The sequence below is a fragment of the Roseburia sp. AF20-18LB genome (assembly GCF_003461185.1).
In the GTDB taxonomy this organism is placed as follows: Bacteria; Bacillota; Clostridia; order Lachnospirales; family Lachnospiraceae; genus Roseburia_C; species Roseburia_C amylophila.
Genome location: NZ_QTWP01000003.1, coordinates 193,807 through 309,149, shown reverse-complemented (window position 1 = coordinate 309,149; position 115,343 = coordinate 193,807). Strand labels below are relative to the sequence as shown.

Genomic DNA, 115,343 nt, shown 5'->3' with positions numbered 1-115,343 from the left:
CTTTACAAATTATATCAATACCATTTACTATTTATATGAAAAAGAAGAGGACTTCCGCAAACAGTTTGCAGCATCCAAAGGCTTTTGTGTAAATCATTATAAAGTTCTGTTTTCCGGTGCCCCGGAATATATGGGTAAGAAATACCTGAATGAATTTCTGATGACTTTAAATGAGACTTTTATTAACGGATATGAGAGGGTGCGGGATGATTTGGAATGGTTCATCTGTAAGAATGATTACCGTTATAAGGAGCAGCCTTGGAAGAATGCAAGGGATGCACTGCAGAGAGGACTGGTAAAGGCAGGAAGTATCATGGAGGCAGAAGAAAAGAAGGAATAGGTAGAGGTAATAAAAGAAAAGGGGATAGAAGAAGACGTAAGAGCAACAGGTAAATAAAAACAGGAAAGAGAGGTATTTATGACAAGTTATATTTTACTGGTAGCAGCAGTGATTTTATTGTGCCTGTCATTGAATAAAATGTCCAACAAACTGGGAATTCCAATGTTGTTGGCATATATTCTTCTTGGCATGATGTTTGGAACAGATGGAATTTTAAAGATTCCTTTTGATAATTTTACGATTGCCGAACAGATTTGTACGGTGTCCTTAATCTTTATCATGTTTTACGGTGGATTTGGAACCAACTGGAAACAGGCAAAGCCGGTGGCTGGTAAAGCAGTATTATTATCAACAGTGGGTGTTATACTGACCGCAGTAACAACCGGAGCATTCTGTCATTTTATATTGAAAATGGATTTCTGGGAAAGTATGCTGATTGGCTCTGTAATCAGTTCTACGGATGCGGCATCGGTCTTTTCAATCCTTCGTTCCAGACGGCTGAATCTTAAGAACAATACTGCATCCATGCTGGAGGTGGAAAGTGGTAGTAATGACCCATGTTCTTATATGCTGACCGTAATTATATTAACGATAATGAGCGGAGAATTAAGTGGTTCTTCGCTGGTTGTCATGATATTCTCGCAGATTATTTTTGGCATATTAGTGGGGGTAGTTGTGGCACTGGCAGCAGCATTCATTTTAAAAAAAGTGAATTTTGCAACGGATGGATTTGATACGATATTTGTATTCAGTATGGCACTGGTATCCTACGCCGGAGCATCCATGATAAATGGAAATGGTTATCTGGCAGCATACATTGCCGGAATTATCCTTGGCAACACTCCACTTCATCACAAAAAATCACTGGTGCATTTCTTTGACGGAATCACCGGATTGATGCAGATGCTGATTTTCTTCCTGCTTGGTCTGCTGGCATATCCATCCCAGCTGCCGAAGATACTGCCGATTGCACTGGCAATTGCGGTATTTTTAACATTTGTGGCAAGGCCGGTTTCTGTATTTGCTATCTTGATGCCATTCCGCTGCCCGGTAAAGCAGCAGCTTCTGGTGTCCTGGGCGGGGCTTCGTGGAGCGGCATCCATAGTATTTGCAATTATGGCAACAGTAAGCCCAGCATATACGAAAAATGATTTGTTCCACATAGTTATTTTCATTGTCCTGTTCTCTATCAGTATTCAGGGTACACTGCTTGGACTGGTGGCGAAGAAGCTTGACATGATAGACGAAAATGGCAACGTCATGAAGACCTTCAGTGACTACTCCGATGAAATGCCGGTGGAGTTTGTTAAAATCAGCATCAAGGCGGGACATCCATGGGAGAACCGCAAGATAAAAGACCTTGCTTCCCTGCCGGATTTATTACTGGTGCTGATTCTAAGAGGCGAGGAGCGTATCATTCCAAATGGCAACACGGTAGTGCTTGCCGGAGACAAGATTGTCTTAAGTGCTTTATCTCCGGAAGAAAATCTTGGCATCTGTCTGACAGAAATCCCAATCGAAAAAGACAGCAAGTGGATTGGAAAGCCATTATCCAGAATAAAACTGGGAGAAGAGAAGCTGGTTCTTGTTCTAAAGCGGAATGAGAAGGTTGTGATACCGAACGGAAATACTGTGATTCGTGAAAATGATGTGCTGGTAATCAGCCAGTTATAAATATGTTTTTTTGAATTTTGAAGAATAGCAGGAGTGTTCGCCGAAGTGCAGATGCATTTTAAGGGCTGTTAAGGGCACTTGGAATTTCGTTAGATATTAGGCAATGCCGGCACAAGGATGTGCCGGCAAGGTGCATAGGAACATGGATGTGACTTTGCACCGGTTGCCGGATATAAAAATGATTTTTCGAAATTCTTAGTGCCCTTTACAGCACTTAGACAGCATCTGTATTCGGTGAAGAGTACTGCTATTTTTAAAAATTTAAAAATATATGCAACAGAATGGAATTCAGCGACACTATATATATGAGACCGGTCAAAGGAAAGGACATAGGAAGGTATAGGGTGAGCATATGGAGCAGGAACTGCAGCTGGTGCGCAGGGCACAAAGTGGGGATACCGGTGCATTTGCACAATTATATGAAGGCGTTTATCAGGACTTGTATCGCTTTGCGTTATATGTGCTGAAGCATCCGCAGGATGCACAGGATGTGGTCAGCGATACCGTGACAGATGCATTTGCACAAATCGGGGAGCTTCGAAAGACAGAAGCGTTCCGGGCGTGGATATTCCGTATTTTAAGTAATAAGTGCAAACGTAAATTAAAAGAGTATGCGACCCGTCCGGAAGAGCTGACACCGGAGCTTTTAGAGCATCTGGGAAAATCCGGAATGGATGAGCATGCAGCAGTCCGGAGCCTGTTCTTTGAGCTGCCTTCCGAGGAACGAATGATTATCGCCATGCATTTATTCTGTGGGTATAGCAGCAAGGAAATCGGAAAACTGTTAGACCTTAACGAAAATACCGTCCGCTCAAAAGAGAGCCGGGGAATAAAGAAAATGGTGGAGAAATATTGGAAGTGAGAAACGGAAGATATGCAAAAAGTCTGAAAAACAACAGAAAATTCAGATGAGATGGAGGTGCCGGTATGAATGAACAGGAGATTTTAACCCAGTTAAGAAAAGCGGCGGAAGAGATAGAAATACCAGAGACTCTGAAACCGGAACAGATAGAAAAACAATTACAGGAACAGAAAGCAAAACAGCAGCAGGAAAATCAGCACTTGGAACCGAAAAAATCGAAGAAAATAATTCCATGGCGCAGACTTGGAAGTATGGTGGCAGTGCTGGCACTGGTAGTATGCAGCGGAATTTATATAACAGTGACCCGTTTCGATAAGAATTCCGGTACAGGGCAGACGGATTCCGTAGCAATGACAGATACGCAGCAGACTGTGGGAGAAGCAGATGAAACAGGGTATGTGGATGTGGCAGCTCTTGGAACAATGTATCATCCTGCATCGGATTATAAGGAGGTATATCAGACCCTTCTTAAGGGGTATCAGCAGAATTGGATAGAAGATCTGGAAACAAGTGCGGAGACAAGCGAAGCTGCATCGGGAGCAATGAATTCCGGCAGTGACGAATATTACTACAGTGATGAAGCTAAGTACGGAAGTGCCGATGCCGATTTGCTGGAGAGCAGCAAGGAAGGCGGAAAAGATTATTCTACGACAAATCTGCAGATGGAAGGTGTAGACGAGAGTGATATTGCTAAAATTGATGGCAGTTACATTTATACGGTAGAGGATAAATACATTGTTATAACGGATATCCGGGATGGAAAATTAGAAGAAGTAACACGATTTCTCCCGAAAGACTGTGGCGCAGCAGACCGGGTGATGGAAATTTATGTGGATGGAGACCAGCTGATTCTGGTTGTGCAGGGCTATGAGACATCCTTGGGCGAAAGCAGCAAAGCTGGCTCTGATAAGGAAAACTCAGATAAAGAAAGCTCAGATGAAGAAATTGCTGTATCAGATGCTTCTGAAGACAGTGCATTCTGCTATAAAATGAATGGAAAAAGCACCACACAGATTCAGGTATACAGTATCGTAGACCGCAGGAATCCGGAATTTGAAGGAAGATTAATCCAGGATGGTTATTATAATACTTCCCGGAAAATCGGAGATGTAGTCTATCTTTTTACACGGTATCATATGACATCCGATGTGGTGGGATATGTAGAAAAGGAATATACCTCAGTGATTCCGAAGGTAAATGGAGAAAAGGTTGCCGCCGGTGAAATTTATCTGCCGGAGTCATCAGGAGAAAGTGGTATACTGGTTTCTTCACTGGATGTAAATAAGCCGGATAAAGTGCTGGACAGTAAGCTTGTAATCTCTGGATGTGCCCAGACTTATATCAGCAAAGATGCCCTGTATTTATATGAGGAAGATTATGATGGGGCAATGATTACCAATATTGCAAAATTTGCACTGGATGAGGGCAGAATCAGTGGTGTGGCGGCAACGGCAGTAAGGGGTTATGTCAGAGATACCTTTGCAATCAATGCCAGTGATGGATATCTCAGGGTATTGACCACCGATTATAGTACAGAGGATGAGGTGAATGCACTTTATATTCTGGATGAGAACTTGAAATTAACCGGACAGTTGACGGGCATTGCACCGGGAGAAGAAATCTATGCTGCCCGTTTTATGGGAAACACTGGTTACTTTGTAACCTACCGGAATACTGACCCGCTGTTTACCGTGGATTTATCAGACTCGGCAAAACCGGAAATTATCGGCGAACTCAAGGTGACCGGCTTCTCCGAATATCTGCATTTCTGGGATGATACACACTTACTGGGAATCGGCTACGAATCTGATGAGAAGACCGGAAATATAGAAAACATTAAGATTTCCATGTTTAATATAGAAAATCCGGGAGAAGTAACCGAAGAGGCAAAGCTGGTATTAAAGGATGTAGATTATAGCGAAGCATTATATGATTATAAGAGTGTCATCATTTCAAAGGATAAGAATTTAATCGGTCTGGTTTGTGAGGATTATAGCGGCAGCGGAATAAAACAGACCTATCAGATATATTCCTATGAAAACGGAGCCTTTAAGAAACAGGCAGAAATTCCGGGTATTAACGGAGCCAATTACGAGAATGTCCGTGGAATGTATAGTGGCAATGTATTTTACCTCTGGATTAATGATAACATTACATCCTATGACATGACCGATGGATTTAAAAAGATAAAGGAGCGGGAGTGATTCTTGCAAAACTTTCCCGATAGCTTTATAATGACAGTATATGTGCCGGGTGGTGGTATGAAAATATCATCACCCGGCAACTTATACAGAATCGGTAACTGCGAAATGGGAAATGATAATAAGGATGTCTTACCGCTGCTTTGACTGGATACGCCTTTTGTACGCCTGTAGCGAATACTGCTCCAGCTGCAAGGGGCTCTAAGAATTTTGAAAAAGCTATTTTATATATGGCAAACGGTGCAAAGTCACATCCATGTTCCTCTGCACCTCGCTGGTACATCCTTGTACCAGCGTTGCCGGGTTTTGCCAAAATTCTAAGAGCCCCTAACAGTCTGCACAAATGTATTTGCCTACAGGCGAACAGAAGGCAGTATCTTGTCAAACATTGGGAAGACAGACTCATTATTATTAAACATTTCGCAGCAGCCATAACAACAAGTGCAAGGGAGAATAAACATGCAATATAGAGAAAATCCGGGAAACAAAGACCAGCTGTCCATCTTAGGCTACGGCTGCCTGCGTTATTCAAAGAAGGGAACCACAATCGACCAGGAAAAGGCAGAGCGGGAGATGGCAGCAGCAGTGGAAGCCGGGGTCAATTATTTTGATACCGCATATACTTACGGTGGAAGTGAAGCCTGTCTGGGAAAATTTTTGGCAAAAGGCTATCGGGATAAAGTGAAGATTGCGACCAAACTGCCGCATTATTACATAAAAGCAGAAGGGGATATGGAACGGTATTTTAAGGAGCAGTTAGAACGCCTTCAGACGGATCATGTGGAATATTATCTGATGCATATGTTAAATGATATTGCAGCATGGGAGCGTCTTATAGAACTTGGTATACAGGACTGGATTGCAGAGAAGAAACAATCAGGACAGATTGGAAATATCGGTTTTTCTTTCCATGGAGGAGCAAATCAGTTTAAGAAGATTATAGATGCTTATGACTGGGATTTCTGCCAGATACAGTATAACTATATGGATGAGCATACCCAGGCAGGAACAGAAGGCTTAAAATATGCAGCAGCAAAGGGAATTCCGGTGATTATCATGGAACCGCTGCGGGGAGGCAGACTGGTCAACGCACTGCCAAAGGATGCCAGAGCCATATTTGCATCCGCAGAACCACATCGTTCCCCGGCAGAATGGGGACTCCGCTGGATATGGAATCATCCGGAAGTAACTGTGGTACTTTCCGGAATGAATGATATTGCACAGGTAGAAGAAAATGTGCGGATAGCATCAGATGCCACAGCAAATGCACTGACAGAAGAAGAACTGGAAATTTTTGAAAAAGTGAAGAAGTCAATTAATCAGCATATGAAAGTGCCATGCACCGGCTGCGGCTACTGTATGCCATGCCCTCATGGAGTAGATATTCCGACCTGTTTTGCAGCATATAATACACGCTATACCGACAGCTTTTATTCCGGTATGAAGGCATATATTATGTGTACCACTTTAAAGACAAATCCGACCAATGCTTCAAAATGCCGTCAGTGCGGAAAATGTGAGAAACACTGCCCGCAGTCCATTGCCATCCGACAGGAATTAAAACAGGTGGCAAAGAAGATGGAGAATCCGGTTTATAAGGTAGCAAGGGCGATTTCGAAGCGCATTGGAAAGTATTAGAAAAAATATTATGAAATTTTGTAAAAAATAAAGGAAATTTGAAGGTGGACACAGAATTATAATAGCAGAGGTCGAATGACGTCCTCATAATGGTAAAGATGATGGCAGTGCATTTACATCATGAAATGGTGATGTGACAGGAAGGGAGAAGATAAGGATATGACAATTCGGGAACGGATGGAGCGCATGGAGCATGAGATGTTAAGCCCTTATGCAGCATTAAGCGAGAATTCCAAAGGACGGGATTATCCGGAGGCACCTTGTGATATACGTCCCGTATACCAGAGAGACAGAGACCGTATTCTCCACTGTAAGGCATTCCGCCGTCTGAAGAATAAGACGCAGGTGTTCTTAACACCGAAGGGTGACCATTATCGTACCCGTATGTCGCATACCTTAGAGGTATCACAGAATGCCAGAACCATTGCAAAGGCACTGCGGCTGAATGAAGATCTGGTGGAAGCCATTGCATTAGGGCATGATTTGGGACATACGCCATTTGGTCATGCCGGAGAGCGGGTGTTAAATGAACTTTGCTCCGGTGGTTTTAAACATAATAAACAGAGTGTGCGTATCGTAGAGAAATTGGAAAAAGGCGGACAGGGGCTGAATCTGACATGGGAAGTGCGGGATGGCATTTTAAATCATCAGACCAGTACGATGCCGCATACACTGGAAGGCAAAATCGTCCGTTTTTCCGATAAAATCGCCTATATTCATCATGATATTGATGATGCTGTGCGTGGAAAGATAATGGTGGAAGAAGATATTCCAATCGAGATACGGAAGGTATTGGGAAAGAATTCAGCAGACCGTCTGGATACACTGATTCATGATATTATAACCAACAGCATGGATAAGCCGGATATCATTATGTCCGAAGAAATTTTCCAGGCAATGCAGGATTTACGGAAGTTCATGTTTGTAAGCGTATATACCAATTCCATTGCCAAAGGCGAAGAGACAAAGGCAGAAGGCTTACTCAGCAAACTGTTTACATATTATATGGAACATCCGATGACAATGCCGGCGCAGTATACCGATATGATTGCAGAAGGCGAAGAGGAAGAACGGGTAGTATGTGATTATATCGCAGGAATGACCGACCAGTATGCAATTGCCAAATTCTCAGAATATTTTGTACCGAAAGCTTGGCAGGTGAATTAAGGAATGGCATATTATTCAGATGAATTAATAGAAGAAGTACGTTCCAGAAATGATATTGTGGATGTGATTTCCGGATATGTACGGTTGACAAAAAAAGGCAGCACGTATTTTGGACTGTGCCCCTTCCATAATGAAAAGACCGGTTCTTTTTCCGTATCACCGAATAAGCAGATGTATTACTGCTTTGGATGCGGAGCAGGCGGAAATGTATTTACCTTTCTGATGCAGTATGAGAACTTTTCATTCCCGGAAGCGATGGAGGCATTGGCAGAGCGTGCCGGAATCGAACTGCCGAAGCAGGAAATGAGTGCCCAGGCAAAGAAAGAAGCAGACAAACGCCAGATTCTGTTAGAGATTAACAAGGCAGCCGGCAAATATTATTATATGCTGCTGCGGAGCGAACACGGAAAACAGGCGTATGAATATTTTAAAAAGAGAGAATTATCGGATGCCACCATGCAGAAGTTTGGGCTTGGCTATTCGGATAAATACAGTGATGATTTGTACCGCTATTTAAGAAAGCTTGGATATGATGATGCAATCTTAAAGGAATCCGGTCTTGTGTCCATTGACGAAGTCCGGGGTGGACATGATAAATTCTGGAATCGTGCCATGTTTCCGATTATGGATGTGCATAATAAAGTAATCGGATTTGGTGGACGAGTCATGGGAGACGGTGAACCGAAGTATCTGAATTCGCCGGAGACCAAAGTCTTTGATAAGAGCCGGAATCTGTATGCATTGAATTTTGCAAGACAGACCAAGAAACCGCAGATGCTCTTATGTGAAGGCTATATGGATGTGATTGCGCTGCATCAGGCAGGCTTTGACAATGCAGTGGCATCCTTAGGAACCGCGTTTACCAGTGGACATGCCAGTCTGCTGAAGCGATATACGAAGGAGGTTTATCTTACCTTCGACAGCGATGGCGCCGGAATTAAGGCGGCACTTCGTGCAATCCCGATTTTAAAAGAAGTAGGGCTGACTGCCAAAGTCATCAACATGAAGCCGTACAAAGACCCGGATGAATTCATCAAGGCACTTGGAGCGGAAGAATACCAGAAGCGGATTGATGCGGCAGAAAACAGCTTTATGTTTGAAATCAGGATTTTAGAGCAGAAATATGATATGAAGGACCCGGAAGGAAAGACCGCATTCCAGACAGAAGTGGCAAAGAAACTGCTTGATTTTACCACGGAACTGGAACGGAACAATTATATGGAAGCTGTGGCAGATAAATATCATATGAGCTTTGAAGCACTCCGGAATCTGGTAAACCAGCTGGGCACCCAGGGAGGACTTGTAAAAGAGCGGACACCGCTTAAGAGTGGGCTGAATGAGAAGAAGCATAAGAAAGAGGACGGCATGAAGCAGTCCCAGAAATTGCTTTTGACCTGGCTCATAGAATATGATAATCTGTACGATAAAATCAAAGATATCATTACACCGGAAGATTTTACGGAAGACATTTTCCGTAAGGTGGCAGAGCTTCTCTATGAGCAGAAGAAGTCGGGTACTGTCAATCCGGCACAGATTATCAGTTTATTTGCAGAAGAAGAGGAACAGCGGGAAGTTGCAGAGCTCTTCCATGCGAGAATCCATGAAGTGGATTCTGCTGCAGAGCGGGATAAGGCGTTAAAAGAGACGATTCTGCGGGTGAAGGATAACAGCATCTCCTATCGTTCGGCGCACTTAGAACCTACGGATATGCAGGGCTTGCAACAGATTGTGGCAGATAAGAGAACCTTGCAGAATATGGAGAAAATGCATATTTCTATAGATTGAGGACAAAATACTATTTAGTCCCGTTTATATGACGAATCATGAGAGGATGAACAAGAAAATGGATGAAAAGATGGAAAAGACTACGAAAAAGACAACAAAAGCTGCAAAAAGTGCTCCGGCAGCAAAAGACGAAAAGATGAGCATTGAGGAGAAAAAAGCAAAATTGCAGGAAAAACTTCAGGAACTCCTTGCACTGGCAAAGAAGAAAAAGAACAGCCTTGAGTATCAGGAAATCAGCGAGTTCTTCAAGGACATGGAACTGGATGCAGATGAGTTTGAGAAAATCTTAGACTTCCTTGAGACCAATAACATTGATGTGCTTCGAATCATGGATGAAGACGATATCGATGACGATATCATCTTAGATGACGAAGACGAGGTAGAGGTAGAAAAGATTGATTTATCGGTACCGGACGGCGTATCCATTGAGGACCCGGTTCGTATGTATTTAAAGGAAATCGGTAAAGTGCCTCTTTTAAGTGCAGAGGAAGAAATCGAACTGGCAAAGAGGATGGAATTAGGTGATCAGGAAGCAAAGAAACGTCTGGCAGAAGCCAACCTTCGTCTGGTGGTAAGTATTGCAAAACGTTATGTAGGACGTGGTATGTTATTCTTAGACCTGATTCAGGAAGGTAACTTAGGTCTGATTAAAGCCGTTGAGAAATTCGATTACCGGAAAGGCTATAAGTTCTCTACCTATGCAACATGGTGGATTCGTCAGGCAATCACAAGAGCCATTGCAGACCAGGCAAGAACCATCCGTATCCCGGTTCATATGGTTGAGACAATCAACAAACTGATCCGCGTTTCAAGACAGTTACTGCAGGAGTTGGGACGTGAACCGACCCCGGAAGAGATTGCAGCAGAAATGAATATGCCGGTAGACCGTGTACGTGAAATCTTAAAGATTTCCCAGGAGCCGGTTTCTTTAGAGACCCCGATTGGTGAAGAGGAAGATTCCCATTTAGGAGACTTCATTCAGGATGATAATGTACCGGTACCTGCTGATGCAGCAGCATTTACCCTGTTAAAAGAGCAGTTGGAGGAAGTGCTTGGAACACTGACCGAGCGGGAGCAGAAGGTATTAACCCTTCGTTTTGGTCTGGAAGATGGACGTGCCCGTACACTGGAAGAAGTTGGAAAAGAATTCAATGTAACCAGGGAGCGTATCCGTCAGATTGAAGCAAAGGCACTCCGTAAACTGCGTCATCCAAGCAGAAGCCGCAAATTAAAGGACTATCTGGAGTAATATATGAATAAACTTTCAAAAAGAATGCAGGCAGTTGCAGCATTGGTTCAGAATACCACCTGCCTTGCAGATGTAGGATGTGACCATGGTTATGTTCCGATTTATCTGATCCAGTCAGAACGTATTGGGCATGCCATTGCAATGGATGTGAACCGGGGTCCGCTTCTTCGGGCAGAGGAGCATATCCGGGAAGTTCATTTAGAAGATTACATAGAAACCAGATTGTCCGATGGACTTACAGCACTGGCTCCATCCGAAGCCGATGGCGTGGTAATCGCTGGAATGGGTGGAGCGTTGACGAAACGGATTCTTGCAGAGCATCCGGAAGTCTGGAAGAAGATGAATAATCTTGTGTTACAGCCACAGTCTGAAATAGAAGAGGTACGCCGTTATATTTATGCGGAAGGCTTTCACATTGAAGAAGAAGATATGGTGGAAGAAGAAGGCAAATATTACGTGATGTTAAGATGTGTACCGGGAAAAGCAGCACCGTTGACGGATGTTGCTTTTCGTTATGGTGGATATTTATTACAGACAAAAAATGAAATATTAAAACAATATTTAATAAAACAGAGACAGCAGTTCTCGGAAATCTTAAAGAAACTTGAAATCCAGAAGCTTATGCCGGAGCAGACTGTATTGCAGAAACCAGAATTGCTGCGACAATCTGCAACGCAACAGGATGAATTGCAGCAGAAAGAAGATGGCAGTACAAGACGCTTTGAACGGCAGAAAGAACTGGAAGAGAAACTTGCAATGATAGAAGAAGCAGAGCGTATCATGGGAGAAAAGATATGAAGTGTGAACAGATACGGGAAATATTAGAGACACTTGCTCCTGTAGCAATGGCCTGTGACTGGGATAATCCAGGATTTCAGGTCTGCAGATGGGAGAAAGAGATAAACAGTATCTATCTGGCGGTGGATGCAACCGACGAAGTAATTGCGGAAGCGAAAGACCGGAAGGCTGATATGATACTGACGCATCATCCGTTAATCTTTGGTGGAATCAAAAATGTTCTTACCAGTGATTTTATCGGCAGAAGAATTTACGGGCTGGCACAGCAGGATATGGTTTACTGTGCGATGCATACGAATTTTGATATCTGCGTCATGGCTGACCTTGCAGCAGATTACCTGGAACTAATGGAGACAGAGCCATTGGAAGTAACCGGGGAGTGGCAGGGAAAATCCTGTGGTATCGGTAAAGTAGGAATGCTGCCACAGCAGATAAGCCTTGAGGATTGCGGCAGGATTGTAAGAAGCCGGTTTCAGACAGAAGCGGTAAAAGTATTTGGTGATACCAGCCGCATGGTACAGCGTGCAGCAATTTGCCCCGGCTCCGGAAAGAGTGAAGTGGATGAAGCGATTGCAAAGGGTGCCCAGGTGTTGATAACGGGAGATATTGACCACCATACGGGAATCGATGCAGCGGCCAGAGGCTTAAGTATCTTAGATGCAGGACATTATGGATTGGAGCATATTTTTGTAACCTATATGGCAGAATATTTCAAGGAAAAATTACCGGAACTGAACATATACAGCCAGAAGTTACAATCTCCGTTTTCCTATATTGTATAAATAGTAATCAAAGAAATGGGGGACTACTATGGGAGAAATTAAATGTAGAATTAATATTCATGGAAATGTAAGGGAGTATGTGCCGGAAACCACATACAAGCAGCTTGCCAAGGAATATCAGAAACAGTTTCCGGATGATATTGTCCTGGTGCTGGTGAACAACCGCCTGCGGGAGCTGCGTGAGAAGGTAGAATCGGGAAATCTTACCTTTATTACAACAGCAGACAAGGATGGAAGGAAAGCATACCGGAGAAGTACGGCGTTACTGATGCAGAAGGCAGTGCATAATCTTTATGGGGAAGAAAAGATTACGGTCCGCATCATGCATTCCATTGCCCAGGGATATTATTGTGAACTGAAGCGGAATGAGGAAAAGAACGGAGCATCAGAGCAGGCAGAATGGGTAGCTGTCGATGAACAGATGTTAAGGAATTTAAAGCAGGAGATGCAGCGTCTGGTAGAAGCCGATTTTCTGATTGAAAAGCACAGTCTGCCGACGGCAGATGCAGTAGAACTCTTCCGGAGACTGGGAATGACCGATAAAGAAAGACTGTTCCGCTACCGGAGAAGCTCAAGAGTCAATATTTATGAGCTGGATCATTACAAAGATTATTTCTATGGATATATGGTACCGTCTACCGGTTATCTGAAATATTTTGACCTGACATTATATAAAGAAGGTTTTATGCTGCTCTTTCCGGGAAAAGATACCAGGACGGTGGATGTTTTTGTCCCATCGGATAAACTGTACCTGACACTGGAAGAAGCGTCAGAGTGGGGACATACCATGGGAGTAGGAACCATAGGAGCTTTGAATGATGCAGTTTCTGCTGGCAGAATACAGGAAATTATTCTGATACAGGAAGCTCTGATGGAACAGAAAATAGGACAGCTGGCAGAGCAGATTAAAGAAGGACATCATAAGAAATTCATTATGATAGCAGGTCCATCCTCTTCTGGAAAGACAACGTTTTCCCACAGGCTGTCCATACAGCTTGCCGCCCATGGCATGAAACCGCATCCGGTTCCGCTGGATGATTTTTATGTAGACCGGGATAAGACACCGAAAGATGCAGATGGAAAACTGGATTTCGAATGCCTGGAGGCATTGGATATTGACCGTTTTAATAATGATATGACAAGTCTTTTAAATGGAGATGCAACGGAACTGCCGGTATTTAATTTTAAAACCGGAAAACGGGAAACAAAAGGAAGAATGATGCAGCTTGGAGAGGAAGATGTCCTTGTTATTGAAGGCATCCATGGACTGAATGACAGGCTTTCCTACTCTCTGCCGCAGGAAAGCAAATTCCGTATTTATATCAGTGCGCTGACCCAGCTGGATATTGATGAACATAACTGCCTGCCGACGACAGATGGCAGACTGATACGGAGAATTGTAAGGGATGCAAGAACCAGGGCTACATCAGCGAGGGAGACCATTGCCATGTGGGATTCGGTAAGGCGGGGAGAAGAAAAGAATATCTTCCCATTTCAGGAAGGTGCCGATGTAATGTTTAATTCAGCTTTAATTTATGAGCTTGCTGTGCTGAAACAGTATGCAGAGCCATTGTTGTTTGCAATTGAACGGGACTGCCCGGAATATCTTGAAGCGAAGCGGCTGCTGAAGTTCTTAGATTATTTCCTTCCGGTACCGGCGGATAATATCAATAACAATTCGATTATCCGTGAGTTTATCGGTGGAAGCTGTTTTAATGTCTGATATAGAAGCAATATGAGGGATAGACCGTGTTTCTTGTGCAAAAGAGATAGTTGTCTATCCCTGAATTTTACTTAAAACATAAAAAATAGACAAAATATAACGAAAAAAACGAATAGAAAAAGAAATTTTGTTGAAAAGCATGTAAAGAATGGCTATAATAAAATAATGATGATTTTTGTCACATCATGATATGTGAAGAATGATTTGGAGAGTGGCAGAGAATGGAAAGCAGACAGAAGAAACGTCTGGGGGATATGCTGATTGAGGAACAGATTATTACAGATGAGCAGCTCTCAGATGCATTAGAGAAGAAAAAGGGGACTACAAAGCGGCTGGGTGAGGTTCTGGTAGAGCTGGGTTATACCAATGAGACGGATATTGCCAAGGCACTGTCAAGCCAGCTTGGACTGGAAATAGTCTCGCTTAGTGGAATACAGATAGAAGAAAATGTGCTAAAGCTGGTGGACGTGGCAGTTCTGAGAAAATATGTCATGGTACCAATTGGCTTTTCACCGAATAATATGAATGAAGTCCGTGTGGCAATGGCCGACCCGATGGATATGCGTGGAATTGATGATTTTTCTATTATTACTAATCTGCAGGTCGCACCGGTAATTGCCACAACCCATGATATTATGCTTACCCTTGACCGTTTCTATGGAAGCAGTGAAGCAAGGAAGGTGGCTGAGGCATATGCACTGGAGCGCCGGCAGGAAGAGCAGAGGGAACAGGAGAAGGAGAATGATGAAGATATTGCAAATTCCCCGATTGTTCTTCTGGTAAATGCCATGATTGAGCAGGCAGCAAGACAGCGTGCCAGTGATATACATATAGAAGCATTGGAAAGCCGTGTAAGAATCCGCTACAGGATTGATGGTGTGTTATATGAGAAGGCGAGCTACGACATCCGGCTTCTGAATGCAATTACAGCACGTATCAAGATTATTGGCGGCATGGATATATCAGAAAAAAGAAAACCACAGGATGGACGAATTACCCTTGTGGTAGATCGTGTGGAATACGATATCCGTGTATCAATCCTGCCAACGGTTTATGGAGAGAAGTGTGTACTTCGTCTTGCACAGAAGAAAGCACTGACCAAGGATAAGAGGGAACTTGGATTTACCCCGGGGGAGCTGGAAAGCTTTGACCGTATGTTAAAGCATCCGAATGGAATCCTTTTGGTAACAGGACCAACCGGAAGTGGTAAATCAACGACGCTTTACACAGCACTTTCTGAACTGAATACAGAGGATATTAATATTATCACAGTAGAAGACCCGGTAGAGGCGAATCTGGACGGCGTCAATCAGGTACAGGTAAATGCCAAAGCGGATATGACCTTTGCATCTGCACTGCGTTCAATCCTGCGACAGGATCCGGATATTATCATGATTGGTGAGATCCGAGACGAAGAAACCGCAGAGATTGCGGTACAGGCTTCTATTACTGGACATCTGGTAGTAAGTACCCTGCATACCAACAGTGCAGCAGGAACCATTACCCGAATGTTAAATATGGGCGTAGAGGGATATCTTCTTGCAGATTCCGTAATCGGAGTGATTGCCCAGCGTCTGGTGCGGAGACTTTGTCCGAACTGTAAACAGCCGCATAAGCCGACTGAATATGAGCGCAAGCTTCTGAATCTGGATGATTTGGATGAGACGATGATTTTTGAAGCAAAGGGCTGCCCAATGTGTGCCAATACAGGATATAAGGGCAGAATCGGTGTCTATGAGATGATGGAAATCAACACGGAAATGAAAAACGCCATAGCAAAAGATGCTTCCACTGCCGAAATCAAACATCTGGCAGTAGAAAATGGAATGGAAACTCTTGCAGAGGGAGCCAGACGTAAAGTTTTAGAAGGAATTACTTCTGTGTCAGAGCTGGTGGGAGTATCTGCTGAGGATTAAGGAGAGCTGGGGATTTTACAATGAACAGAATAGAAATGTTTTTGCGGGAAGGAAATGAAAAAGGGGCATCCGATATCCATCTTGCACCGGGAAGCCCGGTGATGTTCCGAATTGATGGAGAACTGGTTCCTGCATCAGATGAGAAGATAAAACCATTTGAAATAGAAGAAATGATAGAACCGCTGTTGACGGAAGAGCAGAAGGCAGAGCTGAAGGAAAATGGAGAACTGGATTTTGCGTATTCTATCGCAGGCTTTCACAGGGTGCGTTTTAATGTGTTCCGTCAGAGAGGTACTTACGCGGTAGCACTCCGTATACTCTCGTTTGAGATACCGGAAGCAAAGCGGCTTGGTATTCCACCATCTGTGGTTGACCTGACAAACCGCAAGCGTGGACTGGTATTGGTAACAGGACCGACCGGAAGTGGTAAATCTACCACACTGGCGTCTTTGATACATATTATTTCTGAAACATATGCTAAGACAATTATTACACTGGAAGACCCGATTGAGTATTTGCATCCTCACAGCAAGTCAATTGTATTGCAGAGGGAAATCGGTTACGACAGTAAGAGTTATGCGTCAGCACTTCGCGCCGCATTGCGTGAAGACCCGGATGTAATTCTGGTGGGGGAGATGCGTGACCTGGAAACAATCAGTATTGCGATTACGGCGGCAGAGACCGGACATCTGGTATTTTCAACCCTGCATACCAACAGTGCAGCAGCAACCATTGACCGTGTCATTGACGTGTTTCCACCGCATCAGCAGCAGCAGACCAGGATACAGCTGTCAGGTGTTATTGAAGGAATTATCGCCCAGCAGCTTCTTCCAAAGGAAGGCGGTGGACGTGTGGCGGCTTACGAGGTCATGCTTGCCACTCCGGCAATCCGTAACCTGATACGTGAAGGAAAGAGCTTCCAGATACAGTCTATGATACAGACCAGCAAGAAGCTTGGCATGCAGGCAATGGATGATGCCATTTACGATCTTTATATGCAGAATAAGATATCAGCAGAAGATGCCGTAAGTTTTGCACAGGAGCCGGCAGTTATGCAGCAGAAGGTAACGCTATTCTAAACTGCGGAGCATCTGCAGGGAACTGTTAACAGCAGCTTCCGTGGATACCGTAGAATGAAAAAAATGGTTAACAAATTTGAAATTTAACCGATAAATATACTGTAAGGGGGATGAGAAGGTGCCCAGTTATTCATATATAGCAGTGGATGCCATGGGAAAAGAGAAGAAGGCAACCATTGATGCAGAAAATCAGAACAAGGCAGCAGCCCAGCTTAAGAAAAACGGACTTACTTTAATATCCATAAAGGAAGTCGGAATGTTGGAAAAGGATATTAAATTAAGCTTTGGGCGGAAAGTAAAACCAAGGGATTTAAGCGTGTTCTGCCGGCAGTTTGTCAGTATGATAGAAGCCGGGGTTACGGTAATTGATGCCCTTGGAATGTTAGAGGAACAGACGGAAAATAAGAGACTTTCCGCTGCACTTCATGAAGTGCGTACCGAAGTGGAGAAAGGACAGACACTATCCGAAGCCATGGGACATCAGGGAGAGATTTTCCCGGAAATGTTAGTGAATATGGTGGCGGCAGGAGAGACCTCCGGTAATATCGAGCTTTCCTTCAGCCGTATGGCAGTGCAGTTTGATAAGACGGCGAAACTGTCCGGTTTAATGAAAAAATCACTGGCTTATCCGGTGGTACTGCTGATTGTGGCAGTATTAATCGTCATTCTGATGGTAGTAAAGGTAATACCGGGATATGCAGCAACCTTTGAGCAGGCAGGCATGCAGCTGCCGGGCATCACCCGGGCAATGATGAGCATGAGCCATGTGATTACAAAATTCTGGTATCTTTTCGTGGGAGGAATCCTGCTGATTGTACTTGGTATCCGGGAATGGCGCAAGACAGAGAATGGAAAGCTGTTCTTTGGCAAAATAGCCATGAAACTTCCAATATTTGGCAAGTTAAACATAAAGACATATTCTTCACAGTTTGCCCGTACATTAAGTACTTTAATGTATGCAGGAATCCCATTGATTCATGGAATTGATGCAGTCACCAAGCTGATGAAGAACCGTCACTTCCAGCTGCAATTGCAGTCAGCAAGAGAGGAAGTGGCAAAGGGTGTTCCGTTATCAGAACCGCTGCGGAAGGGCGGACTGTTTCCGCCTATGGTAATCCACATGCTTTCTATCGGCGAGGAAACCGGTGATATTGAGGGCATGTTAGACAAGCTGGCAGATTATTATGATGAAGAGGTTGAGATGACCACCCAGACGGTTATGGCGGCAATGGAACCAATGATTATCGTAGTAATGGCAATTATCGTAGTAATTCTGATTGCAGCAATTTATGCGCCGATGCTTTCCATGTACAACCAGCTCGGCAACATGTAAAACGAATTAAGATTCCGTAATAGGGGCGGGATTTTAAGATAAAATATTTATATTTATACAAGAAGGAGAATAGCATTATGAACAAGATTAGAAACAGAAAGAACAACAAAGGCTTTTCATTAGTTGAGTTAATCATCGTTATTGCCATCATGGCAATCTTAGCAGGAATCTTAATTCCTCAGTTTGTTAAGTACATCAGCAGCTCCAAAGTATCCGGAGATATCCAGCAGGCAGAGAACATCTACAATGCAGTAGCAGCTCAGTACGCAGATTCTCAGGGAACAGCACCAACAGGTATGACTTATGATGGAAACAAGCATGAAGTAACAGCTGCTGTTGCAGAGGCATTAGAAATGGGAAAAGCAGCACCTACATGTAAAGTAGATTCAAGCTATTTATTTATGTATAGCTGTGACAGCAAGGGTGCGGTTGCTGTATATCTTGCACCAGCAAGCGAGGCAGATAAAGCATATGATGCTACAAAAGATACCAAGATTTCTCCATCCATTGAAGGAGTGGATAAAGATAAGTGGACAAAATAATCCGCTGAGCTAAGAAAGGACACTACATACCATGACACCAATGCTTGCACTCATCACAGTATTTATTTTCATATATGGAATTGTCATCGGAAGCTTCTTAAATGTCTGTATCTACCGGATACCGCAGAAAGAAGATATCGTCCGGGAGAGTTCCCACTGTATGAGCTGCGGGCATCGGTTGAAATGGTATGATTTAGTGCCGCTGTTCAGTTATCTTTTCTTAAAGGGAAAATGCCGTTACTGTGGTTCGAAGCTGTCAAAGCAGTACCCTATCGTCGAAGCACTCAATGGAATCCTTTATGTAGTTGTATTTTACGCAACAGATTTTAGGTGGGACAGTATTTTATACTGTCTTATGACTTCTGCGTTAATCGTACTTAGTGTGATAGATTACCGCACCTATGAGATTCCTTTTGGAATCAATGTGTTCCTGTTTGTACTGGGGGTTATCCGGTGCGTATTTGGAAAAGGGGACAGAGGAACCTTGATGATTGGTTTCTTTGCAGTGAGCTTGTTCTTGCTGTTATTATCACTTCTTACCAGAGGAGCAGCAATTGGTGGTGGAGACATCAAGCTGATGGCGGCTGCCGGGCTGCTTCTCGGATGGAAGTTGATTATTCTTGCATTTGTGATTGGATGTATTGCGGGTTCTGTGGTACATCTGTTCCGGATGAAGGTATGTGGTGCCGGCAGAATGCTGGCGCTGGGTCCATACTTATCGGTCGGGATATTTATTGCTGCCCTGTGGGGAAATGGGATGATAGACTGGTATCTGGGACTTTTTATGTAGAAAAGAGTGATTATAAGTGGAAAGTGTATGAAGCATAGGTATGCTTTCCAGTTATAATCACGAAAGGTGAGTGAAGGATGAAGATATTAAGTATAGAAATAGGTGTTGATGTAACCCATGTATTGGAGATGGATTACCGGGTGAAGAATCCGAAAGTATATCGAAGCTTTAGCTTTCAGACTCCGGTAGGTGTAATTGGAGAAGCTGGTGTGCGTAAGAGTGAGGAATTCCGCACAGCCTTACATAAGCTTCTGGATGCAAATAAGATTAAGACACGGAAAACTTTGTTTGTAGTTAATTCCGGTAAGATAGCAAGCCGTGAAGTGCTGATTCCGATGATAAAAGAAAACCGTATCAAGGATTTCTTAAATACAAATTCAGCAGATTTCTTCCCGGTAGATTTATCCCGGTACCAGCTGGTATACCGGAATGAAGGTGTGGTACAGCAGGACACGGTAAAGAAGAGAAAATTATATGTATTTGCTGTGCCGGGAGATCTGGTACAGTCTTATGAAGAGCTGGCAGATTTCTGCTCCCTGGAACTTACAGCACTTGATTATGTGGGAAACAGTATTTTCCAGATGATGCATAAAGCGGTAGGAAATAATATCTGCTGTTCTGTAAAATTAGACAATAATGCAACCATGATTACGATTATCAATCAGGGAATGGTTGTATTACAAAGAACAGTATTTTATGGCTTTGAAGAAGTAGAGAAGGTTGTAGTGGATTCCGGTCTTTTCCCGAAGGAACAGTATCCGGCAGCAATGGATATATTACAGCAGACAGACTGTCTGGATGCAAACCAGGCGGCACCGGAAGATGCCATGAATGCCATGCGGGCAGAAGCGGTAGAAGCACTGCGTCCGATGATTGGCAATATTCGGCGGGTATTAGATTATTATCAGTCCAGAAATAATGGGGCAGAAGTAAAAGAGTGTTTCCTGATTGGTAACGGAGCTTATATCAAGGGACTGGACAGACTGATGTCCCTGGAATTGAATCTTCCGGTACATTTACAGGAAAAAGATGTTTTAAACGGTTTCCGTACATCCGGAGGCAGATTTGATGCCATGTATGAAGCCTGCTATGGAGCAGCAATACAGCCATTAGACTTTGTGTTTGGTTCGGCACAGACTGCAAAGATTATAGAAGAGAAGAAAAAACGCGAATTGCTTGCAGCAAAGCTGATTGGTCTGCTTTGCGTGGCATGTGCTGTGATATTGCTGGCATTATCCGGAGTACAGAGGATTGCATTATCCCACGAACTGAATACTCTGAATAAGCAGAAGGATGAACTGGAATATATACAGGATATTTATAATGCATATGTGGATACCAAGAGCCAGTATGATGATGTGACAAAAATGAATGGCAAGACAGAGACAGTCAGTGATGCACTGGCAGATGCCATTGAAGAAATGGAAGAAAAATTCCCATCCGGTGTAAAGGTAACAAGCCTTACCAGTAATGGAGAGGGAATTTCCATGGACATTGAAGTATCTACAAAGGAAGAAGCAGCAAAGATTTTGCAGAATCTTGCAACCTTCGACGCTTTCCGCAGTGTAACGACCAACGGAATTACAGAATCCACAGATGAGAACGGTAAAATTACGGTAACATTTTCAGTGATGTGTACCTATGTAAATGGTACAGCAGATGATTCCATTGATACCGAGACCACACCGGAAGAAGATGTCGAGACCTATATGAATGGTGACCAGTATATTTATCCGGATATGGAAGGCAGTACCGAAAGTGGGGAGGCAGACAATGAATAAGGAAAATAAGAAAGTAAACGACAGGGAATTAAAACTGATATTTGTATTAGGCGGCATAGTATTATTTTTCTTAATCTACCAGTTTGGATATCTGAATGTCCAGAAGGCAAATAAAAATTTAAAGAGCCAGGTAGATGAGGTGCGTGGAGAAGTAAAGGTTATGCAGACCATGAAGCAGAACGAAGAGACTTATAAGGCATATACAGATTCCATGACACAGGAAATGCAGGAGGTAATGGATGCAATTCCATCAGAGATCCGTTCGGAGGATAAGATTATGTTTGCCAGAAGTCTTGAAAAAGAGTATGGCTTTCATGTTACCGGCGTAGGTCTCCAGACGGACGAAATGGTTTATGAAATGAATGAAGATGGAAGTAATCCGGCAGATGATGGCAAATTGTTATATCGTACCGTGGTAAGTCTTGACTGTGAATGTGATTATACACAGCTTAAGAACTGTCTGCGTGGATTAAAGAATAATAATTTCAAGATGTCTGTGGATACAGCAAGCTTCGAGCCGGATGAAGAAACCGGGAAACTGAAAGGAAATATGACGGTAAATATGTATTATCTTTACGGAAGTGAGAAACCATATGAACCATTAACCATTGATGGGGTATCCTTAGGAACAGATAATATCTTTGGAACGGGAACGATTACTCCGGCAGCTCCATCGGATGCCACAGGTACGGAAGGTACCACAGGAACAACAGGTACCACAGGAACAACAGGTACCACAGGAACGGATACCAGGCGGTAAGAAAAGCCGGACAGTATAGAAGAAAATGTGAAAAGCAGAAAGGAGCAGAGATGGTATGAGCGGTTATAATGGCAGAAAATTAAATCATAAATTAAATTGTAGTTTAAATAACCGGGGATTTTCATTAGTGGAAATTCTGATTGCAGTAGCGATTCTCGTACTGTGTGCAGTTCCTTTACTGAAAGCATTTGTAACATCTGCCCAGACCAATGTCAGGGCAAGACAGAATTTAAATGCGACTACGCTGGCTGAAAATATTATGGAAGAAATAAAAGCAGCAGGTGTTGAAGGCTATGGTGTGAAATCGGGAGACACGGTTACGATAGATGGTGTGGATCTTCCGGTTTATGAGGCTGAGTATAGCAATTACAGCTTTGATGGCAGGGCATATGATGTTAAGGCAGTAATGACACCATCGCAGGAGACCTATCTGGATGGTACGGATGAAAAAGCATATAATGCACAGGGTATCCCGGAGATTTCTGTTATGGATGACAGCCGGGATGCTGTTTATGTAGAGGACAAGAATGCAAGATTTGACATAATAGATGAAAATGCGGATTCGCTGGGCATGAAGGCGGAAGAACTGCTGAATGCATGCAGAACGGAATACCGCTTTGCAGTAAAGGAAAATCACGGCAGATATACCGTTACCCAGACGGTAACATACAGTGATGCTTCCGGAAATACAATCGGAACACCCCAGACCCTGACCATATTTGATTCGGTGCTGACCGGAGCAGATCTCAGAAGTCTTTATGTGTGCTATATTCCGGCACTTCGAACAGCCGGTGATATGTACAGAACGCAGGAGAAGGTGGTAATCGAAAACAGACAGGATATTCCGGTTGATGTATATCTTATCCGTCAGGGCTCGCAGGATACACCACTTGCAGTCAGTATTATAGAAAGTGCTCCATCAACAGTGGCAGCAACACAGATTCATACAAATCTTTCTGTAGATGATAAGACAGACATCGGCAGTATAGAACGAAATGGAAGCAGTATTACAGCAGCTACAGCTAAAAGCGCCTTTGGTTTTCAGAAGATGGGCGAGGCTGCAAAGGCAGATGCAGCCAGACTTTATACAGTAGAAGTAACCGTTAAACCGGTAGATTCGGAAAAATCAATTACCTTAACAGGAACGGCAATGAAGTAAGGCGGGAAAACAATGAACAGATGGAAGAAATCACGGGACAATCGAGGAATGTCACTGGTCATGGTCATTGGAACAGTGGCACTGGTAAGCATACTGGTGGTTATAGTACTGTCTCTTTCTCTGATGAATATACAGATGAAGTCAGTATATAAGAAGTCTGCGGATAATTTCTATGATGCAGAAGCGGCAATGGATGAGATACGTACCGGTCTGCAGCAGGATGTGGCAGATGCAGCAACCACGGCATATCTTTCTGTTATGTCACAATATTCTGCCAGCAGTTATCAGGATGCTGTGCGTCAGAGCACCTTCCGGGAATTGTACCGGAAGGAGTTAAAGAAGAAAATCGGGCAGACCATGGATGATACCCATTATGATATCGGCTATCTTGAGAATTATATCGGTGCGTCCCACCGTTATGAAGCAGCAACCGGTACCGGAGCCAGACTTACAACACAGGATGGCAAAGATGCAGATTTTGTGGTAACACAGTCCGGTCTTGTGATTATGAATCTGGAGCTTTCTTATAAGGATGCAGATGCTTATGAGTCAGTTGTAGATACAGATCTTGTATTAAGCTATCCACAGGTAAACTTTATCCAGTCAACATCAGTACCGGATTTGCTGAATTACTGTGTGGTAGCAGATGAAGGTGTCTGGGTAAACAATGGAAACCGTACACTTACCATGAATGGCAATGTATACGCAGGCAATTATTATACCGGGAGCAGCAGTGACCGGAATGGATTCCACATTGACAACAGTGGAAGTGTAATGCTTGGACTGCGCAAGACGCTGATTACCAGAGGCGGACTTACGGTAGAAAACCAAGGTTCTTTTACAACGGATACCAAAGCTACGATATGGGCAGATAATCTCAATGTTTACAGCAACGCAGCCCTGTCCTTATCTGGCAGTACATATGTATCGGATGATTTGACGATTACCGGAAGCGGTGATGTTACCTTGCGTGGAGAGTATTATGGCTACGGTAATCCGGAGACTGCCAAGGCAGCGGCATCTGTAGTTACAGAAGAAGTCAATGCCAATAAGGCGGCATACAGCAGTGCCATGATTATCAATGGAATTGCAGACAGTGGCAAGGCTAGTATCCGCATGAATGGATTAAAGACATTGATGTTAGCAGGAAATGCCTATATCGGAAGCGGCAATGCCATGATGGGAGAATCCCTGGCTGTAAAGAGCAGCCAGACGGCATATCTTGCACCGGCAGACTGTTTTCTTATAAATACTACCAATCCCACAACGGTAGCGGAAGATTTTATGGCAAAGAGTGATTTTGCAGCAGCTCCGGAAAAATATATTAATTATGAAGTGTTAAAAAATTATCATGCTTTGGATATCACACCATTATATAAAGATGGTCTGGTTTATTATTTCTTAAAATTCGAGAATGCAAAGGAAGCTGCGGCATTTGACCTTGCATACTACAATGATGCAGACCATGCAGCCACAAGGCAGCAGTACCTGTCTCTTTATGTGGATGACGCAGAATTATCTATCCGGGAGAGCAGCTCTGTGGAGAAGATTACCAACGGAAGTATTCTTGTCTGGGATACAAAAGGAATCCGTACCATTGAGCCGACAACCATAAGTAATGGATTAGACGATATTTACGAGGATGGTTATTATGCCGGACTGCAGAGTGGCTGGCAGGATATGTATGCTTCTTATAATATTTCACTGACAAAGGATTATGAGAGGCTTACAGCGGAGCAGAAGGCAGCCACTGTGTTTGAAAATCTGGTGGATGTAGACGGGCTGAAAAAAATTACTGGCACATCCGGAGCAGTTGAATTTGAATTTACCGATGGGGATGGAGTCCGGCAGGTGGCATACGTAACAGATAATGAAGGTGCATCAGCATTGGAGGTGGATGCTTCGTTTCTGGGTGGAAAGAATGTACCGCTTATCATTGCAACCGGAGATGTGAAGGTTACAGCAGATTACTCCGGTACAATTTTAAGTGGTGGCCAGGTGACCTTTGGCATGCCGGGAAGCAGCAGTTCAACAGTGTCATCTGATATGCAGGATGCTGCCAGAGTCATCCAGAATGCCGAATATAAGAAGGGGTCAGATACCTATATTCTGTCACAGGTATTGAAGAACAGCCAGTACTATGTAGGCAGTATTGGAAAGGCATATACCGGAGAGGATGCCGTGGATGTAACGAAGCTTGTAACCTATCAGAACTGGTCAAAGGAGTAAAGATAAGATGCAGAAAGGGAATCGTATAAGCGGAAAAAAGAATAGTGGATTTTCGTTGGTAGAGCTGATTGTTACCGTGGCGATTCTTGCAATTATTTCTGTGGGAGCGTTTCTGCTTACCGGCTCACAGAATGGATGGAAACTGCGTCATGCTGCGGAAAGACTGGATTCAGCACTGGATAAAGCTATGGTTCAGTCTATGAGTAAGAGTGATACTGCAGGTCTTATTGTCTATGAATTGAATGGAGAATATTATGCAGCAATAATAAAGGAATCCTGCCGGGACGGAAATATTTACCGTGTAACTGAGGACAAGGTGCTGGAAAAGTATTCACTTGGAAAAGAACCGTTGACGATTACGCTAAGTTATAAAGGAAAAGACGGGACAGCAGTATCAGATGTTACATTATCCAATCAGGGCAGTGAGAGTAATTTAAGCAGTGCGGCAGAATTTCTCTATGACAGAAGTACGGGGGCGGTTAAGACCGTAAAGGTAAACAGTGTGGAAAGCTATTATACTGGTATATATTTGAAGTTGTCAGACCGTGATATGCAGATAAAAATAAGTGCTGCCACCGGCAGACATGAGATACAGTAAGCAAAAAGCAGGGAGGAGGAAAACAAAGTGGACCACAGGAAAGCTTCAAAGAAGTATTGTGAAATCAGAAAATGCGGGATATATGATAATAAAGGATTTACGCTGGTTGAACTGCTGGTGGGAATTGCGATTGTGGCAATTGTCGGTGGATTAATCGGCACATTTTTGATTTTCTCCACAAGAACATATGGAAAAGTAACCGATGAAGCAGACTTACAGGAGGATGCACAGATTCTCCTATCCCAGATGGATAGTTATATTATCGATACAGACAGTGCACTTCGTTATTATGCAGATGTATCAGAGAGTGGAAGCGGCACGGAAATTTTAAAGGACAGCCTTTATCCGGGTGGAGCAGCAGGACTGACCAGAAAATGGCTGGAGATTTATAAGACCACCGATACCGGATATACAAAAGAGACCGTTTTGTGGACAAAATCCACAGAGAAGCTGACATATAAGCAGGAGACTATTGATGCGGCAGGAACGGTAACTGAAAATATAGAAGAACAGGATCTGGCAACGCATGTAACAGATTTTTCCATTGATCTGACGAAAGTAACTTCACTGCGTCAGGTAACAGTGTCTGTTGCTCTTGCCAGTGGAGAGAAAAGTTATGGAGCGGATACTACAGTGTATCTGCGTAACCAGATTGTAGTAAATGGGGAACCTTATACACCGGATGCAGCACCGGTCATTTCATCCGTACTCAGCGTTAAGGTTCTGCCACAGACGGTTATGATGCGGCCTGGCGGAAGAAAGGCATTTCAGGCAATTGTTTATGGTAATAATTCACCATCCCAGGAGGTAACCTGGAGTCTTTCCGGAAATACGTCTTCCCTTACCACTATTTCAGCGGATGGACTGCTGTGGATCAGCATGGATGAGAAGGCAAAGACCTTAACGGTAACAGCAACATCGGTACAGGATACCACCAAGTCAGGAACGGCGGAAGTAACAGTAGTACATGGCAAGAAGCTGTCTTTAGGCCAGATTCGGAAATACTGGCTGCAAAGAGGAAAATCAATGTATATCTATGCAAGGGTGAATGGAACATTAAGTGGTTCTATTACCTGGGAAAGTAATCCATTGGATTTACTTTCGGTGAATCCCGCAGATTCTGTAACAGTTGCAGGAGGATATCCATCATTGGATTTGATGAATGCGAGATGTGTGAAAACAGAGTATCCGGGGACACCTTTAGGAGAATATACAGTGAAGATTAGCGGTATAGTAGATGGTCAGCCGTATGAAGATATGGTTTATATAGAGGTGGTGGATTCGCCTGAAATAGCTGGAGCAGGTGATGTTGTATATTTTGATAAATCAAATGGTTTGGATTATTGGGTACATCCTGGAGACACCGTGAATTTGTCTACAGCATTAAAGAGGTTCGATATTGGAACAAAACGTAGTTATGAATTTAAAGAAGGCGGGAATATAAATAAGGATTCCTATACTTTTGAGACCTCTGGAACAGATGATGAAAAGATAAAAATAAGTATTGATGAAACAGCTGAGGATGGTGAAATTTATGTTACAGTCAAAGCTGGAAATCAATGGCATACAGGCTATGATTCTGTTACAATTCATGTGGCGGAGGAATTGGATTTCCCATATATTGTGGAAACAACATATTTTCCAGATCAGGAGAACTGGTTCTGGTCAAGTGTACATTGCAGGGGACCGGTAATGATAGCAGATTCAACATTACAATTTACGAATCTTACTTCCGGAATCAATGGGTTGATAGCAAATACCGGCGAGCCGCATAAACTTACACCATCGGAGCAGCATACAGGTGAGAATGAGCGTACGCTGTCTGGCGTAAATGAATTTACACAGGACGGACCGGGAAGGTATGAAAGTTCTAAGATACTTAATTTAGAGGGAATTATTATTATTGATAAAGATGTTGAACTTGATGCACCTTTTATTTGTTGTAATAGTGATACGGTGATTTATATAAAGGGAGAACATAGCTTGAAATTCAAAGGAATTACTACTTTTGACGGGCTGATTTATGCACCGGAAGGAGATGTTTATTTTGAAGGTCAGGCGGGTTATTGCCGGGGTGTTGTAATAGCAAAAAATTTGCATGTAAATAGTCGGGGAGACAGGGAGTTCTCCTTTATGGAAAAAAGCAGTGTAATGGATCTGGTTAATACATTGAAGGCAAACTAGCTTGTTGAGAAGTAAAAGAGGACAGGATATATGAAACGGAAGAATTCTTTGAAAAATTCCAGAAAGAGAATCATTCAGGCAACGGTAGCAGCAGTAGCAGGTATAACAGTTGCGGTTGCTGCATTCCGGCCGGTAGAGACTTCAGCAAACGGAGTACTGCCGGGGGTGGAAAGTATCGTTGCACAGAAGATGGCAACAGAAGATAAGACCTATCGGATTTTAGAGATTATGCCGGATGGAGCAGAAAGTGAAATGGGCTATCTTGCAGCGGGCAGTGAGCCGGTAGCCCTGGCAGATGGAATGCTGGCTTACTTTGCAGAGAATGGTATCGAAAATACGCAGCAGGAGAGAATGAATTATATCAACAGCTTAAAGCAGCGTTTGGAGGACGGGAAGATAGCTTCCGGTGATACATCTAAGACACCACTTTATGCAGAAGCTTATGAGGAGGCTTTTTTCCCGACAGAGGAGCAGCAGAAGGACTACAAGAAGCTGGTATTTCCGGAAGAACAGTATGAGACAATTACTGCTGAGGGACATTATGCTTACCGGCAGGATTATGACGGAAACTATAATCCCAATGTAGTTTCCTTCTCTTATAATGCAACTGGGGATTATGCAGTAGAATTTGAACGGAGAACACCACTTAAGGATGAAGCACCATATAACCAGCCATATGAGTACCGGGATAATGGAACAGATGGTTATTATGAAGCAGTTGAAAATCCTATGACAGGTGGTAATTATTACTATATTTCAGACTTTTACTATGTTGGAGCAGATTCCGAACATGGACATTATCTGGCACAATTAGATGCTGTAAAACCATATTCATATACTGAATCAGGGGATGGAGCATTTGCATTTGTGCCGGGAACAGCGGAAGAGGACAGCGCAAATCAGTCCTGTCAGGTGGAGATGGGCTCTGTCTGGTATACCGGTGGACTTTATAATAATAACCTGTTCCGGGACTATGTATTAGGAGCATTGTCCAAGGATGATTTAAAGGTAGAAGTAACGGCAGTAACAGAGTCTGGACTTGCTTCTGTAGATGTATCCGGTATGGATTTTATTTATATCGGCGGACAGGGTTATGATACCGGAATGAAATATCAGCTTTCTTCTCCGGAGCTTCTTGCACAGGTGGATAAAATATATAAGAAAATTTTAGGCAAAGCACCGGTTCTTATTGATTCTACTGTCTTAGAAAGTGCACTTACTGATTATAATACTTCTGATATTGCAAAGCTTGTGGTTTGGAGCATCCAGAAGGAGTTAAAGGATGACCCGCAGACTGTGGATGCCGCAGAATTATGTGATACCGCTTCTTTAAACAGCAATTACACTGGCAATCATACTAATTATGCGGAAAATAATGTTTACTGCATGAAGATGACAGATGCAGACGGGGTGCGGCAGCATGTATTTACCGGCCTGCTGGAAGCTTTTCCGCAGGAGCTGCAGGAGGCAGAGGGATTTGCACCGGTGCGGGCATTGATTGAACAGGAGAATACCCTCCGTACATCAGCGGATGCGATTGATACCACGCTTTCAAAAAACATGGTCTTACAGTATATTTTAAATTATCCTTATGAGAGAACCTTTAGTGATAAAGAGGAGCTGCGGGTGCTGGATATCGAACCGGCAATGGGTGCACTGTATCTTGATGAAAATGCAGCTGATGACAGGATTCTTACCAAAAAGAAGCTGGCAGACTGGACAGGTGTTGCCATTGACAATATCAGTATTACCCGGATGACTTCAGCGGAGTTTATTGGTAAAATCGAAGACATGAACATGGAATACGATCTGGTTTACTTTGGACTTGGTTATGCCGGAGAGAATGGAAATTCTGATGTAAAGCTTCAGGGGGATTATATGAACCGTGATGCTGAAGGAAATACGGTTTATAATGATTCACTGATGAATGGGCTGGTCTATGCACATACCGGGGATGCATTCTTAAGAAAAGCTATTCTTGGTGGACTTTTAGATACTGATTATGTAGATAATAATACATCGAATTATCTCTATGGAGGCAATCCGGACAGCTCAAGAGACCCATACGGTGACCGGGATGAGTGGGACAGCGGATTAGGTAAGCTCGTTACCGCAACAAAGGCCATCAGTGGTTTCCAGTATGATAATCCAAAGAATAGAAATGACCGTCAGGAAATTACCGTTACAGTAGGAAATGTAGGAGTATACCGTGCCAGCGGAAATGATATAACAGAGAGCAAGAAACGTGACCTGGAAGAATTCCTCGGAGCGAAATATCCGGTTCTTTTTGCACAGAATTTTGTGACCACAGAAGGTGAAATCAATGCAAAGGTGGTAGATAATTCTTCTGTTCTATATCAGTTCGCAAAGGAAAATCTTGCACAGGATAATGTCTTTTATCTGGATACCGAAGGCAGGCCAAATGATGAGAGCAGCTTCCGGTACTATATTAATATGCCTAAGGTTAAGCTTGCCATGCTCAATCCGTCTACCGGAGCAGAAGAGAGTGATATGGCATTAAGTACAGGAACAGCACGTACTACGGATAACAATTATGGCAATAAAATTGTAGAAATCCGTACCGATAAGAAGGATTCCGGAGTCTATACGCTGCGTTACCGCTTCCGGATTGATAGTACCGTAGATGCCAGCGTGGCTACGGTATATCATGCAGGACTTTATTTTGATATGAATGCCGATGGTAAATTTATCGAAAATGATACCTATTCCGAACGGCAGAAGGACTGCATCATTTTTGATGCTTCCGGCAATGAAGTCAACCGGGATGCAGCTGGAGAATATCAGTTGAGCAGCGGACAGGAGTACTATCTTGAAAAAGACATTCCAGGTGACTATCGTGGTATGCTGACCTGGAAACTGGAACTGACTCAGACCACCAATGCCTATATCCGTACAGCAAAGACAGGTTATACGATTGTATCAAGACCAGCTGGTGATGATAGTGTACAGGTTGTTAAGGTGCTTCAGATTATGGGAAATAATAATGAATGGGGCGGTTACTTTAATCTTTCTACAGATGGTGACGTGCGGAATTTTATCAGCAATTTTGAAAATACAGAGGGAGTCCGGTTTGAAATTACAGCCATTCCAATGCGCGATTTCGATGGCAAATATACATCCTTTGAACAGCTGAAGGATTATCAGATGTTAATCTTTGGTTTCCAGGACAGTTATTCGGATATGACCAATGCTGACACACTGACAGCAGTAGATGATTATATTGTCAGCGGACGAAGTGTATTGTTTACCCATGATACCTCTTCCTTTGTCAATGTGGCAACCGAGCAGATGTACTGTCAGGATAATCCGGATGGCGATAATGGATGGAACCCGGGCTGGCTTAGCAACCAGGGTAATGCAGGAGATTTTAACCAGGTAGAACGTCACTGGGGCTATACGGTAAACCAGAAATTCCGTGGTGTTCTTGGAATGGACCGTTATGGAATTACTTATAATGAGAGGACTTCCAAAGACCCGCAGGCGGCACAGCTTCGTTCCCTGCTATTAAAGGAAGGACAGCTTTTAGACATCAGTACTACTACAGATGCCTCTGGCAATGAGATAACAACCGGAACCATTGATACGGCACATGGTGGCGTAACTACAAGGGAGAATCCGGATGGCAGCGGGGCACTGACTTCTGCAGTATTAGGAAGTGATAAGGATATTGCGTATGTACCGGGAACGAATCAGAAGCAGTCCTATGGACAGACACAGGGTTATACTTATGGTGCAATCAATTTCCATTATTATTATAATGCTCCGTGGCAGTGTACAACGGAAGCAAAGTATGCTTATAACCAGTACATGATGTGGCGTACACTTCCGTTACCAACACAAAGAAATGATGTTTCTCTTGGAAACCTGAAAAACAATGCCAGCATGTATGCAACCCAGGTAAATGATGGACAGATTACCCATTATCCATATGAGATTGGCAGTCAGATTACGATAGCTAATACCCATTACCAGTATTATCAGCTGAATATGGATGAGGATATGGATGGAGATGAAAACAGTGATATTGTAGTGTGGTACTGTCTGGGTGCATCCGGTGATGGTTCGGCGATTTATACCAGTTCCCCGAATGATGTGCGGAACAATTATTATATTTACAACATTGGAAATATTACCTATTCCGGTGTGGGACACAGTACAATAAGTAACGTGAATGAGAAGCAGTTATTCTTTAATACCATTGTTGCAGCGTACAAGACAAGAATCAAAGATCCGGTAGTAAAGCTTTTAGAGAATGGAAGCCGTACTTCAGCAGAAAAGGAAGCTGTTTATGTACATACTGATAATGCCATCGGAAATAAGGCACTGGAAAATGAAGTAAGTTTTTATTACACCGTAACAGATTCGAATCTCGTCACATCGGATAAGGAAATCAGTGTGGATTATTCCATGGTAGATAAGAATGGCAGCAGTATTGCAATTCCGGTACAGGCAGCAGAAAATCAGGTGTATATCACAACAGAAGCAGTAAACGGAGATACGGTTACGACAGATTCTGCCGGAAGAATCAGAGGCTTAAAGAGCGGGGAAGTGTATAAAGTCACAGTTCATAATCTGACGGATACAAAAGTACAGGAGGCAATTACCAATGGTAATATGCGGATTGCAGTTCATGCAGTCAGTACCTTTGACTATTATGGAGACAGCTATGGTCTGGGTGAAAATGCCCAGGGCATTCCACAGAGCAGTGCATCTATGAAAATATTAGGAACAACGCTGTTTGATTTGGATTAGAACAAAAGAAAAAAATTTTATTGGAAAAATGGGAACGAAATCGTATAAGACCGGAAAAGCAATTCGTAAAATCAAAAAAAGGTTGAAAAACTGGTAACGTTACCATATAATAAAACCATGAAGAACCAAGTAGGGTGAATGGTCGCGGCTGCATTGTCGAAAGACATACAGACGAGGAAAGTCCGGGCTTCGCAGGGCAGGATGCCGGATAACGTCCGGTGGAGGCAACTCCAAGGAAAGTGCAACAGAAATGTACCGCCAGGTAACTGGTAAGGGTGGAAAGGCAGTGTAAGAGACTACCGCATCTCTGGTAACAGAGATGGCTCTGTAAACCCCATTCGAAGCAAGACCAGATTTAAGCATTGACGTGGCCCGCCAGCTTAAGGTAGGTTGCTTGAGGCGGTTGGCAACAGCCGTCCTAGATAGATGACCATTTTCAACATAACCCGGCTTACAGCCCTGCTTGGTTTCTTACTATCAAATCTAATGTAATTCTAAAATGTTTCTTAAAAGACAATAACTCTGTTGACACAGAAAAGCAGGGGACTTAAGATGAATATCAGGGTATGGTGATATGTGAACATACATATCACCATATTTTTGCGTAAGCATCCGTAAGGAACTGCCGGTGGCAGGTGCGTAGATATAAAAAGAAGAGAGGTCTTATATTTGAAAGAGAAGTTAGCGAGATTTATGTCAGGAAGATATGGAGTAGATCAGTTATCAAGATTATATCTTGGAATTGCACTGATATTACTGGTAGTTTCAATTTTTAGTCACCTTGGTATATTTTATATAGCTGGAATTGTTCTTCTGGTGTATACTTATTATCGTATGTTTTCGAAGAACATTTCCAAGATGTATGCACAGAATCAGAAGTATTTGAATGCAAAATATCGTGTGGTGGTAAAAAAGGATGCATGGAAGAAACAGTGGCAGCAGCGTAAGATTTACCGGTTTTATCGTTGTCCGGGATGTAAACAGAAGGTTCGTGTTCCAAAAGGAAAAGGTAAAATCTGCATTACCTGTCCAAAATGCAGAATGGAATTCATAAAGAAAAGTTGAGCTGTAGCTATTTGGAGGAAGCAGTATGTTTGGATATGTAAATATCAATCGTAATGAATTATCAGATGAAAATAAAAAGATTTACCAGGGTTATTACTGCGGACTTTGTCAGAAACTAAAGGAGGTTTCCGGCCGTAAAGGCCAGATGCTTTTAAACTATGACATGACATTTCTGGTAGTGCTTTTGACCGGACTTTATGAGCTGGAGGAAAAAAGCACAGATTTTGTATGTGCGCTGCATCCGACGAAAAAACGGACAGCCAGAATCAATGAAGCAACAGAATATGCTGCTGATATGAATATTATTCTTTCCTACCAGAATTTTGAAGATGACTGGAGAGACAATCGTTCTTATTCGAAAAAAGCATTTGCCAGAATGCTGGGAAAAGATTATAATCGCATCATGGCAAAATACCCAAGACAGGTAAAGGCAGTAGAAACCTATATCGAAGAACTGGGTAAGGCAGAGGATGCACAGGAATCCAATATTGATAAAATATCAGGACTGACAGGAACCATGCTGGGCGAAATTTTTGCATGGCGGGAAGATATATGGGCAGAAGAACTCAGATATTTTGGATTTTATTTAGGAAAGTTTATTTATCTGATGGATGCCTATGAGGATTTTGAAACAGATAAGCGTAAAAATGCATACAATGTTTTCCGGGTACAGCGGAAAGAGGATATGCAGAATCTGGATACCTTTGTGAAGCTGCTGCTGACCAGTATGATGTCAGAGTGTGCCAAGTCCTTTGAACGTCTGCCAATTCTTATGCATGCAGACATTCTGCGGAATGTATTATATTCCGGAGTCTGGACGAAATATGAGTACAACAGACTGAAACGTGAGCGGAAGCAGCAGAAGCTTCTTGAAAAACAGAAAGCCGAAAAACAGAAGGCAGACAGGAAAAGTGCAACAAAGTGAAGTTAAGAATTAAGAAGGAGTAAGTAGTATGGACCCATACAAAGTGCTGGGCATAGCTCCGGGAGCAACAGATGAAGAAATCAAACGGGCATACCGGAATCTGAGCCGCAAATATCATCCGGATGCCAATGTAAATAATCCTGACCGTGCACAGGCAGAAGAAAAATTTAAAGAAGTACAGATGGCTTATGACCAGATTATGAAACAGAAACAGCAGGGTTACAGCTATGGAAGCGGTTACGGCGGCGGTGGCGCTTACGGTTATGGTGGTTTTGGCTATGGCAGAACCAATGGTGCATATGGAAACAGCGGTTATGGCAGCAGTGCTTCAGGTGAATCGGTAGAGATGCAGGCGGCTGCAAATTACATCCGGAATCGTTGCTTTAAAGAAGCATTGCATGTGTTAGATGGCATTTCTGACAGAACGGCACGCTGGTATTATTACAGTGCAATTGCCAATGCCGGAAGCGGTAATAATGTAACGGCAAAGGAGCATGCCAGTCAGGCTGTCAATATGGAACCGAGTAATATGGAATATCGTCAGCTGCAGCAGCAGTTAGAGTTTGGCGGAACCTGGTATCAGAGCAGAGGCGGTGAATATGAACGGCCATATTCCGGCAGCAGCGGCTGGTGCATGAGTATGCTGTTATTGAATCTTTTATGTAACTGCTGTTGTTTCAGACCATATTAGAAAACCATATTTTTGAAGATCTTTTTTATTTGCAAGAATGAAAACTTCTGCTATACTGTAGAATGAAAAAACAGAAATGGAGATTAGAAATGAGAATTTTAGCTGAAAATACATCATGTATTGTAATTGACTATCAGGAGAAGATTTTGCCGGCAATGTCAGGAAGAGAGGAACTTGTGGCAAATTCTGCTGCATTATTAAAGGGACTTAATTTATTGGAAATACCGATGGTATTGACCACACAGTATGCCAAGGGATTAGGAAATAATATTCCGGAGATTTGTGAAGCAATTGGAAGTGATGTGGCATATGACAAGACCACATTTTCTGCATATGAAACAGAAGCGGTATATGAAGCAATGGATAAAGAGCGTAAAAATGTCCTGATTTGTGGAATTGAAGCACATATCTGTGTACTTCAGACAGCCATTGATTTAAAGGCAGCAGGGTATCAGCCGGTTATCGTAGCAGACTGTGTATCTTCAAGAAAAGAACTGGATAAGGAACTTGGTTTAAAGAGAGCGGAACAGGAAGGCATTCTGATTACATCTAAGGAAGCTATTTTATTTGAATTGACACGTAAGGCAGGCGGACCGGTATTTAAACAGATTTCTGCACTGATTAAATAAAGGAGACAGGATATGCTGCAAAGATTTTATCCCGATGAATATCTGGATTCTACCTATGTCATTGACTTTGATAAACTTTATGAAGAGGGATACCGGGGCATTATTTTTGATATTGATAATACACTTGTTCCACACGGAGCACCGGCGGATGAGCGGGCAAAAAAGCTGTTTGCTCATTTAAAAGAGCTGGGTTATCATTGTATGCTGTTATCGAATAACAAGGAACCACGGGTGAAGATGTTCAATGATGCGGTAAATGTTTCCTATATTTACAAGGCAGGAAAACCGTCAACGAAAAATTATCTTAAGGCAATGGAAGAGATGGGAACCACCACGGAGAATACGTTATTTGTGGGAGACCAGATATTTACTGATGTGTATGGGGCAAACCGTGCGGGAATCCGTACGATTCTGGTAAAACCGATACATCCGAAAGAAGAAATACAGATTGTTTTAAAGAGATACTTGGAGAAAATTGTGTTATTTTTTTATACAAGGAAGAGAAAGAAGGAAGAAAAATTATGAAAATCGGAATTGGAAATGACCACAGTGCAGTCGAAATGAAATTTGCAATTAAAAAGTATTTAGAGGAAATGGGACATGAAGTTGTAAATTACGGAACAGATTCTACCGAGAGCTGTGACTATCCGGAGTATGGTGAAAAAGTAGGACGTGCAGTTGCAGCCGGGGAAGTAGACTGTGGCGTATTAATCTGTGGTACCGGGGTTGGAATCTCTTTAGCTGCTAATAAGGTAAAAGGTGTCCGTGCAGCAGTATGTTCTGATGTAACAACTGCGCATCTGGTAAAAGAACATAACAATGCCAATATCATCGCATTTGGAGCAAGAATTGTTGGAATCGAGAAGGCAAAAGATATTGTAAAAGCATACCTGAATGCAGAATTTCAGGGTGGCAGACATGAAAAACGTATTGCCATGATTCATGAAATTGAATCAAGATAGGGTAAAGTCACAAAAAAAAGGTTGAAAAATGGCTTGTTTTATTATAGAATAGAACGAGTGAGTGACAAGTTTGGAATGAGAATTTTTTCCAATACCCGTAAGAACCTGCCGATGGTAGCGTCTTATGGTGCTTAGCAACGAAAATTAGGAGGAATATCGATGATTTCAGCAGGAGATTTCAGAAACGGAATTACAATCGAATTAGAAGGAAATATTTATCAGATTATTGAATTCCAGCACGTTAAACCTGGAAAGGGTGCTGCATTTGTCAGAACCAAATTAAAGAATATCAAGAGTGGCGGTGTAGTTGAGAAAACTTTCCGTCCAACAGAGAAATGCCCACAGGCACGTATCGACCGTAAAGATATGCAGTATTTATATTCTGACGGAGATTTGTATTACTTCATGGATGTTGAAAACTATGAGCAGATTGCTTTAGATAAGACAACCATCGGTGATACCTTAAAATTTGTAAAAGAGAACGAAATGTGTAAAATCTGTTCTCACAATGGCAACGTATTTGCTGTTGAACCACCATTGTTTGTTGAACTTCAGATTACAGAGACAGAACCTGGATTCAAGGGTGATACTGCAACAGGTGCAACAAAACCTGCAACTGTTGAGACTGGTGCAACTGTAATGGTTCCATTATTCGTAGAGCAGGATGATGTCATTAAAATCGATACAAGAACTGGTGAGTATTTATCCAGAGTATAATTTTATGCGAAATACGTGGGAGTTTCAAAACAGTTGTTTTGAAACTCCTTTTTCTGTTGCCGGGCATTAGGAAGGAACTATTAGTGGCAGTACCAGCAGGTTATGGCAATGAGAATGGAAAGTTGAGGAAACAGGCTATGCAGGAAGAAAGCAGAAAAGAGAAAAATTTCATAAAAAGGATTTATCATGCAGACGCACCAAAGTGGTTGAAATATGCGATATTATTCGGATATCCGGTTCTGCTTTTTTATATTACTGCATTTATGACATATAATCCTTTTGTAAGAACCAGGTGGAGAGCACAAATTCTAAATCTCCTTTTATTTGAGGCTTTTGTGTGGCTGCTGCTGGCAATTACCGGAAGTGCAGTGATCGCACTTCGTACGGAAACAATTCTTGGAATTGCATTGAGCATTGCGAATTATTATGTCATTTCCTTCCGTGGTTCTCCGGTGGTGCCGTGGGATTTGCTGTCTCTTGGAACGGCAGCCAGTGTTGCCGGAGGCTATAATTATATGTTGCCGTCCCGTCAGATTGCGTTGATTCTTCTGATGTTCTTTCTGGCATTTACGGAGCGTTATGCAAAGATTCATATTTCGCGGAAAAAGATATTGCTCCGCGCAGGTAGTGCTGTGATTTCTATTGCCTGTATGGCAGGAATTGGCTGGATGGTACAGGATGATGCAATGGTAAGTGAATTACAGCTTTATCCGTTCCTTTTTACGCCTACAGTCATGTATGAACGAAATGGCTTTGCAGTGACGTTTCTTATGGATATGCAGTATCTTAAGGTGGAGAAGCCGGAAGGATATTCTGTTGAAAAGGCAAAGAAATTATTAGAAAATGAGGATGGTCTTGACTGGACGGCATACGACCAGAGAAATAATTTTGGAGAGGAATTCTCAAATCAGAAAGAAACAACAGACCAGCTTCCGAATGTTATCGTCATTATGGATGAAGCCTTTTCCGATTTGGGGGTTCTGTCCGATGAGGCACTTCCGGTAAATGAAGACTATATGCCGTTTATTCACAGCCTGCAACAGGGGGCAGAAAATACCCAGACCGGATATTTGAATGTATCGGTTAAGGGTGGAAATACAGCAAATACGGAATTTGAATTCTTAACGGGAGATACCATGGCATTTCTTCCGGCTGGTAGTATTCCGTATCAGCAGTATATTACAAAGGACACACCAAGCATGGCATCTTATCTAAAGAGCTTGGGTTATGAGACATATGCCATGCATCCATATTATGCGTCCGGCTGGAACCGGGATAAGATATATCCGCTGCTGGGATTTGACAGCTTTTATTCTTCTGCAGATTTCTATGGTTCCACTTATGTGAGGGGCTATATCGATGATTCATCCTGTGTGGATAAGATTATTGAGACATATGAAAAAAAAGATGCAAGAACGCCGGCATTTATCTTTAATGTAACCATGCAGAATCACAGCCCATATACCGATGGCTATCAGAATCTTCAGGGAAATATTACAGTAGATGGAACGGTATCTGCCCAGTTATCGGAATATCTGACCCTGGTAAAATTATCGGATGCAGCATTGGAAAAGCTGATTGATTATTTTGAGACACAGGACGAACCTACGGTTATCGTATTCTTTGGTGACCACCAGCCGACAGATGCGGTGGTGGAGCCAATCTGGAATTTAGAAGGCAAATCATCCTCTGATTTAACAGAAAAAGAAAATCAGCTTCGTTATAAGGTGCCTTATGTTATCTGGGCAAATTATGATATTGATGAGGCGGTAAATCAGGAGAGCAGTGCCAACTATCTGGGGGCACAGATGATGGAAGCAGCAGGAGTTCCGTTGTCGGATTATCAGAATTATTTACTGGAACAAAAGAAGGAGATGCCATTGATTTCCACGCAACATACGGAAGCAGAAGGCAGTGATGCATGGCTTAATTATCAGACGCTGCAGTATTATCTTTTATTTGACTGGGATGGAGAAAAATAGAAATGAAGGAAAGATTACTTCGAATCAAAAACAATAAGAAGATGCCGTTAATACTGGCTTTTTGCATTCCGTTTTTTCTTGCACTGGGAGTCTGTATCGGCCATGAGATTTATCCTTTTGGCAATCAGTGTTTTCTGCATATTGATATGTATCACCAGTATGCACCGTTTTTTACGGAATTCATGAATAAGTTAAAGAGCGGAAGCGGGTTATTATATACATGGAATCTGGGGCTTGGTACAGATTTTGTATCCCTGATGGCATATTATCTATCCAGTCCTTTTAACTGGCTGTTATTATTATGTCCGTCTAATCTGGTTATCGAATTTATGACGGTATTGATTTTAATTAAGACTGGACTTAGCGGACTTACTTTTGCATTTTACTTAAACCGGCATTATAAAGATAATGGATATCGCATTGCTTTATTTGCGGTATTCTATGCGTTATCCGGGTTTATGTGTGCTTATAACTGGGATATTATGTGGCTGGATACGGTGGTGTTATTGCCGCTTATTTTGCTGGGTCTGGAAAGACTGGTAGAAGGAAAGAAGATGACGCTTTATGTGGTAACACTGGCGGTTTCGATTCTTTCAAACTACTATATTTCCATTATGGTCTGCATCTATCTGGTGCTTTATTTTGTGATTCTGATATTAGAGCAGAAAAGCGGGATAGGAAAAGCAATTCTTAAATTTGCGGCCGGCTCCATCCTGGCAGGCGGTATGGGAGCAGTACTGATTCTGCCGGAGATAGTGGCATTAAGCGGAAGTGGTTCCGGTGGAATCTCTTTTCCGGAAAAAATGGAGTGGTATTTTGGCCTGCTGGATGAAGCAGCAAGGTTCTGCATTGGTGTCGAGCCGTCTTCTACGGTAGGACATATGCCAAATCTTTACTGCGGAGCGGCAATTTTATTATTATTATTCCTTTATCTTTTGAATCGCAGGATCCGAATTGGTGCAAAGATTCCAAGACTCTTACTGGTGGCATTTTTCTTTGTGAGCTTTGCAAATAATAAACTGGATTTTATCTGGCATGGCTTTCATTTTCCGGATGGACTTCCGGCAAGACAGACCTTTTTATTTGCATTTTTACTGTTGACCTTAGGTTATGAAGCAGTGCGGGAAGAAAGAGGCAATAGCATTTTTAAAATCCTATTTGCATTCCTGTTAGCGGAGCTGGTATTGGTTTTATGTTTCCGGTTTACAGATTTAGAGCAGGTGACACCGGAGCAGATGCTTTTAACAGGACTTTTGATTTTAGGTTATGCACTTCTGCTGTTATTCTATCGGCGGAAGGATAAGACGATGCGGACTATCGTATCGATATTTGCGGTGATTCTGGTATGTGCCGAGGCAGGCGTAAATCTTGACACGACCAGTATTTCTACTACCAGCCGGACGCTGTATACCCAGCATTTAGAGGATTATAAAACACTGGCGGAGACAGCAGGAGCAGAGGATGACGGTTTCTTCCGTATGGATAAGTTTAACCGGATGACGAAGAATGAGTCGGCACTTTCAAACTATGCATCCGCATCTGTTTTTTCTTCTCTTATAAATAAAGATGTGGCAGATTTCTACCGGGAGATGGGAATGGAAGGCGGTAAGAATTATTACTGCTATAATGGTGCAACGATGCTTACTTCCTCGCTGCTTTCGGTAAAATATATCCTGACGGACAGTGCAGAAGAGGAAAGTCCGTATCGAAGTCTGATATCAGAACAGAATGGCATATACTTATATGAAAATACTTATACACTGCCACTTGGTTTTATGGTAGATAGTGATTTGACGGAAAAGTGGGATTTTACCCTTGGAACACCGATAATGGCACAGAATGAACTCGCCTATGCCCTTGGTGCAACGGAGAATCTTTTAGAGCCGGTGGATGCAGAATTACATGATGGCAAAACCGTGATTCAGGTAACGGAAACCGGCTATTATTATGGTTATTATACGATGAAGGATGCCAAAACCATTACCGCAACCACTGGAAACCGCACGCGGACATTTTCTAAATGTGACCATGTCTATTTACTGGATTTGGGCTATTGTGAGGCTGGGGAAGATATTGCGCTGACTTCTGCCGATACGGATCAGATACTGGTGCAGGGCTACCGGTTAAATGATGCAGCATTTCAGGCAGCATATCATACATTATCCCAGCAGACCATGGAGTTAAAATCCTACAGTGACAGCAGAATCGAAGGCAGCATCAACGTAAAAAAAGCCGGAACTCTTTTGCTGTCCGTGCCGGATGATGAAGGCTGGCATGTCTTTGTGGATGGGGAAGAAGTGGATTATGAGCATTTCTGCGATGCGTTTATCAGCATTCCATTAAAAGAAGGCAGCCATGATATTATATTAAAATATACAACACCGAATCTGAAACTGGGAGCATTGCTTTCCGGTGGAGCATTGTTCTTATTCCTTTGCATTACCTGGATACCGGTTGTTGTGAGAAAACGAGGAGAGAGGGCATGAAGAAAAAAATAACATTTCTGATATTTGTGGTACTGGCGGTACTTTGTGTTGTTTATTCCGGGATGGTACTGGCAACGGGTTCCGGAACATCATTTTTTCTGGTGTGGATCGGACTTGCGGTACTTTTCTTCCTGTTTGGGTATTCTGTCTGGAAATCTTTCTGGAAGAAAGTTCCCCGGCTGGTTAAGGGAATCTGTATTGTTGTCGTTGCAGCGGGATTTACAGCATTTTTTATCGTAGAAGGCTGCATCATAAGTCAGATGCATGAAAAAGGCGAAGCGGGACTTGACTATATTATTGTGCTGGGGGCACAGGTGAGGGAAAGCGGACCAAGTGCTGCGTTAAAATACCGGCTGGATGAGGCAGTGGAATATTTAGAGGATAATCCAAAGACAATCTGTATCGTATCCGGCGGACAGGGTGCAAATGAACCATATTCCGAAGCCGAAGGAATGGCACAGTATTTAAAAGAACAGGGGATTGATGCGTCCCGGATTCTCTTAGAGGATAAGTCCTTAAATACAGAGCAGAATATGGAGTACAGCAAGGCACTGATAAAAGATGGGGCATCCGTTGGAATTATCACCAATGATTTTCATCTGTTCCGGGCAAAGCAGATTGCACGAAAATACGGACTGGACAATGTCTGTGGAATAGCAGCAAAGTCTACACCGGTTTATCTTCCAAATAATATGCTGCGGGAATTTTTAGCAGAGATAAAATTTTTGCTGTAATTATGCGGATGAATGGAAAAGTCAAAGACTGACCGGAGACTTTAATGTGTGCCAAGGCACATTCTTTGTTCTAAATGGGCTTGTATCGGGTGGAAGAATAGAATAGTATAAAAAGTAACAGGAGTTTTATGGAGAAAGGGTTTATATAGCTATGGAGATTAAATGCGAATACTGTGGCTCCATCATTAAGGAAACAGATGAGAAATGTCCTTACTGTGGAGCCACCAATCAGGCAGTAAAGCGTACTGCAGACCATACGCCAAAGACTATTGAAGAATTGCAGCAGTGGTATCAGGCGCGGAATCTGCCACCGTATGAAGTGACGAGATTCTTTATCGGAATCAATTACACACAGCCCAAAGCCTTTGGTATTTACCGGGAAGGTCAGAATGTCATTGTCTATAAGAACAAGGCAAACGGCGAGCGGGCGATCCGCTATCAGGGAACGGATGAAGCCTATGCGGTAAATGAGCTGTATCTTAAGTTAAAAGAGGAAATCTTAAACCAGAAGGAACATAATCGGGCTGGAAATGTAAGAAGCAGTTATGGAAATAACAGAAAGCCAATGTCAACAGGAAAGGTAATAGGAAGAACCTTTGCCGGGATTGGAGCATTCTTTCTTTTCTTCTTTGGTTCCTTTGTACTCTTTGTGTTAGATACATTATACCGGGGAATTGGAACAGCACTTTTTATTGCACTGATTGCCGCAGCACCTGTGGCAGTGATATTAGACCTTATTGTTTGTGGGTTAAGGGAAAAAAGTACGGTATTTGAAAAGATATATCAGGGATTTGCCGGAAAGAAATTCTTAACCTGTGCCGTTTGTTTCCTGATGTGCTTTTTAATCGTTCTGATTCCGATACATAATTACAAGAAGGCAAGTTATTACCAATACCAAAATACGGTTTACGTTCACAGCCACAATAACTGGTTCGAGTATGATGGTTATGACTATGATAAGATAGACAGCGATGAGGTACCGGATGATATTTTAAATAACCGTTCTGATTATGAAATGACTTATCAGAATGGCTATGACTGGGATAACAGCATTACCAATTTTGAAGACAGCAGATATTATGAAGAGCATTATGGCTCAGACAGCTCGGACAGCAGTTCAGACAGTGGATATGACTGGGATTCCAATGACAGCTGGGATTCTAATTCATCTGACTGGGATAGCGACTGGTAAATATTAATATATCATTTAGAAATTTATTTTTCTGTTAAGAATAATCTAAGAAATGAAATAGAATATCTTTAAGAACACTCCTTTTTTGTGTGCTTTACTAAGAGTAAAGAATGAAAAAGGGGTGTTTTTTATGATGCAGTCAGAACAGGAAGGACAACGAAATTTACAACAATCAGGAGCAGCCGGACAGCGGAATACACAACATGCAACGAACATAAAAAAGCGGAGCATGCGCCGGAAAAAAGCAAGAAGAATGCGAAGAATCAAAAGAATATTTGTGGCAGCAATAATTCTGCTGGTAGTTTTTGCCGCGGGCAGAACATCATTTGTGCAAGGCTTCTTAAATCACTGGAATGTAAAATCAGAGGCAACACTTACGGCAGAGGGGTATCCGGAAAGCCTTGTACAACTTTACGAGAAAAATGAAGAAGCAAGACAGTTTGTGCTTGATTATAAGAAGAATGGAAACAACGAGCAGCCGATTGATATTTCATCGGATGTAACAGATGGTAAAATACCGCTTTTCCTTCAGTGGGACGAGCGTTGGGGCTATAGAACCTATGGAGATAATTTCCTTGCAATTACAGGATGTGGTCCGACGGCATTGTCCATGGTCTATGTGGGACTGACCGGAGATACTTCCATGAATCCTTATGCCGTTGCCCAGATGGCACAGGAGGATGGCTTCTATGTGAATGGAAGCGGTTCCGCCTGGAGTATGATGACGGAACTTGCCACAAAGCTTGGCTTATCTGCACAGGAGCTGAGTCTCAGCGAAGACAGTATCCGGCAGGAATTATCCCAGGGGCATCCGATTATCTGTATCATGGGACCGGGAGATTTTACCACATCCGGACATTTTATTGTATTAACAGGAGTAGATTCCGAAGGAAAAATAACAGTGAATGATTCCAATAGTAAAAAGAACAGTAATAAGGCATGGAAGATAGAAGACCTTATGAGCCAGATCCGGGATTTGTGGGTGTATCAGTAGAAGTGGCATTCTTTACGAAAATCTGCTATAATTCTTGATAAAATGATTCGAAAGGCGAGTGGGAAATATTGGGAGTAATTTTTCTAACGGTAGTGTGGCAATATCTGGATTGTTCTCCGAAGTGAGGATGCCTGATAAGGACTGTTAGAGGCACTTAAAATTTCGGATGGAGTCCGGCAACGCTGGCACATGGAAGTGCCAGCGAGGTGCATATGAACATGGATGTGAATTTGCACCGGTTGCCAGAAGAAAATAAAAATGAAATCGAAATTCTTAGTGCCTCTTGCAGTTCTTATGGAGCATCCGGGTTCGGAGAATAAGCCAGATATTACATCGCACGAATGCCGGAAGAAAACCGGCATCACATTTCCCACTCTTTTACAAATATTTTAACAAGAAGGGAGCTATAGAACATGGAAACATGGTATTACGAAGTCGTATCCATTGATGGAGACTATGCAAATTTAAAGAGGACAGACATTGCTTCAGATGATTTGAAACTTGTGGCAAGAGCACTTCTTCCGGCAGAAATTATGGAAGGAAGCAAGTTAAAATACGAACTGATGCAGTATGAGATTATAGAATAGAGGATAAAGGAGTTAGGGAAGATGAAAATCGAAGCGGCAAGGCGGGAGGTTTAGCAAAAATTATGAAAAAGGAAAAGGTTATTGAAATTGGGGTACTGCTTGGAATTATTATTCTGGCAGTGATTGTAGTTGTAGTGGCAGGAAATCAGAGAAAAAATAAAACGAAGACTGAGACAGAAAATAAAACGGAAACAGAGACGCAGATGGAATCAGACTCAGAATCAGAATCGGAAACAGAAACTGCACTTGCGGATAAAGAGTCTTTGGACGCAGACGAGCTGGTAGAAGAGAACTTTCGTCAGGCTGGAATTACAGAATATGAAAAAATAGATCTGGAAGATTATGAGAGCCAGGCAGGAATCGATTTATCAGAATATGTATCTTATCGGTTTTATTATGATAGCGATGGACTGAAAATTGAAGGATATTTCAGTGCACCAAAAGATTTACTGGATGGACAAAAGACTTCCTGTCTTATTTATAATCATGGTGGAAATCAGGATTACGGAGCATTGGAAAATATAGAAACCTGCTTTTATGCATATCAGCTTCATACCATTTGCATTGCATCAAACTACAGAGGCTGTGGAAGCAGTGAAGGAGAAGACCAGTTTGGCGGAGCAGATGTGGATGATGTGGTCCGGATTTTGGATTTGTGTGAACAATTTTCCTATATTGATAAGGATGCCATAAATATGATGGGTATTTCCAGAGGCGGAATGATGACTTATGAAGTGTTAAGTAAGGATGAACGGGTGCATAAGGCAGTTGTCATATCTGGCCTTTCCGATTGCTTTATGTCATATGAGGAAAGAAGTGATATGCAGACCATATTCGATTCTTTGGTAGGCGGTTCCCCGGAAGAGATGCCGGAGGAATATGAGAAACGTTCTGCAACCTATTGGGCGGATGAAATTAATATACCGCTGCTCATCATTCATGCCACTGGAGATGAAAAAGTATCCGTTGCACAGGCAGATAAATTAACAGAAGCATTAGAGCAGGCAGGAAAAACCTACGAATATATTACCTTTGATGGAAATTCCCACGGAGAAATCCGACCAGAGGATGGTGAGAAGATAAAGGCGTTTCTGGAAGGGCAGGAGCAGGAAGAAGATAGTGAAAAGAATAATGTAAAATAGTGAAAAAATAGTGTAATATTTCCTTCGCATGGTACTGTTGTATTCAAATAAGGTTTGTGAATTGTCGGAGGGCTCAAACGGCGAAAAATTGGAAGGAAGCCTTTCGTATCTAAAAAGTAGAGAAAAAGAATTGCTCTTGCTGCTCATGAAGAACTACAAAAGAGAGTTCACGCCTATCGAAGTCAGCAAAGAACTTAAGGTTACCAATAAGACGGTAACAAACTATGCAAAATGGGATGATTGATTTATATGTGAGAGGTAATAATTATGTAGCTTATTCAGAGATATATTCATCGTTTGCATCAGAAAAAAATAGTTATATTTCTGATTTGTTGTTGCTGGTTATCAATAATGACAGCTCTAAGGTACGAAAACATGGAGAAACATATGAAGTTGCAGGTGTTCGATTTACAGCAGACCAGATTCCTAAAATAGATACAAATAAGTTATTAGAAATAAAAGCTTGTAACAATATAATTGATTTCGGACAGAATCATTACTTCAAATATGTTTCTTCAGACGGAAAAGAGCATGCATTATTTACAAATGACAAGGGTGTTGGGGTTCCCTACTCGGAACATATGCGGGGAGCAGAGCATGATGCAGTTGCTCAGAGATATGCTCATTTTTGGCGGTATATGATGAACGATGATCCTGTATATGTAGGATTGACTTATTCTAATGATGATATTGATGAATTTATGAAACATGCAGGCATAGAAAATGGCTTCTTTACTGTTAGAATGGGGAATCGGGAAGCAACACAATATTATACCAAAAGCGAAAACCATACTTTGGATATTCCATAAGGAGAAGATTTGTGGTGTTTGGAATACCCGTCAAATTATAGATTTTTGGAAAAAATTGATTAATCTCTGAGAGTCTATTTATATGTGTTGTAGTTATCAAGCGAAGGGATACTTATATCGTGTTACAGGACATGGTGTAGGTATCCTTTTTGCATATTATCTATAATCATTACATAAAAAAGTGCAAATGCACAAAAAATAGTAATGGCTCTTGAAGTGAAAATAATTTAGTAGTAAAATAACATTACCAAAATTCGTGCAATACACAAAAATAAGGAGTGACACTATGGAGATTAAGAGAGATTCATACCTTGAACAGTTAAAGATAAGAAAAGATAACGGAATGGTTAAGATTATCACAGGAATCAGGAGATGCGGCAAATCATTCCTGTTATTTGTGTTGTTTAAGAAGTATTTACTGGAGAGTGGCATAGATAATGACCACATCATTGAGATTGCTTTAGATGGCATTGAAAATGAGGAACTGAGAGATCCAAAGAAGTGTTATCAGCATATTAAAGAGCGGGTGGAAGATGACCGGAAGTATTATCTGCTCTTGGACGAAGTACAGTTTATGCCACGATTTGAGGAAGTGCTGAACAGTTTGCTTCGTATCAGTAACATTGATGTGTATGTAACCGGCAGTAATTCTAAATTTTTATCTAGTGACATTGTAACTGAATTTAGAGGCAGAGGAGATGAAATAAGAATTTATCCGTTGTCTTTTGCAGAGTTCTATGCGGCTTATGATGGAGATTATGATGATGCTTGGGAAGAATATATGATATACGGTGGTTTACCACAAGTGGCACAATTTTCTGTAGAACGCCAGAAGGCTGAGTATCTTAAAAATATTTTTACTAATGTTTATATCAAGGATGTGGTAGAGCGAAACAAAATTCAAAATGTTGATGAGATTGGAACTTTGGTAGATATTCTTGCTTCTGCCATAGGAGCACCTACCAATCCAACAAAAATATCAAATACTTTCAAAAGTGAGAGAGGTATCAATTACAGCAATAAAACTATATCCAATCATATTGATTATTTGGCAGAGGCATTTTTGATTTCTAAAGCGGACCGGTATGATATTAAGGGGAGAAAATATGTAGGAGCCAATCTGAAATACTATTTTTCGGATATAGGACTTAGAAATGCCAGACTAAACTTCAGACAGCAGGAGCCGACTCATATTATGGAGAACATTGTTTATAATGAGTTGCTTGTGCGTGGCTACAATGTAGATGTTGGTATTGTGGATGTATTTGCAAAGAATAGTGACGGAAAGAGAGTTCATAAGCAGCTAGAGGTTGATTTTGTAGTAAACCAGGGCAGTCAGAGATATTACATTCAGGTGGCTTATGATATGACTTCTGAGGAAAAGCAAACACAGGAACTTAATTCACTCCGAAATATTCCGGATTCATTTAAGAAGATTGTTATAGTAAATGGAACAAAAAAGCCTTGGAGAAATGAGGAAGGCTTTGTGATCATGGGCATGAAATATTTTCTGCTCAATGAGGATAGTTTGGAGTTTTAGTATGGAAGGAGATGATAAGTGTTCTTTGGTGATAGATCCGAAATAAATAATAGTAAGTACTTTGAGATTTTGGATAAGGAAATAATGAGAAAGGTAAGTGGAGGTTACAATTTAGGCATGGCTTACGTTGAAAATTGCATATATGGTGGAACATGGGATGAGTATAAAACGAGAGAAAAATAATTTGACTTTTTCCGAAAAGAAAAATATAATGACTTCTGAACGAGTAGCAAAATTGCGTAAATCCAGTTTTGTTACTCGTTTTTGTAATTTTATAATGCAATAAAAAAGTGTGTAGCTTATCAGCGTAAGTCCAACTTATAAGATAGGTGCGCACTTTTTATATTGCCAAATATCCGTAAGAAGCTGCCAGTGGCAGCTTCTGCAGGTGGAAAAAGGAGGATTAAGTTAAGATGGCAGAAAGTAACAAGATGAAGGAAATGCCGGTAAATAAGCTCATGGTGCAGATGGGAATACCGATGATTTTATCTATGGCATTGCAGGCGGTTTATAACATTGTAGACAGTGCCTTTGTAGGAAACATGAAATCAGGAAGTGAGGCAGCACTTAATGCACTTACACTGGTGTTTCCGGTTCAGATGCTTATGGTAGCAGTGGGAATCGGAACAGGTGTGGGAACCAATGCACTTCTCGCGAGAACACTGGGAGAGGGAAAAAGTAAAAAAGCTGCAAAAGTTGCAGGAAACAGTTTATTTCTTGGAGTGATTATTTATGCAGTATGTCTGCTGTTTGGAATGTTTGGAGTAAAAGCATACATCTCATCCCAGACCGTTGATGCGGAAGTCATTGCAATGGGGACAAGCTACTTAAGAATATGCTGTGTGATTTCATTTGGAATTATTTCCTTCTCGCTATTTGAGAAAATGTTACAGGCAACCGGGCGTTCCATTTATTCAACAATTGGTCAGGTTGTGGGAGCAGTGGTAAATATTATTCTTGACCCAATTATGATTTATGGCATCGGACCGGTTCCTGAAATGGGAGTAAAGGGCGCAGCCTATGCAACCGTAATCGGACAGGTGGTATCAGCAGCATTGTTATTTATTTTCCATGTAAAATTAAATAAGGAATTTGAGCATGGTGTAAAGTTTATGAAACCAGAGGGCAGAATTATCAGGGAAATCTATGCAATCGGACTTCCGGCAATTATTGGACAGGCGCTTATGTCTATTATGGTTTATGTGATAAATCTGATTTTAAAATTCAGTCCTTCGGCTCAGACCGCATATGGATTGTTCTATAAAGTACAGCAGTTTGTACTCTTCCTTGCCTTTGGACTTAGAGATGCAATCACGCCGATTATTGCATTTGCCTATGGAATGCATAGCAAGAAGAGGATTCAGGATGGAATCAGATATGGCTTAATCTATACGATTGTGCTTATGATTGTGGGTGTGGCGATTACAGAAATTTTCCCTGGGGCTTTTGCAACATTATTTAATGCAGGACAGTCAAGGGAATATTTTATCGGAGCCATGAGAATTATTTCTATCAGCTTTATTTTCGCCGGAATCAATGTAGCATATCAGGGAATTTATCAGGCATTGGACGGCGGTTTGGAGTCGCTTGTGATTTCACTGCTCAGACAGCTTGTCATCATATTACCGCTGGCAGGTGTTTTCTCCAGTTTAGTCAGAAATGGACAGATGGACGTTTCCTTAATCTGGTGGGCATTCCCGATAACAGAGATTGCTGCATGCCTTGTGGGATATGTATTTTTAAAGAGAATCCGGAAGAATAAAGTGGAAAGTTTAAGTTAAGGAGGAGTCAGCTATGGCAAAAAGAATCATTACAATCAGCAGAGAGTTTGGAAGCGGCGGACGGTTTATGGGGAAAGAAGTGGCAAAAAACTTGGTACTGTATTTTTGCAGTACCTTTTCTTTTTCTGGAAAGTGAAGTATGATACAGAGGAAGAGTAGCTGCTTGACGACAGAAGAATTGGGTAACATAAGAAAAATGTGGAGGTAAATAAAAGGCATGCTGAATGTGAAAAATGCTGAAATAGCAGATTTAGAGCAAATTATTAAAATTTACAGATATGCACAGGATTATATGATAAAGTCCGGAAATCCGACTCAATGGGGACATTTTTACCCGGATGCAGATCTGATAAAATCTGATATTGATAAAAATGCATGTAAGGTAATATATGACAAGAATGGAATCCACGGGGTATTTGCATTGTTTGATGGTACAGAACCTACTTATAAGCATATTGAGGGCGGTAACTGGCTGAATGAAGAACCATATCTGACGATTCACAGGCTTGCCGGAGATGGTCAGGTACATGGCTTGTTTCCGTGTGCTTTAAACTATTGTAAAAAGATTTCTTTAAATATCAGGGTAGATACTCATGCGGATAATAAAACTATGCAAAGGCTGATTGAAAAGAATGGTTTTATAAAATGCGGTACGATATATGTAAAAAATGGAACAGCAAGAATAGCATATCAAAGGACTGATTTTCGGGCAGCAAGATTTGCAAGCATATCACTTAATACCACTAGGTCTGCGGCAAGAAGCGTAAGCTCATCGGTCGACAGGCATTCGGACAACTGGCAGGAAATTGTGGAGAGGTAAAAAAGATTTGTACAGTTTGACATAGTGGTTGTCCATAAGATATTTAGCGTTAACGGATCGTCCCTTTACAAACAGAATAAAAAAGCATATAATTCTTTTATAAAATATTTAATAAAAGAGGACAAAAAAACGGAAAATAAAGATAAAAGAAATATAGCAAGAAAAAAAGTCATCAATTATGTGCTGAATCATCCGGTTATGTCCAAAGCGGAGCTCGCGAAAGAATTAAATCTGAGTATGCCGACTGTGTTAGCAAACGTAAATGACCTGTTGGAGAAAAGACTGTTAGAAGAAGTGGGCGAGTATGCGTCGACAGGCGGACGAAAGGCAAAAAGTATAGGAATTAATAAGTCATATTGTCATGCAATGGGGCTTTTGATCACTGCGAATCATATCGAAATGGTACTGGTAAATCTTGGAGATGAGATCGTAAAAAAAGACCGCATCCGTTTAAAATTTACGGCAGAATTATCCTACTGTACAGAGGTGGCACAAAAGGTTGAAACTTTTCTGGCAGACGAGCCTGCGAAGGAGACACTGCTTGGAATTGGTATTGCGATCCCGGGAATTATCGATCAGAAAGAACGGATTGTTTTAAAATCCCACGCGTTAGGGATAGAGAACTATAGTCTCCGCTTTTTAGAGCAGGCTGTGGGAATGCCGGTGTATTTTGAAAATGATGCCAATGCAGCCATGCTTGCAGAAAAAAAGCAGAAGTATCCCAATGCGATATATCTGTCTTTGAATCATACATTAGGCGGTGCTTTCTGCATAGATGGAAAGTTGTATCGCGGACAAAACCAGAAAGCAGGAGAGTTTGGTCATATGATACTTGTTCCCGGTGGAAAAAAATGTTATTGTGGTAAATCAGGATGCGCGGATGCATATTGTGCTGCAAGTGTACTGACGGAAGATAACAGGCAGTCGCTGGATGCATTTATGGAAAATCTTGAAAGTGGAGATAAAAAGGTTTTACAGATATGGAATGAGTATCTGGATCATCTTGCTGTTTTGATATCAAATCTACGGATGGCATATGATATGGATATCATACTGGGGGGCGATGTCGGAGGTGTACTCTCAGATTATATGATACCTTTGGGAGAAAAAGTGATGGCATATAATGGTTTTGAACATGATGTTTCATACCTGAAGAACTGTTCGTACAGGAAAGAAGCGTCGGCTGTTGGAGCTGCGAAATATTTTTTTGCGGAACATATGATGGAAATATAAATTATTATAGTGTGAAAACAGAGTGAAGTGTGAGCAAAAAAACGGAAAGGAAACGATAAGTGAGGTTTTCTTTCCGTTTTTTTGTGCGTTGATTAGAAAATATATACAAAAAGCATATCTGCAAATTGTGCAATGCGTAAAATTGAGAGAAATATATTGACAAAATATGTTTAAAGGATGATAATGTAATTACTTTAATAAAACATTTAATAAAACATAAAATAAAACAATATAAAAAAGGAGGAAGCAATTATGTTACAGCAGGTAATGACAAATCCAGGAGAAATTATTTTCAGAGAGGTTCCGGTTCCGGAGGTAAAGGAAAATCAGGTTTTGGTAAAGATTATGAATATTGGTGTCTGTGGATCAGATATTCATGTTTATCATGGAAAACATCCGTTTACAAAATATCCGGTAACACAGGGACATGAGGTTTCCGGTGAGATCACAGAACTTGGAAAAAATGTCACAGAGTTTCATGTGGGACAGAAGGTGACGATAGAGCCACAGGTATATTGTGGACACTGCTATCCATGCCGTCATGGAAAGTATAATCTCTGTGAGGAATTAAAAGTAATGGGATTTCAAACGACAGGAACAGCATCTGAGTATTTTGCAGTGGATGCATCTAAAGTAACACCTATTCCAGAAGATATGTCCTATGAAGAAGGAGCTATGATCGAACCTCTTGCTGTGGCAGTTCATGGTGTAAAACAGATGGGTGATGTGGCTGGCATGAATATTGCAGTCCTTGGAGCGGGACCGATCGGAAATCTTGTAGCACAGGCAGCAAAAGGAATGGGGGCAGCGAAAGTGATGATCACAGATATCAGTGATCTTAGACTGGCAAAGGCAAAAGAATGTGGAATTGATGTGTGTGTGAATACCAAAGATAAAGACTTTGGTGAGGCAATGATCGAAGCATTTGGACCGGATAAGGCGGATGTAATCTACGACTGTGCCGGAAACAATATCACAATGGGACAGGCAATTAAATATGCAAGAAAAGGAAGCACGATTGTACTGGTGGCTGTTTTTGCAGGAATGGCAGAAGTAGATCTTGCAGTGGCAAATGACCACGAACTTGACATTAAGAGCACGATGATGTACCGCCATGATGATTATATAGATGGAATCAGACTGGTAAATGAGGGCAAAGTTCATTTGAAACCGCTTATCTCAAAGACATTTGCTTTTAAAGATTATCTGAAGGCATACCAGTATATTGATGATAACCGCGAGACAACGATGAAAGTAATTATCAACGTCAGTGAAAAGTAAGGAGTTCGTATGGAAAATAAATATGGAATTGTCGGAGTTGCCCATGTCGGGCTTCCGACAAACGATTTACAGAAAACAGTTGAGTTTTATAGGGGTCTTGGATTTGAAGTAATTATGCAGACTTATAATGAAAAAGCAGGGGAAAAAGTGGCATTTTTACAGATAAAAAATTACTGTATAGAGACTTTTGAAAATGGGCAGGCGGCAATGTCAGACGGTGCATACCAGCATGTTGCTCTTGATGTGGAAGACATTGAGAGTATATATCAGAAAATCTGCAATGAAAAATACACAGTTATCACAGACGGAATCGAAGAACTGCCATTTTGGGAAAATGGTGTGAAGTTTTTTATGATTAAGGGACCAAATGAGGAAAGAATAGAGTTCTGTCAGAAACTCTGATAAAAACAGGAGGGACATATGGGAAGCGAAAACAAAAATGGAAAAGTACCGCTGATCAGTAAGATTGCATATGGGTTTGGTGATGTTGGATGTAATTTCAGCTGGATGTTTGTCAGTAATTTTCTGATGATATTTTATACAGACGTGTTCGGAATCAGTATGGCGGCTGTGTCAGCACTTATGCTTTTTTCAAGATTCTGGGATGCAATCAATGATCCAATCGTCGGGGGACTTACAGATAAAACAAAATCGAGATGGGGACGGTACCGTCCATGGTTGTTAGTAGCGGCACCAATCACAGCGATTCTTCTTGTTATGACATTCTGGGCAAGACCCGACTGGCCGCAGAATGGAAAGATTATTTATATGGTAATTACATATTGTCTGCTGGTTTTGGGGTATACCTGTGTGAATATTCCATATGGAACCTTGTGTGGTGCTATGACACAGGATATTGATGAACGTGCAAAAATAAATACATCCCGTTCGGTTGCAGCGATGATTGCAATTGGTGTGTTAAATATTATCACAGTTCCACTGCTCAGCAAATTCGGCAGTCATAGTGCAAAGACAGGATATCTGACGGTTGCGGTCATATATGGATGTATTTTTACAGCCTGTCATTTCTTCTGCTTTGCGAAGACGAAAGAGGCAGTGATTACTCCGGAAAAAGAAAAAATTTCTGTAAAGGTTCAGTTGAAAGCGGTTATGCAGAACAGACCATATCTTCTTGCATTGGCAGGACAGATATTATTTGGATTTACACTGTACGGTAGAAACGCAGATATTCTGTATTACTTTACATATGTGGAAGGGAATGCCTCCTACTACACAACTTATTCGATGTGCATCATTATTCCTTCTATCATCGGGGCAGCCTGTTTTCAACCATTATTCCGCAAGTTGAATAACAAAGGAAGAACAGCATCTCTCTTTGCTTTATTTACAGGAATTTCCATGTTGTCTATGTTTTTCTTTAATGCCAAAGAATCACCGGCTATTTTTTATGCTTTATCTGGTCTGACACAGTTTTTCTTCTCTGGATTTAATACTGCAATCTATGCAATTATTCCAGACTGTGTGGAATATGGGGAGTGGAAAACCGGACTTAGAAATGATGGTTTTCAGTATGCATTTATTTCACTTGGAAATAAAATCGGAATGGCAGTTGGAACAGCACTTTTAGCAGGATTACTTGGAAAATGTGGCTATATTGCAAATCAGACACAGAATGCGGCTGTACTTTCAATTATGAAACATGCATTTACGACGATTCCGGGTGCACTGTGGATTGTGACTGCGGTTGTATTATTTTTCTACCGGTTAAATAAAAAACGTTATAACGAGATTGTGGAGGAACTGAAAAATGGAAGAAAAAGTTGATATCGTGGCATTGGGAGAATTGCTGATTGATTTTACGGAAGCAGGACACAGTCAGGATGGGAGAAAATTGTTCGAACAGAATCCCGGCGGTGCTCCGGCAAATCTTCTAACCGTTGCAAGCCACTTTGGGTATCGCACATCTTTTATTGGAAAAGTTGGAAACGATATGCATGGTAAATTTTTAAAGAAGACATTGCAAAAGGAAGGAATCAATACAGATGCTATTGTTGAAGACCCGGGTTATTTTACAACGTTGGCATTTGTGGAAATCGGTGAAAGTGGAGAACGGAATTTTTCTTTTGCAAGAAAACCAGGTGCAGATACACAGTTAAAAAAAGAAGAACTGGATCAGACATTAATTTCAGGTTGTAGAATTTTTCATTTTGGATCATTATCGCTGACAGATGAACCGGCAGAAAGTACAACGATTGAAGCGGTAAAAATGGCAAAAGCAGCGGGTGCATTTATTTCCTATGATCCGAATTATCGACCGTCTCTTTGGAAGAGCAAAGAGGATGCAGTGAAAAAAATGAGATCTGTCATAGAATTGGTAGATGTCATGAAGGTATCGGATGAAGAGAGTATTTTGTTGACAGAGGCCGAAAGTTATGAGCAGGCCGCAGACCAACTCCTTGCTATGGGACCAAAGCTGGTAGCCATTACATTGGGAGAACAGGGTGTTCTTATGGCAACAAAAAGCAGAAAAGAAATCATCAAAGCATTTCAGATACATGCGGTCGACACGACTGGGGCAGGTGATTCATTCTGGGGAGGCGTATTATGCAGTATCCTTTCCATGAATAAGAATGTTGAAAAAATGAAATGGGAAGAAATCAAAAAGTGTGCTGTTTTGGGAAATGCAGTTGCTGGATTGTGTGTGCAAAAGAGAGGTGGCATCCCTGCGATTCCGACAAAAGAAGCAGTGTTTGAATTTATGCAGAAATAATGAATGTATATGACAAAATTGGGGCTATAAAAACGCCCCTATTTTTAACAAAAATATAAGCAGGACAACTTTCGATATTTGCTCCTGCTTGTATTTTATGTAAATTACGATAAGTTTTATTCCCTGTGTTCTTCGCCCCATGTACAGTCTGATTCTGGTGTAGTCTTTAAATGCTTTTCTGATTCCCAACAATCAATGCGGAGCATATAGCCAGCAGATATATAAACATCAATACTATTAAGCTGTGGATTGTATTCTGCAAATATTATTCTCGTCGTATTTTATCTCCTTATCATTCAATCAATCATTTGTTACAAAAATCAGAAGCATTTCAATCAGTTCACCATGTCACTTTCATTTTGTGTTATAATGTGTTATCAGATTTCTTGGTCTCCGCTGCCGCTTCGGTCGGCACAGAGCAGAGGTCCACTGGACCTCTTGTGCCCTTGTATTTGCCCTTATCAGAGTTCGTAAACACTGGTGCGATGATATAATACAAGGGAAACAATAAGGGAAAGCTCACCTGCGATAAATTCAGTATTTTCAAGGGTTTGCGGAGAATTTAATAACAAAATATAACAGTTATTAAATCTCTTAAAACAGGTGAAATCTCAATTCCAGTTTGGAGAATTGAAAAAAACGGAATTTACCTATTAAGACATATAAACTCTTGACAATAAAGCTCCTATATAGTATGTTTTTAATAAACTACTATATAGGAGCTTTTGTATGGAAATGAATGGAGGATTTCTTGTCACCAAAATAAAACAGCTTGGAGACCGGATTTTCGAGAAGATTCTCAGTGAAAAGGATATTGATGCGTTTAATGGAGCTCAGGGACGTATTCTTTATGTGCTGTGGCAGGAGGATGGTATCTCAATCAGGTCACTCTCGACTAAATGCGGATTAGCGATAACATCTCTTACTACGATGCTGGAAAGAATGGAAAATCAAGGGCTGATAAGCCGTGTTCAGTCTGAAACGGACAAAAGGAAAACACTCCTGTTTCTGACTGAGAAAGCACATGCCTTAAAGGGAGAGTACGATTCTGTATCTGATGAGATGGGCAGTATTTACTACAAAGGTTTTTCAGAGGAAGAAATTACCCGGTTTGAGGAATGCCTCGACCGCATCAGAAAGAATCTTGAGGAGTGGCAGAAGTCATGAGTATTTGTATCAAAGATCAGATTCAGAACATGAATATCGTCATTGGCTGCACAGTGGGGTGTACATATTGCTATGCCCGCAACAACGTGAAACGCTGGCATATGATTGATGATTTCGCTGACCCTGAATTCTTTCCGGGTAAGCTTAAGATGATGGAAAAGAAACGTCCGCAGAACTTTCTTCTTACCGGCATGAGCGATCTCTCTGGATGGAAGCCGGAATGGAGAGACGAGGTATTTGCAAAGATCCGTGAAAATCCACAGCATCAGTTCCTGTTCCTTACCAAGCGACCTGATTTGCTGGATTTTGATACCGATCTGGAAAACGCATGGTTTGGCGTTACGGTGACGAGGAAAGCAGAACGGTGGCGTATCGACGCCCTTCGGAAAAACGTCAGAGCAAAACATTACCATGTTACCTTTGAGCCGTTATTCGATGATCTCGGCACAGTTGACCTTTCTGGAATCAATTGGATCGTTGTCGGCACCATGACCGGAGCTCAGAGCAGGAAGATTCATACGGAGCCGGAATGGGCATGGTCTCTGACGGACCAGGCACATAAGCTCGGCATTCCGGTGTTTATGAAGGAAGACCTTGTCCCTATCATAGGGGATGAAAATATGATTCAGGAAATGCCGGAAGAATTTAATAAAGTGTTAGAGGTACAGAAATCATGGAAGAAGTAATAAATGGAATCCTCATTCGTGAGGTGGAAACAAAGAATATCATGACTAAGTCTAGTCTGCCGGTAGGCGGTTACTCGGTCAATCCCTATGTGGGCTGTACACATGCCTGCAAGTATTGCTATGCTTCTTTTATGAAGCGCTTTACTGGCCACAAGGAGGAATGGGGCACTTTCCTTGATGTGAAGCATTGGCCGGAAATTAAAAATCCGAAGAAATATGCCGGACAGCGGGTGGTCATCGGTTCTGTGACAGATGGCTACAATCCACAGGAGGAGCAATTCGGGAATACCAGAAAACTTCTGGAGCAGCTGATCGGCAGTGACGCAGATATTCTGATCTGCACAAAGTCGGATCTTGTGGTACGGGATATTGATCTGTTGAAGAAGCTTGGACGTGTAACCGTTTCATGGTCGATCAACACACTAGATGAAAATTTCAAGAACGATATGGACTCTGCTTCGAGCATTGAGCGCCGTATCACTGCTATGAAGCAGGTATATGAGGCAGGTATCCGTACAGTCTGTTTCGTATCCCCGGTATTCCCCGGTATCACGGATTTTGAAGCAATCTTTGAGCGGGTAAAGAATCAGTGCGATCTGTTCTGGCTCGAAAATCTCAATCTTCGAGGCGGTTTCAAAAAGACAATTATGGATTATATCGCCGGAAAATATCCTGATCTTGTACCACTTTACGACGAGATCTATAACAAGCATAATCGCAGCTACTTTGAAGCACTTGAAGTAAAAGCTGAGAAAATGGCTAAGAAGTATGATTGTGCCTTTGTGGATAATGAAATGCCTTATGGCAGAGTCCCGCAGGGGCATCCGGTGATCGTAGATTATTTCTATCATGAGGAAATCCGTGGGACAGAGAATACCGGAAAAAGAAATCGTTAAATTCCAGTTGTGCGCCCAGCTAAGGGTGTGTAGTCAAGCCGGTGGGATTCCGGTTTATCCAAGGTTTAGCCAACCAGATAATAGCGAGTCTTGGGATGATGCCGGTAACGGCATCTGACAAGCGTAGACAGCAAGAAAGCAGGGTTGAATAGTGATTAAGCTTCGAAACGTTAACTTCAGTCGGTCGACGTCTTAACTGGTGCGGAAGACAATATCATGTAATGCGATATAGCGAGTATTATGTGGCACTGCGGAGTCAGAGAACCAATCATGTTTTACATTGTGAATACACATCAACTGGGGAGAACCTGCCATTTCTCGAAGAAGAGTATGAAGTTGCAACTGAAAACGGAGGATTTCAAATGAATGGTAGGTGGTCGGACAATCCCATAGTACTGTAGAAATCGGGCAATGCCGATGGAGGGAAGGGGATTGCATAGTAAAGGTCTTACTGAGGACACATTATCCGTACTCAGGGACGGAGGAAATAATGGAAACGAAATTAGTAAGAATAGCTGAGATATCGGCAACATCAAAACATCCTATATTTACATCAGTGTACCACTTGATAAATGAAGATATGCTAAAGCAATGCCATAAGGAATTAGATGGGAACAAAGCAGTCGGAATTGACAAGGTAACTAAGGATGAGTATGGGAAGAACCTTGATAGAAATATCAAGGAACTGGTACAGAGGTTGAAAAACAAATCCTTTAAGCCACTTCCGTCACTGAGGGTATATATACCTAAAGGAAATGGAAAGAAACGACCATTAGGGATTGCTTCCTATGAAGATAAGATTGTACAAATGGCAGTGAAGAAAATACTGGGAGCTATTTATGAACCGAGATTCCTAAACTGCATGTATGGATTCAGACCGAATAGGGGGTGTCACGAAGCAATAAAAGAAGTATACCAACGGATAAGCTATGGAAAAATCAGCTATATCGTAGATGCCGATATCAAAGGTTTCTTTGACCATATCGACCATGATTGGATGATGAAGTTCCTTGAATGGAATATACAGGATAGGAACTTATTGTGGCTAATACGTAAATACCTTAAAGCAGGAATAATGGAGCAAGGAAAATTCGAGCCAACAGAGGAAGGTTCGGCACAATGCTCAGTAATGAGTCCGATGCTTGCAAATATATACATGCATCATGTGCTGACGCTGTGGTTTAAGCTGGTGGTGCAAAGGAAAATGCAGGGAGAGTGTTTTCTCGTCAACTTTGCGGATGATTTTGTTGCAGGATTTCAATATAAGTCAGAAGCTGAAAGATACTATAAAGAGTTAAAGGAACGAATGGAAAAGTTTGGACTGGAGCTGGAAAGTAGTAAAAGCAGACTGATTGAATTTGGGAGATTTGCAGAGCAGAATCGTAGAGCAAGAGGAGAATGTAAGCCTGAAACATTTGATTTTCTGGGATTTACCTTCTACTGTAGCAAAACTCGAAAGGGAGGTTTCGTACCAAAGGTACAGACTTCAAGAAAGAAGTTTGAGCAAAAGGTTAGAGCATACAAGAACTGGATTTACGATAATCGAAATCGACCAATGCGAGAAATAATTAAAGAGTTGAACGTAAAACTAATTGGACACTATCGGTATTATGGTGTTACATGGAATTTTCGGAAGATAACAACATTCCTGCACAGAGTACAACAGTTTCTATTCAAAGCCATGAATCGGAGAGGTTGTAGACGGGCATACACATGGAATGGATTTGTGGAAATGCTCAAGTATTACCCGTTAGCAAAACCTAAAACGTACTATTGTTTATATTGAAGCGAATGTTACTACGAGGAGCCGTATGCGGGAAAGCCGCACGTACGGATCTGTGAGGGGCTAAGATTGAGAGGTCTTAGTCTACTCGACTATGGAATTGGAAAACCGGAAGTTGTATGTTTTATCAATTACAGGTTCTAAAACTGAATAAATCAGAAATTAAGAGTAGATAACCTGAAATATGGTTATCTATTTTTAATCGTCTTGATTTTCTTTACCATTGAATTTTTTATGGGAAGATATGATATACTTGATTTAATTAGATGAACGAAAGCGAGGATATTGTAATGGATATATTAGAAATTATGAAAGAAAGACACAGCGTAAGACAGTATAAAAATCAGACTATCGAACCATCGAAAAGAGAAGAAATCAACTCTTTGATAAATGACGTCAATGCTGAGAGTAAATTATCAATTCAGGCTTTTTATGACGAACCGAAGTGCTTTAATTCCTTTATGGCTCATTATGGGAAGTTTGAAAATGTGAAGAATTATATTGCCATTGTTGGAAATAAGAATGATCAGGAAAAGGCGGGATATTATGGTGAGAAGATTGTTTTGAAATGTCAGGAACTTGGTCTTAATACCTGCTGGGTAGCAATGACGCATGGTAAATCAAAAGCAGAAATAGAAAGAGGACAGAAACTGTTAATCATTATTTCACTGGGATATGGAAAAACACAGGGAGTTCCACATAAAAGTAAGAGTATAGTGGAACTTGGAAAGGCAGACCAGAGTACAGAATGGTTTGACAGAGGTATGGAAGCAGTAAGTCTTGCACCTACTGCCGTAAACCAGCAGAAGTTTCAGTTGGAACTGAAAAATGGAAAAGTTACAGCAAAAAATCTTGGAGGATTTTATTCTAAGATAGATCTTGGAATTGTCAAATATCACTTTGAAGCAGTAACTGGACATGAGGTAAAATGATGCATACAAAGAAAGATATAGATAAGCTGGCGGCAGATTTTGAACAATGCCAGAAAATTCTGCTTGCACTGGGAGATGAAAATAGACAGCATATGATTTTGGAAATGATGAAAATGGGGGATTGTAACGAGGTGCGTGTAAATGAGATTACAGAGGAGTTGAGTAAAGTAGAAAGTCTGATTTGGAGGTAGGAACTATGCTATATATGGTAATTGAAAAATATAAAGACAAAGAAGCTGTTTACAGGAGATTTCATGAAAAAGGGCGGATGATGCCAACAGGTGTAACCTATGTCAACAGTCGGGTTGCAGAAGACGGTAATACCTGTTATCAAATCAATGAAGCTGAAAGTTTGGAAGTGTTGCAGGAGTGGGCTTCGAATTGGAATGATGTTACTGATTTTACATTTATACCGGTAATAAGTAGCCATGAAATGAGCGAAAAAATGAAGAAGTAGACAATTCAGGTTTGGAGGAACAATATGGTACGAAAAGCAGAAAAACAGGATTTAGAAATACTGGCAAATTTAGCAGTACAAATGTGGGACAGCCATTCGGTCAGTGAACTGATTACTGAATTCTCAGAAATTATGGAAAAAAGAAACACTCAATTTTTTTGAAATATGAAAATGATATTCCAATTGGCTTTGCACAATGCCAGTTGCGGTATGATTATGTAGAAGGAACAAAAACCAGTCCGGTTGGATACTATAGATAGTGTTCTATTTCATAAAGCAATGAATTTTACAGAAGCAAACAGAATTATTTGCTTTACCAAGACATTATAAAAGAATGCAGAGAAGTAGTTTATAGAGATACTTCTCTGCATTTTTGCTGTCGGGCATCCGAAAGAGGCTGCCGGTGGCAAGTCCGGTAGGTAAGTTATGGTACATCTTCCGCAGAAGCAGCAGGCTCACAGATTGATTTCCGGGCGGCAAGATTTGCAAGCATATCACTTAATACCACCAGGTCTGCAGCAAGGAGCGTAAGTTCATCGGTCGACAGGCATTCGGACAACTGGCAGGAAATTGTGGAGAGGTAAAAAAGATTTGTACAGTTTGACATAGCGGTTGACCATAAGATATTTATGATATGGTATGCAACTGTCAGAGAAAATGTGTATAATAAAAGAAAATAACTTCCGATAGATAATTGGTAAAAGGGAATGAAAGGAATCAAATATGAAAACACTGATTGTAGTAGATATGCAGAATGACTTTATCGATGGTTCACTTGGAACCAGAGAGGCACAAGAAATTGTACCGAAGGTAAAAGAGAAAATCAAAGAGTATCAGGAGCGTGGGGACGAGATCATTTTTACCAGGGATACCCATCAGTCAGATTATCTTAGTACACCGGAGGGAAAGAAGCTTCCGGTGGAGCATTGCATTGAAGGAACAAAGGGCTGGGAGATTGCAGAAGGCTTGGAGGTGCCGGGATGCAGCTGTATTAATAAACCGACCTTTGGATGGACACACTGGTCGGAGAGAAACTTTGAAGAAATAGAATTATGCGGACTTTGTACGGATATCTGTGTGGTATCTAATGCCTTGATTTTGAAAGCGGAATTTCCAGATGTAGAGATTACAGTAGATGCTACATGTTGTGCCGGAGTGACGCCGGAATCCCATAAGGCGGCGCTTACTACTATGAAAATGTGTCAGATTCAGGTAATTGGAGAGTAGAAAGGCGTAATAATTCGAAAAGAATCCCTTCGACGCTTGAACGTCGTTCGTTTTTTGAGTATAATCGTTTCGTAAGGAAGGTGACAGATATGAAGGATACAAGAGTTGATATTTATCATGGAGTAACACCAATTAAGGTAAAACCGTATGAGCACAATGTAAAATATTATGAGACAGACCAGATGGGGATTGTGCATCATTCCAATTATATCCGTTGGATGGAAGAGGCACGCATGGACTTGATGGATCAGATGGGCTTCAGCTATAAACAGATGGAAGACCAGGAAATTATCAGTCCGGTGCTGTCTGTACAGTGTGAATATAAGAGCATGGTACGATTCGGAGATACTGTTGTTATTGAAACAGCCATTGCAGGTTACAATGGAATCAAACTCAGTGTCCGTTATCGTATGACAGACAAAGAGACCGGAGAACTCCGTACCATTGCAGCCAGTGAGCACTGCTTCTTAGATCGTAATGGCAAGCCGATTTCCTTGAAACGGTCATACCCTGAGATAGATACAAAATTCTTCCAGATGATGGATGAGGAAAGTTAGGACAAGATGAGCGAAAAATTAGTTCTGATCGATGGACACAGTATATTAAACCGGGCATTTTTTGGATTACCGGATTTGACCAATGCAGAGGGACTTCATACCAATGCAGTATATGGTTTCTTAAACATTTTATTTAAAATATTAGAGGAAGAGCAGCCGGAGTATCTTACGGTTGCTTTTGATGTGCATGCACCAACATTCCGTCATAAGATGTTTGATGCATACAAGGGAACGAGAAAACCGATGGCAGAAGAATTGCGGCAGCAGGTACCGCTGATGAAAGAAATGCTGCGTGCCATGGGAGTTACGGTAATTGAAAAAGAAGGCTTGGAAGCAGACGACCTATTGGGAACCATAGCAAAGCGCAGTGAAGCAGCAGGCTATGAAGTGTCTGTAGTGTCCGGAGACCGGGACTTATTGCAGCTTGCCAGTGACCATATTAAGATCCGGATTCCAAAGACTAAGCGGACCGGAACGGAAATCGAAGATTATAATACCAAAGAGGTATTGGAAAAATATCAGGTTACACCATTGCAGTTTATTGATGTAAAGGCGCTGATGGGCGATACCGCAGATAATATTCCGGGTGTACCGGGAATCGGCGAAAAGACAGCCACGAACCTGATTGTGGCATATGGCAGCATTGAAAATGCATATGCCCATGTAGAAGAGATTAAGCCAAACCGTGCGAAAGAGATGTTAAAAGAGCATTATGATATGGCACAGTTGAGTAAGACACTGGCTACCATTAAGATAGATGCAGACATCCCATATGATATCAGGGAAGCAAGAATTGGCAATTTATATACACCGGAAGCTTATATGATGTGTAAGCGTCTGGAATTTAAGAATCTTTTGAAACGGTTTGAAGTGGACACACCGGTAAATACCGGAGAGGAAAACTTTAAACGAATCGAGGATTTTGCTGGGGTAGAAGATTTTTTTGAAAAGGCAAAGAAGCAGCAGGCAGCAGGCTTCCAGTTGATTTATGAAAAGGATGTTGTGCTTGGACTTGCAGTTGCATGCACAAAAGAAGATGTGGCATATATTCCGGTTGCGGGATTTGTGACAAAGCAGTATCTATTCGAACAGAGCAGACAGCTTCTTGTAGCAGGCGTAGAGCTTTGCACCTTTGATTTAAAACCACAGCTTAGATGGATAGAAGCCGATGAAAAAAGTCATATTTTTGATGTGAAAATAGCAGCTTATTTATTAAACCCATTGAAAAATGACTATGCTTATGAAGACATTGCAAAAGACTATCTTGATTTGATGGTGCCATCAAAAGAGGATTATCTTGGAAAGAAAGATTTTGTCACAGCATCGGAAGAAAAGCCGGAAGAATTCCTGAAAATGGCATGTTATCAGGCATACATTAATTTAATGGCAAAAGAGCCGCTGGCAAAGCAGTTAGAAGAAGAGGGCATGAAAGAACTCTTTGATAAAATAGAAATGCCACTGGTATATACCTTATCCGATATGGAAAAGGAAGGCATTGCCATTGATGCAGATGCCTTAAAAGAATATGGAGAGAATCTTGCAGTATCCATAGACAAAATTGAAAAAGAAATCTACGAAGAAGCCGGTGAAACCTTTAATATCAATTCACCAAAACAGCTTGGCGTGATTCTTTTTGAAAAACTGCAGATGCCAAACGGCAAGAAGACCAAGACCGGATATTCTACTGCAGCAGATGTACTGGAAAAGCTGGCACCGGATTATCCGATTGTATCAAAAATATTAGAGTACCGTCAGCTGACCAAATTAAAATCCACATATGCCGACGGACTGGCTGCATTTATTGCAGAGGATGGACGGATTCACAGTACATTCCAGCAGACCATAACAGCCACCGGACGTTTAAGCAGTACAGACCCGAATTTACAGAACATTCCAATCCGGATGGAATTGGGACGGCTGATTCGTAAAGTGTTTTTACCGAGAGAAGGTTATGTATTCTTAGATGCGGATTATTCCCAGATAGAGCTTCGTCTGCTGGCACATATGTCAGGAGATAAAAATCTGATTGATGCATATAAGCATGCAGAAGATATTCATGCGATTACTGCATCCAAGGTATTTCATGTGCCGTTCGAAGAAGTAACACCACTGCAGCGAAGAAATGCAAAGGCGGTAAACTTTGGTATTGTCTATGGAATCAGTTCCTTCGGATTAAGTCAGGATTTAAGTATTACAAGAAAAGAAGCAGAACAGTATATTAAGAGCTATTTTGAAACCTATCCGGGAATCAAGACATTCTTAGACGGACTGGTAGAGGATGGCAGGACAAAAGGCTATGTCACAACAATGTTTGGCAGAAGAAGACCGGTGCCGGAGTTATCCTCCAGTAATTTCATGCAGCGTTCCTTTGGAGAACGTGTGGCAATGAATGCACCGATTCAGGGTTCTGCAGCAGATATTATTAAAATAGCCATGATTCATGTACATGACCGCCTGAAAGAGGAAGGCTTGAAATCAAAACTGATTTTACAGGTACATGACGAACTTTTGGTTGAGACCTGTAAAGAAGAACAGCAGCAGGTAGAGAAGATTTTGAAAGAAGAAATGCTTCATGCAGCAGACCTTGCGGTAACCTTAGAGGTAGATATGCATGCCGGAAATAACTGGTACGAAGCAAAATAGGATAAGGCAGAAATTATGAAATTTATCGGAATTACCGGAGGCGTAGGAGCCGGAAAAACAGAAATATTAAAATACCTTGCCGGCAGAGAAGATACGAAAGTAATGCTGGCGGATGATATTGCAAGAGAACTTTCCGAGCCGGGACAGTCCTGTAACGAAAAATTGCAGGAGCTGTTTGCGGGAACAGATGTTTTTGATGAAAAGGGGAAGATGAACCGTCCGAAGGCGGCAGCCATTATTTTCAAGGATGAAGCCAGACGGAATGGAATGAATGAGATTTTGCATCCGGCAGTAAAGGAATATGTGCTTCATGTGTTAGAGCAGGAAAAGGAAGAAGGCAGGCTTCGTTATCTGGTATTGGAAGCGGCATTATTAATCGAAGAACATTATGATGAAATTTGCGATGAATTATGGTATATTTATACTTCAGAGGAGAATCGCAGAGCAAGGCTGAAGCAGTCGAGAGGCTACAGTGATGAAAAAATCAGTGAAATGTTTGAAAGCCAGCTTTGCGAGAACGAATACCGCAGACATTGCAAAGTGGTAATTGATAATAATGGTACGACGGAAGAAACCATTGCACAGGTAAAAACGATAATAGAGAATGAGGGAGAAAATACCAATGGATAATGCAGAACAGAATGCAAATCAATTTGTATTTGGCTTGGATATCGGAACAAGAAACGTAGTTGGAACAGTTGGATATCGGGAAGGCAAAGACTTCTATGTGGCAGCCCAGTATATGAAAGAGCATGAAACCAGAGCTATGCTGGATGGTCAGATTCATGACATCGGAAGAGTAGGCAGAACAATTGCAGAAGTAAAGGCAGAATTAGAAGGGCAGTTAGAGGCAAAGCTTACCGATGTCTGCATTGCTGCCGCTGGTCGTGTACTGAAAACCGTGACCACCAGCGTGGAATATGAATTCGCAGAAGAGACCGTAGTAACTGCAGAACATATACATACTCTGGATTTACTGGGAGTAGACCATGCCCAGCAGATTTTAAAAGAGAGGAATGATACCCGTTACAAATTTTACTGTGTGGGATATTCCGTTGTAAAATATTATATCAATGATGAAGTCTTTTCCAATATCGAAGGACATAAGGCAGAGAAAATTTCGGAGGATGTTATCGTAACCTTCCTGCCGGAGGACGTTGTAGATGGTCTGTATTCCGCAGTAGGGCAGGCTGGATTAAATGTTGCCAATCTGACTTTGGAGCCTATTGCTGCAATCAACGTAGCAATTCCGGAGGCCTTTCGTATGTTGAATATTGCACTGGTTGATGTGGGAGCCGGAACATCTGACATCTGTGTCACCAGAGACGGAAGCATTATTGCATATGGCATGATTCCTTATGCCGGAGATGAGCTGACCGAATTAATTGTACAGCATTATCTGGTGGATTTTAATATGGCAGAACATATGAAGCTGACATCCGGTATGGCGGATGAAGTGGAATTTACAGATATCATGAGCATTACCCATACGATTCCATCCGAAGAAATCTGGGATTTAACCCATGATACGGTAGATAAGATTACTACTGAGGTAGCAGAGAAAATCAAAGAGTTAAATGGTGATAAATCGGTCAGTGCAGCCTTCGTAGTTGGTGGTGGCGGCAAAATCCATGGATTTACGGAAATGCTTGCAGACAAACTTGAAATTCCAAGAGAGCGTGTAGCATTACGTGGAGAAGAAGTTTTAAAAGAGGTTCATTTTGCACAGGAAGAGATTAAGAAAGACCCATTACTGGTAACACCGATTGGAATCTGTCTTAATTATTATGACCAGAAGAATAATTTCATTATGGTCCGGTTTAACGGAGAACGCTTAAAGCTTTATGATAACAGCCATCTTACCATTGTGGACGCTGCATTGCAGGCGGGCTTCCCGAATGAAGCACTGTTCCCAAGACGGGGCAAGGCAGTGGAGTTTACCGTAAATGGAAAGCCGAGAATCGTCCGTGGAGAACCGGGAGAATCAGCCATTGTTAAAGTGGACGGAAGAGTAGTCAGCATCAATACACCACTGGTTCCGAATTCCGAGATTACCATAGAAGCCTCTACCATTGGAAAAGAAGCCGTATCTACGATTGAACAGTTAGATGAATATACATCCTCCACCATTACCTTCCAGGTCAATGGCATCAATATTACCTGCCCGAAATTTGTTCAGGTCAATGGAAGCCTTGAACCTTCTAATTATGTTATTCAGGAAGGGGACGAAATCGAAACCAGAAACTTCTATACCATTGGACAGCTGGCAGAGTTTATGGATGTGCGGATTGATGAAGAAGCCGGAATTATCTTAAATGGAAAACCGGCAGATATGGGTTCCCTTTGCTATGAGAACTTTGAAATCGAATGGAGTGCTTCTGCCTATGAAAGCGGTGAACGTCATATTTCCTATGGACAGGCAGACCACAGATTTGATGCCGGACTGGAAGAAGAAGTTTCAACAGAAGAAAGCACAGACAGTGCAGCTGAAGTTCATGAGACAGAAGCTTCTGTGGCAGCTGAACCTGTGACAGGCGAAAATGCTGCGGATGAAAATGCAGCAGATGGCATTCAAACGGCAGGTGCAGAGCCGGCAGTTGAAACGAATACAGATGCTGCAGCAGAAACAGCAGCCGATGCACCGGTGCAGAAACCGGCAGAGCCGGAAAGCAAAGAATTACATATTATTGCAAACAATCAGGAAATTACTTTAAGTGGCAAAGAAGAATATGTATTTGTGGATATTTTTGATTATATTGATTTTGATTTGTCAGCATCCCATGGAAGAGCAATTGTAACTTTAATTAATGGCATGGATGCCCAGTATACACAGGTATTGCAGGATGGCGATAAAATTGAAGTGTACTGGAAAGAGAATTACTAAATAGAAAGAGACATAAGAAAATGGAATTATGCAGTATTGCAAGTGGAAGCAGTGGAAACTGTATCTACGCAGGAACAGAAAGCAGCCATCTGATGATTGATGCCGGAATCAGTGGAAAGCGCATTGAAGCAGGATTAAACAGTATCGGTTTGAAAACCGCGGAAATGCAGGCACTGCTTGTGACCCACGAACATTCAGATCACATTTCCGGTCTTGGCGTGGTAGCAAGAAAATATGGAATTCCAATCTATGCCACGGCAGAGACCATTGAGGCAGTCAAAGGGATTTCCAGTGTGGGAAAAGTAGATGAGACATTGTTTCATCCTATCGAAGCAGGAGTGGAATTTCAGATTGGAGATATTACGGTGGAGCCGGTATCCATTTCCCATGATGCCGCAAATCCGGTGGCATACATCATGAAACAGTCAGATAAAAAGATGGCGGTCATTACCGATTTGGGGAAATATGACAATTATCTTATAGACAAGCTGCAGGATTTAGATGTATTATTGTTAGAAGCAAATCATGATGTGCGTATGCTTCAGGTGGGCAGTTATCCTTATCCTCTGAAACAGCGGATATTAGGGGACAGAGGACATCTTTCCAATGAGAGCAGTGGACAATTTTTAGGGCAGCTTCTGCATGATAAGTTTAAAAAAGTAGTATTGGGGCATCTGAGCAAGGAAAATAATCTGGCAGAACTGGCATATGAGACAGTGCGCCAGGAAGTAGAACAGGGTGAGAACCCGTACCACGGAAATGATTTTCCAATCCAGGTAGCAAAGCGGGACGAAGTGTCTGAGCTTATCCGGATTTAAGAATATTAAGAAAGCAAAAATAAGAGGAGAACAAAATGGAAAAGACACAGAGCAAGACAATTATTACTGTAGTAGGAAAAGATACTGTAGGAATTATCGCAAAAGTTTGTACTTATTTATCAGAACAGCATATCAATGTACTGGATATTTCACAGACTATCATTGACGGATTCTTCAATATGATGATGATTGTTGATTTAAATACATCCAAAACACCATTTGCTGAGTGTTCTGCAGCACTGGAAAAATTAGGTGAGGAAATCGGTGTTACCATCAAATGTCAGAGAGAAGAAATCTTTGATATGATGCACAGAATTTAATACGACTTACATAAAAGGGAACTGCTGTTGGCAGGTCACTAAGGCGTATCAATGAAAATACAGGAAATGAGCTGCGTAGAAAGGCAGAATATAGGAGACAAAAAATGATTAATATAATGGAAGTAAGCGAAACCAATAAAATGGTGGAGCATGAGAACTTAGATGTCCGTACCATTACCATTGGAATCAGTCTTTTGGATTGTATTGATTCTGATTTAAAGAAGTTAAACGATAACATTTATAAGAAAATTACTACAGTGGCAAAGGATCTGGTATCAGCAGGAAATCAGATTGAGCAGGAATTTGGAATCCCAATCGTAAATAAAAGAATTTCCGTTACACCAATTGCACTGGTTGGCGGGGCAGCCTGCAAGACACCGGAAGATTTTGCAACCATCGCAGATACTATGGATGCAGCAGCCAAAGCAGTAGGAGTAAACCTGATTGGTGGATATTCTGCACTGGTATCCAAGGGAATGACAAAGGCAGATGAGCTTTTAATCCGTTCTATTCCAATGGCACTTTGCCGTACCGAAAGAGTCTGCAGTTCTGTAAATCTTGCATCCACAAAAACCGGAATTAACATGGATGCTGTAAAATTAATGGGAGAGATTCTCTTAGAGGTGGCAGAGCAGTCTAAGGACAGAGATTCTGTAGACTGTATGAAACTGGTTGTATTCTGTAATGCGCCGGATGACAACCCGTTTATGGCAGGCGCATTCCATGGCGTAACAGAGGCAGATGCGGTAATCAATGTTGGTGTCAGCGGACCGGGTGTTGTAAAGACTGCACTGGAAAAAGTCCGTGGAGAGAACTTTGAAGTATTATGTGAGACCATCAAGAAGACTGCATTTAAAGTAACCCGTGTAGGTCAGCTTGTAGCACAGGAAGCGTCGAGAATTTTAAATATTCCATTTGGTATTGTAGATTTATCTCTGGCACCAACTCCTGCAATCGGAGACAGTGTAGCAGATATTCTTTGTGAAATTGGTCTTGAATATGCAGGTGCACCGGGAACGACAGCAGCCCTTGCTCTTTTAAATGACCAGGTTAAGAAGGGCGGCGTAATGGCATCTTCTTATGTTGGTGGTTTAAGTGGTGCATTTATTCCGGTCAGCGAAGACCAGGGAATGATTAATGCAGTACAGGCAAATGCCATTACACTGGAGAAATTAGAAGCAATGACCTGTGTATGTTCCGTAGGTCTCGATATGATTGCAATTCCGGGTGATACCAAGGCAACTACCATTTCCGGTATTATTGCAGATGAAATGGCACTTGGAATGATTAACCAGAAGACTACAGCAGCCCGTCTGATTCCGGTAATCGGAAAGGGAGTAGGCGATACTGTAGAATTTGGTGGATTATTCGGCTATGCACCGATTATGCCGGTAAACCAGTATTCCTGTGATGCATTTATCAACCGTGGGGGAAGAATTCCTGCACCAATTCACAGCTTTAAGAACTAGGATTTTTTGAAATGGAGAAAGAAAATGAGTGATATCCGTAAACTTGTGTTTTTTGAACGAGGCGTAGAAACATTAACTTATTTTTCGCATGAGATGGCAGCGTCATTTCGCAAGATGGGATATCAGATTTTCTTCTTTGACATTCAGGCAGAATATGCTGACACAAAACGATTAAGCCGCTTTTTAAAAAGTGGCGAGACCGCAGTCATTACCTTTAACTTTATCGGATTAAGCGGAGAGGAGTTCCTGTTGGAGACAGAGTCTCAGTCTGTCTTTGCCAGCAGAAATATTCCGGTCTATTGTATTCTTGTGGACCATCCGTTGTATTATCATAAGCAGCTTGATGAGACAATTCCGAATCTGACTGTGTTCTGTATCGACCGCCAGCATATTTCTTATATGAAACGGTTTTATAAAGGGATTCCCTGTCATTTTTTACCATTGGCAGGGAATTTTCTGATGGATGGGGAAGAGCGAGTCCCAACAGATTTTATTCCATATGAGAACCGGGAATATGAAGTGGGTTTTATCGCAAACTATGTGCATCTTCCGGCAATTGAAGAGCATTTTACCAGCCAGACGAAGGAATATATTGATTTCTATCATGAGATATTAAATTATCTCCGCCTGCATCCGTCAGAGCCGTTAGATTCTGCCATGGAGCATTTTGTCCGCCGGGAGATTCCGGAAGTAACGGAGCGGGAGCTGATGGCATGCTTTGCAGGAATGCTTTTTTTGGATATGTATAACCGGACTTATTTCCGTGGAGAAACGGTGCGGACATTGGTAGACAATGGAGTACGGGTACATGTTTTTGGCAAAGGGTGGGAGAATCTTAAGGTAAAACATCCGGAGAATCTTATTTTAAACGGAAGGCAGCTTGATTCTGCCGAATGCGTAAAAATCATCCGGAATACCAAGATTGCATTGAATACCATGCCGTGGTTTAAGGATGGAGCCCATGACAGAATTTTTACAGCCATGTTAAATAAAGCAGTATCCCTGACAGATGGCAGCATTTATTTAAAGGAGCGTTTCTGTGACGGAAAGGATCTGGCATTTTATGAGTTAGAGCATCTGGATGCATTGCCGGAGCAGGTATTATCCATGCTGGGGCATCCGAAGAAAATGAAAGAAATCATAGAATATTCTTATGAACGGGCACTTAAGGAAGATACCTGGGCGAACCGTGCAGAACGTCTGAGAGAGTTCTTATAGGAAGAATTCCTTGACAAGTGTTTTGGAATATGTTTTACTAAATTCAGGTCATATGACTGACGGAACCGTGGGAATAACCACATGAAGTATGACCTGAGGAAGCCGACCGTCTGGGCAGTTAAGCTCGGGATACGTGTCGGTATTTTTTATGCATTCAAGCAGGAAAAGTCACAGGGAAAATTCGAAAGAGAAAGAGACTTTGACGAAAGCTGCAGCAACTTTAAAAATTACATGGAGCGTAAGAAGGAGGAACAAAAATGAAGATGACTTCATTAGCAGAAGAACTTGGAAGCACTACTTATCCGGGAAGAGGAATTGTAATTGGAAAGTCGAAGAATGGAAAGTATGCGGTAACTGCTTATTTTATCATGGGAAGAAGCGAGAACAGCCGTAACCGTGTATTTGTTGAGGATGGAGAAGGAATCCGTACCCAGGCATTTGACCCTGCAAAATTAAGTGACCCAAGTCTTATTATTTATGCACCGGTTCGCGTACTGGGTAATAAGACCATTGTAACCAATGGAGACCAGACAGATACCATTTATGAACTGATGGATAAACAGCAGACCTTCGAACAGGCATTAAGAACCAGAGAATTTGAGCCGGACGCACCTAACTATACACCGCGTATTTCCGGAATCATGCATGTAGAAGATGGAAAATACAATTATGCAATGTCTATTTTAAAGAGCAACAATGGTAATCCGGATGCCTGCAACCGTTATACATTTGCTTATGAGAATCCGGTAGTTGGGGAAGGACATTTCATTCATACTTATATGAATGATGGAAATCCATTACCAAGCTTTGAAGGCGAACCGGTACTGGTTGATATCGGAGGTGACATTGATGCATTTACCGAGCTGGTATGGAATAATCTGAATGCAGATAACAAGGTATCTTTATTTGTAAGATATATTGATATTGAAACCGGAAAATATGAAAGCCGCATTGTAAACAAGAACAAATAGGATTTTGTGAATAAGATTTGTGCGAGAGAGGAAAATAAAAATGAAAGAATTAGAATTAAAATATGGTTGTAACCCAAATCAGAAACCATCCAGAATTTACATGGAAAATGGCGAATTGCCAATCAAAGTATTAAATGGTAAACCAGGTTATATTAACTTCTTAGACGCATTCAATGGCTGGCAGTTAGTAAAAGAATTAAAGAAAGCAACCGGACTTCCGGCAGCCACTTCTTTTAAACATGTTTCTCCGGCAGGTGCAGCAGTGGGACTTCCACTTTCTGAAGTAGAGCGTAAGATTTACTGGGTAGATGACATGGATGTAGAATTTACACCGATTGCTAATGCATATGCAAGAGCAAGAGGCGCTGACCGTATGTCCTCTTTCGGAGATTTCATTTCTCTTTCTGATGTTTGTGATAAAGCAACCGCACTTTTAATTAAAAGAGAAGTATCTGATGGAGTCATTGCACCGGGCTATGATGATGACGCATTAGAAATTTTAAAAGCAAAGAAAAATGGCAATTACAATGTCATTGAAATTGATCCTGACTATATTCCAGACCCAATCGAGCGGAAACAGGTATTTGGCGTTACCTTTGAGCAGGGAAGAAATGAGTTAAATATTGACGAGCATTTCTTTGACAATATTGTAACAGAAAACAAAGAGCTGCCGGAATCAGCAAAGAGAGATCTGGCAATTTCCATGATTACTTTAAAATATACACAGTCTAACTCCGTATGTTATGTAAAAGACGGACAGGCAATCGGTATTGGTGCCGGACAGCAGTCCCGTATCCACTGTACCAGATTAGCAGGCTCCAAAGCAGATAACTGGTGGTTACGCCAGTCTCCACAGGTACTGAATCTGCCATTTTTAGATAAAATCCGCAGAGCTGACCGTGATAATGCAATCGACCTATACATTGGCGAGGATTATATGGACGTACTTGCAGATGGCGAATGGGAGAAGATATTTAAGACCAGACCTGCTGTATTTACGGCAGAAGAAAAACGTGCATGGTTAGATAAGAATACCGGAGTATCTCTTGGCTCTGATGCGTTCTTCCCATTTGGAGATAACATCGAACGCGCCCACAGAAGTGGCGTGCAGTATGTAGCACAGCCGGGCGGATCTATCCGTGATGACCATGTAATCGAAACCTGTAACAAATATGGTATGGTGATGAGCTTTACCGGAATCCGTCTGTTCCACCACTAAGAGCTGGAAAAGAGGATTGGAGTTGGAAGATAAGATTTTGCTTTGTGAAAGGACATTTAGTTCCTGCTATAAAATTCCGCAGTTACTAAGCAGTTTGTTTTTCTTTTTGAGATAAAAACAGTCTTTCCAATGTTTGACAAGATGTCTGTACGGTTCGTCGAAGTACGGATGCATAATAAAGGCTGTTAGGGGCACTTGGAATTTCGTCTGGCAACAGGACTCGCTGGCACAGGGATGTGCCAGCGAGGCGCATTTGAACATGGATGTGAATTTGCGCCGGTTGCCAGATAATGTGATGTATTATCCGAAATTCCCAGTGCCCCTTGCAGGCTTTATAGAGCATCCGTACCCGACGGACAGTGCAGACATCCAGTCAAAGCAACGGAAAGACAGTTTACATTCAAGAAAAACAAACTGCTAAGAACTGCTGAAATTTTACTGCCAAAGAACTAAGATGTCCTTTTACAATCAAAATCTTAGTTCTTATCAAACGCTCTTTTGATTTTCCCACCAACCAAATGGTGGAATCAGACGGCACGGCAAATTCACACCCTTACAATATTGCGTACAAACTCGCTTCTGGCATCCTGCCCGGTTTTTCCGGACAGGATGTTTTCATATAATTCTCCGGCAAAGACATCCAGATCAAAAAGGCGTGCAGCATCAGAAGATAGCATAGAGGCTGCGTTGGCACTCTTAGAAATCATCGGAACATCCGCATAATTGCTTAAAATCGTGAGGAGCCGGGAGGCGTCTTTGCGGAATCCTAAGATACGAAGATAAGGAATATAATCTAAAGATTTTCCCAAACGATAATCTTCAGATGTAATCTGAAGCAGAAGGTGCGTGAAAATCCGGCTGATTCTGGTATAAGTCATATCCTTTGTTTTCAGTAACTGGCAGAACTGCTCAAAGGAATGAAACTGTTTTTGCATATTTTTTATCCGGCGGGCAATTGCTTCAGTGGAATCACCATAGGAAGCCAGTTGTGCTTCACTCTGCTGTAACAGAAGGTAAGAGAGCGGAGCAGAAAAATCATTGGCAGAAACCGGCGGATAAAGATTAAGATATTCTTTTAAAATAGAATAAGCAGCTTCCGGCAGATATGGATTTAATGCAGTGATGTCATTCCAGCCGTTTGAAAGAAGCTCTTTTCTTATGGCAGTGGCAGAGGAAAGACTGCTGTTAAGTGCCGCTTCGTGATAGCTGTCTCCGGTCCGCTGAATCAGATAAGGGGTGATGGCGGCATTCTGAGCCTGAATCGCTTTTAAATATTCAATAGCAAGAATATTATTTGGCTCATTTAAAAGGCAGGCAAGTTCATCGGCCGGGATTTGCGGGTTGGCTTCTTTTAAATAGCTGCATACCGCCTGACTTCTTGCGGCAGGATAGGACATTCCTTTTTTGAGACAGGAAGAGAGAACTTCTTTGTAGTTCGCTGGTTCGGATACGAGCAGGGAAGCAACTTCTTTTAATAAAGAAAGATTGTCTGTTTCTGCACCGAAGCAGAGGGTGTCTATACAGCCACATTTACGCATGAGTGCAACACCTGCAGAAGCAAAAAGTTCGGCAGAAGCAGTTGCCCAGAGGGCTGGCAGCTCAATTACCAGGTCAGCACCGCAGCTTAAAGCCATTTCTGTTCGTGCATATTTGTCAATAAGAGCCGGTTCTCCCCGCTGGACGAAATTTCCACTCATGGCTGCGATAACGAAGTCAGCCTGGGTCAGGGAACGGATTTTTTCTATCTGGTAAGCATGACCGTTATGAAACGGATTGTATTCTGCAATGATTCCTATGATGCGCATAAGTCCTCCAAAGTTACAAATAATATAGTTCTATCATAGCATTATTCCCATATTTTTGGCAAATTACTTATGGAAAGTATTCATAAGAAGAATTTCGAAAAAAATATTTTTCTTTGCATTTTTTCAGACACTGTACTTGAACACCATTTAAAATAGGCGTATACTAAACATACATATGCGGATTTGTAACAATGAACCGTAAAAAAATAGCAGTGAGGAGAAAACAGATGAACGTATTAGTTATTAACTGTGGAAGTTCTTCTTTGAAGTATCAGCTTATTAATTCAGATACAGAAGCTGTACTGGCTAAAGGACTTTGTGAAAGAATCGGAATTGATGGAAGATTAGTATACCAGCTTGCTGGCCATGATAAAGAGATAACAGAAGCGCCAATGCCGACCCATAAAGAAGGTATCCAGATGGTACTGGATGCACTGGTAAACCCAAAGACAGGTGCGGTAAAGAGTCTTTCTGAAATTGATGCAGTAGGACATCGTGTCGTACATGGTGGTGAGAAATTTGCCCAGTCTGTTGTATTAAATGAAGAGGTATTAGCAAAAGTGGAAGAGTGTAATGAGCTTGCACCACTTCATAACCCTGCAAACTTAATTGGTATTCGTGTATGTCAGGAACTTATGCCTGGTGTACCAATGGTAGGTGTGTTTGATACCGCTTTCCATCAGACCATGCCGCAGAAGGCTTATCTTTATGGTCTGCCATATGAATATTATGAGAAATACAAGGTAAGACGTTACGGTTTCCACGGAACAAGCCACAGCTTCGTATCCAAACGTCTGGCTGAGTTCTTAAATCTTGATTATAACAATTCCAGACTGATTGTTGCCCACCTTGGAAATGGAGCATCCATCAGTGCTGTATTAGATGGTAAATGTGTAGATACCTCTATGGGACTTACTCCATTAGAGGGACTTGTAATGGGAACACGTTCCGGTGACATTGACCCGGCAATCATGGAATTCATTGCAAAGAAAGAAAACCTTGACATCGACGGAATTATGGATGTATTAAATAAGAAATCCGGTGTAGAGGGACTTTCCGGTGTATCCAGTGATTTCCGTGACCTCGAGGCTGCTTATCATGAAGGAAATCCAAGAGCAATTGCAGCATGTGAAGTATTTGCTTACCGTGTAGCAAAATATATCGGTGCTTATGTGGCTGCAATGAACGGAGTAGATGCCATTGCATTTACCGCAGGAATTGGTGAGAATACATCTTTCATCCGTGAGAAGATTCTTGCATACTTCGGATATCTTGGAATTACCATGGATAAGGAAGCAAATATGGTTCGTGGAGAGGATAAGATTATTTCTACTCCGGATTCCAAAGTAACCGTATGCATTATCCCGACCAACGAGGAACTTGCAATCGCAAGAGAAACCGTAGCTTTGGTAGGCTAAAAAAGGAAAAATATTGTTGACAAAAGCTATAGTGCTATGTATAATTGTTTAGGTGTGAAAAGGAGACAAACGTGATATTAGATTTAACCGATGTATGTTCATGTGAAAATAAAGAGCTTACGAAAGAGGCTGTAATTGAATTGACATCCTTTGATTCAAAGTTAGGTGTGTTTCCGTTCATAGAGAAAAAGCCATTCGAGCTGCGTATCGTTAATGAAGAGAATAAGGATTTACTGATTCACGGAGAAACGGACGTAAGGATAGCAATACCATGTGACCGCTGCTTGGAAGAAGTTCCAACAGATTTCCACCTTGTATTCGATAAGAAGTTCCCATTGGAAGATGCGGATGCTTCGGAAGAAGAGATGGATGAGGCAGACTACATGAAAGGATTTCAGCTTGATATTGATAAAATGGTCTATGATGAAATCTTGGTGAACTGGCCAATGAAGGTTCTGTGCAGAGAGGATTGCAAGGGGATTTGTAAGAAATGCGGTACGAATCTGAATGTCAAGACTTGTGACTGCGAGAAATCTGAGCTGGACCCGAGAATGGCAGCAATTCAAGATATTTTCAATAAATTTAAGGAGGTGTAACCAGATGTCAATTTGTCCAAAGAACAAATCTTCCAAAGGAAGAAGAGATAAAAGAAGAGCAAACTGGAAAATGACTGCTCCAAGTTTAGTAAAATGCAGTAAGTGCGGCGCTTTGATGATGCCTCACAGAGTATGTAAGAACTGCGGTTCATACAACAAGAAAGAAATTATTCCTCAGGACTAATTAAGAAGTGACCGGGAGTGTTTGCAAAAACACTCCCTTTTTACTTTATGAAAAAGATAGGCATTTGCAGAACAATTCAGGTTTTGCGAATGCCTATTCATAGAAAAGGAGAAGGTATGAGCAATATTTTTAATTATAATAATAAGCTCTTTAGTGCATTTGATAAAGTGATTAACATATTCTGCCTGAGTTTAATCTGGTTCATGGCATGTATTCCGGTTTTTACCATTGGAGCATCCTGCACTGCACTTTATTATGCAGTGAATAAAGTAATCCGCCATGGCAGAGGATATATCTGGAAAGAGTTCTGGTCATCCTTCCGTTCTAATTTTAAACAGGCAACCGTAATCTGGCTGATTTTCTTACTGATTGGTCTTGTTATGGGAGCAGACTGGTTTATCATGTTCCAGTTTATGAAAGCCGGAGCAGCGTGGGGCAAGGCTTTTGTGATTTTCGTTGTTATGCTGGTATTTGAGATTGCAATCTGGTTATATGTATATCCGAACATTGCCCGTTTTGAAAATACCAATAAAGCAATTGTAAAGAATGCAGCACTGATGTCATTTGCACATCTGCCAAAGACCATTCTTATGCTGGTGATTTTGCTGGTAATTGCATTTTTAGTATATCTGATTCCATTTTTATTAATTTTTGCACCGGCGGCATTTATTGCAATTCAGAATGGAATTATGGAGAAGATTTTCCTGCGTTATATGTCAGAGGAGGACATTGCCAAAGAAGAGGAACGGAACCGGGAATATTTCAATTAGTTTTCTGTTGATTTCTATGGAAAGTTATAGTATATTTCAATATAGGCTTAATGTGATGGCAGATTTACAGGAGGAATGTATATGCAGGAAGTCATTAGAGTGGCAGTTGATGCAATGGGAGGCGACAACGCGCCGGGCGAAATTGTAAAAGGTGCCATCGAGGCAGTAAATACACGCAGAGATATACAGGTTGTACTGGTTGGACAGCAGGAGGTTATTGCTGAAGAATTGAAAAAGTATACCTATGAGAAAGACCAGATTGAAATTAAGAATGCAACAGAAGTAATTGAGACTGCGGAACATCCGGTAAATGCAATTCGTAAGAAAAAGGATTCATCAATTGTTGTGGGAATGAATATGGTAAAACAGAAGGAAGCAGATGCATTTGTATCGGCAGGAAGTTCCGGAGCCGTATTAGTTGGTGGACAGGTGATTGTAGGAAGAATCCGTGGTATCGAGCGTCCGCCTTTGGCACCGCTGATTCCAACCGAGACAGGAGTATCCCTGCTCATTGATTGTGGAGCAAATGTAGATGCCCGTTCTTCACATCTGGTACAGTTTGCCAGGATGGGTTCCATTTATATGGAAAATGTTGTGGGAATCAAGAACCCGAGAGTTGCAATCGTAAATATCGGAGCAGAAGAAGAAAAAGGAAATGCACTGGTAAAGGAAACATATCCTTTATTAAAAGAATGCAAGGATATCAATTTTGTGGGAAGTATTGAAGCAAGAGAGATACCACATGGCGGAGCAGATGTCATTGTCTGTGAAGCGTTTGTAGGAAATGTAATCCTTAAACTTTATGAAGGACTTTCCAGTACGCTGATTGGTGTAGTAAAGCAGGGAATGCTCAGCAGCCTAAAGAGTAAGATTGGTGCAGCATTGGCATTGCCGGCACTGAAGAAGACATTAAAATCTTTCGATGCATCCCAGTATGGCGGGGCACCATTGCTTGGACTGAATGGACTGGTGGTTAAAACACATGGAAGCTCCAAGGCGAAGGAAGTAAAGAATTCCATCATTCAGTGTGTTACATTTAAAGAACAGGATATCAATAATAAAATCAAAAAAAATATAGTAATTTCTGAAACAGAAGAATAGAAAGGAAAAGATTATGGAATTTGAAAAACTGAAAAAAATTATTGCAGAAGTCCTGAATGTGGACGAAGAAGAGATTAGTATGGAAACTACTTTTGTAGATGACCTTGGCGCAGATTCATTGGATGTTTTCCAGATTATCATGGGTCTGGAGGAAGAATTTGATATTGAGATTCCAAATGAAGAAGCAGAGAAAATTGTTACTGTAGGCGATGCGGTAGAGCAGATAAAGAGTGCGCTGAACTAAAAGCAGAATAGATAGTATTCTTCAAAGGAAGCATATTGTGCGAAAGAGTCCGGCATGCCGGATTCTTTTTTGCTTTACAGGAAATTTCTTTCCTGTAAAGTAAAAAACGCTCCGCGAGGATGCACACTGCGGCGTATAAGGTAGATGTCGCAAGCGACCGCCGCAGGCGGCTTGCAAAGCGTGTTTCCCGTAGTTTGCGGGCAGCAACGACAGTTAGAAGGAGAAAACAGTGAGCAGATTACATGAATTTGAAGAAGTGATAGGATATCATTTCAACAATCAGGGATTATTAAGACAGGCATTAACCCATAGTTCCTATGCCAATGAAAGACATATGAAGAAGCACTCAGATAATGAGCGGCTGGAATTCTTAGGCGATGCAGTGCTTGAGGTTACATCCAGTGAATTCTTATACCAGAAGTACCCGGATTATTCGGAAGGTGAACTGACCAAGCTCCGGGCAAGCCTTGTGTGTGAGCCGACACTGGCATTTTGTACCAGAGCAATTGATTTGGGAAAATATCTGTATCTGGGAAAAGGAGAGGATTTAACAGGAGGAAGAAATCGGAAATCCATTCTTTCGGATGCATTGGAAGCAGTAATAGGAGCAATTTTTCTGGATGGTGGTTTTGCTAATGCAAAAGAGTTTGTGTTAAAATACATTCTGACAGACATTGAGCACAAACAGCTCTTTTATGATAGCAAGACTATCCTGCAGGAGATAGTACAGGCAGGATATAATGAAGAACTGAATTATCAGTTGATTCGGGAAGAAGGACCGGATCATGATAAGCGGTTTGTGGTAGAAGCCAGAATCGGAGAAAAGTCCATTGGAGAGGGAATGGGACATACAAAGAAAGCAGCAGAACAGGAAGCTGCATATCAGGCGCTGCTTAAGCTGAAACAGCAGGAGAATAAGCGCTCTTAAACGGAGGAAGTTATGTATCTCAAAAGTATTGAAATTCACGGTTTTAAATCATTTGCAAATAAAATTGTATTTGATTTTCACAACGGAATCACAGGCATTGTGGGGCCAAACGGTAGTGGAAAAAGTAATGTTGCGGACGCAGTGCGCTGGGTATTGGGAGAACAGAGTGCCAAGCAGCTTCGTGGCGCAAGTATGCAGGATGTTATTTTTGCGGGAACAGAGAATCGTAAGCCATTAAGTTATGCATATGTTGCGATTACATTAGACAATGCAGACCATCAGCTTGCGGTAGATTATTCAGAAGTAACGGTAGCCCGAAGAGTATACCGTTCCGGAGAAAGTGAATATCTTATCAATGGCAATCCATGCCGTCTGAAGGATGTAAGCGAGCTTTTTTATGATACCGGTATCGGTAAAGAAGGTTATTCTATTATCGGACAGGGTCAGATTGAGCGAATCTTAAGCGGTAAGCCGGAGGAAAGAAGAGAACTTTTCGATGAAGCGGCAGGAATTGTAAAATATAAGAGAAGAAAAGTAACCGCCCAGAAGAAATTAGAAAGTGAGCGGGAGAACCTGGTACGTGTCAATGACATTTTGACAGAGTTGGAGCGTCAGGTAGGACCGTTGGAGAAACAGTCAGAGACCGCAAGAATCTATCTTAAGAAAAAGGAAGAGTTAAAGACCTTGGATGTTAACATGTTCCTTTTAGAGATGGAGCGGATTGAGACCCAGACCAAAGAAGTAGAAGAAAAGTTTAAAATTGCAGATACCCAGTTAAAAGAAGACAACGAGGCATACGAGAATATCAAAGCGGAGTATGAGAAAAAAGAGCAGGACATGGAAGAAATGGATGCGAAAATCACAGAAATCCGCGAAGAACTCAGCAATACCAATGTCATGAAGGGAAAACTGGAAGGTCAGATTAATGTATTAAATGAGCAGATTAAGGCTGCACAGATGACAGATGACAGCTTAAAAGCACGTTTGGAGCAGTTAGAAAGTGACCGGAAAGAAAGAAAAGAACAGCAGGAGCATTATCTTGCACAGAAGCAGGAAATTGACAGCCAGGTAGCAGAGATTGAAGCACGCAAGCAGGCAGCTTCTGATGAGTTAGAAAAGATTCAGAAGGAAATTGCCCGCTGTACACAGGGCATCGAAGAAGGCAAGAATGAGATTATTGAGATTCTGAATAATAAAGCTTCCACAAAAGCAAAATTACAGAAATTCGATACCATGGCAGAGCAGGTAAATATCCGCAAAGCCCAGTTGAATCAGCGTCTTTTAAAGCGTAAAAGCGAAGAAGCAGATTTGCAGAGTGTATTGTCAGAATATCAGGACAAATTAGCAGAAGTAAATCGTGAGATTGAAGCATTAAAGGCAAAAGAAAAAGAGACCGCAGACTTAATTCAAAGCTGGCGTAAGAAAACAGCAGAGAACCGGAGTGCCTTAGAAAAAGCAACTATTGATTATAATAAGGGAGAATCCCGTCTTGAGACCTTAAAAAATATTGCAGAGCGTTATGAAGGCTATGGAAACAGTATCCGTAAGGTAATGGAGCAGAAGGATAAGGAAGGCGGAATCCTCGGCGTTGTGGCAGACCTTATTCAGGTGGACAAGAAGTATGAGACAGCCATTGAAGTTGCACTCAGTGGAAACATCCAGAACATTGTTACGAAAGACGAGCAGACAGCAAAGAAAATGATTGCTTATCTGAAACAGAATCGTCTGGGACGTGCCACATTCCTGCCGCTGACCAGTGTTACCGGTAAGGATAACAGCAAGCAGGATGTATTCTTAAAAGAAGAAGGTGTAATCGGAAAGGCAGATACGCTGGTAAAACATGATGCAAAATTTGACGGTGTAATGTCCTATCTTCTTGGAAGAGTCTTTGTTATGGACTCCATTGACCATGCGTTGGCACTGGCGAAGAAGAGCCATTATTCTTTACATATGGTAACCTTGGAGGGTGAGTATTTAAGCCCGGGTGGTTCCATTGCCGGTGGTGCCTTTAAGAATACCGGTAATCTTCTGGGAAGAAAACGCGAAATTGACGATTTGACGAAGAGACTGGAAGAACTGAAGAAAACCATTGCATCCTGCAAGGAGCGGAGCGAAGAAATCCGCACTGCACAGGAACTTGCCATGCAGGATATGGAAAAGGTACGGACTGATTTACAGGAACAGTATTTACAGCAGAATACAGCCAGGATGAATGTAGACCGTACCTTGCAGCAGAAGAATGAAAGCGAGAGCGTATTTGAAGGCTTAAAGAATGAGAGCCAGGATATTGAAGAACAGTTGACGGATATTAAGAAGGGCAAGGAACGTACGGAAGAGGAAATCAAAGAAGCAGAAGTACGGGAAGAAGAAATCAAAGCCCAGGCAGAGCAGTTCCGGGTAATTTTAGAAGAACAGATGAAACTGGAAGAGGCTGCAACTGAAGCTGTTTCCAAGGTGCAGTTAGAGGAAGCCGGATTCACACAGAAACAGGAATTCATACAGGAAAACTTAGAACGTGTGGAAGAAGAATTAGAGCGTGTATACAAGAATCAGGAGTCTTTGAAGAATCAGTCAGCAGAATCCAAAGAAGATGCAAAACGTCATGAGGCAGACATTGAAGTCATCCGAAAGACCATTCTTGCATCCGATGAGAATTATGCGGCATTGAATCAGAAGCTTTCTGAGAGCATTGCTGCAAAAGAACAGATGTCAGCAGAGTATAAGGGATTCTTTGAACGAAGAGAAGAGATTTCCAAGCGGATTGCAAATCTTGACAAAGAGATTTTCCGACTGAACAGCCAGAGAGAGAAGTTAGAAGAGGCAGGTGAATACCAGACCAATTATATGTGGGAGGAATATGAGCTGACTCCGCATAACGCATTGCTGCTTCGCAATGAAGAATATCAGGATTTGCCGGAACTTAAGAAACAGATTTACGGTATCAAGGATGATATCCGAAAATTGGGTGATGTCAATGTCAATGCCATTGAAGAATATAAAGAAATCAGTGAACGTTATACGTTTTTAAAGACGCAGCATGATGATTTAGTAGAAGCAGAGCAGACGCTGGTGGGTATCATTGAAGATCTGGATACCGGAATGCGCAAGCAGTTTACCGAGAAGTTTGCGGAAATCCAGCATGAATTTGACAAGGCATTTAAGGATCTCTTTGGTGGTGGTAAAGGAACCTTAGAGTTAGTCGAGGATGAGGACATCTTAGAGTGCGGCATCCGTATTATTGCGCAGCCACCTGGAAAGAAGCTGCAGAACATGATGCAGTTGTCCGGTGGAGAGAAATCGTTGACAGCCATTGCACTGTTATTTGCAATTCAGAACTTAAAGCCATCCCCATTCTGTCTTTTAGACGAGATTGAGGCAGCGTTAGATGATTCTAACGTAGGACGTTTTGCAAAATATCTGCATAAATTAACGAAGAATACGCAGTTTATTATCATTACGCACCGAAGAGGAACCATGGCAGCAGCCGACCGCCTGTACGGAATTACCATGCAGGAGAAGGGTGTATCCACACTGGTAAGTGTAAATCTGATTGAAGAAGATTTAGATAAATAAGAGAAATGAACAGAGAAAGAAGTGACAAGATGGAAGAAGAAAAGAAAGAGAAAAAAGGCTTTTTTGCCCGCCTTGTATCAGGATTAACCAAGACAAGAGATAACATTGTATCCGGTATTGATTCTGTATTTCATGGATTTTCACATATTGATGATGATTTCTATGAAGAAATCGAAGAGATTCTGATTATGGGAGACCTTGGTGTACATGCCACAGAGGCAATTTTGGACAAGTTAAAGGAACGTGTCAAAGAAGAAAAAATCAAAGAGCCGGCAGACTGTAAAGAGCTTCTGATTCAGAGTATCAAAGAGCAGATGGATGTAGGCGAGACTGCATACCGCTTCGAGGAAGAAAAATCTGTCGTTTTAGTCATTGGTGTAAACGGAGTCGGAAAGACAACCTCTGTTGGCAAGCTGGCAGGTAAATTAAAGAGTCAGGGTAAACGCGTGGTTTTAGCTGCGGCAGATACCTTCCGTGCAGCGGCAGGAGACCAGTTAAAGGAATGGGCGAACCGTGCCGGAGTAGACATGATTGGCGGCCAGGAGGGTGCTGACCCGGGCTCTGTGGTATACGATGCAGTAGCAGCTGCGAAAGCAAGAAAGGCAGATGTTCTTTTGTGTGATACTGCCGGACGGCTTCATAACAAGAAAAACCTGATGGAAGAACTTCGCAAAATCAACCGTATTCTGGAAAAAGAGTATTCCGATGCATACCGCGAGACCTTGGTAGTATTGGATGCCACAACCGGACAGAATGCACTGGCACAGGCAAGACAGTTTGCAGAGGTGGCAGACATTACCGGAATTATTTTAACGAAAATGGATGGAACCGCAAAAGGTGGTATCGCAGTTGCCATTCAGTCAGAGCTTGGCATTCCTGTAAAATATATCGGTGTCGGTGAAACCATAGATGATTTACAGAAATTTGATTCCGGGCAGTTTGTAAATGCATTGTTTGATGTAAAGGAAGATTCGGTAGAAGAAGGAGAGGCAGAATGTTAACATTAGATAAGTTTGAAGAAGCAAGTGAAAAAGTAAAAGAAGTAACTTTGGAGACCAAATTAATTTACAGCAATTATTTGAGTGAGCAGACCGGTAACAAAGTATATCTGAAACCAGAAAATATGCAGTTTACCGGAGCATATAAGGTACGTGGTGCCTATTATAAAATCAGCACTTTATCCGAAGAAGAAAGAGAGAGGGGACTGATTACCGCTTCCGCAGGAAACCATGCCCAGGGTGTTGCCTATGCAGCAAAATGCTATGGCTGTAAAGCAACCATCGTTATGCCAACCACAACACCACTGATTAAAGTAAACCGTACCAAGAGCTATGGTGCTGATGTAGTACTTTATGGAGATGTTTATGATGAAGCATGTGCACATGCTTATGAACTGGCTGAGAAGCATGGATATACCTTTATCCATCCTTTTGATGATTTGACGGTTGCAACCGGTCAGGGAACCATTGCCATGGAAATCTTTAAAGAACTTCCGCTGGTTGAGTATATTTTAGTTCCAATCGGAGGAGGCGGACTGGCAACCGGTGTTTCCACTCTTGCCAAATTACTGAATCCAAAGATTAAAGTGATTGGTGTAGAACCGGCTGGAGCAAATTGTATGCAGGCTTCCTTTAAGGAGGGTAAGGTTACAACACTTCCGGCAGTAAATACCATTGCAGATGGTACCGCAGTAAAGACTCCGGGAGAAAAAATCTTCCCATATATTCAGAAGAACTTAGACGATATCATCACCGTAAGTGATGATGAGCTGGTCGTATCTTTCCTTGATATGGTAGAAAACCATAAGATGGTGGTAGAGAACTCCGGTTTACTTACCGTTGCCGCATTAAAGCATCTGAATGTGAAAGACAAACGGGTCGTATCCATCCTGAGCGGTGGAAACATGGATGTCATTACCATGTCTTCCGTTGTTCAGCAGGGACTTATTTTCCGCGACAGAATCTTTACTGTATCTGTACTGCTTCCGGATAAGCCGGGTGAGCTTTGTAAAGTGTCCGGAATCATCGCAAGAGAGCAGGGAAATGTTATCAAGCTGGAGCATAACCAGTTTGTAACAACCAACCGTACCGCGGCAGTTGAACTTCGCATTACATTAGAGTGCTTTGGACCGGAGCATAAACAGCAGATTATCAATGCTTTGGAAAAAGAAGGCTATAAACCAAAACAGGTTCGTACCAGCCTGTAAGGGACGTTTATTGGAAAAGGATATTTTTCAATTTCTTTGCAGACAGAAGAAAAAAGTATAGTTTGTAATAAAATAGAAAAAGCCGCATTGGAGAGGAAGAAAAACTTCAGCTCTGATGCGGCTTTTGGAATGGTAGATTATAATTTCTCCGGCGTAAATACACCGATATCATTTCCGGTTCCGCTAAGTGGCATCTGATAACAGACAGAGTCATTGCCGTATTCATAGAAGTAAAGGTACTGTGAGGTGGTATGTAATGCGGTATAATTACCGGATATCAGTAATTCCTCATTGCTTCCGTCGGTGAGACAGCGGTAGATACCGGCACCCTCTCCATTTTTTTGATAATAGATATAATCCCCGGTGACGTTGTAGCAGTCAATTCTGGATGGAATGATAAGGTTGGCAGTACCGCTGCTTAAGGAATAAGTGCTTAGTCCATAATCGTTGTCTCCATCCATGTAATAAGCCGTGTCATTAATTACAGTCGGTTCATAACAGGTGCAGCTATAGAGTGTAGCAACAGAGTTGTCAGCAGTATCAAGCTGCAGGAGAGAGTGGGAATCGTTTTCGCCATTAAAGTACATATACTGTCCATTAGAGGAGCAGGTCTTATAAGGAAACTTAGAAACCTGTTCTTTTTCTGTTCCGTCGATTTTTATCCGATACAGGGTAGAAGCCGTTTCTTTGTCATAGTGGATATAGTAAATATAATTTCCGTACAGTCCGGCATAAAGACTTGGGTCGTCATCTAAAATGGTAACCCTGCCTCCATCACGGTTGATACGGCATAAGCTGTTAGTTCCAAAATTCAGAAAAGAGAAATTAGTATCCTCACTCTTGTTGTTTCGGACATAGTAAACATAGTGATCATCTGCATTGATATAAGAGACGGTATCATCGGAAAGCTTCTTCATATCAGAACCATCAGGATTCATGGAATAGAGTCGGTGGTTGTCGGAAGGATTACTGAAGAAAACAGTGCCGTTGCTTTCACAGAAAAGTCCACCGTTATAAAGATTACCGGCAGAATTTCCATTGACATAACCGGAATTCATTTTTGTGCGGTTGAGAAAATGAATCAGACAAAACACTGTAATCAGAATAAGAATAATTGCAATCGTGATAAAGAGCTGTTTTTTTCGTTTGTTTTTCATAAGAATCCTCCTTTGATGTTATATGTAATCAGACGATTGTGAAATTTGGAAATATGACAGGAAATAACTTTCCTATAACATTTCCAAATTCCACAATTCTTACGATAAAAATTATAACTTTCTTTCGGGAAACTTGCAACCGAAATGGGAATGGTATATGATAGAAAAAAATAATAAGGTGAAAGATAACAATGAAAGATTTAAAAGAGATAAGAGCAGAAATTGACAGCGTGGACAAAGAGCTGGTGTCACTGTATGAAAAACGTATGGCACTGACCGAACAGGTGGCAGATTATAAGCTTTCTACCGGGAAAAAAGTCTTTGATAAGGCAAGGGAAGAAGAAAAGTTAGAAAAGGTAACTTCCATGGTAGATGACCCGTTTTTAAAGCGTGGAACAAGAGAGCTTTTTGAACATCTGATGAGCATGAGCAGAAAAAGGCAGTATCAGAAGCTGGCAGAAAAAGGCATTATGGAGCCGATACCATTTGAAGAGGCAGCGGCACTTCCGGATAAAAATATAAGAATCGTATATCAGGGAGAAGAGGGCGCATACAGCCAGATGGCAATGCAGCAGTTTTTCCATGATACCACAAACAGTTATCATGTGCAGACCTGGCGGGATGCCATGGAAGCAATCGCAAAAGGAGAAGCAGATTATGCAGTGCTTCCGATTGAGAATTCTTCTGCCGGAATTGTGTCAGAAAATTATGATTTGCTGGTAGAATATGATAATTGTATCGTGGGAGAACAGATTATTCCAATAGACCACTGCCTGCTCGGAACGAAAGGCTCAAAGCTATCTGATATTGAACAGGTATATTCCCATCCGCAGGCACTGATGCAGTGTGGCAGATATTTGGACGAGCATCGGAACTGGGAAAAACACAGCTTTAAGAATACTGCCATGGCAGCAAAAAAAGTAAAAGAAGATGGTCTCCTAAGACAGGCAGCCATTGCCAGCCGTCTTACTGCCGATATTTACAGGCTTGATATATTGGACGAGCATATCCAGGATAACAGCAATAACTGTACAAAGTTTGTCATTGTAACCGGCCGTAAGATATTCTTAAAGAATGCCGGAAAAATCAGTATCTGCTTTGAAATTCCGCATGAAAGTGGATCTCTTTATCATATGTTATCCCATTTTATTTTTAATGATTTGAACATGAATAAGATAGAATCAAGACCATTAGGAGAGCGGAACTGGGAATATCGTTTCTTTATTGACTTTGAAGGAAATTTAAATGAGAGTGCAGTAAAGAATGCATTGCATGGAATCAAAGAAGAAGCTGAAAACTTTAAAATTCTTGGAAATTATTAGAAAGACAGGTAAGACATTAAGATGAAACATTCAGGAGAATTAATTTTATATAAGAACTTTGAAAATGGAGAATTATTTTATAATTTTACATGGATTTTGGAAAACTATGATAGTGAATTTTACAATCGGTCTGATATAGTAGAATTGTATTATAGATGTTTGAACCAACTGATTGAACTGGCAGTGAGCCACGGTTTTGAAGGAAATCTGTGGCACTGTTTTCTTGCGTTTATTATGGTAAATAATGAAAATGCCTACAGTACCGCCTGCGAAATGAAAGGAGCAGTAAACGGAAGTATCAATGCGATTGCAGCCCATGATTTTGCTATTTTAAAAGAAATGTTTGATTATAACTTAAATGAAGTGGCAAAGACTCTGGAAATTGATGATATGGATGTGCTTCAGAATTTCAAGGGACCGGATGATAATGGAAGCGTATTTAACAAACGTATCCGTGACTGCATCTGTGAACTGGCTGTAGAATTGGCAGGAGCAAAGGATACCAATGCATTTCAGGACAGCGTAACCGGATTCTATGCAAGATTTGGTGTGGGAAATCTAGGCTTACATAAGGCATTCCGTATCCAGAATACCAATGGTGTTGTAGAACTGGCACCGATTACCAGAATCGCTCATGTGAAACTCGATGACCTGGTAGGCTATGAAATTGCCAAGAAGAAGCTGGTGGATAATACAGAAGCTTTTGTAAAGGGAAAGAGTGCCAATAACTGTCTGTTGTTTGGTGATGCAGGTACCGGTAAATCAACCAGCATAAAGGCAATTGCCAATCAGTATTATGAGCAGGGACTTCGCCTGATTGAAGTTTATAAGCATCAGTTTAAAGATTTGAACACTGTTATTTCCATGATAAAGAACCGTAATTATAAATTTATTATATATATGGATGATTTATCTTTTGAGGAATTTGAAATTGAATACAAATATTTGAAAGCTGTAATTGAAGGTGGGCTGGAGAAGAAACCGGACAATGTGCTGATTTATGCAACCTCAAACCGCAGACATCTGATTCGTGAGAACTTTTCAGATAAAGAGGAAGTGCGTGAGGATATGCATACTTCTGATACCGTACAGGAAAAACTTTCGCTGGTATATCGTTTTGGTGTATCTATTTACTTTGGAGCACCGACCAAGAAAGAATTCCAGCAGATTGTAGTAGAACTGGCAGAAAAGCAGGGAGTACATCTTCCGGCAGAAGAGCTTTTAGCAGAAGCCAACAAATGGGAGTTAAGTCATGGTGGACTTTCCGGAAGAACCGCACAGCAGTTTATCAATTATATGTTAGGACAGGAAGTGTAACAGAAGATTTACACAGGAGGAGGAGCACGGATGAAGACTTTTGCAGCAATTTATATCGGGTCTTATGAAATCAGCATGAAAGTGTTTGAGCTTTCCATTAAGAGAGGAATCCGGGAAATTGACCATGTCCGCCATAGAATAGAATTGGGAAGGGATGTTTATTCCCAGGGATATGTTGGATATGAAACAGCGGATGAATTGTGTCAGGTGCTGAAAGAATTCGTGGGGATTATGGAGATGTATCGGACGGATGAGTATGAAGCATATTCAGGTCTTGTCATCCGGGATGCACAGAACGAAGCATTTATTTTAGACCAGATACGGATTCGAACCGGACTTAATGTGAAAGTGCTGAGCAATTCGGAACATCGTTTTATCAGTTATAAGACGGTGGCATCCCAGAAGAATTTTGAGGATATGACCAGTCAGAATGCAGCAGTAGTTGATGTAGGTGGTGGCAGTATGCAGATAACACTTTTTGTAAAAGGAAAGGTAGTTACCACGCAGCATCTTCTGATTGGAATTATGCGTGTGCAGGAGAAACTCTTTGACCTTGGCATGCAAAGCAGCGGTAATTATGAGCAGCAGATACAGGAAGTCGTAGATAAGGAATTAGAGGTCTTTAAAGCTCTTTATCTGCCAAAGGATGGCATCCGTTATGTTATTTTTATGGGAGATTATATCTCTGCATTTATGCCGAAAATCAGTAAAGAAAATGGCAAATGTATGGTAGATGCGGACAAGTTCTATCGTTATACGGAGAAGCTGAGAGCCAAGAATACAGGACAGATTGCAAGAGAATTAGGAATCACCAACGAGAGTGATGCATTGCTGATTCCGGCACTGGTTATCTACCGGCAGTTAGTTGCTGCATTAAATGCGCAGAATGTTGTTGTTCCGGGTGTGAATGTAAATGATGGTATAGCATATGATTATGCACAGCGGCATAATATGGTGAAAGCAACACATGATTTCGAAGAAGATGTAATATCTGCGGCGGAATGTATGTCCAAAAGATATTTCGGCTATCAGCCACATCTTGAAGCATTAGAGCAGATGGCAGTCCAGATATTTGATGCCATGAAGAAGATTCATGGATTGGGAAACAGAGAGCGGCTGATACTAAGGACGGCAGCCATTCTCCATGACTGTGGTAAATTTGTCAGTCTGGTTAATGGACCGCAGTGCTCCTATGACATTATTATTTCTTCGGAAATTATTGGATTGACTCATCTGGAGCGTGAAATTGTGGCGTCTACGGTACTTTATAATACACTACCGATAGACAGCTATGACAGACTGGCAGATAAGATGGACCATGACAGTTATCTTACTGTAGCCAAGCTTGCAGCCATCCTTAAGGTGGCAAATGCCATGGATAGAAGCCACAAACAGAAATTTAAGAATGTAAAGACATCTGTTTCCGGAAGAAATCTGATTATTACCATAGAGACGGAAGATGATGTGACTTTGGAAAAGGGACTGTTTGAGTCCAAGGCGTCCTTCTTTGAAGAAGTATTCAGTATGAAACCGGTGATTAAAGTGAAAAAGGTCTATAGTTAGGAGAGTATGCGAATGGAAAAATTAAAAGAATATACGAATCCGGAATATTATGAAAACCGTGAGTTGAGCTGGATTAAATTTAATGGCAGAGTATTGAATGAAGCAAGAGACAAATCCATTCCGCTGCTGGAGCGGTTAAAATTTGTCAGCATTACTTCTTCAAATCTGGACGAATTTTTCATGGTACGTGTGGCTTCTTTAAAGGATATGGTACATGCGGGCTATAAGAAAACAGATATTGCCGGTATGACAGCGTCTGAACAGTTAGCAGCCATTAATCATGATACCAGGGAACTGGTAGAACTGCAGTATTCTACTTATAACCGTTCCCTGATTCCGCTATTGAATGCAAGAGGAATCTATATTGTAGATGCCTATGAAGATTTGGAGAATTTTCAGGCAGAATATGTAGACCGTTATTTTGAAGAAAATATATATCCGGTACTGACACCGATGGCAGTGGATGCATCCAGACCATTTCCGTTGATTCGCAATAAGACATTAAACATTGTAGCTTTACTGGAAGAAAATCCGAAGAAGGATGACCTCCTTGGCAAAGCAGAAGAGAAGAAGCTTAAGGCAGAGGGGAAGAAGGGCGGATCCATTTATGAATATGCAACCGTTCAGGTGCCATCTGTATTACCAAGGCTGATTCCGATTCCATCCGTAAAGGAAGGCGAGAAATCCTTTATCCTGTTGGAGCAGATTATTGAGAAGAATATTTCCAAATTGTTCTTAGGCCATAAAGTGGTCTGTGCTTATCCGTATCGTATTATGCGTAATGCGGACCTTTCCTTTGATGAGGACGAAGCAGAGGATTTACTGAAAGAAATTGAAAAATCCTTAAAGAAACGGCAGTGGGGCGAAGTTATCCGGCTGGAAGTGGAATATGGCATTGATAAGCGTCTGCTGGCATTTTTAAAGGATGAACTTCGGGTAGAGTCAGAGGATGATATCTTTAAAATCAATGGACCGATTGATTTGACTTACCTGATGAAGATGTATGGACTGGAAGGCTGTGATGATTTACGTTACAAACCATATACTCCACAGCCGGTGCCGCAGATCCAGCAGGGAGAGAGTATCTTTGATGCGATAAAAAGGGGTGATATTTTACTGCATCATCCATACCAGACCTTTGATCCGGTAGTCGAATTTATCCGTCAGGCAGCCAAAGATCCGGATGTACTGGCAATCAAACAGACACTTTACCGTGTCAGCGGCAATTCGCCGATTATTGCATCACTGGCACAGGCAGCAGAAAATGGCAAACAGGTATCTGTTCTGGTAGAATTAAAAGCCCGTTTCGATGAGGAAAATAACATTGTCTGGGCAAAAAAATTAGAGAAAGCAGGCTGCCATGTCATCTATGGTCTGGTGGGTTTAAAGACCCACAGCAAGATTGCACTGGTCGTAAGAAGAGAAGAAGAAGGCATCTGCCGTTATGTACATCTTGGAACCGGAAACTATAACGATTCCACTGCAAAGCTGTACACAGACTGTGGTATCTTTACCTGTTCGGAAGCAATCGGAGAAGATGCAACAGCAGTATTTAATATGTTATCCGGTTATTCTGAACCGCTGTCCTGGAACCGGCTGGTGGTAGCACCAATCTGGCTGCGGAAGCGTTTCTTGAAATTAATTGAGCGTGAAACAAAATACGCCAGGGCGGGAAAGACAGCCAAAATTGTTGCCAAGATGAATTCTCTTTGTGACCGTGATATTATTGCAGCTTTGTATGAAGCATCAGCAGCGGGAGTGCAGATTGATCTGGTTGTACGTGGAATCTGCTGCCTGAAGGTAGGCATTCCAAAGATCAGTGAAAATATCAGAGTGCGTTCCATTGTAGGAAATTTCTTGGAGCACAGCAGAATTTTCTATTTCTATAATGATGGACAGGATGAAATTTACATGGGAAGTGCTGACTGGATGCCGCGTAACTTAGACCGCCGTGTAGAGATTATTTTCCCTGTAGAAAATGAAGAGTTAAAGCATAAAGTAATGCATATTCTGGATGTGGAACTGGCAGATAATACGAAAGCACATCTCCTTCAGAAGGATGGCACCTATGAAAAGGTTGACAAACGTGGAAAGGTACTGGTGAATTCACAGCTGCAGTTCTGCAGGGAAGCAGAAGAAGCAGCACCAAAGCCTGCAGATGTGGTAAAAGACCGTATTTTTATTCCGGCAGAACCGGTAGAGGACTAAAGAAATCAGACACTTTTGCCGATATATAATGTGAAACCATTGAAATAAAGCTCCAGGGAGGGGATTGTCGCATACGGATATGACGGTTATTTTAAGGTTCCGGTTGTTTTGCTCGTTCACGAGCAGGAAAGACAGCAGAATAGAGGGTATTCGGATGAATCCAGCCGGAAAAAATGTTCCGAAAATGAATTTGAACGAATCTTTCGAAATGCATTAGACGAGGTGAAAGACAAAAAATAGAAAGTATCTATAAAGAGGGACTGTTGTTTTACAGAAATTGTAAAATGACAGTCCCTCTTGGTGTACATGAGTAGTAAGCTATCTGCAATGCAGCGCATTTTTAATATCTGATAAAATATAATAAGGAATCGGCATATGTCTCGTTCCGTTTCCCATGGAAATATAAGGTTTGTTACTTCCGTGGAAGTCAGAGCCACCGGAAATAAGCAGATGATATTTTTGCGCAAGCTTCTTAATGTTTCGTTCATCACCAAGCTGGTAGCTGGAATAGACGGCTTCAATACCATCTAAATGGCTTTCTTCTACCAGTGTCTGAACCAGAGTGTCCAATCGGTCTGCATTCATGCGATAGAGTACCGGATGGGCTAAAATGGAAAGACCACCGGCATGATGAATCAGGGAAATACCTTCCTGCGGAGAGATTTTAGGACGGTCTACATAATAAGGACAGTCATCCCCGATATATTTACTGAATACTGTATTCATATCTTTGGCAAGACCATGATTTACAAGGTATCTTGCAATATGTGCCCTTGTAATGACTGCATCCGGAAATTCTCTGATAAGACTGTCATAATCAATGGCAAGGTGTGCCTCCTGCTGCAGTTTATCAACCATCAGGCGGTTGCGGTCTGTGCGGGAAGAACGGAATGCATTTAATTTATCATTAAATACTTTATCGTCCGGGTTAATATATAGCCCGACCATATGGATTTCACGGTCATCCAGTTCACAAGAGAGTTCAACACCGGCAATGACTTCCGGTGCATCCGGGGAGTTAAGACGCAAGGTTTCTTCCTGTGCTTCTTTAATACCATCGATACAGTCGTGGTCAGTAAGGGCAAAGGCACATATCGAATGACGTATGGCTTCATGAACCAGCTCAGATGGAGTAAAAGTTCCGTCAGAGCAGGTTGAATGTACATGTAAATCAATAAATCCTGTTTCCATGGTATAATCCTTTCTAACAGCTCGAAATAATTATTTTTTAGAATTTTTTATGAATATGATTATAAGAGTAATCTTTCGTTTTGACAATCCGGAAGAAATGAGAAAAATCTTTTGCGTATAAAAACAAAGTCCTATATACTGCAATTAGGAAAAATAATCTGCAGGGGGCAGGAAGCATGAAAAAAAATTTAGAAGTAAGTATGCTTGGAACATTTCGAATGCAATATGGAAATCATTCCTTTATCATAGACCGGAAATCAACGACAAAGACGAACCGGCTGCTTCAGATCATTCTGCATGCGGGTACAGAAGGGGTAACAAGGGAAGAACTGGTGGGAAGACTTTGGGAAAATGAGGAGGTTGCAAACCCATCCAACAGTTTCCGGGCAATTCTTTTCCGGGTGCGGAAACTGCTTAAGGAGCAGGGACTGCCGGAGAGCGATTATATTATAAGCCGAAAGGGAGTTTATTGCTGGACGCCGGAAATTCCGTATCATTGTGATTGCATTTCTTTTGAAGAGAAGGCAGAGCATGCATTGAAACAGGCGGAAGATTTTGGAAAAACAGAATTAGAGGAAGCAGTCAGGCTGTACCGTGGAGAATTTTTGCCGGCACTGGGAGCATCAGAATGGGTAATTTTCTGGGCAACGAAATACCGGAAATTATATATGTCCTGTGTAAAGAGACTGTGCGGAATTTACCGGGATGAGCAGGAGTATCAGAAATTATATGAGATAGCAGAAAAAGCAGCGGTACTTTATCCACTGGATGACTGGCAGGTATACCAGATGGAGGCATTGATTGCCATGAAGCGTTCCAAAGAGGCGGTGGCATTATATCATAAGACAGAAGAAATGCTGCTGGCAGAGCTTGGCAGTGAGCCTTCAAAGTCTATGCTGGAACAATTAAAACGAATCAGCAGCTGTGTTACGGAGGATGATGCCACTCATATTCAGGCAATACAGGAGAAGCTGGAAGAAGAGAGAGAGGAAGGAGCATTTTACTGTTCGTATCCTGTTTTCATTGAAAATTACCGCTTTGCAAAACGGGTTTTGCAGCGTACGGGAAAGAGTGCGTGGCTTCTTATGAGTACCATTACCGATGGGAAGGGGTATGCTTCAGAAGGCGGTGTTCATTTCGAATACATCCGGGCAGAACTGGAGCAGGCATTGAAAAACTCCCTGCGCAGCGGTGACCTGTATACCAGATACAGCACAAACCAGTATCTGATACTTTTAATAGGTATTGAAGAAGAAAATTGCGGACTTGTGATAGAAAGAATCAATGACAACATGGAACGGACGGCTGGAAAGAAATATGTGAAATATCATAAAGTATTGGTGAATGGAACAGACGAGTAGATACGAGGAGAAATACAATACAAACAGGAAGATTTAAGTACAATTCGGAAGAATAAAGAAAAAATAGAAAAATATAACGCTTTTTATAACACAGAGTAGGCTATGATTGGTTATACAATTCATAAATTAACAGGAAATGGATAAAATGAATAAAAGGAGAAAAAACATGAGAGTAGCCAAAATGTTGGGAAAAAGAATTACAGCTTTTGTAATGGCAGCATTGATGGTATTGTCCTTATCCGGAATAACCGGGATGACAGTAAAAGCTGCCGAAAAGGATGGTACAATTAAGATGCAGCTGCAGGATACGAAGAAAATCGAGTGTTCTGCATGGATTGCTTACGAAACCAAATGGAGTGTTACCAGTGGAAAAGATAAGGTAACATTAAAAAATACAAATAAGAAAGAGGTATCTGTAACTGCGGATAAGACAGGAACAGTTACCTTGAAGTGCAAGTATAAGAATTATCTCTTTCAATGGAAAACAGAAAAATATACCATTAAAATCAGTAAGAGAACTCCGGTATTTGAAGAGAGCATTTCAAATCTGACTTATAACGGAAAAGTCCAGACACTGAATGCAAAGAACTTTGTAAAGGATGGTCCAAAGAGTGGTATTGTTGGAACCTGTGACAAAGAGATTTTAAATGCAGGAACTTATACTTATACGATTACAACACCGGCAACAGATGTATATGAGGCAGGAAGCAGGACTTATACGGTAACTGTAAATAAGGCAGAGGCAGTAATTAAGGAAAAACCATCTGCAACAATCAATCATATGTCCGGAAAACTGAGAGAGTCCCATCTGAATGGCGGAATGGCAGTAGCGGTCAATGATGAGAACCAGGAACTGGAAGGCCATTTTGAGTGGCAGAGCCCGGATGAGACACTGTGGTTTAATACTACTGGAACTGCAATCTTTGAAGATGTAGACCATCATGTAGTATTTGTGCCGGAAGGAAATGCAGCAGAGAACTATAAAGAGACGGTATTTATTGTACCGGTAAGAACCTATTTAAAAGCATTGTATGCAAATCTTACAGCCAGTGATTTTGAATATAATGGCAGTAATGATGAGAAAAACTTAAGCTGTGATGCGAATGCATACAGCTGGGGAATTGAGAAGAATCCAAGCATTTCCATCACGTATACTTATTTTGATGAGGCAGGAAATAAATTAAGCAAAGCACCGGTGGATGCAGGAACTTATACGGTAATTGCAACAGCCAGTGCAAAGAAATTTGAATCCGCAGACAGTAATGAAGCAACCTTTACTATCCGGCAGAAAACGTTGACGAATGAAATGGTAACTGCAAAGGATACTGAGTATACCGGAAGCACAGTTGCAGTTGTGGTAAAGGATGGAGACAAAACATTAGTAGAAGGAAAAGATTATACTGTAATATACAGTGGAAGTAATCCAAATGCAGGAGAGACATCAGCAGCAATTACCGGAATCGGTAACTATAAAGGAACGGTAAATACAACCTATACCATTCTTCCGAAAGAAGTGGAAAATGACAGCGTGATTGCAACTGCAAAGGAAAAATATTATACCGGAAAAGCAGTAACACTCAGTGAGGAAGATGTAACTGTAACTTATAATGGAAAAGTATTAACAGCAGGAACCGATTATACTGTTGGTAATTACAAAGATAATGTAGAAGAGGGAACTGCGCTGGCAACCGTAACCTTTACCGGTAACTATAGTGGAACTGTAAATGTAAGCTTTGGAATCAGTAAGATTCGTGCAAAAGTATATGCCAAATATGGAAATGGAAAACTGCTGCTGTTAAGTGGAAACTGTATTTTAGACCCGGCTGTATTAGAAGAAGCAGCAGATTATGCAACCACAGAGGAAAGCGTAATCCATGGATTCATCTTAGAGGATGAAAATGCAGGTGTAGTGACAACATATACAAAACTTTTCCGCAATACAGAGGGTTATAACGTATATGTAAAAGTAGCAGATACATTTACACAGAAGGCAGAGTTCTACATCCGGAAAGCAGGAACTGTCCGTCCGGAAGGAACAGTTGGTGATGCAACAGCAAATTATGACTATATAGGAAGAGCAGCAGTTTCTTTAAATCAGCTGAAAGTGACAACGGATATGTCTGGTTTTACTGCACCAGCCTCTTTTGATGCAGAAAAGAATTATGATGGAAAGATGCCGGTAACACTTGCATCTGTTTTAGATGCATATGCAGCAAACAGTGGCATTGCAGGGGATGATGCAAGATTCTACCGCGTCGAATGGTACCGGATGATTAATCCGAATTCCTGGCATATTGATGGAGAAATTGTTGATAACAGTTATACCGTTACTTTTATGGTAGACGGAAATGCATATCAGGAAGTACGTGAAGTAAAGGGAACGGAAGTTTCTGTAACAGATCCTGTAAAGGCAGAGACAGAGACAACAACCTATGAATTTACCGGCTGGACTTTAGAAGATGGCAGTAAAGTAAATGTTGCAGATTTAAATGATAGTACCGTAGTGTATGCTTCTTTTGATGAAAAGGAGAAAGGAACTGAGCCGACCGAGCCAGTTGGACCGACTGGACCAACCGAACCAACTGCCCCGTCAATATATGCACAACAAGGAAAATGCCGTAACCATGCGGCTTTCAGCACATTAAAGACAATTAAACAACCCCTATAATTACACCTAAAACGCCGTAGCAAGGTTGGACAAGCCTTGATATGGCGTTTTTAAGTGAGTAGGATATGTCGCCGCAGCTTGAAAAGAGTTGCGGTTTTTTTATGCCCGAAAACAGGCGGTAACGTGGAACGTTAGGCGCGAAAAAGCCCTTGCAATACAAGGCTTTTCAGACACAAAAACGGCAAAGGCATACTGCAATACCAAAACCGCCGAAAACGGCTTTCTAATATTCCACGCAGACCAAGAGAGGAAGTGATGAAACATGGCAGTTTTCAGAGTGGAACGCAATACGGGATATACCGTTATGAGCAACCACCACTTGCGCAATAAGGAACTCACCTTAAAGGCAAAAGGCTTGCTTTCGCAAATGCTGTCTTTGCCCGAAGATTGGGATTATACCCTTGCGGGCTTATCCCATATCAACCGGGAGAAGATCGACGCAATCCGCGAAGCGGTAAAGGAACTCGAAAAAGCCGGATATATCGTGCGCAGCCGGGAGCGCGACGAAAAGGGACGCTTGCGGGGCGCAGATTACGTCATATACGAGCAGCCGCAGCCGCGAGAGCCGGAAGCAGCTACCAGCGGCGGACAGCCGCCTATATTGGATTTACCTACATTGGAAAATCCAACATTGGATAATCCAACGTTGGAAAAACCTACGCAGGAAAAACCTACGTTGGAAAATCCAACGCAATTAAATAAAGATATATTAAGTAAAGAACAATCAATTACTGATTTATCAAGTACCGATTCCATTCCTTTCCATTCCCTAAACCCCTTGCCCTTTGCGCATGGCGAAGCGGCTACGCCGCCGGAAAGGAAAAGAACGGAAGCGAAAAGCAATAGCGCAGTAGAGATTTACAGGGAGATTATCAAGGACAATATCGAATACGACCATCTCATTCAAAACTGCAAAATTGACAAAGACCGTTTGGACGAGATTGTTGACCTTATGCTGGAAACCGTCTGCACAGCCCGAAAGACAATCCGTATTGCCGGGGACGACTACCCCGCCGAACTTGTCAAATCCAAGTTTTTGAAGCTGAACAGCAGCCATATTGAATTTGTTTTGGACTGCATGAGGGAAAACACAACCAAAGTGCGCAATATCAAGCAGTATCTAAAAGCGGTGCTGTTCAACGCGCCGAGTACCATTGACAGCTACTATACCGCCCTTGTCAATCACGATTTTTACGGCGGCGAATGAGCATAGCCACACTTTACCGGGAAAGGAGTTGATACCTTGCAGGAGGAAGTAACCCAAAAAACGATTGCCCTATACGTCAAAGTGGGAAAAGGCGCGGCGCGGCTTACCGAACAGGCGTTGCAGAAAGCAATCCGAAAGTTTTTGGAGCAGAAAAGCAAGCCCGCGCATGGGAAACAGACCATGCGCCAGCTTATGAAGCAGAACGCGGGCGTTTCCAACATCGAGATCACCGACAGCAATATCAAAGCCTTTGAGAGTACCGCGAAGAAGTACAACATAGATTTTTCGCTGAAAAAGGTTAAGGGCGAACAGACCCGTTACCTTGTGTTTTTCAAAGGCAGGGACGCGGACGTTATGATCGCAGCGTTTCAAGAGTTTTCCGCAAAGAAGCTGAACAGGGATAAAAAGCCCTCTATCCGCAAAGCCCTTGCCGCAGCAAAGGACAAGGCGAAGCAGCTTAACGCCGCCCGCGACAAGGTAAAGAAAATAGACAGGGGGCGCGAGATATGAAGCAGATAAACTACAAAAAGCTGATAATCCCGAATATCCCCTATGTGTTCTTTGTCTATCTCTTTGATAAAGTAGGACAGGCGACGCGGCTTGCCCCCGGCGCGGATATTTCCGAAAAGATACTCAATATCACACAGGGATTTTCCGAAGCGTTTTCAAATGCCTTGCCGAGCGTTCACCCGTTGGATTTGCTTATCGGCATTGTCGGCGCGGTGGTTATTCGTCTGATTGTCTATGTCAAAGGGAAAAACGCAAAGAAATACCGCAAGGGCGCAGAATACGGCAGCGCACGTTGGGGCAACGCCGAAGATATAAAGCCCTACATCGACCCGGATTTTCAGAACAACATCATTTTGACGCAGACCGAACGCCTTACCATGAACAGCCGCCCGAAGCAGCCGAAATATGCGAGAAATAAAAACGTCGTGGTGATCGGCGGCAGCGGCAGCGGCAAGACAAGGTTTTTCGTAAAGCCTAATTTAATGCAGCTTCATTCTTCCTACGTCTTGACCGACCCAAAAGGCACCGTCCTAATCGAGTGCGGAAAGCTGCTGCAACGGGCAGGCTACCGCATTAAGGTACTGAACACGATAAACTTTCGGAAAAGTATGCACTATAACCCCTTTGTCTATATCCGCAGCGAAAAGGACGTGTTAAAGGTTGTCAATACCCTTATTGTCAATACCAAAGGCGAGGGAGAAAAAAGCGCGGAAGATTTTTGGGTGAAAGCCGAGAGATTATTATATTGCGCGTTGATCGGCTACATTTGGTATGAAGCCCCCGCCGAGGAAATGAGCTTTACAACGCTGCTTGAACTTATCAATGCAAGCGAAGCACGCGAGGACGACGAGGAATACCAAAGCCCCGTTGATCTGCTCTTTGCCGATTTAGAAGAACGCAGCCCCGACCATTTCGCGGTGAAGCAATATAAAAAATACAAATTGGCGGCGGGCAAAACGGCAAAATCAATCCTTATTTCTTGCGGTGCGCGTCTTGCCCCTTTTGATATAGAGGAACTCCGGGAACTCATGTCCTATGATGAATTGGAACTTGATACATTGGGCGACAGGAAAACCGCGCTTTTCCTCATAATGAGCGATACCGACGACACCTTTAATTTTGTTATCGCTATTCTGCAATCGCAGCTTTTCAATTTGCTTTGTGATAAAGCGGACAACGAATACAACGGCAAATTGCCTATTCATGTCCGGTTTTTGCTTGATGAATTTGCCAACATCGGGCAGATACCCCGCTTTGATAAGTTAATTGCGACCATTCGCAGCAGGGAAATGTCCGCTTCTATCATTCTGCAATCGCAGAGCCAACTAAAAGCCATTTACAAGGACGCGGCAGAAATCATACTTGATAATGCCGACAGCACCTTGTTTTTGGGAGGACGTGGGAAAAATGCAAAGGATATTTCGGATAACTTGGGACGGGAAACAATCGACAGTTTCAATACTTCCGAAAATCGCGGCACGCAGGTTTCTCATGGACTTACTTATCAAAAATTAGGAAAGGAGCTGATGACACAGGACGAAATAGCAGTTATGGACGGTGGGAAATGTATTTTGCAGCTACGCGGTGTGCGTCCCTTTTTAAGCGACAAATACGACATCACGAAACACCCGAACTACAAATACCTTTCCGACTTCGACAAAAGAAACGCTTTTGACGTGGAACGGTATATGTCTACCCGTCCGGCAATCGTAAAGCCCGATGAAGCCTTTGACATATACGAAATAGATTTGTCCGACGAGGACGCAGCCGCCGAGGAATAACGGCGGCATTTTCATTTTCAACAACTTTTTTTGAGCCGCACAGCGGCAGAAAGCGAGGTTTATATGGAGTTTTTCAACAGCGCAGTTGGTGTATTGCAGACTTTGGTTATCGCGCTTGGCGCAGGTCTTGGCATTTGGGGTGCCATTAACCTCATGGAGGGTTACGGCAACGACAATCCGGGCGCAAATGCTCATGTGCGGTAAAGTAACACACAAGAATTTAATAGACAACAGCCCCTCACTATTCCTAAAATTAAGGGAAAATAAATAGATTTCTTAAAATCTGTATGGTAGAATATGATTATGAACAAATCAACAAACAAGAATTGATATGGGAGGATAACAATATGTCAAGATTAGGTATGCTTTATGCACTGAACGAAGAAGATGTAAAAAAACTTCGCTCTGTGCCAGAAGAAGAACGATATGAATATATGTTGGAAGAAATAGAAGAAGCCTTAATCGGAAGTCCGCGCAGTTGTGAATTAGATAAAGCATGGGAGGGTATTCAGTATTGCTTAGGTGGTGGACAATGGAATGAAGATAATTGCATCCCGACTAATATTGTCTTTGGCGGAGAAGTTTTGGTAGAAACGGATGATGAAATTATTACATTGAAGAAAATAATAAAATTATAGGATTTGCATATTGCTATACACTTTTAAGACCTGATGGAAAAACAATGTTTTATTTACACTCAATAGGAATGTTACCTAACTATCAAGACAAAGGTTATGGTTCAAAATTATTATCTTTTATTAAGGAATATTCTAAAGAGATTGGTTGTTCTGAAATGTTTTTAATAACTGATAAAGGTAATCCTAGAGCTTGCCATGTATATGAAAAATTAGGTGGTAAAAATGATTATAAAGATGAAATAGTATATGTATATGATTATGAAAAAGGTGATAAATAAATGAATATAGTTGAAAATGAAATATGTATAAGAACTTTAATAGATGATGATTTTCCTTTGATGTTAAAATGGTTAACTGATGAAAGAGTATTAGAATTTTATGGTGGTAGAGATAAAAAATATACATTAGAATCATTAAAAAAACATTATACAGAGCCTTGGGAAGATGAAGTTTTTAGAGTAATTATTGAATATAACAATGTTCCTATTGGATATGGACAAATATATAAAATGTATGATGAGTTATATACTGATTATCATTATCCAAAAACTGATGAGATAGTCTATGGTATGGATCAATTTATAGGAGAGCCAAATTATTGGAGTAAAGGAATTGGTACAAGATATATTAAATTGATTTTTGAATTTTTGAAAAAAGAAAGAAATGCTAATGCAGTTATTTTAGACCCTCATAAAAATAATCCAAGAGCAATAAGGGCATACCAAAAATCTGGTTTTAGAATTATTGAAGATTTGCCAGAACATGAATTACACGAGGGCAAAAAAGAAGATTGTTATTTAATGGAATATAGATATGATGATAATGCCACAAATGTTAAGGCAATGAAATATTTAATTGAGCATTACTTTGATAATTTCAAAGTAGATAGTATTGAAATAATCGGTAGTGGTTATGATAGTGTGGCATATTTAGTTAATAATGAATACATTTTTAAAACAAAATTTAGTACTAATAAGAAAAAAGGTTATGCAAAAGAAAAAGCAATATATAATTTTTTAAATACAAATTTAGAAACTAATGTAAAAATTCCTAATATTGAATATTCGTATATTAGTGATGAATTATCTATACTAGGTTATAAAGAAATTAAAGGAACTTTTTTAACACCAGAAATTTATTCTACTATGTCAGAAGAAGAACAAAATTTGTTAAAACGAGATATTGCCAGTTTTTTAAGACAAATGCACGGTTTAGATTATACAGATATTAGTGAATGTACTATTGATAATAAACAAAATGTATTAGAAGAGTATATATTGTTGCGTGAAACTATTTATAATGATTTAACTGATATAGAAAAAGATTATATAGAAAGTTTTATGGAAAGACTAAATGCAACAACAGTTTTTGAGGGTAAAAAGTGTTTATGCCATAATGATTTTAGTTGTAATCATCTATTGTTAGATGGCAATAATAGATTAACTGGAATAATTGATTTTGGAGATTCTGGAATTATAGATGAATATTGTGATTTTATATACTTACTTGAAGATAGTGAAGAAGAAATAGGAACAAATTTTGGAGAAGATATATTAAGAATGTATGGAAATATAGATATTGAGAAAGCAAAAGAATATCAAGATATAGTTGAAGAATATTATCCTATTGAAACTATTGTTTATGGAATTAAAAATATTAAACAGGAATTTATCGAAAATGGTAGAAAAGAAATTTATAAAAGGACTTATAAAGATTGATTATATAATATATGAAAAGCTATTATAAAAGACATTAGTATTAAATAGTTTAAAAAAAATCATCAAGATGTCAGAGATATTGTTGAATATCTTCATCAGAATAAATTGCAAGAAATAATACAAAAGAACTTTTGGAATATTGATGATGAAAATTTTATGTATAAAAACGATGATGGATTAGAACACACTTTAGGTTGGAGCGAAGAAATTCTTGCTTTTTACGAAAACGCACTGAAAGAAAATTGCCAAGTGATTTTTACTGTTGACTTTTAAGCAAATTTCAGTTTATCGAGCAGATAGCAAATCCAGCCGAGCCAGTCAACGGCAAGCAAGTGGGCTTCGCCCACCGTTGACAGCCTCGCCCGTTTTTGCTGATAAGCAGCCAAGAGGACGATAGCCCAAAGTGCTACCGCCCTCTTTTATTATTTACAACTGAATAACCGTCGCCACGCAGCGGCACATGAAGCAGTAAATCCGAAAAAGATTTGCTGCTTTTTTGTTGTCCGTTTGGCAAATTTCAAAATGTTCTGTATTAGGGAATGAAGCCGGAAAAAGCCGCTGATTTTTTCATACAGCGGGCAAAACGCAGCCAGCCCAACGCTCTATGTGTGAAAAAAAGCTGGTTGCGATTTCCCGAAAAAGTGGCAGTAGGAAGTGAGCGGCAGTCCGGCAGTTTCTTAGAGCAAGATTCTACCGCAGTACCAAAATTCGCTTATCGCTCATTTTGCCCCTGCGGGAATCTTGTTGGGGAGTGCCTTCCCCAAACCCTGCTTATGCGGCTTACGCCGCTGGAAAATCCCTCAAAATAATTTTTCGGATTTTTCAAAAACAGTTCCGCTTTACACCCTGTTTTTCTCCTATTAGTGAGAGGACACCACGCACAGCCGAAGGAGGTTTTACCATGCGAAAACGATATAACACGCCGCACCGCAGCCGGGTAGTCAAGACACGCATGACCGAGGAAGAATACGCCGAGTTTGCGGAAAGGCTTTCTGCTTACAACATGAGCCAAGCCGAGTTTATCCGGCAAGCCATAACCGGGGCAGCCATACGCCCCATCATAACCGTTTCCCCCGTCAATGACGAGTTGCTTGCCGCTGTCGGGAAGCTGACCGCCGAATACGGCAGGATCGGCGGCAACTTAAACCAGATAGCCCGGACGCTGAACGAGTGGCACAGCCCCTACCCGCAGCTTGCCGGGGAGGTACGGGCGGCGGTTTCCGACCTTGCTGCCCTAAAGTTTGAAGTCTTGCAGAAAGTGGGTGACGCTGTTGGCAACATTCAAACATATCAGCTCTAAAAATGCGGACTATGGCGCAGCGGAAGCCTATCTCACATTTGAGCATGACGAGTTTACCATGAAGCCCACCCTTGATGAAAACGGGCGGCTGATACCGAGGGAGGATTACCGCATTTCTTCCCTCAACTGTGGGGGCGAGGATTTCGCTGTTGCCTGTATGCGGGCTAATCTCCGCTATGAGAAAAACCAAAAACGGGAAGATGTGAAAAGCCACCACTATATCATCAGCTTTGACCCACGGGACGGGACAGACAACGGCTTGACCGTAGACCGGGCGCAGGAGCTGGGCGAGCAGTTCTGTAAAGAGCATTTCCCCGGACACCAAGCCTTAGTCTGCACCCACCCGGACGGGCATAACCACAGCGGCAATATCCATGTGCATATCGTCATCAACTCCCTGCGGATTTATGAAGTCCCGCTTCTGCCCTACATGGACAGACCAGCCGACACACGGGAGGGCTGCAAGCACCGCTGCACCAACGCCGCTATGGAATATTTCAAGAGTGAAGTCATGGAGATGTGCCACCGGGAGGGGCTTTACCAAATCGACCTCCTAAGCGGCAGCAAGGAACGGATAACCGAACGGGAATACTGGGCGGCAAAGAAAGGACAGCTTGCCCTTGATAAAGAGAACGCTGTCAGAGAAGCCGCAGGACAGCCGACCAAGCCCACCAAGTTTGAAACGGACAAGGCGAAGCTGCGCCGGACGATACGGCAGGCACTTTCCCAAGCTGGCAGCTTTGACGAGTTTTCTTCCCTTTTGCTGCGGGAGGGTGTGACCGTCAAGGAGAGCCGGGGGCGGCTTTCCTACCTCACACCGGACAGGACAAAGCCTATCACAGCCCGGAAGCTGGGGGACGATTTTGACAAGGCTGCTGTCCTTGCCCTGCTCACGCAGAACGCCCACAGAGCCGCCGAACAGACCAAAGCCATACCCGAATATCCTGCCGCAGTTAAAAAGCCGTTACAAGGGGAAAAAACCACAAAAACCACCCCGGCAGACAACACCTTGCAGCGCATGGTTGACCGGGAAGCCAAGCGAGCCGAGGGCAAGGGCGTGGGCTATGACCGCTGGGCGTCAAAGCACAATCTAAAGCAAATGGCAGCTACCGTTACCGCCTACCAGCAGTACGGCTTTTCTTCCCCGGAGGAACTGGACGAAGCCTGTTCTGCCGCCTATGCCGCCATGCAGGAAAGCCTTACAGAGCTGAAGCAGGTGGAAAAGACACTGAACGGGAAAAAGGAGCTGCAACGGCAGGTGCTTGCCTATTCCAAGACCCGCCCTGTCCGGGACGGGCTGAAACAGCAGAAAAACGCCAAGGCAAAAGCAGCCTACCGACAGAAGCATGAAAGCGACTTTATCATAGCAGACGCAGCCGCCCGCTATTTCAGGGAGAACGGCATTTCCAAGCTGCCGAGCTATAAAGCCCTGCAAGCAGAGATTGAAAGCCTTATCAAAGAGAAAAACAGCGGCTACAACGATTACCGGGCAAAACGGGAGGAATACCGCCGCTTACAGACTGTCAAGGGCAATATCGACCAGATTTTACGCCGGGAACGCAAGCCTGTGAAAAGGCAGGAACAGGAGCGATAAAAACCGCCCCAAAATGTACCCGAACCCATACAGAACAAGGGGGCTGCCCCGCACCCTATCCGCAATACCAAAGGATTTTTTAACGGGCTTACAGGGCAGAAAAACCCCGAAAATGATACCGAGATGATACAGAATTACCGCCGATACCGCCACACCAGCGGAAACGGCAGAAAGGAGCGCACCCATGCCAAGAATGAGCAAGAAACGGCGGCTGGAATGGTCTTTTTTCCTGCGGCAAGTAAAAGTCGGGAATACCACCTGCGACCGTATCACATACAACGACCTCTGCCGGGGCTGTACCCATAGCTGCAAGCAGAGCTTCCGGGCGGTTATCATACTCTGCCCCCACTACTACTCCAAACGCCGGAAAAAGGAGGACAGGGACAATGGCAGATAACCGCAAGTATTACTACCTCAAGCTGAAAGAGAACTTTTTTGACAGCGACTCCATTGTGCTGCTGGAAGATATGAAAGACGGGATTTTATACTCCAATATCCTCTTGAAGCTGTACTTAAAATCGCTGAAAAACGGCGGGAAATTGCAGCTTGACGAGCATATCCCCTACACAGCGCAGATGATAGCGACACTGACCCGCCACCAGATAGGGACGGTTGAGAGGGCTTTAGAGATTTTCCGGCAGTTGGGGCTTGTGGAGCAGCTTGACAGCGGGGCTTTTTATATGACCGATATTGAGCTGATGATAGGACAGTCCTCTACCGAAGCCGAGCGGAAACGGGCTGCAAGACTGGAAAACAAGGCACTTTTACCGCCCCGGACAAAAGGCGGACATTTGTCCGACATTCGTCCACCAGAGATAGAGATAGAGTTAGAGAAAGAGATAGAGATAGAAAAAGAGAGAGAGGGAGAAACGGGACACCCCGCCCCCGCCGCTTATGGCAGATACAACAATGTGATACTGACCGATACAGAACTTTCCGGGCTAAAAACAGAGTTGCCCGACAAGTGGGAGTATTATATTGACCGGCTTTCCTGCCATATCGCTTCCACCGGGAAACAGTACCACAGCCATGCAGCCACCATTTACAAGTGGGCGCAGGAGGACGCTGCCAAAGGCAAGGCTGCCCCGAAACAGGGCATACCCGATTATTCATGCAAGGAGGGCGAGAGCTTATGAAAAACGGAATTGAAGCTATGATTACGGACATTACAGCCACTACCGCCGAAGCGGAGGACTACACAGGCGAGGACGGGCTTTTATACTGCGGTAAGTGCCATACGCCCAAAGAAGCCTATTTTGCAGAGGGAAAGACTTGTTTCGGGCGTGACCGCCACCCGGCAGAGTGCGACTGCCAGCGGGCAGCCCGTGAAAAGCAGCAAGCCGCCGAAAGCCGACAGAAGCACCTTGAAAAAGTGGAGGACTTGAAACGCCGGGGCTTTACCGACCCTGCTATGCGGAACTGGACATTTGAGCATGACAACGGCAGAAACCCGCAGACCGAAACCGCCCGCTTTTATGTGGAGAGCTGGGAAACCATGCAGGCTGAAAATATCGGCTACCTGTTTTGGGGCGGCGTGGGGACGGGAAAAAGCTACCTTGCCGCCTGTATCGCCAACGCCCTTATGGAAAAAGAGGTTGCCGTCTGCATGACAAACTTTGCAACGATACTGGGTGACCTTGCCGCCAGCTTTGAGGGCAGGAACGAATATATTTCCCGCCTTTGCAGCTACCCTCTGCTGATACTTGATGATTTCGGTATGGAGCGAGGAACAGAATACGGGCTGGAACAGGTTTACAGCGTGATTGACAGCCGTTACCGAAGCGGCAAGCCGCTGATCGCCACGACCAACCTCACGCTGGAGGAATTGCAGCACCCGCAGGACACGCCCCACGCCCGTATCTATGACAGGCTGACTTCCATGTGCGCCCCCGTCCGCTTCACGGGCAGCAACTTCCGAAAGGAAACCGCACAGGAAAAGCTGGAACGCTTAAAGCAACTGATGAAGCAGCGAAAGGAGAGCCTATGACAGAAACGAAACAGACAAGCACCACCAAAACAGACCGCCGCCCGGACTGTGTGACGGAAATCCGCATGGGCAACTCCGTCCTTACCGTTTCCGGCTTCTTCAAGCAGGGCGCAACCGACACCGCAGCCGACAAGATGATGAAAGTGCTGGAAGCGGAAGCTGCTACACAAAAAACGGCGATTTGACCGACCATAAAGAAGCAGATTTGACGCTTTTGCCGCTATACAGACAGCCGCCCCATGTGGTACAATCAAGGTACGGAATAGTGGGGCTGGCTGTCGGAAACGGAGGATTTTATGTTAAGACAGACCAACCAACAACCAATTACCGCCCTTTACCCAAGACTATCCCATGAGGACGAGCTGCAAGGCGAAAGCAATTCCATTTCCAATCAGAAGCGTATCCTTGAAACCTATGCAAAGCAGAACGGCTTTTCCAATCTGCGCTGGTACACGGACGACGGTTATTCTGGTGCGAACTTTCAAAGACCCGGTTTTCAAGCCATGCTTGCGGACATTGAAGCCGGAAAAGTCGGGACAGTTATCGTAAAGGATATGTCGAGGTTAGGGCGAAACTACCTGCAAGTGGGAATGTACACGGAAATGATTTTCCCACAGAAAGGTGTCCGCTTCATCGCTATCAATGACGGAGTGGACAGCGCACAGGGCGACAATGACTTTGCCCCGCTGCGGAATATCTTTAACGAATGGCTGGTGAGAGATACGAGCAAGAAAATCAAAGCAGTAAAACGCTCAAAAGGCATGAATGGCAAGCCCATCACAAGCAAGCCTGTGTATGGCTACCTCATGGACGAGGATGAAAATTTCATTATTGACGAGGAAGCTGCACCCGTAGTCAAGCAGATATACAACCTCTGTCTTGCCGGGAATGGTCCGACCAAGATAGCCCGTATGCTCACAGAGCAGCAAATCCCCACGCCGGGAACGCTTGAATACCGCAGGACGGGCAGCACCCGCCGCTACCACCCCGGCTATGAGTGCAAGTGGGCGACCAATACCGTAGTGCATATCCTTGAAAACCGGGAATACACAGGCTGTCTGGTAAATTTCAAGACAGAAAAACTTTCTTACAAAGTCAAGCACAGTGTAGAAAATCCCCCGGAAAAGCAAGTGATTTTCGAGAACCACCACGAGCCTATCATAGACACCCAAACATGGGAACGGGTGCAGGAGCTTCGCAAACAGCGCAAACGCCCAAACCGCTATGATGAAGTGGGTTTGTTCTCCGGCATACTGTTCTGTGCGGACTGCGGCAGCGTGATGTATCAGCAGCGATACCAGACGGACAAGCGCAAGCAGGACTGTTATATCTGCGGCAACTACAAGAAACGCACCCATGACTGTACGGCGCACTTTATCCGCACCGACCTCTTGACCGCTGGTGTACTCTCCAATCTGCGGAAAGTGACCAGCTATGCGGCAAAGCATGAAGCCCGGTTTATGAAACTCTTGATTGAGCAGAACGAGGACGGGGGCAAACGCAGGAACGCCGCCAAGAAAAAGGAACTGGAAGCCTCCGAGAAACGCATAGCCGAGTTATCCGCTATCTTCAAGCGGCTGTATGAGGACAGCGTGACCGGGCGCATATCAGACGAGCGTTTCACAGAGCTGTCGGCAGACTATGAAGCAGAGCAACGGGAGCTGAAAGAAAGAGCCGCTGCTATTCAAGCGGAGCTTTCCAAAGCACAGGAAGCCACCGTGAACGCAGAAAAGTTTATGAATGTTGTCCGGCGGCATACCAGCTTTGAAGAACTTACCCCTACTCTGCTGCGGGAGTTTGTAGAGAAAATCGTTGTGCATGAGTGCAGCTATGACGAGAACAAGACCCGCAGACAGGACATTGAGATTTATTATTCTTTTGTTGGCAAGGTGGACTTGCCCGAATAACCGCCCGACCTATCCGACACAATGCGCAAGTGCCGGATAGGAACGGCAAAATTTTTTACACTTCTATTACTTCTTTATCGCACATCAGTAAAGAGCCAGGGCATGAAGCAGCTCATGGCGGGCGGCGGCGTCGCTTTGATCGGCGGCACCCTTGTTCCCCTGCTTTCTCAACTTTTTG

The 115,343-nt window shown here is 42.1% G+C and carries 103 protein-coding genes, 1 other RNA gene, 3 pseudogenes and 1 riboswitch (1 of these 108 running past the window's edge); of the genes and pseudogenes, 101 read left to right on the top strand and 6 right to left on the bottom strand.

What is annotated here, in order from left to right; translation table 11 throughout:
• The 43 genes and pseudogenes from DWX65_RS08625 to DWX65_RS08415 form a co-directional block, all read left to right on the top strand.
• Positions 1-340, top strand: partial view of a DUF6062 family protein gene (locus tag DWX65_RS08625; protein WP_117842000.1) — the end only. 404 nt of this gene lie to the left of the window's left edge; 340 of the gene's 744 nt are visible here — the last part of the coding sequence; its start codon lies off the left edge, out of view; it ends in the stop codon at positions 338-340.
• Between the two features lie 78 nt (positions 341-418).
• Positions 419-2,014 (top strand): potassium/proton antiporter, encoded by a 1,596-nt coding sequence (locus DWX65_RS08620; RefSeq protein WP_117841999.1) that lies wholly within the window; start codon positions 419-421, stop codon positions 2,012-2,014.
• Positions 2,015-2,366: 352 nt separating this feature from the next.
• Complete coding sequence (locus DWX65_RS08615) at positions 2,367-2,876, top strand: RNA polymerase sigma factor (protein WP_117841998.1); 510 nt, start codon at positions 2,367-2,369, stop codon at positions 2,874-2,876.
• Positions 2,877-2,941: 65 nt separating this feature from the next.
• On the top strand, positions 2,942-5,080 hold the full coding sequence (locus tag DWX65_RS08610) for a beta-propeller domain-containing protein (RefSeq protein ID WP_118173243.1): 2,139 nt from the start codon (positions 2,942-2,944) through the stop codon (positions 5,078-5,080).
• A 456-nt stretch (positions 5,081-5,536) separates the two neighbouring features.
• A complete protein-coding gene (locus DWX65_RS08600; protein ID WP_118173241.1) occupies positions 5,537-6,715 on the top strand; it encodes an aldo/keto reductase in 1,179 nt (392 codons plus the stop codon).
• Between the two features lie 159 nt (positions 6,716-6,874).
• Complete coding sequence (locus DWX65_RS08595; RefSeq protein WP_118173240.1) at positions 6,875-7,882, top strand: deoxyguanosinetriphosphate triphosphohydrolase; 1,008 nt, start codon at positions 6,875-6,877, stop codon at positions 7,880-7,882.
• A gap of 3 nt (positions 7,883-7,885) precedes the next feature.
• Positions 7,886-9,667 carry a DNA primase gene (gene dnaG, locus DWX65_RS08590; RefSeq protein WP_118173239.1) on the top strand — a complete coding sequence of 594 codons (1,782 nt, stop codon included), beginning with the start codon at positions 7,886-7,888 and terminating at the stop codon, positions 9,665-9,667.
• A gap of 136 nt (positions 9,668-9,803) precedes the next feature.
• Positions 9,804-10,916: an RNA polymerase sigma factor RpoD gene (gene rpoD / locus DWX65_RS08585; protein WP_118173299.1), complete on the top strand. Its 1,113-nt coding sequence runs from the start codon at positions 9,804-9,806 to the stop codon at positions 10,914-10,916.
• A gap of 3 nt (positions 10,917-10,919) precedes the next feature.
• Positions 10,920-11,714, top strand: a complete 795-nt coding sequence (locus tag DWX65_RS08580; protein ID WP_118173238.1) for a tRNA (adenine(22)-N(1))-methyltransferase — start codon at positions 10,920-10,922, stop codon at positions 11,712-11,714.
• The gene (locus DWX65_RS08575) at positions 11,711-12,496 is read left to right on the top strand and encodes a Nif3-like dinuclear metal center hexameric protein (RefSeq protein WP_118173237.1); all 786 of its coding nucleotides are present in this window, start codon (positions 11,711-11,713) and stop codon (positions 12,494-12,496) included. The genes DWX65_RS08580 and DWX65_RS08575 overlap by 4 nt, the downstream gene beginning before the upstream one ends.
• A 28-nt stretch (positions 12,497-12,524) precedes the next feature.
• Positions 12,525-14,219: a nucleoside kinase gene (locus DWX65_RS08570; protein WP_118173236.1), complete on the top strand. Its 1,695-nt coding sequence runs from the start codon at positions 12,525-12,527 to the stop codon at positions 14,217-14,219.
• Between the two features lie 221 nt (positions 14,220-14,440).
• A complete protein-coding gene (locus DWX65_RS08565) occupies positions 14,441-16,135 on the top strand; it encodes a GspE/PulE family protein (RefSeq protein WP_118173235.1) in 1,695 nt (564 codons plus the stop codon).
• A 20-nt stretch (positions 16,136-16,155) separates the two neighbouring features.
• Entirely contained in the window at positions 16,156-17,214 is a 1,059-nt protein-coding gene (locus DWX65_RS08560) for a type IV pilus twitching motility protein PilT (protein WP_117841989.1), read from the top strand.
• 118 nt (positions 17,215-17,332) lie between these two features.
• Positions 17,333-18,547, top strand: coding sequence for a type II secretion system F family protein (locus tag DWX65_RS08555; protein ID WP_118173234.1), 1,215 nt, complete (start codon positions 17,333-17,335; stop codon positions 18,545-18,547).
• A gap of 77 nt (positions 18,548-18,624) precedes the next feature.
• The gene (locus DWX65_RS08550) at positions 18,625-19,089 is read left to right on the top strand and encodes a type II secretion system protein (protein WP_117947419.1); all 465 of its coding nucleotides are present in this window, start codon (positions 18,625-18,627) and stop codon (positions 19,087-19,089) included.
• A 31-nt stretch (positions 19,090-19,120) separates the two neighbouring features.
• Positions 19,121-19,879 (top strand): prepilin peptidase, encoded by a 759-nt coding sequence (locus DWX65_RS08545; RefSeq protein WP_330414786.1) that lies wholly within the window; start codon positions 19,121-19,123, stop codon positions 19,877-19,879.
• Positions 19,880-19,956: 77 nt separating this feature from the next.
• Positions 19,957-21,660: a pilus assembly protein PilM gene (locus DWX65_RS08540; RefSeq protein ID WP_118087569.1), complete on the top strand. Its 1,704-nt coding sequence runs from the start codon at positions 19,957-19,959 to the stop codon at positions 21,658-21,660.
• Positions 21,653-22,420, top strand: coding sequence for a hypothetical protein (locus DWX65_RS08535; protein ID WP_118173233.1), 768 nt, complete (start codon positions 21,653-21,655; stop codon positions 22,418-22,420). Before DWX65_RS08540 ends, DWX65_RS08535 begins: the two co-directional genes overlap by 8 nt.
• 55 nt (positions 22,421-22,475) lie before the next feature.
• The gene (locus DWX65_RS08530) at positions 22,476-23,579 is read left to right on the top strand and encodes a type II secretion system protein (protein WP_118087567.1); all 1,104 of its coding nucleotides are present in this window, start codon (positions 22,476-22,478) and stop codon (positions 23,577-23,579) included.
• 12 nt (positions 23,580-23,591) lie between these two features.
• Positions 23,592-25,808: a hypothetical protein gene (locus DWX65_RS08525; RefSeq protein WP_117947416.1), complete on the top strand. Its 2,217-nt coding sequence runs from the start codon at positions 23,592-23,594 to the stop codon at positions 25,806-25,808.
• A 7-nt stretch (positions 25,809-25,815) separates the two neighbouring features.
• On the top strand, positions 25,816-26,406 hold the full coding sequence (locus DWX65_RS08520; protein ID WP_117947415.1) for a pilus assembly FimT family protein: 591 nt from the start codon (positions 25,816-25,818) through the stop codon (positions 26,404-26,406).
• Between the two features lie 27 nt (positions 26,407-26,433).
• Complete coding sequence (locus DWX65_RS08515; RefSeq protein ID WP_117698084.1) at positions 26,434-28,590, top strand: type II secretion system protein; 2,157 nt, start codon at positions 26,434-26,436, stop codon at positions 28,588-28,590.
• Between the two features lie 30 nt (positions 28,591-28,620).
• Complete coding sequence (locus DWX65_RS08510; RefSeq protein WP_118173232.1) at positions 28,621-33,363, top strand: DUF5057 domain-containing protein; 4,743 nt, start codon at positions 28,621-28,623, stop codon at positions 33,361-33,363.
• 126 nt (positions 33,364-33,489) lie between these two features.
• Positions 33,490-33,833, top strand: an RNA gene (gene rnpB / locus DWX65_RS08505) — RNase P RNA component class A.
• 199 nt (positions 33,834-34,032) lie between these two features.
• On the top strand, positions 34,033-34,428 hold the full coding sequence (locus DWX65_RS08500; protein WP_118087563.1) for a hypothetical protein: 396 nt from the start codon (positions 34,033-34,035) through the stop codon (positions 34,426-34,428).
• A gap of 25 nt (positions 34,429-34,453) precedes the next feature.
• A complete protein-coding gene (locus DWX65_RS08495) occupies positions 34,454-35,353 on the top strand; it encodes a DUF5685 family protein (protein WP_118173231.1) in 900 nt (299 codons plus the stop codon).
• A 28-nt stretch (positions 35,354-35,381) separates the two neighbouring features.
• Positions 35,382-36,044, top strand: coding sequence for a J domain-containing protein (locus tag DWX65_RS08490; RefSeq protein WP_022244043.1), 663 nt, complete (start codon positions 35,382-35,384; stop codon positions 36,042-36,044).
• Positions 36,045-36,133: 89 nt separating this feature from the next.
• Complete coding sequence (locus DWX65_RS08485) at positions 36,134-36,673, top strand: hydrolase (RefSeq protein ID WP_022244044.1); 540 nt, start codon at positions 36,134-36,136, stop codon at positions 36,671-36,673.
• Positions 36,674-36,685: 12 nt separating this feature from the next.
• Positions 36,686-37,198, top strand: coding sequence for a YqeG family HAD IIIA-type phosphatase (locus tag DWX65_RS08480; RefSeq protein WP_117947413.1), 513 nt, complete (start codon positions 36,686-36,688; stop codon positions 37,196-37,198).
• The gene (gene rpiB / locus DWX65_RS08475) at positions 37,195-37,635 is read left to right on the top strand and encodes a ribose 5-phosphate isomerase B (protein WP_022244046.1); all 441 of its coding nucleotides are present in this window, start codon (positions 37,195-37,197) and stop codon (positions 37,633-37,635) included. The genes DWX65_RS08480 and rpiB overlap by 4 nt, the downstream gene beginning before the upstream one ends.
• A 159-nt stretch (positions 37,636-37,794) precedes the next feature.
• On the top strand, positions 37,795-38,352 hold the full coding sequence (gene efp, locus DWX65_RS08470; protein ID WP_022244047.1) for an elongation factor P: 558 nt from the start codon (positions 37,795-37,797) through the stop codon (positions 38,350-38,352).
• 83 nt (positions 38,353-38,435) lie between these two features.
• Positions 38,436-40,334, top strand: a complete 1,899-nt coding sequence (locus DWX65_RS08465; RefSeq protein WP_242997841.1) for an LTA synthase family protein — start codon at positions 38,436-38,438, stop codon at positions 40,332-40,334.
• Positions 40,335-40,336: 2 nt separating this feature from the next.
• The gene (locus tag DWX65_RS08460; RefSeq protein WP_117947412.1) at positions 40,337-42,820 is read left to right on the top strand and encodes a YfhO family protein; all 2,484 of its coding nucleotides are present in this window, start codon (positions 40,337-40,339) and stop codon (positions 42,818-42,820) included.
• Positions 42,817-43,554: a YdcF family protein gene (locus tag DWX65_RS08455; RefSeq protein WP_117947411.1), complete on the top strand. Its 738-nt coding sequence runs from the start codon at positions 42,817-42,819 to the stop codon at positions 43,552-43,554. The genes DWX65_RS08460 and DWX65_RS08455 overlap by 4 nt, the downstream gene beginning before the upstream one ends.
• A gap of 151 nt (positions 43,555-43,705) precedes the next feature.
• Positions 43,706-44,746 (top strand): zinc ribbon domain-containing protein, encoded by a 1,041-nt coding sequence (locus DWX65_RS08450; RefSeq protein WP_118173230.1) that lies wholly within the window; start codon positions 43,706-43,708, stop codon positions 44,744-44,746.
• A 130-nt stretch (positions 44,747-44,876) separates the two neighbouring features.
• Positions 44,877-45,740 (top strand): C39 family peptidase, encoded by an 864-nt coding sequence (locus tag DWX65_RS08445; protein ID WP_242997840.1) that lies wholly within the window; start codon positions 44,877-44,879, stop codon positions 45,738-45,740.
• 413 nt (positions 45,741-46,153) lie between these two features.
• Positions 46,154-46,327, top strand: coding sequence for a hypothetical protein (locus DWX65_RS08440; RefSeq protein WP_022244059.1), 174 nt, complete (start codon positions 46,154-46,156; stop codon positions 46,325-46,327).
• 62 nt (positions 46,328-46,389) lie between these two features.
• A complete protein-coding gene (locus DWX65_RS08435) occupies positions 46,390-47,469 on the top strand; it encodes an alpha/beta hydrolase family protein (RefSeq protein ID WP_118173229.1) in 1,080 nt (359 codons plus the stop codon).
• Positions 47,470-47,705: 236 nt separating this feature from the next.
• Positions 47,706-48,278, top strand: a complete 573-nt coding sequence (locus DWX65_RS08430) for a hypothetical protein (RefSeq protein WP_117947408.1) — start codon at positions 47,706-47,708, stop codon at positions 48,276-48,278.
• Between the two features lie 286 nt (positions 48,279-48,564).
• Entirely contained in the window at positions 48,565-49,818 is a 1,254-nt protein-coding gene (locus DWX65_RS08425) for an ATP-binding protein (RefSeq protein ID WP_117947407.1), read from the top strand.
• A gap of 18 nt (positions 49,819-49,836) precedes the next feature.
• On the top strand, positions 49,837-50,001 hold the full coding sequence (locus tag DWX65_RS14975; RefSeq protein ID WP_158561519.1) for a hypothetical protein: 165 nt from the start codon (positions 49,837-49,839) through the stop codon (positions 49,999-50,001).
• A gap of 230 nt (positions 50,002-50,231) precedes the next feature.
• On the top strand, positions 50,232-51,599 hold the full coding sequence (locus tag DWX65_RS08420) for an MATE family efflux transporter (RefSeq protein WP_118173228.1): 1,368 nt from the start codon (positions 50,232-50,234) through the stop codon (positions 51,597-51,599).
• Positions 51,600-51,612: 13 nt separating this feature from the next.
• Positions 51,613-51,705 (top strand): annotated as a pseudogene (locus tag DWX65_RS08415) (cytidylate kinase family protein); the annotation flags it as partial.
• Positions 51,706-52,289: 584 nt separating this feature from the next.
• Here the strand turns inward: DWX65_RS08415 and DWX65_RS15755 are convergent.
• A complete protein-coding gene (locus DWX65_RS15755; protein ID WP_416390273.1) occupies positions 52,290-52,442 on the bottom strand; it encodes a DUF6774 domain-containing protein in 153 nt (50 codons plus the stop codon).
• Between the two features lies 1 nt (position 52,443).
• On the opposite strand from DWX65_RS15755, the gene DWX65_RS08405 reads away from it, so the two are divergent.
• From DWX65_RS08405 to DWX65_RS08385, 5 genes are all read left to right on the top strand, one after another.
• Positions 52,444-53,652: an ROK family transcriptional regulator gene (locus tag DWX65_RS08405; protein ID WP_330414784.1), complete on the top strand. Its 1,209-nt coding sequence runs from the start codon at positions 52,444-52,446 to the stop codon at positions 53,650-53,652.
• Positions 53,653-53,904: 252 nt separating this feature from the next.
• The gene (locus tag DWX65_RS08400) at positions 53,905-54,933 is read left to right on the top strand and encodes a zinc-dependent alcohol dehydrogenase (protein ID WP_117841974.1); all 1,029 of its coding nucleotides are present in this window, start codon (positions 53,905-53,907) and stop codon (positions 54,931-54,933) included.
• 9 nt (positions 54,934-54,942) lie between these two features.
• A complete protein-coding gene (locus DWX65_RS08395; RefSeq protein ID WP_117841973.1) occupies positions 54,943-55,335 on the top strand; it encodes a VOC family protein in 393 nt (130 codons plus the stop codon).
• A gap of 18 nt (positions 55,336-55,353) precedes the next feature.
• A complete protein-coding gene (locus tag DWX65_RS08390) occupies positions 55,354-56,718 on the top strand; it encodes an MFS transporter (RefSeq protein ID WP_117841972.1) in 1,365 nt (454 codons plus the stop codon).
• Positions 56,702-57,664: a carbohydrate kinase family protein gene (locus DWX65_RS08385; protein ID WP_118173227.1), complete on the top strand. Its 963-nt coding sequence runs from the start codon at positions 56,702-56,704 to the stop codon at positions 57,662-57,664. Before DWX65_RS08390 ends, DWX65_RS08385 begins: the two co-directional genes overlap by 17 nt.
• A 143-nt stretch (positions 57,665-57,807) precedes the next feature.
• Here the strand turns inward: DWX65_RS08385 and DWX65_RS08380 are convergent.
• Positions 57,808-57,933, bottom strand: a pseudogene (locus DWX65_RS08380) (DUF6061 family protein); the annotation flags it as partial.
• Between the two features lie 460 nt (positions 57,934-58,393).
• Between DWX65_RS08380 and DWX65_RS08370 the strand changes: the two are divergent.
• The 9 genes from DWX65_RS08370 to DWX65_RS15365 all read left to right on the top strand — a co-directional run bounded on the left by DWX65_RS08370 (position 58,394) and on the right by DWX65_RS15365 (position 63,747).
• Positions 58,394-58,831 carry a radical SAM mobile pair system MarR family transcriptional regulator gene (locus DWX65_RS08370; RefSeq protein WP_117841969.1) on the top strand — a complete coding sequence of 146 codons (438 nt, stop codon included), beginning with the start codon at positions 58,394-58,396 and terminating at the stop codon, positions 58,829-58,831.
• Positions 58,828-59,517, top strand: coding sequence for a radical SAM mobile pair protein A (locus tag DWX65_RS08365; RefSeq protein ID WP_118173226.1), 690 nt, complete (start codon positions 58,828-58,830; stop codon positions 59,515-59,517). Before DWX65_RS08370 ends, DWX65_RS08365 begins: the two co-directional genes overlap by 4 nt.
• Complete coding sequence (locus DWX65_RS08360) at positions 59,505-60,413, top strand: radical SAM mobile pair protein B (RefSeq protein ID WP_118173225.1); 909 nt, start codon at positions 59,505-59,507, stop codon at positions 60,411-60,413. The genes DWX65_RS08365 and DWX65_RS08360 overlap by 13 nt, the downstream gene beginning before the upstream one ends.
• Positions 60,414-60,634: 221 nt before the next feature.
• Positions 60,635-60,814, top strand: coding sequence for a hypothetical protein (locus tag DWX65_RS08355; protein ID WP_118173224.1), 180 nt, complete (start codon positions 60,635-60,637; stop codon positions 60,812-60,814).
• Between the two features lie 89 nt (positions 60,815-60,903).
• A complete protein-coding gene (gene ltrA, locus DWX65_RS08350) occupies positions 60,904-62,199 on the top strand; it encodes a group II intron reverse transcriptase/maturase (RefSeq protein ID WP_118173223.1) in 1,296 nt (431 codons plus the stop codon).
• A 263-nt stretch (positions 62,200-62,462) separates the two neighbouring features.
• A complete protein-coding gene (locus tag DWX65_RS08345) occupies positions 62,463-63,128 on the top strand; it encodes a nitroreductase family protein (protein ID WP_330414783.1) in 666 nt (221 codons plus the stop codon).
• A complete protein-coding gene (locus DWX65_RS08340) occupies positions 63,125-63,319 on the top strand; it encodes a hypothetical protein (protein ID WP_147326044.1) in 195 nt (64 codons plus the stop codon). The genes DWX65_RS08345 and DWX65_RS08340 overlap by 4 nt, the downstream gene beginning before the upstream one ends.
• A gap of 14 nt (positions 63,320-63,333) precedes the next feature.
• Positions 63,334-63,585: a DUF3303 domain-containing protein gene (locus tag DWX65_RS08335; RefSeq protein WP_199535042.1), complete on the top strand. Its 252-nt coding sequence runs from the start codon at positions 63,334-63,336 to the stop codon at positions 63,583-63,585.
• A gap of 24 nt (positions 63,586-63,609) precedes the next feature.
• Positions 63,610-63,747, top strand: a complete 138-nt coding sequence (locus DWX65_RS15365) for a hypothetical protein (protein ID WP_242986207.1) — start codon at positions 63,610-63,612, stop codon at positions 63,745-63,747.
• A 262-nt stretch (positions 63,748-64,009) separates the two neighbouring features.
• Here the strand turns inward: DWX65_RS15365 and DWX65_RS14835 are convergent, their stop codons facing one another.
• Positions 64,010-64,192 (bottom strand): DUF6774 domain-containing protein, encoded by a 183-nt coding sequence (locus tag DWX65_RS14835; protein ID WP_147337975.1) that lies wholly within the window; start codon positions 64,190-64,192, stop codon positions 64,010-64,012.
• Positions 64,193-64,308: 116 nt separating this feature from the next.
• On the opposite strand from DWX65_RS14835, the gene DWX65_RS08325 reads away from it, so the two are divergent.
• The 11 genes from DWX65_RS08325 (at position 64,309) to DWX65_RS08270 (ending at position 76,911) form a co-directional block, all read left to right on the top strand.
• Positions 64,309-64,812, top strand: coding sequence for a cysteine hydrolase family protein (locus tag DWX65_RS08325; protein ID WP_117698751.1), 504 nt, complete (start codon positions 64,309-64,311; stop codon positions 64,810-64,812).
• A gap of 89 nt (positions 64,813-64,901) precedes the next feature.
• Positions 64,902-65,369, top strand: coding sequence for an acyl-CoA thioesterase (locus DWX65_RS08320; protein WP_117947003.1), 468 nt, complete (start codon positions 64,902-64,904; stop codon positions 65,367-65,369).
• A gap of 6 nt (positions 65,370-65,375) precedes the next feature.
• Entirely contained in the window at positions 65,376-68,012 is a 2,637-nt protein-coding gene (polA, locus tag DWX65_RS08315; RefSeq protein ID WP_118173222.1) for a DNA polymerase I, read from the top strand.
• A gap of 15 nt (positions 68,013-68,027) precedes the next feature.
• Positions 68,028-68,642 carry a dephospho-CoA kinase gene (gene coaE / locus DWX65_RS08310; RefSeq protein WP_118173221.1) on the top strand — a complete coding sequence of 205 codons (615 nt, stop codon included), beginning with the start codon at positions 68,028-68,030 and terminating at the stop codon, positions 68,640-68,642.
• On the top strand, positions 68,635-70,896 hold the full coding sequence (locus DWX65_RS08305) for a cell division FtsA domain-containing protein (protein WP_118173220.1): 2,262 nt from the start codon (positions 68,635-68,637) through the stop codon (positions 70,894-70,896). Before coaE ends, DWX65_RS08305 begins: the two co-directional genes overlap by 8 nt.
• 20 nt (positions 70,897-70,916) lie before the next feature.
• Positions 70,917-71,714 carry an MBL fold metallo-hydrolase gene (locus DWX65_RS08300; protein WP_117698746.1) on the top strand — a complete coding sequence of 266 codons (798 nt, stop codon included), beginning with the start codon at positions 70,917-70,919 and terminating at the stop codon, positions 71,712-71,714.
• A 35-nt stretch (positions 71,715-71,749) separates the two neighbouring features.
• Entirely contained in the window at positions 71,750-72,034 is a 285-nt protein-coding gene (locus DWX65_RS08295; RefSeq protein WP_022244074.1) for an ACT domain-containing protein, read from the top strand.
• Between the two features lie 104 nt (positions 72,035-72,138).
• A complete protein-coding gene (locus tag DWX65_RS08290) occupies positions 72,139-73,503 on the top strand; it encodes a PFL family protein (protein WP_117698745.1) in 1,365 nt (454 codons plus the stop codon).
• A 24-nt stretch (positions 73,504-73,527) separates the two neighbouring features.
• Positions 73,528-74,721, top strand: coding sequence for a glycosyltransferase family protein (locus tag DWX65_RS08285; RefSeq protein ID WP_118173219.1), 1,194 nt, complete (start codon positions 73,528-73,530; stop codon positions 74,719-74,721).
• Positions 74,722-74,763: 42 nt separating this feature from the next.
• Positions 74,764-74,844, top strand: a riboswitch (ZMP/ZTP riboswitch).
• 134 nt (positions 74,845-74,978) lie between these two features.
• Positions 74,979-75,692 carry an IMP cyclohydrolase gene (locus DWX65_RS08275; protein ID WP_118173217.1) on the top strand — a complete coding sequence of 238 codons (714 nt, stop codon included), beginning with the start codon at positions 74,979-74,981 and terminating at the stop codon, positions 75,690-75,692.
• 40 nt (positions 75,693-75,732) lie between these two features.
• Positions 75,733-76,911: a phosphoribosylaminoimidazolecarboxamide formyltransferase gene (locus DWX65_RS08270; protein WP_117841215.1), complete on the top strand. Its 1,179-nt coding sequence runs from the start codon at positions 75,733-75,735 to the stop codon at positions 76,909-76,911.
• 545 nt (positions 76,912-77,456) lie between these two features.
• Here the strand turns inward: DWX65_RS08270 and DWX65_RS08265 are convergent.
• The gene (locus DWX65_RS08265; RefSeq protein ID WP_118173216.1) at positions 77,457-78,716 is read right to left on the bottom strand and encodes a nucleotidyltransferase; all 1,260 of its coding nucleotides are present in this window, start codon (positions 78,714-78,716) and stop codon (positions 77,457-77,459) included.
• 227 nt (positions 78,717-78,943) lie between these two features.
• Between DWX65_RS08265 and DWX65_RS08260 the strand changes: the two genes are divergently transcribed.
• From DWX65_RS08260 to ilvA, 10 genes are all read left to right on the top strand, one after another.
• A complete protein-coding gene (locus DWX65_RS08260) occupies positions 78,944-80,134 on the top strand; it encodes an acetate kinase (protein ID WP_022244081.1) in 1,191 nt (396 codons plus the stop codon).
• Between the two features lie 71 nt (positions 80,135-80,205).
• A complete protein-coding gene (locus tag DWX65_RS08255; protein ID WP_197420842.1) occupies positions 80,206-80,730 on the top strand; it encodes a YceD family protein in 525 nt (174 codons plus the stop codon).
• A 4-nt stretch (positions 80,731-80,734) separates the two neighbouring features.
• Positions 80,735-80,914: a 50S ribosomal protein L32 gene (gene rpmF, locus DWX65_RS08250; protein WP_022244083.1), complete on the top strand. Its 180-nt coding sequence runs from the start codon at positions 80,735-80,737 to the stop codon at positions 80,912-80,914.
• Between the two features lie 116 nt (positions 80,915-81,030).
• Complete coding sequence (locus DWX65_RS08245; protein WP_022244084.1) at positions 81,031-81,684, top strand: YesL family protein; 654 nt, start codon at positions 81,031-81,033, stop codon at positions 81,682-81,684.
• 81 nt (positions 81,685-81,765) lie between these two features.
• On the top strand, positions 81,766-82,785 hold the full coding sequence (gene plsX / locus DWX65_RS08240; protein WP_022244085.1) for a phosphate acyltransferase PlsX: 1,020 nt from the start codon (positions 81,766-81,768) through the stop codon (positions 82,783-82,785).
• Positions 82,786-82,798: 13 nt separating this feature from the next.
• Positions 82,799-83,029: an acyl carrier protein gene (gene acpP, locus DWX65_RS08235; protein ID WP_022244086.1), complete on the top strand. Its 231-nt coding sequence runs from the start codon at positions 82,799-82,801 to the stop codon at positions 83,027-83,029.
• 229 nt (positions 83,030-83,258) lie between these two features.
• Complete coding sequence (gene rnc, locus DWX65_RS08230) at positions 83,259-83,957, top strand: ribonuclease III (protein ID WP_022244087.1); 699 nt, start codon at positions 83,259-83,261, stop codon at positions 83,955-83,957.
• Between the two features lie 12 nt (positions 83,958-83,969).
• Positions 83,970-87,530 (top strand): chromosome segregation protein SMC, encoded by a 3,561-nt coding sequence (smc, locus tag DWX65_RS08225; RefSeq protein WP_118173215.1) that lies wholly within the window; start codon positions 83,970-83,972, stop codon positions 87,528-87,530.
• Positions 87,531-87,535: 5 nt separating this feature from the next.
• Positions 87,536-88,531 (top strand): signal recognition particle-docking protein FtsY, encoded by a 996-nt coding sequence (gene ftsY, locus DWX65_RS08220; RefSeq protein ID WP_118173214.1) that lies wholly within the window; start codon positions 87,536-87,538, stop codon positions 88,529-88,531.
• Entirely contained in the window at positions 88,525-89,736 is a 1,212-nt protein-coding gene (ilvA, locus tag DWX65_RS08215) for a threonine ammonia-lyase (RefSeq protein WP_022244090.1), read from the top strand. The genes ftsY and ilvA overlap by 7 nt, the downstream gene beginning before the upstream one ends.
• A gap of 137 nt (positions 89,737-89,873) precedes the next feature.
• Here ilvA and DWX65_RS08210 read toward each other — a convergent pair whose 3' ends face one another.
• Positions 89,874-90,893, bottom strand: a complete 1,020-nt coding sequence (locus DWX65_RS08210) for a DUF5050 domain-containing protein (RefSeq protein WP_118173213.1) — start codon at positions 90,891-90,893, stop codon at positions 89,874-89,876.
• 191 nt (positions 90,894-91,084) lie between these two features.
• On the opposite strand from DWX65_RS08210, the gene pheA reads away from it, so the two are divergent.
• From pheA to DWX65_RS08190, 4 genes are read left to right on the top strand one after another with little or no spacing between them, the layout of a single operon-like run.
• On the top strand, positions 91,085-92,215 hold the full coding sequence (gene pheA / locus DWX65_RS08205; protein ID WP_118057244.1) for a prephenate dehydratase: 1,131 nt from the start codon (positions 91,085-91,087) through the stop codon (positions 92,213-92,215).
• 21 nt (positions 92,216-92,236) lie between these two features.
• A complete protein-coding gene (locus DWX65_RS08200; protein WP_117698734.1) occupies positions 92,237-93,532 on the top strand; it encodes an ATP-binding protein in 1,296 nt (431 codons plus the stop codon).
• 30 nt (positions 93,533-93,562) lie between these two features.
• Positions 93,563-95,095, top strand: a complete 1,533-nt coding sequence (locus DWX65_RS08195) for a Ppx/GppA phosphatase family protein (RefSeq protein WP_118173212.1) — start codon at positions 93,563-93,565, stop codon at positions 95,093-95,095.
• Positions 95,096-95,107: 12 nt separating this feature from the next.
• Entirely contained in the window at positions 95,108-97,303 is a 2,196-nt protein-coding gene (locus DWX65_RS08190; RefSeq protein WP_118173211.1) for an RNA degradosome polyphosphate kinase, read from the top strand.
• Positions 97,304-97,621: 318 nt separating this feature from the next.
• Here the strand turns inward: DWX65_RS08190 and DWX65_RS08185 are convergent, their stop codons facing one another.
• On the bottom strand, positions 97,622-98,494 hold the full coding sequence (locus DWX65_RS08185; protein WP_118173210.1) for a PHP domain-containing protein: 873 nt from the start codon (positions 98,492-98,494) through the stop codon (positions 97,622-97,624).
• 176 nt (positions 98,495-98,670) lie between these two features.
• Between DWX65_RS08185 and DWX65_RS08180 the strand changes: the two genes are divergently transcribed.
• The 19 genes and pseudogenes from DWX65_RS08180 to DWX65_RS15750 form a co-directional block, all read left to right on the top strand.
• Complete coding sequence (locus tag DWX65_RS08180; protein ID WP_118173209.1) at positions 98,671-99,855, top strand: AfsR/SARP family transcriptional regulator; 1,185 nt, start codon at positions 98,671-98,673, stop codon at positions 99,853-99,855.
• Between the two features lie 166 nt (positions 99,856-100,021).
• Complete coding sequence (locus DWX65_RS15165) at positions 100,022-102,523, top strand: hypothetical protein (RefSeq protein ID WP_199535041.1); 2,502 nt, start codon at positions 100,022-100,024, stop codon at positions 102,521-102,523.
• A 262-nt stretch (positions 102,524-102,785) separates the two neighbouring features.
• On the top strand, positions 102,786-103,730 hold the full coding sequence (locus DWX65_RS08170) for a DUF6017 domain-containing protein (protein ID WP_118173208.1): 945 nt from the start codon (positions 102,786-102,788) through the stop codon (positions 103,728-103,730).
• Between the two features lie 36 nt (positions 103,731-103,766).
• A complete protein-coding gene (locus DWX65_RS08165) occupies positions 103,767-104,240 on the top strand; it encodes a PcfB family protein (RefSeq protein ID WP_118173207.1) in 474 nt (157 codons plus the stop codon).
• Positions 104,237-106,021 (top strand): VirD4-like conjugal transfer protein, CD1115 family, encoded by a 1,785-nt coding sequence (locus tag DWX65_RS08160; protein WP_118173206.1) that lies wholly within the window; start codon positions 104,237-104,239, stop codon positions 106,019-106,021. The genes DWX65_RS08165 and DWX65_RS08160 overlap by 4 nt, the downstream gene beginning before the upstream one ends.
• Before the next feature lie 63 nt (positions 106,022-106,084).
• Positions 106,085-106,225, top strand: a complete 141-nt coding sequence (locus tag DWX65_RS08155; protein ID WP_007860219.1) for a Maff2 family mobile element protein — start codon at positions 106,085-106,087, stop codon at positions 106,223-106,225.
• Between the two features lie 83 nt (positions 106,226-106,308).
• On the top strand, positions 106,309-106,659 hold the full coding sequence (locus DWX65_RS15160) for a DUF1877 family protein (protein ID WP_318253665.1): 351 nt from the start codon (positions 106,309-106,311) through the stop codon (positions 106,657-106,659).
• A complete protein-coding gene (locus DWX65_RS15155; RefSeq protein ID WP_442969759.1) occupies positions 106,635-106,937 on the top strand; it encodes a GNAT family N-acetyltransferase in 303 nt (100 codons plus the stop codon). The genes DWX65_RS15160 and DWX65_RS15155 overlap by 25 nt, the downstream gene beginning before the upstream one ends.
• On the top strand, positions 106,938-108,377 hold the full coding sequence (locus tag DWX65_RS08145) for a bifunctional aminoglycoside N-acetyltransferase AAC(6')-Ie/aminoglycoside O-phosphotransferase APH(2'')-Ia (protein ID WP_001028144.1): 1,440 nt from the start codon (positions 106,938-106,940) through the stop codon (positions 108,375-108,377).
• Positions 108,378-108,446: 69 nt separating this feature from the next.
• A pseudogene (locus tag DWX65_RS08140) lies at positions 108,447-108,650 on the top strand (DUF1877 family protein); the annotation flags it as partial.
• Between the two features lie 266 nt (positions 108,651-108,916).
• Positions 108,917-109,186 (top strand): hypothetical protein, encoded by a 270-nt coding sequence (locus DWX65_RS15150; RefSeq protein ID WP_199535040.1) that lies wholly within the window; start codon positions 108,917-108,919, stop codon positions 109,184-109,186.
• A 92-nt stretch (positions 109,187-109,278) separates the two neighbouring features.
• Positions 109,279-109,677: a plasmid mobilization protein gene (locus DWX65_RS08135; protein ID WP_002569238.1), complete on the top strand. Its 399-nt coding sequence runs from the start codon at positions 109,279-109,281 to the stop codon at positions 109,675-109,677.
• Positions 109,649-111,271 carry a relaxase/mobilization nuclease domain-containing protein gene (locus tag DWX65_RS08130; protein ID WP_118173205.1) on the top strand — a complete coding sequence of 541 codons (1,623 nt, stop codon included), beginning with the start codon at positions 109,649-109,651 and terminating at the stop codon, positions 111,269-111,271. Before DWX65_RS08135 ends, DWX65_RS08130 begins: the two co-directional genes overlap by 29 nt.
• A 184-nt stretch (positions 111,272-111,455) precedes the next feature.
• Complete coding sequence (locus DWX65_RS08120; protein ID WP_058966390.1) at positions 111,456-111,668, top strand: hypothetical protein; 213 nt, start codon at positions 111,456-111,458, stop codon at positions 111,666-111,668.
• Positions 111,658-112,407: a phage replisome organizer N-terminal domain-containing protein gene (locus DWX65_RS08115; protein WP_002569235.1), complete on the top strand. Its 750-nt coding sequence runs from the start codon at positions 111,658-111,660 to the stop codon at positions 112,405-112,407. Before DWX65_RS08120 ends, DWX65_RS08115 begins: the two co-directional genes overlap by 11 nt.
• The gene (locus tag DWX65_RS08110; RefSeq protein WP_002569234.1) at positions 112,404-113,258 is read left to right on the top strand and encodes an ATP-binding protein; all 855 of its coding nucleotides are present in this window, start codon (positions 112,404-112,406) and stop codon (positions 113,256-113,258) included. Before DWX65_RS08115 ends, DWX65_RS08110 begins: the two co-directional genes overlap by 4 nt.
• A complete protein-coding gene (locus DWX65_RS08105) occupies positions 113,255-113,443 on the top strand; it encodes a transposon-encoded TnpW family protein (protein WP_002569233.1) in 189 nt (62 codons plus the stop codon). The genes DWX65_RS08110 and DWX65_RS08105 overlap by 4 nt, the downstream gene beginning before the upstream one ends.
• Positions 113,444-113,554: 111 nt before the next feature.
• Positions 113,555-115,165, top strand: coding sequence for a recombinase family protein (locus DWX65_RS08100; RefSeq protein ID WP_002569232.1), 1,611 nt, complete (start codon positions 113,555-113,557; stop codon positions 115,163-115,165).
• Between the two features lie 21 nt (positions 115,166-115,186).
• Positions 115,187-115,343: Maff2 family mobile element protein (locus DWX65_RS15750; protein ID WP_118173295.1), on the top strand; the 157-nt coding region annotated here is incomplete at its 3' end.

Excerpts from the sequence above, each read along its gene's own strand:
- DWX65_RS08450 (WP_118173230.1), top strand. The coding sequence starts at position 43,706 with ATGGAGATTAAATGCGAATACTGTGGCTCCATCATTAAGGAAACAGAT.
- DWX65_RS08245 (WP_022244084.1), top strand. The coding sequence starts at position 81,031 with ATGAGCAATATTTTTAATTATAATAATAAGCTCTTTAGTGCATTTGAT.
- DWX65_RS08435 (WP_118173229.1), top strand. The coding sequence starts at position 46,390 with ATGAAAAAGGAAAAGGTTATTGAAATTGGGGTACTGCTTGGAATTATT.
- DWX65_RS08385 (WP_118173227.1), top strand. The coding sequence starts at position 56,702 with ATGGAAGAAAAAGTTGATATCGTGGCATTGGGAGAATTGCTGATTGAT.
- plsX (WP_022244085.1), top strand. The coding sequence starts at position 81,766 with ATGCAGGAAGTCATTAGAGTGGCAGTTGATGCAATGGGAGGCGACAAC.
- DWX65_RS08570 (WP_118173236.1), top strand. The coding sequence starts at position 12,525 with ATGGGAGAAATTAAATGTAGAATTAATATTCATGGAAATGTAAGGGAG.
- DWX65_RS08275 (WP_118173217.1), top strand. The coding sequence starts at position 74,979 with ATGAAGATGACTTCATTAGCAGAAGAACTTGGAAGCACTACTTATCCG.
- DWX65_RS08510 (WP_118173232.1), top strand. The coding sequence starts at position 28,621 with ATGAAACGGAAGAATTCTTTGAAAAATTCCAGAAAGAGAATCATTCAG.
- acpP (WP_022244086.1), top strand. The coding sequence starts at position 82,799 with ATGGAATTTGAAAAACTGAAAAAAATTATTGCAGAAGTCCTGAATGTG.
- DWX65_RS08525 (WP_117947416.1), top strand. The coding sequence starts at position 23,592 with ATGAACAGATGGAAGAAATCACGGGACAATCGAGGAATGTCACTGGTC.
- DWX65_RS08615 (WP_117841998.1), top strand. The coding sequence starts at position 2,367 with ATGGAGCAGGAACTGCAGCTGGTGCGCAGGGCACAAAGTGGGGATACC.
- dnaG (WP_118173239.1), top strand. The coding sequence starts at position 7,886 with ATGGCATATTATTCAGATGAATTAATAGAAGAAGTACGTTCCAGAAAT.
- DWX65_RS08400 (WP_117841974.1), top strand. The coding sequence starts at position 53,905 with ATGTTACAGCAGGTAATGACAAATCCAGGAGAAATTATTTTCAGAGAG.
- DWX65_RS08560 (WP_117841989.1), top strand. The coding sequence starts at position 16,156 with ATGAACAGAATAGAAATGTTTTTGCGGGAAGGAAATGAAAAAGGGGCA.
- DWX65_RS08620 (WP_117841999.1), top strand. The coding sequence starts at position 419 with ATGACAAGTTATATTTTACTGGTAGCAGCAGTGATTTTATTGTGCCTG.
- DWX65_RS08390 (WP_117841972.1), top strand. The coding sequence starts at position 55,354 with ATGGGAAGCGAAAACAAAAATGGAAAAGTACCGCTGATCAGTAAGATT.
- DWX65_RS08195 (WP_118173212.1), top strand. The coding sequence starts at position 93,563 with ATGAAGACTTTTGCAGCAATTTATATCGGGTCTTATGAAATCAGCATG.
- rpiB (WP_022244046.1), top strand. The coding sequence starts at position 37,195 with ATGAAAATCGGAATTGGAAATGACCACAGTGCAGTCGAAATGAAATTT.
- DWX65_RS08190 (WP_118173211.1), top strand. The coding sequence starts at position 95,108 with ATGGAAAAATTAAAAGAATATACGAATCCGGAATATTATGAAAACCGT.
- DWX65_RS08160 (WP_118173206.1), top strand. The coding sequence starts at position 104,237 with ATGAAGCAGATAAACTACAAAAAGCTGATAATCCCGAATATCCCCTAT.
- DWX65_RS08600 (WP_118173241.1), top strand. The coding sequence starts at position 5,537 with ATGCAATATAGAGAAAATCCGGGAAACAAAGACCAGCTGTCCATCTTA.
- pheA (WP_118057244.1), top strand. The coding sequence starts at position 91,085 with ATGAAAGATTTAAAAGAGATAAGAGCAGAAATTGACAGCGTGGACAAA.
- DWX65_RS08210 (WP_118173213.1), bottom strand. The coding sequence starts at position 90,893 with ATGAAAAACAAACGAAAAAAACAGCTCTTTATCACGATTGCAATTATT.
- DWX65_RS08170 (WP_118173208.1), top strand. The coding sequence starts at position 102,786 with ATGGCAGTTTTCAGAGTGGAACGCAATACGGGATATACCGTTATGAGC.
- DWX65_RS08265 (WP_118173216.1), bottom strand. The coding sequence starts at position 78,716 with ATGCGCATCATAGGAATCATTGCAGAATACAATCCGTTTCATAACGGT.
- DWX65_RS14835 (WP_147337975.1), bottom strand. The coding sequence starts at position 64,192 with ATGTCAAACTGTACAAATCTTTTTTACCTCTCCACAATTTCCTGCCAG.
- DWX65_RS08480 (WP_117947413.1), top strand. The coding sequence starts at position 36,686 with ATGCTGCAAAGATTTTATCCCGATGAATATCTGGATTCTACCTATGTC.
- coaE (WP_118173221.1), top strand. The coding sequence starts at position 68,028 with ATGAAATTTATCGGAATTACCGGAGGCGTAGGAGCCGGAAAAACAGAA.
- DWX65_RS08455 (WP_117947411.1), top strand. The coding sequence starts at position 42,817 with ATGAAGAAAAAAATAACATTTCTGATATTTGTGGTACTGGCGGTACTT.
- DWX65_RS08305 (WP_118173220.1), top strand. The coding sequence starts at position 68,635 with ATGGATAATGCAGAACAGAATGCAAATCAATTTGTATTTGGCTTGGAT.
- DWX65_RS08545 (WP_330414786.1), top strand. The coding sequence starts at position 19,121 with ATGACACCAATGCTTGCACTCATCACAGTATTTATTTTCATATATGGA.
- DWX65_RS08340 (WP_147326044.1), top strand. The coding sequence starts at position 63,125 with ATGATGCATACAAAGAAAGATATAGATAAGCTGGCGGCAGATTTTGAA.
- DWX65_RS15365 (WP_242986207.1), top strand. The coding sequence starts at position 63,610 with ATGGTACGAAAAGCAGAAAAACAGGATTTAGAAATACTGGCAAATTTA.
- DWX65_RS08425 (WP_117947407.1), top strand. The coding sequence starts at position 48,565 with ATGGAGATTAAGAGAGATTCATACCTTGAACAGTTAAAGATAAGAAAA.
- DWX65_RS08495 (WP_118173231.1), top strand. The coding sequence starts at position 34,454 with ATGTTTGGATATGTAAATATCAATCGTAATGAATTATCAGATGAAAAT.
- DWX65_RS08155 (WP_007860219.1), top strand. The coding sequence starts at position 106,085 with ATGGAGTTTTTCAACAGCGCAGTTGGTGTATTGCAGACTTTGGTTATC.
- DWX65_RS08135 (WP_002569238.1), top strand. The coding sequence starts at position 109,279 with ATGCGAAAACGATATAACACGCCGCACCGCAGCCGGGTAGTCAAGACA.
- DWX65_RS08335 (WP_199535042.1), top strand. The coding sequence starts at position 63,334 with ATGGTAATTGAAAAATATAAAGACAAAGAAGCTGTTTACAGGAGATTT.
- DWX65_RS08145 (WP_001028144.1), top strand. The coding sequence starts at position 106,938 with ATGAATATAGTTGAAAATGAAATATGTATAAGAACTTTAATAGATGAT.
- DWX65_RS08100 (WP_002569232.1), top strand. The coding sequence starts at position 113,555 with ATGTTAAGACAGACCAACCAACAACCAATTACCGCCCTTTACCCAAGA.
- rpoD (WP_118173299.1), top strand. The coding sequence starts at position 9,804 with ATGAGCATTGAGGAGAAAAAAGCAAAATTGCAGGAAAAACTTCAGGAA.
- DWX65_RS08610 (WP_118173243.1), top strand. The coding sequence starts at position 2,942 with ATGAATGAACAGGAGATTTTAACCCAGTTAAGAAAAGCGGCGGAAGAG.
- DWX65_RS08440 (WP_022244059.1), top strand. The coding sequence starts at position 46,154 with ATGGAAACATGGTATTACGAAGTCGTATCCATTGATGGAGACTATGCA.
- DWX65_RS15755 (WP_416390273.1), bottom strand. The coding sequence starts at position 52,442 with ATGTCAAACTGTACAAATCTTTTTTACCTCTCCACAATTTCCTGCCAG.
- DWX65_RS08520 (WP_117947415.1), top strand. The coding sequence starts at position 25,816 with ATGCAGAAAGGGAATCGTATAAGCGGAAAAAAGAATAGTGGATTTTCG.
- DWX65_RS08460 (WP_117947412.1), top strand. The coding sequence starts at position 40,337 with ATGAAGGAAAGATTACTTCGAATCAAAAACAATAAGAAGATGCCGTTA.
- DWX65_RS08575 (WP_118173237.1), top strand. The coding sequence starts at position 11,711 with ATGAAGTGTGAACAGATACGGGAAATATTAGAGACACTTGCTCCTGTA.
- DWX65_RS08300 (WP_117698746.1), top strand. The coding sequence starts at position 70,917 with ATGGAATTATGCAGTATTGCAAGTGGAAGCAGTGGAAACTGTATCTAC.
- DWX65_RS08325 (WP_117698751.1), top strand. The coding sequence starts at position 64,309 with ATGAAAACACTGATTGTAGTAGATATGCAGAATGACTTTATCGATGGT.
- DWX65_RS08180 (WP_118173209.1), top strand. The coding sequence starts at position 98,671 with ATGAAAAAAAATTTAGAAGTAAGTATGCTTGGAACATTTCGAATGCAA.
- DWX65_RS08580 (WP_118173238.1), top strand. The coding sequence starts at position 10,920 with ATGAATAAACTTTCAAAAAGAATGCAGGCAGTTGCAGCATTGGTTCAG.
- DWX65_RS08295 (WP_022244074.1), top strand. The coding sequence starts at position 71,750 with ATGGAAAAGACACAGAGCAAGACAATTATTACTGTAGTAGGAAAAGAT.
- DWX65_RS08320 (WP_117947003.1), top strand. The coding sequence starts at position 64,902 with ATGAAGGATACAAGAGTTGATATTTATCATGGAGTAACACCAATTAAG.
- DWX65_RS08485 (WP_022244044.1), top strand. The coding sequence starts at position 36,134 with ATGAGAATTTTAGCTGAAAATACATCATGTATTGTAATTGACTATCAG.
- DWX65_RS08370 (WP_117841969.1), top strand. The coding sequence starts at position 58,394 with ATGGAAATGAATGGAGGATTTCTTGTCACCAAAATAAAACAGCTTGGA.
- DWX65_RS08535 (WP_118173233.1), top strand. The coding sequence starts at position 21,653 with ATGAATAAGGAAAATAAGAAAGTAAACGACAGGGAATTAAAACTGATA.
- DWX65_RS08395 (WP_117841973.1), top strand. The coding sequence starts at position 54,943 with ATGGAAAATAAATATGGAATTGTCGGAGTTGCCCATGTCGGGCTTCCG.
- DWX65_RS08445 (WP_242997840.1), top strand. The coding sequence starts at position 44,877 with ATGATGCAGTCAGAACAGGAAGGACAACGAAATTTACAACAATCAGGA.
- efp (WP_022244047.1), top strand. The coding sequence starts at position 37,795 with ATGATTTCAGCAGGAGATTTCAGAAACGGAATTACAATCGAATTAGAA.
- DWX65_RS08345 (WP_330414783.1), top strand. The coding sequence starts at position 62,463 with ATGAACGAAAGCGAGGATATTGTAATGGATATATTAGAAATTATGAAA.
- DWX65_RS08115 (WP_002569235.1), top strand. The coding sequence starts at position 111,658 with ATGGCAGATAACCGCAAGTATTACTACCTCAAGCTGAAAGAGAACTTT.
- DWX65_RS08565 (WP_118173235.1), top strand. The coding sequence starts at position 14,441 with ATGGAAAGCAGACAGAAGAAACGTCTGGGGGATATGCTGATTGAGGAA.
- DWX65_RS08490 (WP_022244043.1), top strand. The coding sequence starts at position 35,382 with ATGGACCCATACAAAGTGCTGGGCATAGCTCCGGGAGCAACAGATGAA.
- DWX65_RS15160 (WP_318253665.1), top strand. The coding sequence starts at position 106,309 with ATGGTAGAATATGATTATGAACAAATCAACAAACAAGAATTGATATGG.
- DWX65_RS08540 (WP_118087569.1), top strand. The coding sequence starts at position 19,957 with ATGAAGATATTAAGTATAGAAATAGGTGTTGATGTAACCCATGTATTG.
- DWX65_RS08290 (WP_117698745.1), top strand. The coding sequence starts at position 72,139 with ATGATTAATATAATGGAAGTAAGCGAAACCAATAAAATGGTGGAGCAT.
- DWX65_RS08360 (WP_118173225.1), top strand. The coding sequence starts at position 59,505 with ATGGAAGAAGTAATAAATGGAATCCTCATTCGTGAGGTGGAAACAAAG.
- DWX65_RS08420 (WP_118173228.1), top strand. The coding sequence starts at position 50,232 with ATGGCAGAAAGTAACAAGATGAAGGAAATGCCGGTAAATAAGCTCATG.
- ftsY (WP_118173214.1), top strand. The coding sequence starts at position 87,536 with ATGAACAGAGAAAGAAGTGACAAGATGGAAGAAGAAAAGAAAGAGAAA.
- DWX65_RS08200 (WP_117698734.1), top strand. The coding sequence starts at position 92,237 with ATGAAACATTCAGGAGAATTAATTTTATATAAGAACTTTGAAAATGGA.
- DWX65_RS08365 (WP_118173226.1), top strand. The coding sequence starts at position 58,828 with ATGAGTATTTGTATCAAAGATCAGATTCAGAACATGAATATCGTCATT.
- DWX65_RS08550 (WP_117947419.1), top strand. The coding sequence starts at position 18,625 with ATGAACAAGATTAGAAACAGAAAGAACAACAAAGGCTTTTCATTAGTT.
- polA (WP_118173222.1), top strand. The coding sequence starts at position 65,376 with ATGAGCGAAAAATTAGTTCTGATCGATGGACACAGTATATTAAACCGG.
- DWX65_RS08110 (WP_002569234.1), top strand. The coding sequence starts at position 112,404 with ATGAAAAACGGAATTGAAGCTATGATTACGGACATTACAGCCACTACC.
- DWX65_RS08530 (WP_118087567.1), top strand. The coding sequence starts at position 22,476 with ATGAGCGGTTATAATGGCAGAAAATTAAATCATAAATTAAATTGTAGT.
- DWX65_RS08270 (WP_117841215.1), top strand. The coding sequence starts at position 75,733 with ATGAAAGAATTAGAATTAAAATATGGTTGTAACCCAAATCAGAAACCA.
- DWX65_RS08260 (WP_022244081.1), top strand. The coding sequence starts at position 78,944 with ATGAACGTATTAGTTATTAACTGTGGAAGTTCTTCTTTGAAGTATCAG.
- ltrA (WP_118173223.1), top strand. The coding sequence starts at position 60,904 with ATGGAAACGAAATTAGTAAGAATAGCTGAGATATCGGCAACATCAAAA.
- rpmF (WP_022244083.1), top strand. The coding sequence starts at position 80,735 with ATGTCAATTTGTCCAAAGAACAAATCTTCCAAAGGAAGAAGAGATAAA.
- DWX65_RS08120 (WP_058966390.1), top strand. The coding sequence starts at position 111,456 with ATGCCAAGAATGAGCAAGAAACGGCGGCTGGAATGGTCTTTTTTCCTG.
- DWX65_RS08430 (WP_117947408.1), top strand. The coding sequence starts at position 47,706 with ATGATTGATTTATATGTGAGAGGTAATAATTATGTAGCTTATTCAGAG.
- DWX65_RS08595 (WP_118173240.1), top strand. The coding sequence starts at position 6,875 with ATGACAATTCGGGAACGGATGGAGCGCATGGAGCATGAGATGTTAAGC.
- smc (WP_118173215.1), top strand. The coding sequence starts at position 83,970 with ATGTATCTCAAAAGTATTGAAATTCACGGTTTTAAATCATTTGCAAAT.
- ilvA (WP_022244090.1), top strand. The coding sequence starts at position 88,525 with ATGTTAACATTAGATAAGTTTGAAGAAGCAAGTGAAAAAGTAAAAGAA.
- DWX65_RS08285 (WP_118173219.1), top strand. The coding sequence starts at position 73,528 with ATGAGTGATATCCGTAAACTTGTGTTTTTTGAACGAGGCGTAGAAACA.
- DWX65_RS15150 (WP_199535040.1), top strand. The coding sequence starts at position 108,917 with ATGAAGCCGGAAAAAGCCGCTGATTTTTTCATACAGCGGGCAAAACGC.
- DWX65_RS08355 (WP_118173224.1), top strand. The coding sequence starts at position 60,635 with ATGCGATATAGCGAGTATTATGTGGCACTGCGGAGTCAGAGAACCAAT.
- DWX65_RS15165 (WP_199535041.1), top strand. The coding sequence starts at position 100,022 with ATGAGAGTAGCCAAAATGTTGGGAAAAAGAATTACAGCTTTTGTAATG.
- DWX65_RS08105 (WP_002569233.1), top strand. The coding sequence starts at position 113,255 with ATGACAGAAACGAAACAGACAAGCACCACCAAAACAGACCGCCGCCCG.
- DWX65_RS08185 (WP_118173210.1), bottom strand. The coding sequence starts at position 98,494 with ATGGAAACAGGATTTATTGATTTACATGTACATTCAACCTGCTCTGAC.